We start from the raw sequence: 115,343 nt of genomic DNA on the forward strand, positions 1-115,343 counted from the left end.
ATCCACGAGGCCTGTTGACATGCCGCGCACCGATACCGTCGAACTCAATAAACGCGCCTGTCTCGGCGATGCCGACGCCGCGCTCGCCCTGCTGGAGCAGAGCATGGCGCGCGGGCACGGGCGTATCGGATTGCTGCGCTATCTGCAGGCGCGTTGCGTGGGCGCGGCGCTCGCGCGGCGGCATCACGACTATGCAGAGCGGGTGGCCAGCAAGTTGAGCGAGAGCGCGTTCGCGGCGCTGGTGGCGCAGGCGCAGCGCCGCCACGGCAACGCGGCGGCGTGAGCGCCCGGACGCTCAGAGCACGACTGTGCGTCCGTCGTTGATGAAGACCCGGCGCTCGAGAAATACCCGCACGGCTCGCGCGAGCGTCACGCATTCGACGTCGCGCCCGACGGCCAGTAGACGCTCGGGGTTGAGCGAGTGGTCGACCCGCTGCACTTCCTGCTCGATGATCGGGCCTTCGTCGAGATCGTCGGTGACGAAGTGCGCCGTCGCGCCGATCAGCTTGACCCCGCGCACGTGCGCCTGATGATAGGGGCGCGCGCCCTTGAAGCCGGGCAGGAAAGAATGGTGGATGTTGATGGCGCGGCCGGAGAGCTTCTGGCTCGTTTCGTCGGAAAGAATCTGCATGTAGCGCGCGAGAATCAGCAGTTCCGAACCGGTCGAGTCGAACAGGTCGAGGATCGCGGTTTCCTGTTCGCGCCGCGTTTCCGGCGTGACGGGGAGATAGTGGAACGGCAGGTCGTGCTGCTTTGCGAGCGGCTCGAAATCGCGGTGATTCGAGGCAATGCCCGCAATGTCCATTTGCAGCTCGCCCATGCGCCAGCGAAACAGCAGGTCGGCCAGGCAGTGCTCGAGTTTGGAGACCATGATGAGCACTTTGGGGCGCACCCGCAGGTCGTGAATGGCCCAGGTCATCTCGTGCTTGCGCGCGACGCTCGCGAATTCGTCCCGCAGGCCCGCGAGATCGAAGCGCTCGCCCGCGCCCGCCTGCACGACCTCGTGAAAAACGCAGCGCAGGAAAAAGCGTGTGCTGATGTCGTCGTCGAACACGGTGAGTTCGTCGATATAGCCGCGGTGCGCGTCGAGAAAGCCGGCGACCGCGGCAACCTGCCCGGCGGCGGCGGGGCAGGACAGCGTGAGCACGTAGCGGTGCTGCGGGTCTTCGGTGGGCATGCGCGTTCTCCTCGTGTCGTGGTGCGCCCGGGGCAACTTGCGGTTCGTGCCGGGGCGCTGGCTTGATGGCGCAAGTAAGCCACCAATCGGCGCGTGGCACATAGAATCCACGCGCTGTATCGCGAGAATGAATACGCCAAACCCGTGACAACCCGGCACCAGCGCGGCACCAGCACGAAGGAGGGCACTTTTGCCCTGATTGCTGTCGCATTCCTGCTATCCCGCGCTTTTTTCTCCGGCAAGCATGGGGTCGAGGCGAATCTGGAGCGGAGATGGAGAGTTACCTGGGTCTGCAGGCGAGGGCGTGGCACGGGCAGCGTGCCGCGCTTTTTCGCGTGCGTACAGCGGTTGTGGACGTGTATATGTCGGTGAGCCGCTCGAATTACGGCAACGAGGAGCGGGCCGTGGTCGAAGTGGATTGCGCGCGCTTCTTCACGCTATGGCGGGGCGCGCCCGGCAGCGAGCACGCGGCGCTGGCGAGGGGAAACCCGCAAACATGGCGAGCGGACCCGCGTTTCGAACTCGCTGCAGAGGGTTTCAGTTTCGGCGAGGCGGACCCCGTGCCGCTTGCGGAAGTGAGCTGCCCGCCGGGTGCCGCCGTGCCCTACGTGGCGTTCACGGATGGCGTGATACGCACGCTCTGGCTCGCCGCCTACGCTGCGAAGTCGTTTCCGGTGGAGTGCGCCGCGCATGAAGCCGAGGCGCTACAGCGACTCGCGGGAACGGCAGGCAGCCGCTGGCTCAGCGTTGCCGAACTTGTTCCGCCACAGATGGCTTGAGGCTGCGAATGGCGCGATAGCGTCAGTGCGCGAGCGCCCACATGAGCGACACGGAAAACGCGCCCACGACCACAGACGCGCAACGCTGGAAGAACGCGGGACGAATGAACGGCGCGCGGCCGTTGCGCGGCGCGGCGCCGATGGCGATCCACGTGAGGCCAATGGGGATCAGCAAGACTGCGAAGATCGTCATGGCCTGGAGCCACGTAATGACGCTCGTGAATGCCGCGGGCGGAAATATCGAGCCGGCGAACAAAATAGCCTTGGGATTGAGCACCGTGGCGCTGAACAGCGTGCGCGTGGTGACCGCGCCCTTTGCCGACGTTTCGATCGAGTTTGCCGTGAACCAAAGGCGCAAGGCGAGCCACGCGAGATAAAGGCTGCTGGCCACGCGCAGAACCTTCGGCAGCCAGCTCAGCGATTGCGACGCATGGGTGAAGCAAAGCCCCCAGAGGGTAATCGACACCAGGTAGCCGGCCAGTTCTGCGGCCGTCAAATGCGCGGAGCGCCGCAGACCCTGCCTCAGGCCGGCAGCGGCGAGCAGGGTGTTGGTCGGCCCCGGCATGAGCAGCACAATTGCGCAGCCCGAGACCATCAGTCCGATGGTGGAAATGGAAAGCATTAGGGCGACTTGGGGGACCAGGGCTCGAGTTATTGGAGGCTGTGGGCAAGGGGCTATCGTAGCCCATGTCTCACACAGCCATCGGCTTGCTGACGCCGCGCCCCGAGCGGGTTTGCTGGTGCAATGCGCGCACGTGCTGAGAGTGTAAATTATTGATTTAAATGGATCTCTCAATGCGTAACAAATCGTCTCAAAGTATTTCCCCACTTGCTATTCGCATCGAAATGAGCGCTGCGAAAGCGCTTTCGCGATCTCCATACTGCTTTGAAATTTCAATTCGTGCATGCGTCAATGCGCCTCTGAAATCGCGCAAAAAAAAATCCATCTCGCATTAAATCTCAACTTTCCTAAAGTTTCCTCGAACCCGGCCGATACACGCGTGTGTAGTTCTTAACTACAAACAAAAGATCACACGCTACACCAATAAGAACCGGGGAGCTTCCACGCATGCGCTCGCGTGCGGGAGGCGAGAAACATGCAAGACCGATGGAATGACTGCGCGCGCAGCGACGCACTGCGCCCTCCATATCCGCCGCAACGACGCTTGCGGGGAAGCCCTATAGGCTGCGCGTGCACACCGCCGCCGTCTGGCCGCACATCTCGCCCCTCTCCCTTGTTCAGCCGTTTCTGTCCTGACAACAAGGAGAATTCATGAAGTCGTCCAAAACATGGGGTGCGGTCCTCGCCGCCGCCGCCATCGCGGCCCTCAGCGGTTGCGCGACCGAGTCGTCGCGTTCGCTGCCAGTGCCGCCTGTCGCCAGCGCGCAGCGCCCTGCCGTCGGCAAGCCGGTGCAGATCGCAGTCGGCAAGTTCGACAATCGCTCGAGCTACATGCGCGGCATCTTCTCCGACGGCATCGACCGGCTCGGCGGCCAGGCAAAGACCATCCTGATCACGTCGATGCAGCAAAGCGGCCGCTTCAGCGTGCTCGATCGCGACAACCTCGACGAGATCCGCCAGGAAGCGGGCTTCACCAAGAAGGCTCAGGCGATCAAGGGCGCCAACTATGTCATCACCGGCGATGTGACCGAGTTCGGCCGCAAGGAAGTCGGCGATCACCAACTGTTCGGCATTCTCGGCAGCGGCAAGAATCAGATCGCGTACGCGAAGGTGAGCATCAACGTTGTCGACACCACGACTTCGGAAGTCGTCGCATCGGCGCAGGGCGCGGGCGAGTACAGCCTCTCGAACCGCGAGATCGTTGGTTTTGGCGGCACCGCGAGCTACGACTCGACGCTCAATGGCAAGGTGCTCGAGCTCGCGATCCAGGAAGCGGTGAACCATTTGGCCGACCAGGTCGATGCAGGTGCGTTGCGGACCGCACATTGACCGTCCACACCGTCTACGCTTGACGCTAGATCAAAACAACTACTCGTACGGGGTTTTCATGAAATATATCGGCACGCTTCGGGGACTCTGCCTGCCCATCACGGCGGCAACGCTGCTGCTCGCAGGCTGCGCGAACACCACGCCGCCGCTCTACCAGTGGAGCGGCTATCAGCCTGAGGTCTACGACTACCTGAAGGGGGAGAAGGCGCCGCAACAGCAGATCGATGCGCTTGAGAAGTCGCTGCAAGAGATCCGCGCGAAGGGCAACATGCCGCCGCCCGGGTTCCATGCGCAACTGGGCATGCTCTACGCGAACGTCGGCAACGACACGCAAGCGATGCAGGAATTCGACGCTGAGAAGCACCTCTTCCCGGAATCGTCGACCTACATGGACTTCATCATGAAGAAACCGAAACAACAATAAGCGAGCGTACCGATATGTCCAGATTTTCAACTCTCAAGCTCTGGCTGGCCCTGTCCGCACTCGCATTGCTGGCCGCCTGTGCGCAGCCCGTCAAGCACGCGGATTACACGGCGTTCAAGAACGCGCGTCCGCGCTCGATCCTCGTGCTGCCGCCCGACAACGCGACGACCGATGTGAATGCTTCGAACAGCATGCTCTCCCAGATGACCATGCCGCTCGCCGAGGCGGGCTACTACGTGATTCCTGTCGCGGTCATGGAGGAAACGTTCAAGCAGAATGGACTCACGACGGCCGGTGACATCCAGCAGACGTCGCCGCAGAAGTTGCGCGAGATCTTCGGCGCCGATGCGGTGGTGTACTCGAAGATCACGCAGTTCGGCACGCAGTATCGTGTGCTCGACAGCGCGACGGTGGTGACCGCGACGGCAAAGCTCGTCGATCTGAAAACCGGCGACGTGCTTTGGCAAGGCGCCGCAAGCGCCAACAGCAACGAAGGCAACAACAGCAGTGGCGGTGGACTGATCGGTATGCTTGTCATGGCGGCAGTCAAGCAGATCACGAATTCGCTGACCGACAAGAGCCACGATATCGCCGGCATCACGAGCTATCGTCTGTTGCACGCGGGTCCGCCCGCGGGCCTGCTCTACGGTCCGCACTCGCCGAAATACGGCACGGACTGACCGGCGCGCTCGCGTCGCACAAACAAGAAGCCCGTCACCGAAAGGTGACGGGCTTTTTTATTTTCCCGCCTGATGCTTCCTGGTATTCATCAAAACTAATCAGGATTCCGATTAGTATGGTTCGGCTCGCCATCTATTAATTCGGATACCGATGTATTTTATCGACCGAAGCGAATGCGGCAATGGACGCGAATCGGCACCGTAAATGCAGGGGTGACGCGAGGAGTGTCAGAATTACGGTCTGACGCAGGACTGTCCGCTTGCATTGAACATACAAGGCGTAACAGGACGTAACAAGACGCACAGAAGGGATAGAAATATGGCACAGAGCCTCGGAGAAGCAGTTACGACCCCATCCGCGCGACGCGAAGCCGTCGACGTGGCAATCATCGGCGCGGGCCCTTCGGGCGCCGTGGCAGCGGCCTTGTTGCGCAAGGCCGGGCGTTCGGTGCTGGTGCTGGAGCGCCAGCATTTCCCGCGCTTTTCGATTGGCGAGAGTCTCCTGCCGCAAAGCATGGCGTACCTCGAAGAGGCCGGCATGCTGCAAGCGGTGGTCGAGGCCGGCTTTCAGTACAAGAACGGTGCGCATTTCGTGTGGCGCGACAAGGTATCGTCGTACGACTTCCGCGACAAGCACACGGCGGGCTGGGGCACGACGTACCAGGTCGAGCGCGCGAAGTTCGACGAACTGTTGATCGGCTGCGCCGCGCAGCAGGGCGCCGAAGTGCGCTTCGGCCACACGGTGACCGGCATGCGCACGGGCGACGCGCCAGTGCTGGAGGTGGCCGACGAAAACCAGGCGCGCTATGAGGTGCACGCGCGTTTCGTGCTCGACGCGAGCGGCTTTGGCCGCGTGCTGCCGCGCCTCCTGAATCTGGAGGCGCCTACCGGTCTGCCGACGCGCGCCGCGATCTTCAGCCATGTGCGCGACGGTCTGGCGCTCGACGCCTTCGATCGCAACAAGATTTGCGTGGCGACGCACCCCGAACATCGCGACGTGTGGTTCTGGATGATCCCGCTCGCGGGCGGCCGCTCGTCGGTGGGCTGTGTCGCCGACGCCGCTTTCCTCGACGTGCCCCAAGCGCAACGCGAGGCGCGGCTGCGCGCGCTCATTCGCGAGGAGCCGACACTGAACCGTCTGATCGGCGACGCGCCGTTTCTCATGCCCGTGAACCAGATCGGCGGGTACTCGGCCAACGTCGAACGGTTGCATGGCCCAGGCTACGCGCTGCTGGGCAACGCGGGCGAGTTTCTCGACCCGGTGTTTTCTTCGGGCGTCACCATTGCGCTGCGCTCGGCGCATCTGGCCGTGAAGGTCCTCGAGCGCGCGCTCGGCGGCGCGAGCGTGGACTGGCAGGCCGAATACGACGTGCCGTTGCGCAAGGGTATCGACACGTTCCGCGCGTTCGTCGAGCGCTGGTACTCGGGCGAGCTGCAGGACATCATTTACTACCCGCGCCAGACGCCCTTGATCCGTCGGATGATTAGCTCAGTGCTGGCCGGATACGCGTGGGACGAGAGCAATCCTTATGTGGCGGACCCGGTGCGCAGGCTCAACGTGCTGCATGAGGCGTGCAAGCTCTCCCTGTAGCGAGCGCCTTCATTGGCCCGGTGGGCGAACCGCGCCTAGCTGGATCATCAAGCCGAACGTGTCCATGATGAGGCGGGTTTCCTTGATCCTTTCTTCCTGAAAGCGGTCGATGACCATGCCCCATACCTTGACGGAGCGCCCCGTAGCGTCCACGCCGAGGAACGTTCCCCTGTGCGTGCCCGTCCATTCGAAGCGGGTCAGCACGCGCTCGCCCTCGGTAAGTTGTTCCTCGACGCGCCAATGCATGTCGGGGAACGCGGCCTGCATGCCGCGCACCACATCCTTGAGGCCCTCGATCCCGGGGCCCTGACCGGGAAACGGCACCTGCTCGACCATGTCCTCCCAGAAGAACCGGTCCGCGGCGTCGAGTTGTCCTTGATTCAGGACTTCCTCGATGAACGCGCGGACAATGCCGCTTGTTTTGTCCATACGATCAAAACCTCCTGGCAGGCGTTGGTTGGCGCGGGAAGCCGCTTGCTGCAGATTAGGCGGGCAAGCGTCACGGCGTGCAGCGCAGTAGTTTATGAACGTGCGGTGGCGCACATTACTCTTTGACGCTCAGCGACCTTCACGAGGCAGCATGTCCGGTGGGCAGGTTGCCTGCGAGCCTCGCGCGTCGGCGGATTGCCGTCACCTCATCGCGTGTCAGCCCAAGCGAAACCAGAAACGCCGCGTGCGAGTCGGGGTTCTCGGCTTCGAACCCGGCATGCCACCGGTCCATCTCGGCTTCGTCGAAGCCCGCACCCCTGAGCATCGCGACCCATGCGTCCTTGCCACGCTGCTTTCCACGGCGGCGAAAAGATGGTTGCGCGAGCAACGTTGCAACGGCCTTCTGACGCTCTTTGAGACGGGCGATTTCCGCCGTCAAACCCAGTAAATGCGTTTCGAGGATCCGCGCGGCGGCGTTGCCCTCGCTCGCGAGCACGTCGCGTATTGCGGCTAATGGCAGCCCCGCGGCCCGATAGGCGCAGATTGCGCGCAGGCGTTCTTGCTGCTTCTCGTCGTATAGCCGGTAGCCCGCTGTGCTGCACGAACTTGGCATCAGCAAACCGAGCGCTTCGTAGTGCAGGAGCGAGGAGCGCGAGAGTCCTGCCTGGCGTGCCAGCCGTCCGAGAGTGAGGAGACGTGTCATGACGGCAAGGGAAGTTTGTCGGGTGGGAAAAAGCCACAGCGCGCTTCGGACCGGGCCAGAAGTTCGGGCGAGTAATGCTCGGCGAGAAGCACGCGGCAATCGTCGGTAAAGGCAGGCGCCTGGGCGAGAAATGCTTCGAACGAGTGCAGTGGATTCGAAGCGCCCGCATGCGCCATGAGGCGGATCAGCGCTTCGGTCATTGTACGGTGGTATCGATCTGGTACACCGAGATGAGCGGCGTATTGCGCAATACCGGCACAAGTCCGCTCAATCGCCTCTTCCAGCGGGTAACGCTGAAGGTGAATCCACGTTACGCGCAAGTGATTGCGATGATTGAACGCTGCGGGTGGCAACCGGCAGGCGAGGAACGCTTCGAGGAAAGCGTCGTCGGTGAGATTGCAGGTCGTTTCCATGTGCATCGACACCATGTTCGTTGAACAGAATGTCGATGGTGAAGGTGACTACGGTAGTCGGGTCAAGCGGATTTTTGGTCGGGTGCGAACTTCGCCTCTGCAGCCGACGCAGAAAGGGGCGGTCTGGGCCCGCAGGCACCCAGGACCGCCATGCCGACTTGCGGGCTCGAACGAGGCCTCCGATCAGAAGTTGCTGAAGAAGCCGCGCGCCGCGACCATGCAGAAAGGCGCGACGATGTCGGCGTGGTAGGCCTGGAGGACGGCCGACATGCCGTGATCGGTCGCGCCAGCCTGCATCGCCTGTGTGGCGACTGCCGCTTCGGCCTGCGCAAAGCCTGCCTTCACCGCGGCAAACGGATCGTTCGCTCCCGGCGTCGAATCGACGTCCAGCACGCTCGTCAGGCCCGGCGCAACGTTGGCGTTTTTCCAGTAGGCCTGCTCGATCGCCGCGTTGAAGAAGAACACGGTCGGGTCGAGGTGGCCGCCGCATAGCAGCACGGGCGAGCGCGGCACCCAGTTACGCAGATCGTTGCGCTTGAACGCCTGACGCAGTGGCTGAACCGGACTGGCAGCGGGGGCCATCGCGGTGGTCGCCGAGGGATACGCGCCATCGGGGTTGGCGATCTGGTCTTCGAGCATGCTCAGACGATACGTATTGCGCACGAGATTCGCGGTGCCGAATCCCAACGCGAACAGCGGCACCAGTTGCGCAGGCGCGAGAGGCGGCGAAAGGGGCGGCGTCAACGAAGCGAACTGTGACGCAGGGGGCGTACTGCTGAAAAGCTGCGTTGCGGGCAGTTTGCCTTTGGCGAACAACGTGTCCAGTGACGTGACGCTCGGCAGCAGGTTCTCTATGCCGGGGGCATACGCGGGCTCGAAAAAGTCGCCTGGCGTGCGATAGATATTGCCGTAAGCGTGCTGGTAGCTCGTCGTCACGAGCACCGAAAAGATTGTCGAGCCGAGGTCGACCTCGCCCTGGACCAGCGCGTCCGCCATGGCGCCCAGCGCATACGGACCCGAGCCGGGCGCGGAAGCCGTGACGTTGATGCCGGCCGCCTGCAGCGCGCGGTGTGTGGCGAGCGCCACGTAGCCGCCCTGCGAGTAACCGGTGACGAAGAGCTTGCCGTTCTCACGCGTCTTGTTCGCCGGGTCGGGAAGGGCCATGGCCAGGCGCGCCGCACGCAAGGAGTCGATCACGTCGGCGGATTGCTGGTCGCCATTCAGGTAGGGGTGATATGGCAACGGCGAGCCCGAGTAGCCGGCATAGTTGCTCGCCACGACGATATAACCTTGCGCCGCGTAGATCGCCGCCACGGCAATCCCTTCGCCCGCGCCGTCACCATTGCCCGGGTCCGTTTGCGTAATGTCGGCAATGTTGTAGTTGCGGTAGGTCGTTGTTCCGTGTGCGTACAGCATGAGCGGCCGCGGACCGCTGCACGAAGCGCCGCCGCCGGGAATCATCAGTGCGGCGCTGGACATCGTGGGTTCGCCCGCGCCACCTATCGTGAGGTAGCGGAAGTACTTGATTTCGATGTCGCAGCGCGGCGTGCCTGCGACCTGTAGCAATTGTTGACCGGTAGCGTTCGTTCCCAGCAGCTTCGTGAAGTCGGCCGCGCTCAGGCGCAGGCTCGTTCTCTGCTCGACCAGCTGGCCGCGAAAGAAGCAGCTCAACCCGCTGCACGTTGAGCCAGCCTGCACGACAACACTGGCACTCGACAAAAGGAAAGTCAGTAGTGCAATACCCGTGTTTCGAATCGCTCCTCGCATTTCACGCTCCGTTTTTGTTGGTGTTCGGAAAGTGGGGTCGCCTTGCAGAGTCACACGAGTATAGGTCAACGAATTCGCCGATTGCTACTGGTTGTGGAAACAATTTTCCAGTGAAACGCTTTATGAAAAACATGCGTTGGATTTCGCTGAAGCCGTGCGGGTTTATGTAATTAAACATTCGCAGCTTTACGATATTCGACGAGCATTTCCATGAGTGCGGTGACGTTGGCTAATACCTAAGGAACCAGCGTTGTCACCTGCCCCGGCTGAACCACCTTGATCACGCCGCCCCACATGCAAACGAGCGTTGCCTGTGCATCCAGCGCCGGCATGGCGCCCAGCGTCACGGTTGGCGCACCGCCTGGAATCCATGGCGACGGCGTAGCCGGAACGCAGGGCATGGGCGTGAAAACACCCAGCTTCGCAGCCGTCGCGGCGATCACAGTGGGGTTCGCCGGGCTTTGGCACAAGGCGAATGGCGTGATATTGGCAATCGGAATCGAATCGGCAATTGTCGCGGCGGGCACCCCGCTCACGAGCACGCGATTGACGGGCATAACGTTCAGTGTGCCAGGCGCACCGCCAAAGGAGCATTGCAGTGTGGCGCCGGCGCAGACTTGCGGACTGGTCATCGTGTGCCTCCTTATGCATTCGTGCGACGAGGTCAGGCCGAAGATGGATTGGCGAGCGATTGCCACCATTGCTTCCAGCGTGGCAGCGGCTTGCCGTCAGCGGCAATCGGGCGGTTGTCGTCGGTATAGCGTTTCGCGGCTTCGAGTGGCTTTCCCGCGTTGAACGGTTGCCGCAGCGCCAGACAGCCATTCGGATGGAAGCGTTGCAATACGCCATGCAGCTTGCCGTTGCGGTAATGCACTTCTTCGAGCAGCGTGCCGTCGGCCAGCCAGGTGCGCGAGACGCCGTGCAGCACGCCGTGCGCATAGTGCGCTTCGCGCTGGATCTTGCCGTCGGGGAAGTAGAAAAGCGCTTTGCCGTCGAGCTTGCCGTTCACATATTCAACCTGCGCGGATGGCGCACCCTCAGGATAGAAGTAGGTGGCCGGGCCGCGTAGTACACCATTCGCATAACGCATCGTCGCCACGGGACGTCCTTCCGACTCGATACGCACGGGGCCGTGCAACGCGCCGCCCAGCGTCGCGCCTTCAATGCGCGTGTCGTCGCGCTCTATCGTGACCGGCTGAATCGTCTCCATGCTCGCCTCAGTTGATCTTCACAATGCCGCCCTTGACCACCAGCATGCCGCCGCCGTCCACGGTCTGCTGCACGGCGCCCTTGTTGGTCACGCTCTGCGCTTCGTTCGAAAGCGTGCCGTCCGACTTGTTGGTCAGCGACGTTCCGGCCTGATTCGTGAGTGACACGGCCGCCTGGTTCGTGAGCGAGGCATCGCTCTTAGCCGTGAGGTTGCCGGCGCTTTGCAGCGTCAGCGTGCCGCTTACCTTGATGGTGAGGTTGCCGTCCACGGTGAGCGTCATGTTGCCCGTGACCGTCTGATCGAGATTGCCGCCTACCGTGCGCGTTTCGTTGCCGCCGGCTTTCACGGTGCGCGCGCCTTTGATGTCGACGGTTTCGTCGCCGGTCTTGACCGTCGTGCTGCGGTTGCCTTGTTCCACGGTGAGCGTGTCGTTGCCTTCCTTGATCGTATGCGTGCGGTCGTTCTTGATCGTGCTCGTTTCGTTGTGGTCTATGGTCCACGTGGCGTCGTTGATCACCTTGGCGTTCAGGTCCTTTTGCGCCTGCAGGAAAATTTCCTCGTTGTCCTGCTTGTCTTCGAAGCGAAGTTCGTTGAAACCGTTGCCGCCTTTCGAGGTGTTCGTCTTGATGCCGGATTGCGTCTGGTTGTCGGGCAGCGTATAGGGCGGGAGATTCGCGCCGTTATACACGCTGCCCGTAATGAGCGGCCGGTCCGGATCGCCGTCGATGAAGCTCACCACGACCTCATCGCCCACGCGCGGCATGAATTGCATGCCGAAGCGCTTGCTCGCCCAGGGCTGCGCCACGCGAATCCAGCATGAACTCTGTTCGTCATTGTTGCCGTCGCGGTCCCAGTGAAACTGAACCTTCACGCGGCCGTACTGATCGGTCCATAACTCCTCGCCGCTCTTGCCGACCACCGTCGCGGTTTGCGTCGGCATGAAGGGGCGTGGCGTGGTGCGTGCGGGGCGCCAGGTCGTCGCGAACGGAAAGGCTTCGAAGCGGTTGCGATAGCGGTTGTGATCGGCTTCGTGAACCACGCTGCGCACGACCCATTCGATGTTGGCGTCGCTGGATTCGTGGTCTGCCAGCGTGAAGCGGCAGCCCGGCGCGAGCGCGCGGCAATCGCATTCGCCTATGAGCAGCCGTGTGGGCGCACGCAGCGCGTCCACGCGGTGTTTGGAGAGCGTGGAGCCATCGCTGCTGGTGGCATAGCGCCCCGGATACTCATACACGCTGTGTCCGTTCGATGCCGCTTGTGCCTGGGAATAAAGCTGCGAAGCCGGCGTTTCCCACGCGTAATCGGTATGCGAGAAGAGGCCGGTGGCCGTCTCTTCGACGACCTCGCAATGGACGATTTGCGTCGATTCGCGTGCGCCGCTCGTGCCGCCCGTGTAGTGCAGCGTCGCGTCGCCGGGCAACGGTGTGAAGGCGTCGTTGCTATCGGCGATGACGAGCGTATGGCTGCCCGAATCGTGGCGGAAGAAATAGAACCAGCCTTCCTCTTCGCAAAGGCGGCTCACGAACGCGAAGTCGGACTCCGCGTATTGCACGCACCATTCGCGCGTAGCGGCCGTACCCGTGACGGAAAACGAATAATCGGTCAAGCTGTGACCCGCGAATACGGCCTGTATGATCTCCTGCGCGTTTTTGCCCTGAAATATGCGGTTGTTGCGCGAGAGTGTGAGCAGCCACAACCATGAGCGCAATTCCAGCGTGAAGTGGCTCGCGTCGATCGTCGAGGGCAATTGTGCGGCGCGCGTGCACACGCCGTCGATCAGACGAGGTGACTCGCCCCACGCAAGCGACAGCGTTGCATGGTTGCCCGTCATGCCCGAGGGCGCGGGCGGCGGCAATCCGCCATGAGCGTGAAGCGTCAGCATGGAGGGAGCGTCCAGCGCCTCGCGCGCTTCGAAGCTCGCAGGAAAGAGCGTGCTGAACGCTGAGCCAGTGAGGCTGATGCGCGCATCGGTATCGGCGGAGATGGGGCGGTTCATCGCATGGGTAGTGTTTCGTGACAGGGGGTGTGCATCGTCATTCGAGCGCCCACTGCGCGAGCGTGCCGACCAGTTCGTTCATGAGCACGTTGTCGATCTCGCGCGCCCCGCCCGCGGCGCGGCAGCGCGCGAGCACGGCGTCGATGATCCTGCTGTCGAAGGCGAACTGTTTGCCCGTGGCGTCGCGGTAGCGCGTGCGCAGTTGTTCGAGTTTCTTTTCGATGATGGCGCGCAGCACCGTGTCGTCGAGCGCGGCATACGGCACGGCGGTCATGCGCGCGAGGAACGCCGGGCGGAACGCGTGCAGCAGTTCTTCGTGCAGCCGCCGCGCGAAGGCGTCGGTGGCGAGCGTCGCGGCGGGCGTATTGAGCAGTAGCTCGGCGCCCACGTTGCTGGTGGCGAGGATCACCGTGTTGCGAAAATCCACCACGAGCCCGGTGCCGTCTTCCATCACGCCCTTGTCGAAGACGTTATAGAACGCTTCGAGCACGTCGACATGGGCTTTCTCGATCTCGTCGAGCAGCACCACACTATAAGGACGCCTACGCACGGCCTCCGTAAGCTGGCCGCCGCTCGCATAGCCAACGTAGCCCGGTGGCGCGCCGCGCAGCTGCGAAACCGCGTGCGCCTCCTGATACGCAGCGAGGTCGATCACGATGAGATTGCGTTCGCCGCCGTAGAGCGCGTCGGCGAGAGCGTAGGCCGTTTCGGTCTTGCCCACGCCCGTCGGCCCCACGAGCAGGAACACGCCGACCGGACGCAGTGGGTCGGCGAGTCCCGCGCGCCATGCCTGAATGCGCATTGCGATGCGGTCGAGCGCCGCGTCTTGCCCAACGATGCGCTGCGCGAGACGGCCCTTGAGCGTGCGCACGGCGTGGGCTTCGTCGGCAAGCATCTTGCCCACGGGAATGCCGGTCCAACTCGCGATCACGGCGGCGATGGTCTTCGAGTCCACGCAAACCGGGACCATGGGGTCGTCGTCGCGAATCGCTTCGAGTCCGCTTTCCAGGCGCGCCAGTTCGGCGGCGAGGTCTTCGCGCGGGTCGGCAGCTTCGTTGTTCTCGTTCGCATCCGTGCTATCTGGCGGTTCTTGCGCGCCGCCGCTGGATGCATCGCGAGGCTCGACGTCGAGGGCGGCCAGGCGCGCGCGCACCGCGAGAATCTCGCGCACGGTAGCCGCCTCGTCGCGCCAGCGCGCTTCCAGCGTCTCGACGAGCGTGGCGTTGTGCGCATGTTCGGTTTCGAGCGTGGCGAGGCGCTGCGTGTGGTTCGCGCCCAGCACCGTCTCTGTGCGCAGGCGCAGCAGTTCGTCGTCGAGCGCGCGCTGCCGGTGTCTTGCCGCTTCCAGTTGCGGCGGTGTGTCGTGCTGCGCCAGCGCCACGCGTGCGCATGCGGTGTCGAGGACGGCAATCGCCTTGTCGGGCAACTGGCGCGCCGAAATGTACCGGTGCGAGAGCTTCACCGCATCGACGATTGCCGAGTCGAGGATCGTCACGTTGTGATGCGCCTCGAACTTTTGCGCCAGTGCGCGCAGCATGGCGATGGCAGTGGGCTCGTCGGGCGCTTCGATCTGCACGAGCTGGAAACGCCGCGCGAGCGCCGGGTCGCGCTCGAAATACTTCTTGTATTCGAGCCACGTCGTGGCCGCAATCGTACGCAACTCGCCGCGCGCAAGCGCGGGCTTGAGCAGGTTCGCGGCGTCGCTGCCGCCTTCCGCGCCGCCCGCGCCGATCATCGTATGGGCCTCGTCGATGAAGAGCACCACGGGCCGTGGCGAGTGCCGCGCCTCGTCGATCACCGCGCGCAGGCGCCGCTCGAATTCACCTTTCAGGCCCGCGCCCGCCTGCAGCAGCGCGAGGTCGAGCATGCGCAACTCGACTTCGGCGAGCGGCGGCGGCACGTCGCCCGCTGCGATGCGCAGCGCGAGTCCTTCGACCACGGCGGTTTTGCCCACGCCCGGCGCGCCGACGAGCAAGGGGTTGTTCTGCCGCCGGCGCAACAGGATGTCCAGCGTCTGGCGGATCTCCGCATTGCGCCCGATGATCGGGTCGATGCGTCCGGCCCGCGCTTCGGCGGTCAGGTCCAGGGTGTATTGGTCGAGCAGGGCGGGCGCAGGTGTGGCAGGCTCCAGCGCACCGGGTAGCGCGGGAACGCTCGCGTTGTCGTCGATGGCGGATGCGAGCGGCACGCTCGCCGATATTGGCGCGGCCGCCTCGATGGGCGCGAGCCATACGGCGAAGTTCGCGCGCAGCGCGGCGCTGGCCACCCGCAACAGCGTGGGCGCCGCATGCAAGGCGCGCGCGCGCAGCGCGTCGTTTTCGAGCAGCGCGATGAGCAGCGTCGCCGCGCGCACGCGCGGCTGCTGGAGCACGACCGTGGATTGCACGAGCGCGTCCTGGAGCCACACGAGCAAGTCGGGCGAGAACGACGGCATGCCGGTGTTGCCGCGCTTGAAGCGCGCGATGGCCATGCGGATTTCGGCGGTGAGCGCGGCGCGGTCCACGCCGAAGTGAGGTAGCACGCACGCGAAGTCGCCGCCCTCGGGTTCCGCGAGCGCGAGCAGCCAGTGCTCGATTTCGACCACGAAATGCGTTTCGCGCAGGCACTGCTGCGCGGCGCGTTCGAGCGCTTCGCGCGGCTCGCGCTCGAGGCGCGCAACGAGCGTCTTGAGATCGAGCGTCACGGTGCGGTATGCCCTTGAATGTCGTCGGGCGCAAGGCACGTGAGGCGCGCGGGCGCCGATTCGGCCGCGCCGGCCCAGGCGGTCCAGCCCAGCCGCGCCGGCGCGTGGCGCGAGAGGCGCGCGCGCGGCAATTCGCCTGCCGCGAGCTGCAGTTCGAGATGCACCTTGAGTTCGGCGCCGAACCACTCGGCGGCGAGCGAGTGCAGCGCTTCGTGAGCGGGTGCGCCCGGCAGGAATGATTCGTACTGCTCACGCCTGAGCGGGCCGAGGCGCACGCGGATGCCCTGGTGTTCGTCCCAGATTCTCGTGCCTGCGACGGCATCCTGACCAAGCCGCCGGTTGCGCCCGCCCGAGCCAATGGCCGTGCGGCTCGCGGGAGGCAGCGTGCGCCAGCCTCCCGCGAACGGTGTGGAGCACACGTGCACGCGGAAGTGATGGAGCACCATGACGTCGAAACCCGCGAGCGAACGCCGGCGATTCGCGAAGAGGCCGGCGCGCGCCAGCACGGCGCGTATATCGAGCGGTTCGGGGGGCGCCGGCGCTTCCTGCGCCGCGCGGTTTTGCCAGGCGAGCGAACTCAGCGCGGCGTTGCCCGTCAGCGCGCGCAACACGACATCGGCCGAGCGGTGCGGCGTGGCGGGCAGCGGTTCGGCGCTGCGATACTTGCGCTGCGCTCGATAGAGCAGCGCCAGCAGCCGGTGCTGGAAGATGTCGAGAAATGCCGCTGCCGACCGGTCTTTACGACGCAGACGGTCCTGCAGCCATTCCTGCCACGCGCCCGGCAGCGGGCCGTTCGGGCCGCCCAGCGCGAACGCATTGACCTGGAGCTGAGGCGGTTCGCCAAGTTTGGCTTGTTCTTCGCCCGGTTGCGGCGCAAAAGCGAGCGAGCGCGGCAAGCCGCGCCGCAAAGGCCCCAGCGCGCTGGCAGGAAACGCCGGAGAAAGATTGCCGCTCAGCGCGAGCGCTTCCTGGCCGGGGTCGAGCCCGGTGCCGAGCGGCTGCGCATGCGGCTGCAGCAACTCGAGCAGGCGCACGGCCTGCGTGAATTCGAACGCGTGCGGCTCGTCGAACAGCCGCTGCGTCAGAGAACGAGCGGGCTGCCCATCGTCGGCCGCCATGTGCGGATCTCCCGACCGTCGCGCACGAGCGAGGTCTGTACGAAACGGTTGACGCTCGCATAGAGCGAGAAGAATTGCGCGAGCACGCCGGAAAAGAGCACGGTGCTCGCGCCCACGAAGCTCGCTTCGTCGAGTTCGATACGCACGCCAAGCCCGTTGCGCCAGCCGCGCCAGCGGTCCGATCCCACATGCGCGACGATGGGCTCGCTCGACACCGCCACGAGCCCCGCGATCTGGCGCTGCGAGGGCGCATGCGCGCCGAGATTGTGAAGCATGAGCATTTCGCGCAACGATTGCAGCGCTTGCGGGCCTTCCACGATCGACGTGTGATTGAGCACGAGTTGCGACACGAGACGCCAGCGCGACGTGCCGTCGAGCGCAGCCACGATCTGCGGCGTGGGCCGATGCGCAATGCGCACGCTCGCCACAGGGCCCGGCACCTCGAACGACAGCGCTGCGCCCGGTGCAAGCCGGTGCGCCAGATGACGATTGGTGCACAACAGGTCCGCGGTGAGCGTGCGCGCCGCGGGCGCGGCAGGGTTGAAGCGCGTATCGACGAAGGTGAGCATCACGTCGCTGCCGGGGCGCGACGGATGCAGGCCGCTCACGCGACGCGCGTACCAGTACACGGCCGAGTCCGCGCCGTGCATCGAGCCATACCAGGGCGGCACGTCCGTGACCGTGCGGCCCGCCACGGCGCGCACATTGCGCACGGCGTAGATCTCGGTGCTCGATTCGCGATGCGCGTCGGGACTCACACGCATTTCGCGCGCCGTGCCGTCCGGCCGCAACGGTTCGGCGGTGCGCGCGAACAGATTGAGCGCGGGGGCGCAGCCGAGATGGATATCGTGCGTGTGCAGCGTGAAGCGCCCGCGCGGGGCCGCCGTGAAGCCGATCACGAGATCGAGGCTGTCGAGCGCATCGGCGGGCGGCTTGAACGGCAGGTCGAAGAACGCGAACTTCTCGGGAAACGCGAAGTACTCGACCAGCAGACGGCAGGCCGGATGCGCGCCGTCTTCGAGCGGCAGGAGCGCGTCCTCCTCGTCGAAGCCAACCGGGCGCGGCAAGCCTCGTTGCGCGAGCAACGGGCCGTCCGGCGTCTGCAGCCAGGTGGCGGCGCTGTGCGCGCCGAGCAGATCGTAGAGCGCGGCGGAGGTCACCGGCGACCCCGCGAGGCGCACGCGCAAACGCTCGATCGGCAGCGCGCCCAGCTTGTGCGGCCCGATGGCGCGCAGCGTGAGCCGCAGCGCCGATTGCAGCGACGCCTTGCCGGTGAGCGCCTGGGCTTCCTCGGCGTCGAGCAACTGGGCCGCGGCGAGGGTGATCGGCCAGAGCGTGACGTCGCTGCTCGTACGCCAGTGGATCGTCGCGCCGCTTGCGTCGACGTGCATGAGCGGCGTGTCGCGCGGCACGCGATACCCCGCGGCGATGCTGCCTTGCGTGGGGTCCGGCTCGAATTGCACGATCGTCATGGAAGGCACGGGCCGCGACGCATACGGGTAGAACTGTTCGAGCAGACCGTCCGTGAGGGTGGTGTATTCGTCGTCGAGCGTGCGCTGGATGCGCGCGGTTAGCACCGCGAAGCTTTCGATCAGACGTTCGACGTTCGGGTCGGCGCTTTCGCCGGGCCCGAGTTCGAGCCGCCGCGCGATCTTCGGGAAGCGTTGCGCAAAGCCTTCGCTCGCGCGGCGCAGATAAGTCAGCTCGCGCTGGTAGTAGTCGAGCAGTTGCGCATCAAGCGAGTCGTTCATCGACGATCCCGATGGACTGCGATTCGCCGTCCTGCCCGGCGACGTAGGTGACGACGTGCTCCACGCCGTCGCTGCCGCGCAGCATGCCCCGAATGCGCAGGCACAGCCGCCACGGCGCGGCGGCGTCCGGTTCGATTTTCACGCGCGGGTCGCGAAGGCGCGGTTCGAACGCGCGAATGGCTTCGGCCACTTCGCGTTCGATCACCGCGCGGTCTTCCGCACGCGCCGCGCTTTGCCCGCTCCAGTCGGGCAGACCATACAGCAGCACGTCCGGCGCGCGCGGCATGCGTGGCTTGCCGCGCCGCGTGTTGAGCAGGCGCAGCAACTCAGCGCGGACCGAGGCGCGCAAGCCGGCTGCGTCGAGCGTGCGCGCGGCGAGCTCGTCGACGGACTCTTGCGCGTCGAAAGGCGCGTCGTCGGCCAGCCGCTCGAAGAGCGGCATGGGCGCGATGGCGATGAAAGGGCGGACGTTCGCCACAGGCGCGGCGCGCTAGCCTGCAGCCTTCACGACCTTGTTCGCGGCCAGGTCCCACGTGGTGGCGGCCGTGCCTTCCTTGGTGGCGTCGTCTTTCTGCGCGGTGAGCTCCCACTTGATCTTCGTGAAGTTCAGCGAGAGCGTTTCCACGGGCTTGCCACCCGCGCCGCCCGAGACGCTCACGTTGCTCAGCACGACATTGTTGAGCGTATAGGTGATGAACGGCATGATCTTGCCGGAGCTTTCAGCAGCATTGCGGCCCACGACGACGGTCGCGCTCGCAATGTTCTTGCCGGAGCAGCAATATTCGTTGAGCGAGGGCGTGGCGACGTCAATGAACTTCGTGACGGTGAATTCGCCGAGATGGGGTTTGCCCGATGTGCGCTCCGAGTTGCTGACGTCGTTGGTGACCTGCATTGCCACATTGTGGCTGTACGACATCAACTCGATCTTGTCGGTATAGCCTTCCAGCGTGCACTCGCCTTTGATGTCGTCGCCCAGGTCGAGAATGATCGAATCCATGATTGGCTGCTCCCGAAGCAGTAAAGAACAGCGCGGACCGCGTGCGCGGCGCCAGGCGCGTTCAGGAGCCAGGGGCGCTCATGCGCCGCCTGGCCGTCGTCTGTTCATCGAAAACGCTTTCTTTCGCGGGTGGATCAGGCGGCCGCCGGGGGCGGCAGCGTGGCCACGAGCCGGATCGACGCGGTGAGTTCCTCGAGCTGGAAGTGCGGCCGCAGGAACACCGTCGCGCGGTATGCGCCCGGTTTTCCGGGTACGTCCGTCACGTCCACACGCGCCTCGCGCAGCGGATACTGCGCCTTGATTTCCTGCGGCGCGTTATCGTTCACGAGCACGTAGTCGGCAATCCACGTGTTGAGGTAGGTGCGCACGTTTTCGCGCGTCATGAAGCTGCCGACCTTGTCGCGCATGATCGCCTTGATGTAGTGCGCAAAACGCGAGGCCGCGAGGATATACGGCAGCATGGCTGAAATACGCGCGTTCGCCGTGGCCTCGGGCGTGTTGTAGAGCGCCGGCTTGCAGGCGGTCTGGCCGCCGAAGAACACCGCGAGCCCTTCGTTCTTTTTGTGCACGAGCGCGATGAAGCCGAGCGAGTCGAGCTCCTTTTCGCGGCGGTCGGTGATCGCGACTTCCGTGGGGCACTTCATGGCCTTGTCGCCCGAAGCCGTCTGGAAGATATGGTCTGGCAAGCGCTCGACCGCGCCGCCGCCTTCCACGCCGCGAATCGCGGCGCACCAGCTGTATTGCGCGAACGCGTTGGTGATGCGCTGGGCGAGGGCGTAGGCGGCGTTGCCCCACAGATACTTCGAGTGGTCGGTGCCGTCCACATCCTCGAAGAAGTTCATGCCCTCCACCGGATTGCTGTCCGGATGATAAGGACGCCGCATCAAGACGTGCGGGAGCGTGAGCGCGACATAGCGCGAGTCTTCGCTCTTGCGGAATTCACGCCAGCGGGCCATGTCGATCGTTTCGAAGACCTTGGAGAGATCACGCGGCACGCCAAGCTCCGTGAAGCTCGACATGTCGAAGAGCTGCGGGTGCGCCGCCGAAATGAACGGCGCATGCGCGGCCGCTGCCACGGAGGCGAGCTTTTCGAGCAGGCTCACGTCGGGCGTCTGGCGCGTGAAGTAGTAGTCGCCCACCAGCACGCTGAACGGATAGCCGCCAAATGTGCCGTATTCCTCTTCATAGATCTTCTTGAAGAGCGCGCTCGTGTCGACGTCGATGGCCTTCTCGAGATCGTTCTGAAGGTCTTTCTTCGAAGCGTTCAAGAGGCGCAGTTTCAGGCGCGTGCCCGTTTCAGAGCCCTTCACGAGAAAGTGCAGCCCGCGCCACGACGACTCCAGCGCCTGCATGTCGGGGTGGTGCAGCACTTCGTTGAGCTGTTCGCTGATCAGCTCATCGATCTTGCGGATGTGATCGTTGATCATCGCCACGGTGTCGCGGCTGATGGTCATGTTCTTGTCGAGCACCTGCAGCGCGAACTCGGCGAGCAGCTCGCGCGCGTGCTGCTGCTGCTCCTCGTATTGCGCCATGCGCCCTTCGTGCACGATGCGGTCGAGCAGCGTGACCGTACCCGCCTGCGCGGTCGCGGCGGCTTGTATGTCGGACATGATCGTCTCCTCGCGTTGGGCTTAGCTCGCCGGCGTGTCGCTGTTGGGGCTGGCAGGGGCAGGGGCGTCGCCCGCGGGCGGCGGCAGCTGCGCAGTCGGCGTGTCCTGCGGATGCGCCGAACGCATTTCGGTCAACTCCTGCGGGTTGTGCACCACTTCCTGGAGCAGCTTGTCCAGTTCGTCGTTGCCGTCGAGCTTGGTGAGGAGGTCGCGCAGGCGCAGCCGCGCGTCGTAGAGCTGTTTGAGCGGGCCGATCTGCTGAACGATGCTCACCGGATCGAAGTCGTCGATATGCTCGAACTTCAGCTCGACGTTGATCTTGCTGCCATCGGCGGCGAGCGTGTTGTCGACCTGCAGCGTCACGCGCGGCCCGATCGACTTCATCACGTCGTTGAAATTGTCGCGGTCGATGTCGACGAAGCGGCGCTCCGTCATTTTCGGCAACGGCTCGACAGGCTTGCCGGACAGGTCGGCAAGAATGCCCACGACGAGCGGTAGCTCGCGTTTTTCGATGGCATTGCCCGTTTCGACGTCGTACGTGATCTGGACACGGGGCGGTCGGTTCCGTTCGAACCAGTGCTGGGTACTGTCGGCCATGGTCACCTCGGTGGCGGTCGTTCTTCTATTGCGTTGTGTAACGGGAAGAGATGCGCGCTTGTCGTCAATCTGCCTTTTTCATGATGCATTTTCTTTAAGACGACAATGGTCCGCAAAACGTAATTAAACGATTGCCAAAGCCATTCCCGGTCCCTCAGAAAAGACACAGCTAAAGCATGCCCCGGATTCTTCAGACGAGAGCATTCACGGCGTTACGGGTTCGCGCTGAGCGGCTCTTCAACTTGTCCTTCGTCGCGCGATTCGTGAAGATAGACGGTCAGGACTTTAGGACAGTAAACGGGGAATTTCAAAGTATATTTACGGCGCATAAACCGAATCTCTTTCAAGTTTATTTACCAGTTGTTTTTCAATCGATCGATTAAAAAATCGTTATTGCAATGACGCGTGGGGCGCTTGTAGACTACGCGCAAAATAGCTTGCGCAGCGAAACATGCGTCTTGATTAGAAATACGAACTAGCATGAATTCTCCTGCGCGCGGGCAGGAGGCATTGCGGACAAGAGGCGACGCACACAATGGGGATTGCGCAGTGATCACCACGTTATTCGACGGCGCGTCGCGCGCCGCGAAGCCGCACGGCTGGCGAACAGGCACGCTCGTGCTGTTCGCGCTCGCGCAGATGCTCGCGGGGTGTTCGTCGCTGCCGAAGGTACAGGTGGATACCCTGGCCATTGCCGTTTCCACGCAAGCGAATCAGGACACGCCCATAGCCGTGGACGCCGTGCTCGTGCGCAACCCGCAATTGCTCGACGCGTTGCTGGGCCTGCCTTCGGCGAAGTGGTTCGCGCAGCGCGATCAATGGCGCCGCGATCATCCCGAGGACATTACCGTCGTGTCGTACGAAGTCGTGCCAGGCCAGCAGATCGCGACGGCGCCGTTTCCGTTTGGCGGCAAGCGCGGCGCAGGCGTAGTGGTATTTGCTGATTACCAGACACCGGGCGCGCATCGCGTGAGGCTCGACACGGGGCCGGCTCACGCGCTGCTGCTGCTCGGCGACCAGGATCTGAGCGTGCAGGCCGCGCATTGAGCAACGAGACTGTGTGACGCCGCTGTGTCGCACAGCGCCTCGGCCACCCTGAACGACGAAACGTTTAGCAATAGAAAGCAAACACATCATGCGAACATCGTTTCCCGAAGCGGTCTGCTGGTTCGACGGCATGCCCTTGCTGCCGCAGCATTTCCAGACCCAGGCGCTGCACGCGGCGGGGCATGCTGCGTTGCTGGCCGGCGCTGCGCGTGCGCATTACTGGGGCGTGCTGGCGCTCGAGCACGACGCCGCGGGGCTCGCTCAGGGGCTCATACGCATCAGTGCGCTGGAGGCGATTCTGGCCGACGGCCTCGCCATTTGCCACACGCCGCACGATCCCGTGCTGGAGATCGACGTGGGCCACGCATTCAGCGCGCCGGACGAAGAAGTCACGATCTATCTCGCGGTGCCGCCGCTGTATCGCGGCGGCCAACTCGATCCACAGGCAGGGCGCTACACCCAGCGCGAGAGTCCAGATGTTCCCGATCTTGTCTCGGGTGGCGAACCCGCTTCGATCACGACGTGGTCGCCACGCCTGCATCTGATGACGGATCTCGGCCGTCACGAATTCGACCGCTTGCCGCTCATGCGCGTGAGGCAGCAGGGCGGCGGCGTGGCGATTGCCGACTACGCGCCGCCTTGTCCGTTCGTGCGCGCCGACTCGGTGCTCGGTCAACGCGTGATGCAACTCCTGCTGCGCGTGCGCGAGAAATGCGTGTTCCTGGCGGGCCGTCTGCAGGCGGCGCAACGCGCGGAAGAGCGCGAGGACGCCGCGCAGATCGAGCGCCAGCTGTGCGCGCTCTGGAGCCGCCTGCCCGAAGTGGAGGCGACGCTCGTCACCGGCATCGCGCATCCCGCCGAACTCTATCGCGCCGTGGCCGGCATGACGGGCGCGCTCGCGGCGCTGCGTCCCGCGCGCGGCGTGCCCGCCTTCGCGACGTTCGATTACATGGCGCTGCTCGCGTCGTTCGACCCGCTGCTCGCATGGGCCGACGAAGCGCTCGCGACGATCCGCCAGGGGTATCGTGTGCGCGCGTTCACCGAGGAGGGTGGCAGCTTCTGGATCGCGCCGCCGTTCGAGAGCGGTGGCAACGTGGCGCGCGAACTGGTGATCGGCTTGCGCATGCCGCCGGATGCCGGCGAGCACGACGCGAGCGTGTGGCTCGATCATGCCGTCGTCGCATCGCGGCCCTACGTGCCCACGCTCGCACGGCAGCGCATGCGGGGCCTGGCGCGCCGGCGGCTCGCGCGCGAGGAGCGCGCAGCCTACGCCACGGGCGACGACACGACGCTCTTCGCGGTGGCCGTGGAGGACGCCTGGTTCGACCGCGCGCAACCGTTGTGCATCGAGGTCCGTACGACCGTGCCGGGGCGCGCGCCCTGGGCCGTGCAGCTCTTCACGCCAACGGGCGACGCTGCGGACGACGCCCGCCCGCCGGGAGCCGATCATGCTTGATGCCAGCGACCAGGGCGACGAGCGCCTGCCGCTCATGCGCGCGTTCGTCGTGGCGTTCTCGTTCGCGGAGAATGCGCGCCTGCGCGCAGTCGCGCAGGCGGCGAATGCAGCGGGTGCGGTGAACGCAGAAACGCCCACCGATCCGCAGCGCGAAGCCGACGCGCTCGCCGCGCAGTTGCAGTCCGCCACGCGCAAGCTCGCGCGCGACGCGATGGCCTGGACCGGCGCGGCCGGCGAAGCGGACATCGCCGCCGCGCAGTACGCCTATGTCGCGCTGGTCGACGAATTGCTGCTGTTTTCCGCGTGGAATGGCGCGAGCGCATGGGAAACGTATCCGCTCGAAGCGCGTATCTTCGGCACGCGCGCGGCGGGCGAGCGCATTCCGGCCGCCATCGAAACCTTGCTCTCGCAACGCGATCCGGCGCAGCGCGATCTCGCCAACGTCTATCTCGCCTGCCTCACGCTAGGCTTTCGAGGCCGCCTGCGCGGCGAGGCCGGCGCCTTGCGCCACGACCAGTTGCGCCACGCGCTATTCGCGTTCGCCATGCAGCGCGACCCGGAGCCCGACCGCCTTGGTGCGCCGCTCGAACGCGCCGCGCTGGCACCGCGCGAAACACGCCCGCTCACGCAGATGTTTCCAGACCGCGCACGCCTCGCGCTGTTCGTGGGCGGCGGATTCGCGGTGCTGCTCGGCGTGTCGCAACTGCTGTGGCTCTACGCGACCGCGCCCGTGCGGCCATCGCTTGAACAGTTCGAAACGGTGTCGATGGTGCAAGGGCGCCCGGCGCAGGTGAACCATACGAGCACCACCGGCATGGTGATGCCGCGCGCGCACGCGGTACGCAGACTGCGGCGGCCGGTTCCGCCCCCAGACTCGCAGCCCGCGCAGCAAACCCAGGACACGCCCGAGGCGCCGACGGTCGCCACGACGTCGAACGCTACGCTCGCGCTCGCGGCACGTCGCATCGTCACGGTGAGCGCGCAGAGCGCCGACGATGCCAGCGAAGAAAGGCCGGACGCCACGCCACCGGGAGCGCGGCCATGACGACCACACTCGTAGTCGTCCTGATCGTCCTCATCGCGTTGTTGATCGTGGGGCTCGTGGCCGTGCTCGTCGTGCGCTGGGTGCGCGGTCGCGACGAACGCAGGCCGCTGCGCAATTTCTCCGCGATGATGCGTACGGCGCACAACGAGATGGGCGTGCGCGATCCGTACTCGGTGCCGCGCGTGCTGGCCACGGGCACACCCGCGGCGCTCGACGCGCTCGCGCTTGGCTGGCGTCTCTCGCCGGTCGGCGAGCCGGCCTGGTTCGGCAGGCTCTGGCACGACGCCGAAGGCATTCTGATCGCGGAGCCGGGAGACTCGCTCGGCGCGCGCGCGGCCGCCGAGCGCCGGCGCGGCTCGACCGGCGGGCGTTTGCTGCGCGGCTTGTTGCGCAACCGGCCGGGCCGGCCGCTCGACGCGCTCGTGTGGGTGATCGCGCTCGATACGCTCATCGACGAAAGCGGCGCCGCGCGCGCGGACACCGATGCGGCACTCGAAGCCTCGCGCACGGTGCTCGCGCTGCAACGGCAGCTCGGGCAGATGCTGCCGCTCTACGTAGTGGTGACGGGCTGCGACGCGCTGCCGGGGTTCGACGCGCTCGCCGCGCGCCTGCGCCGCGAGCGTATCGAAACGCCGCTGGGCTGGGCCTCGCCGTACGCGCCGCGGCGCGCGTTCGAACCCGCATGGGTGGACGAGGCCTTCGCCGACATGAGCCGCGCGCTCGCAGCGACCGTCACCGAAATGGGCACGCTCGACGGCACGCTGGACGGCGACGTGTTCCTGCTGCCGCAGCGTCTCGATACGCTGCGCGAGCCGTTGCGCGAGCACATCGAACCCACGTTGCGCGGCGCGGCGGACGGCACCGCACCGCTCATGCGCGGCATCTGGTGCGTGGGCGCGATGCCGCAAGCGCAGGAGCGCGAAGAGCCCGCCATCACCACTGCTGCGCGCAGGGAGGCGCGCGCAGCGGCGGCGCCGGCCTTCGCGTCGCGTCTCTGGCACGACCTGCTGATGCCGGGGCAGGGACTCGCGCTCGCCATCCCGCGCGTGCTCGCGTTGCGCATGCGCCGCTATCGCATTGCCACGTTCGCCGCGATCGCGCTGGGCGTGTGCTGGTGCGTGGGCCTTGGTGTGACCACCTGGCACGTGCGCAACGACGCGCGTGCGCTCGCGAGCAGCTACGACGCGCTGGCGCTCGCCAGCGTCGCCTGGCACGAAGCGGGCGCGAGCCGCAGCGAAGCGGCGGCGGCGAACGCGCTGGCCAGCGCCGCGAACGCTTTCGTCAAGGTGCCGCGCTGGCAGCTCGCCACGCCGTTCATGCCGCTTTCGTATTTCGGCCTGCGCCGCCGCCTCGACGACGCGCAATACCACGTGCTGAGCGGGCTCGTGTTCACGCCGCTGCGCGCGCGGCTCGTCAGCCGTCTCGCCGATCTGAACTGTGATGGCGCAACGGAGTCGGGCAACAACGCGAGCCTCGCCGCCGCCGCGCGGCGGCCGCAGGACCTGCCCGAGTACACGCAGGGCACCAAGCTCGTCACGAACGCGGCGCAGACCGAGCGGCTGATCACGAACTACAACGAACTCGTGGAACGCGATTCGGGCAACACCGTCATGCTCGCGCAACTCATGCGCGGTGCGGTGGGCGTGAGCTTTTCGCCCGATCATGTGGCCGACCGCGCGGGGCTCGACGATGCCGTGCGCGCGACCGCGGTGGAAGGCGGCGCGCTGTCGTTCGACGGCACCGAGGCGCGCGCCGCGCAAGCCCGCGCGAGCGTGTGCTTCGAGGAGACTTTCGACCGCTGGTTCGACGACATCTATCAGGACTCGTCGCTCACGACGAATGCTGCGCAGATCCAGGTCATGCTCGCCGATCTCAAGGCCCCGGGTGCCGTGCCTACCACCGCTTCGCTCTCCGAACTAGCTACGCGAATCGACACGCTCGCGATCCAGGTCGATACCGCGGATCACGGCTGGGCGGGCACCCACGGCCAGGAACTCGTGCCGGGACTCTCGGCAACCTTCGACACGGCAAAAGGCCTGCGTCTGATCGGTGCGACACCCGTGGCAAGCGTGCTGGAGCATGAGCAGAGCGAACAAAGCGCGTTCGCGGCACGCTGGCTCGCGAGCGGCAACCTGCCTGGCGTGCTCGCCTCCAATCCCACCACGGGGCTGCAACTGGCGGCGGACCTGCTGCCGCTGCGCGATGCTTTGCGCACGCTGCTCGGCCAGTCGTTCGTCGTGGGCGAAGGGAACGGGACGGCGGCAATTCGCAGCGTGGATGCGGACTCGGCGCAGCGCGCGCTGGCCATCCTGCCCGCCTACAAGCAATACTCCACCGGTCTTCTCGCGCAGGCGCCCGAAGCGTGGCGCGGCGCGCTGCTCGCCGCGGCGGGCAACGCGACCGTGCACAGCATGGTGGCCGCGCTTTCGGCGCCTGTCTCAACGTCGGCGACGTCGGCGGCCGGGGCGCGTAATGTCGCCTACGCGCCGCCAACGCAAGGTGCGCCCTTCGACACGCTGCGCAAGAACGCAACCGATCTCGTGGAAGCGTTCGACTCGCTCGGCCGCCCCGATCTCGCGCAGGCCGTCGCGCTGCGCGTGAGCGACGCGGCGCTCGACGTACTGCGCTCGACCGATGTCCAGTTGCAATCGCTCGAACCGTTTCGACCGCTGCGTGGCGACTTCTCGGCGTGGAACGGCAACGCCGGCGGTTCGATGCGCGCGTTCGGCGCCGCCACGCCCGAAGCGCTGCAAACCTACCTCGCCGCGCAATCGAGTGCGGTGGCCGACACGGCCACGCTCGCGTCGAGCGCGCTCGACTGGATCGCTACGCAGAACCCACCGCTCTCCACCGCGGACGCGCGACTCGTGGCGCGCTGGAAGGCGCTCTTCGCGGACCTCGCGCAATACCGCGCGCGCAGCCCGGCGAGCGCGCTCGTTGCGGTGCCGTCGATCATCTCCAACCAGCTCGACAAGATGGACCTCGACACGTGCAGCGCCTCGCTCGCGCAGGTCGATGTTCCGGGCTCGGGCGACATCGTCGCGAGCGCGGGCATGCGGCTCGTCTCGTCCGCGCGCGAGCGCTGCTACCGCCTGCAGATCGGTACCGGCGGCGACGCCTACGAGCAGTTGCGCAGCTATTTCGCTCGCTACCTCGCCGGGCGCTTCCCGTTCTCGGCCGATGCGAACGCGCAGGCCGCCGATCTGCGGCAAACGGCGGCCTTCGTGGCGATGCTCGACGCCAGGCTCGCGGACGCGCAACGCGGCATGAGCGCCGCGGCGGCGAGCGGCGGCCCGCAAGCGGGCGCACAGCAGTTCCTGGCGAAGCTCGCGCGCGCGAAGCCCTGGCTCGACGCGCTGGTGGCGCGCGGCGCGGACGGCGCGCTCGTGGGCGTGGACGTGGCAGTGGACTGGCGCATCGACCGCGCCGACGAAGCCGGTGCGGACCAGGTGATCCAATGGTCGCTCGCGAGCGGCGGCCAGACGCTCGCCTGGCCCGCCACGGCCGGCACGCCGCTGCGCTGGGCGCCGGGCCAGCCCGCCGCGCTGAGCCTGCGCTGGGCGAAAGACGGGCCGTGGCGTCCGATGCAGGACGCTTCGCAGCCAACCCTCTCGGTCGACGGCGAAGCCGCCACCTGGGCGGCAAACGACACGTGGGCGCTATTGCGCCTTGTGCGCCTGCACGCGGTGCCGGACGACGGCGTGGATACCGGCACGGGAACGGGCAACGCCCGCATGGTATTGAGCGTGCCGGTGCGCGACCGCAACGGCGGCACGCAAACCGCGCGCATGTTCATGCGTGTGGGCATGACGGGCGCGTCGAAAGCGGCGCTCATTTGGCCTGACCTGCCGTACGCCGCGCCGGGCTACAGCGTGTACGGCACGCCGGCGGTCACCTACGGACCGTACCCGTCGAGCACACAAGCGGGGCGCGGATGAACCCGGCATTCGACATCGAGGCACTCGTTCAACCGATACCGGGCAGCGCGCCGGCCGGCCTCTCGCTGCTGCACGATGCGGCCTTCGACGCGATCAAGGCCGCGCGCCGCGAGGACGATCCAGCATTGCCAGCGGGCATCTGGCAAACCACGCTCAAGGTCGCGGACTGGGCCGCCGTGGAAGCGGGCTGCGAGGACATTCTGGCGCGCCGAAGCAAGGATCTGACGCTCGCCGCGTGGCTCGGCGAGAGCTGGCTGCATCGATATGGATGCGTAGCATTGCCGGATTGCTTCGCATTGCTGAGCGAATTGTGCGAGCGCTACTGGGACGACATTCATCCGTTGCCGCGCGACGGCGACATGGGCTTTCGCGCTGCGCCGCTCGCGTGGGTTGCCCAGCAGTTCCCGACCTTGCTCGGCGGGCGTATCGCGTTGTGCGCCGGGCCCGACGGATCGGCGCTGACGTTTGCGCGCTGGCAAGCCGCGCAGCGCGAAGCCGTCGCGCTGAAGGACCGCAAGGATGTGCCGGCCGCGAAGCGCGAGGAAGCCGCACGCGTGGCGCAGACGCTGGCGCAGGCCGCGCACGAGGCGCAGCCTGCCGCGTTGCGCGACCAGTTGCAGGCGCTGCGCGGGGCCCGCGCGCCCATTGCGAGACTCGACGCGTGGTGCACGCAGAATCTCGGCGCGGAGGCTCCGTCGTTTGGGGCGCTGCTGGAGACGCTCGAGCGCATGGAGAGCGTGTTGCGCGACTGGCTCACGACGCATCCCGAGTGGGAGGACGTACCGATGGTTGAGGCCGCATCGATTCAGGCGCAGGCGGTGGTCGAGCCTGCAGCGCTTCAGGTCGCTTCGGCGGGCGCGGTGCAGGAGCCGGCAGGGCCGAGGAAGCTGGACGCGCCGCAGTCGCGCGATGAGGCGTACAGGCTGCTGGCTGTTGTCGCGGACTACCTCATGCGCTATGAGCCGCACAGTCCCGTGCCGTACATGCTCAAGCGGGCGCTCGACTGGGGCGGCAAGCCGTTGCCGGACCTGCTGGCCGAGCTGATGGCGGGCGAGCGAGGCAGGGCGCTGGGGACGGCGCTTGGCTTGCTGCCCGAGAGCGGGCAAACGCAGTAGGCGAGGCGTGTACCCGATTCATTACTGAGGATGACCGAAATGTCCAAATATACTGCGCAGATCATCATCAATGTCCTGTCTGGTAACGGCGACGGCACCATTTTGAACGGAACCCAATCGATCGCGGCCAAGGGCGCTAGCCAAGGGGTGCCGACTTACGTCTTTACGGCGAACACGGACAGCCCGCAGGCGGTGTCCCAGGCGGCGGCTAACCTGATGCAGCCGTGGCGCCTCTATATACGCGGTCACGGATCCGTTTCGAGGCAAACGTTGGGCGGGGTGGACGCTGGGCTGTTAGCCCAGTACCTTTCGCAATGCGGACTGGCCGGCAACTTGCCGGCCATCGTTTCGGTCACGGCTTGCAGGCTGGCATTGGGCAAGGATCAGGCGAGGGACCAGATTCCGTACGTTGCCTCCGGAAACAGCTACGTTGGCGACCTGCACCGGATCCTCGGTCAAACACATGGAATCTACGTGAGCGCGAGCGGGCGCACGATGAACAATGCGGTGATCAATCAAGGGGCGCTGATCGGCAGGAAGCTCACGAGGAATCCGGTTACAACCCGCCGGCAACACAATCAGCTTTTTTCCAAGGTCGTCTTCTATTGGGACGAGCAACTCGCGCAGCGGTTCGGATTTGCACGCACGGAAATGGATATCGACGACGACGCGGACTATATGGATATCGATGAGGACATGATGGACATAGGCTAGCTCCGCCAGGCCTCGCCATCGGGGAAGGTGTGTTTTTCGAGTGAATCCGCCTTCATTTCGATGCTATAACCGGGCTGCTGCGGCGGCATATACCGCCCGTTGCGGATGACAACGGGATCGACGAAATGCTCGTGTAAATGATCGACATATTCGAGCACGCGGTTCTCGAGCGACGCCGAAACGCATAGATAATCGAACAACGAAATATGCTGCACGTACTCGCACAGCCCAACGCCGCCGGCATGCGGACACACGGGCACCCCAAACTTTGCCGCCATCAGCAGCACGACGATCACTTCGTTCAGTCCACCTAACCGACACGCATCCACCTGACAAAAATCGATTGCCTGCGCCTGCAACAGCTGCTTGAACATCACGCGATTTTGACAGTGCTCGCCCGTCGCGACCCCGATCGACCCCAAACGCCGACGAATCTCCGCATGGCCGAGAATATCGTCGGGACTCGTCGGCTCCTCGATCCACCATGGATCGAACTCCGCCAGGCGCCGCATGTTCGCCACGGCTTCGTCCACGTCCCACACCTGGTTGGCGTCCATCATCAGCTTCAGGTTCTCGCCGATTTCCTCTCGCAGAATGCGCGCGCGCCGTACGTCTTCGTCGAGATTGCCGCCCACCTTCTGCTTGAAATGCGTCCAGCCCCGCGCGACGCCTTCGCGCGCGAGGCGCCGGATCTTGTCGTCGTCATAGCCCAGCCAGCCAGCCGAGGTCGTATAGGCGGGATAGCCCTGCGCGAGCATTTCCGCTTCGCGCGCGCTTTTCGTCTTCGCGTGTCGGTGCAAAATGGCCAACGCTTCGTAGGGCGTAATCGCGTCGGTCACGTAGCGAAAATCGAGGCAGCGCACGAGTTCCTCGGGGCTCATATCGGCGAGCAGTTTCCAGACAGGCTTGCCAACCGATTTCGCCCACAAGTCCCACACCGCATTGACGACCGCCGCCGTAGCCAGATGAATCGCCCCCTTGTCCGGCCCGATCCAGCGTAATTGGCTGTCCGAAGTAAACGCGCGCCAGAATGCACCCATGTTTGCGGTAATGTCTTCGAGCCGCTTGCCGACGACGAGAGGCGCCAGCGCGTTGACCGCTGTCACGCAGATTTCATTGCCGCGCCCAATAGTGAACGTGAGACCGTGTCCCGTGAATTTGTCTGGAGAATCGGTTTCGAGCGTGACGTAGGTGGCGGAATAGTCCGGCGCGGCGTTCATGGCGTCGGAGCCGTCGAGCGAACGCGAAGTGGGAAAGCGGATATCGCGAACGGACAGATTGCTGATCGTGGTCATTCGAACTCCCTAAGTAAGGGACGGCTTTCGGGTAGGGGAAAACCAGGCGTTTGCACGCGTTGACAACGCTGAATCTGCTACCTAGCATGCTAGCATGTCTTCTCAAAATCAAGCGCGCCGTGAACTCTTCATCCGAAGTAGCGAGTGTCGCCGACCCTTATGTCGCACTGCAAAAGATCAGGGGCGGTGAGCGTGGCAGCCTGACCGACGCGGTCGAGCACGCGCTGAGAGAAGCGATCGTAACGCTTGCGCTGGAACCCGGAATGATGATCGACAAGATGGCGGTCTGCGAGCGCATGGGCGTGTCGCGCTTTCCGGTTTCCGCCGCGCTGGCGAAGCTCGCGCATGCGGGTCTCGTCGAAGTTTTGCCGCAGCGCGGCACGCGCGTCAAACCGATTGCGCTCGACGACATTCGCCAGCATCTGTTCATTCGCAGCGCGCTCGAAGTCGAAACGGTGCGCGGTGTCGCGCGCATGAAGAATCGCGCCATTGTCGATGCATTGGCAGCCAATCTCGACGAGCAGCGCAAGGTCGCCGGAAACGGGCAGCGTCTCGCGTTTCATGAACTCGATCTGGCGTTTCATGAAATCCTGCTCGACGCGGTGAACCTGCCGCGCGTGAAAGAGATCGTGGCGGTGTCGCGTAATGCGCTGGATCGCGCGAGGCAATTGCTGGCGAGTCCCGAGCGCCTCGTGCACACGCTCGACGAGCACGAGAAGATTTTCGAAGCCATTCGCGCCGGCCGTGCCGACGCGGCGGCAAAAGCCATGCACGACCATCTGGATCAGGTGATCGAGGAATTGCACCGGTCGGCGAAAGACCGGCCGGATCTTTTCGCGCCTTAAGCACATTGAGCACTTAACGCATCTTAGCCTTACGTCAAGCAACGACCGTACTTCAACCACTTTCGTGCAGCGCCGCATGCATCGCCGCGCACGCAATCATGGGGCCCCGGTAATGTGTCTGGCTTTTCTTTGCGGATTCGCGTCATGACGCCGCTCATTTCCGTCAGCAAGCTGAGCAAGAGCTTTCCCGGCGTGAGAGCGCTGCATGAAGTGCAATTCGAACTCATGGCGGGCGAGGTGCACGCGCTGATGGGCGAGAACGGCGCGGGCAAGTCCACGTTGATGAAAATTCTCGCGGGCGTGTATACGCGCGACTCGGGCGATATTCTCTACGACGGCCAGCCCGTTGCGTTCGCGAGTCCGCGCGAGGCGCAGGCCGTGGGCGTCGGCATCATTCATCAGGAACTCCAGCTGATGAATCATCTGACCGTTGCGCAGAACATGTTCATCGGCCGCGAGCCGCGTAAGCACCTTGGCCTCTTTCTCGACGAAGACAAGCTCAATGCGCAGGCACGCGCGATTCTTGCCCGCATGCACGTGCAACTCGATCCGCGCACCGTGGTCGGCTCGCTCACGGTGGCAAGCCAGCAGATGGTCGAGATTGCCAAGGCGCTGTCGTACGACTCGCGCGTGCTCATCATGGACGAGCCGACTTCCGCGCTCAACAACGCGGAAATCGCCGAGCTTTTCCGCATCATCCGGCAGTTGAAGGAGCGGGGCGTGGGTGTCGTCTACATCTCGCACAAGATGGATGAGCTCAAGCAGATTGCCGATCGCGTCACCGTGCTGCGCGACGGCGAATACGTGGCCACCGTCGCCGCCGCTGACACAAGCGTGCAGGCCATCATCGGCATGATGGTCGGCAGGACGCTCGCCGACGTCGCACCGTATCAGGGGCCGGCGCACCAGGGCGAAGTTGCACTCGAAGTGAAACATCTGAACGCCGGCCCACTCGTGCGGAATGTGAGCTTCACGTTGCGCAAAGGCGAAATACTGGGCTTCGCGGGACTCATGGGCGCGGGCCGCACCGAGGTCGCGCGCGCCGTGTTCGGCGCAGACCCGGTCGAATCCGGCGACATTTTCGTGAAAGGCGCAAAGGCGTCGATCAAGACACCGAGCGACGCGGTTGCGCACAGCATTGGCTATCTCTCCGAGGACCGCAAGCGCTTCGGTCTCGCGACGGGCATGGATGTCGAATCGAACATCGTGATGTCCAACCTCGGCAAATTCCTTTCGCTGAACCTGTTTCTGCGCCGCATGCAAATCCGCAAGACGGCGGCGCATTTCATCAGTTTGCTCGCCATCCGCACGCCTTCCGCCACGCAGCAGGTGCGTCTGCTATCGGGCGGCAACCAGCAGAAGATCGTCATTGCGAAGTGGCTGGAGCGCGATTGCGACGTGCTTTTCTTCGACGAGCCCACGCGCGGCATCGATGTGGGCGCGAAAAGCGAGATCTACAAGCTGTTGCGCGCGCTCGCCGAACAAGGCAAGGCGATCGTGATGATCTCGTCGGAACTTCCGGAAATCCTGCGCATGAGCGACCGGATCGTAGTGATGTGCGAAGGCCGTATCACTGGCGAACTCTCCGCCAGCGAAGCGACCCAGGAGCGCATCATGCATCTCGCGACCCTGCGCGAAACCTTGCAAGCGGCATGAGCCTCAAGAGGTCGAATCCATGACTATGCAATCGGATACTGCGGCGCTGGCCGACCAGAAACGGTCGTCCGGCTTGAAGGCGCGCATTTTCTCGCCCACTGCGCTGCAGAAAATGCTCGCGTTCGCGAGCCTCATTCTGCTGCTGATTTTCTTCAGCTTCGCTTCGCCCGCATTCATGCAGATGGACAACATCCTCGGCATTCTGCAGGCAACGGCCGTGAACGGCGTGCTCGCCATCGCCAGCACGTTCGTCATCATCACGGGCGGCATCGATTTGTCCGTCGGTACGCTGATGACTTTTACGGCCGTGATTTGCGGCGTGTTTCTGACCTATTGGCATTTGCCGATGTGGATCGGCGTGCTCGCTGCAATCGGCACGGGCGCTGTGTGCGGAACCATTTCGGGCACGCTCACGGCGAAGATGAAAATTCCGCCCTTCATCGCCACGCTGGGCATGATGCTGCTGCTCAAGGGGCTCTCGCTCGTCGTCTCGTCGGACAAGCCGATCTATTTCAACGACACCGAAAACTTCTACATGATTTCGCAGGACTCGCTGATCGGCTATTTCCTGCCTAGCGTGCCTGTGCCGAACGCCGTGCTGATTCTGTTCGTGCTCGCCGTTGTGAGTTCGATCACGCTCAATCGCACGGCGCTTGGCCGCTATACGTTCGCGCTCGGCAGCAATGAAGAGGCCGTGCGTCTTTCGGGCGTGAATGTCGATCGCTGGAAGATCGCGATTTATGGGCTCGGCGGCGCGATTTGCGGCATTGCGGGGCTGTTGATCGCCTCGCGTCTGAATTCGGCGCAACCGGCGCTCGGCCAGGGTTACGAGTTGGAAGCCATCGCCGCAGTGGTGATCGGCGGCACGTCGCTGAGCGGCGGCTCAGGAACGATACTCGGCACCATTATCGGGGCGTTCATCATGAGCGTGCTGACGAACGGTCTGCGCATCATGTCGGTTGCGCAGGAATGGCAGATCGTGGTGACGGGCCTCATCATCATCCTCGCGGTTTATGCGGATATTTTGCGGCGCAAGAAGAGTTGAAAGAGGAGACGGAAAGAAGCACGGAAGAACGGGGAGTAAAACAAGGCTCCCTCACGGCTGGAGGTCTATGGCCCACCTTTGGAGGAGAAATGTCATGTTGAAAAGAACACTAATCAGTGCAGTAATCGGAGTAGGCGCGCTCATTGGCGCGTCCAGCGCGACGTATGCTGAGGAACCCTACATTCCGATTATTTCGAAAGGCTTCCAGCATCAGTTCTGGCAAGCCGTGAAATCCGGCGCGGAACAGTCGGCGAAGGCGAACAACGTCAGGATCACGTTCGAGGGTCCTGAAACCGAGGCCATGGTCGACAAGCAGATCGACATGCTCTCGGCCGCGCTCGCCAAGAAACCGCAGGCGCTAGGCATTGCCGCGCTCGACAGCAAAGCCGCCATTCCGCTGCTCAAGCGCGCGCAGTCCAGCAAGATCCCGGTGATCGCGTTCGACTCGGGCGTCGACAGCGATATTCCGCTCACGACCTGCGCCACGGACAACCTCGCCGCCGCCGCGCTCGCCGCCGACAAGATGGCGGAGATGATCGGCAATTCAGGCGAAGTCGGCGTGATCGTGCATGACCAGACGAGCCGCACGGGTATCGACCGGCGCGACGGCTTCCTCAACCAGATGAAGACGAAGCACCCGGGCATCAAGATCGTTTCCGTGCAGTACGGCGCGGGCGACCACCTGAAGTCGGCGGAAATCGCCAAGGCGATGATTCAGGCAAACCCGAACCTCAAGGGCATTTTTGGCGCCAATGAAGGCTCGGCGGAAGGTGCTGCGATCGGCGTGAAGGAGTCGGGCAAGAAGCTCGTGCTGATCGGCTTCGACTCGGGCAAGGAGCAGAAGGAAGCCATCATGTCCGGCCTGATGGCGGGCGCGATTACGCAGAACCCGGTCGGTATCGGCAAGTGCGTCGTCGATTCCGCGGCGAAGGCGTTGAAGGGCGAAACGCTGCCCAAGAAAATCGACACGGGCTTTTACTGGTACGACAAGACCAATATGAGCGACCCGAAGATCGCGGCGGTGCTTTACGACTGACGGGTGTCGGTGTTGGCTACACGCAGGGCGAGAGGAAGAGCCGCGGCTCTTCCTCGTTTCTCCCGATCATGCGGTACAGCTAAACGCAGTCCTCATTGAGCTTCCACGCACCAACGGCACTAGCGAGCGTGCGGGCGCGCCCATTGAGATCCTCGGTCGTCTCTACGAAATGCTGCACCATGCCCGCATTTTGCTGCGTGACGGAGTCGATCTCCCGGATCGCCTGGTTCAACTGCTGCACGCCATGACTCTGCTCGCTCGCCGAGCGGCTCATGTCGTCGCTGAGTTCCACCACTTCGTGGGCAGCCGCGACGACTTCATCCATGGCGATGCCCACGTCGGCACAAAGCCGCGCGCCTCGCTCGATCGTGCTTCGCGCACTGGCGATCAACCCTTCGATCTCGCGAGCCGCACTGGCGCTGCGTTGGGCGAGGCTGCGCACTTCGGATGCGACCACGGCAAAGCCTTTGCCCTGATGCCCGGCGCGCGCCGCCTCCACGGCCGCGTTGAGCGCGAGGATATTGGTTTGAAATGCGAGGTCGTTGACGACCGAAACCACGGCGCTGATCTGCTGTGAATCCTTTGCGATGGAGTCCATGGCGTCGATCACCGCGCGCACCCGCGTGCGGCTCGCATCGGCGAGTTGCGAGGCGTTTTCGGCGAGCCGGTTGGTTTGCGCCGCCACCTGTGCGCTGCGCTGCACGCCTTCGCTGATCTGCTGGGTCGTTGCCGCGGTTTGCTCGATCGCCGCCGCCTGCGACTCCGTGCCGCTCGAAAGGCGCAGGTTCTGGCTGGAGAGGTGCGTTGCGCAATCATCGACAGCTACGGCCTCCTGGGTGACGAGCGATAGCGTCTTGACGAGCCCGTGCTGCATCTGTGCGAGCGCCGCAAACAGCTTGCGCGCCTGGGTCGCCTCGTCGATGACGATCTTCTCGCGCAATTCCCCCAGCGCGATGGCGTTGACCGCCCGCATGGCGCCATCGAGCGGCTGGACGACCTTGGTGGTGAGCCAGCGCCTTCCTGCGAATGCCAATAACGCGCTGCAGATCGTAAGGATACCGATGCAAACCAAAGCAGTGTGTTGAAGACGCTGCAAGCCGGCAAGCGCCGCAACGAGCGTCCCATCGCTCTGCGCTCGCGCTGCGCCGAGCGCGGCCTGCGCGAGCGTATTGGACGCATAGGCGCAAGCCACGCCCGCCGCAGCAATGGCCAGCGACATCGCGAGACCCGCGCCGACGACGAGGCTCAACGCGGCAGGAATGCGGACTTTTTTCATCACCATCGCCTGCGTTCCAGGCTAGAAGTTGTGAACGATGCCGACAATCCCGGTCGTGATGTCCTTGCCCGGAGAAACGGCGATGCCGGGGCCCGCGGCGTCCGTCACGGTGAACGCCGTCGTGCCGTGATTGTGCACGCCCGCCACGCCGGCATAGAAGCCTGTGCGCTTCGAAAGCGGGTAGTCGTAGCGCAAGGCCCATGAGGTGGCGTGACCGTCGCCACCCGACTTCAGGAAGTACTGGCCGAAGCTCGCGAGCAGCGAGCCGTTCCCCAGATGGCGAATCAGCGCGTTCACTTCGTAGAAGTCGTGGTTCGGCGTGGCGTAGGCGCTCGAGATCGACGTGCTCACGCCGGTCGCGTTGCGGTGCATCTGGTAGAGCGCGGCCGTCTTCACGAAGCCGAAGTCGTACGAGGCGCCGATCAGGTAGTAGCGTCCCGTGCCGACCGGCGTCGTGGTCGTGAGCGTCGCCGTGTTGGCGAAGCGCTGCTGCAGATAGTCGACGTCGGCGGAGAACTGGCCTGCCTTGAAGTTCACGCCCGCGGAAAGCGTGTCGCCGAGCGAGGCGGGCACGCCGCTCGTTCCGTTCGCGCCGCGCGCAAACAGCGCGCGCACCGTGAAGCCGGCGAGTTCGTTCGAGGTATAGCGGATCGAGTTGGCGGTGCGCGCCACCGGCACGAACACGTAGTTGTTGGTGGCGTTACCCCAGGCGAGCGCGTTGAGTTCGCCGATCGAGTAGGTCACGTAGGAGAGGAACAGCGGCGTGTAGTTGTTGCCCGCCTGGACCTGGCCGAACGGCCCGCGAATGCCGATCCACGCCTCGCGATTGAAGAGCGTGTTGCTGCTCGCCATCGCGCCCGAGTTCAGGTTGAAGCCGTTTTCGAGCTTGAAGACCGCGCTATAGCCGCCGCCGAGATCTTCCTTGCCGAAGAGGCCCCAACGGTTCGGTGCGATCGAACTCGACGCCTCGCGCACCACGGTGTTGCCGCCCGTGCGGGCGACCTGGATGGCGGTGTCGATGATGCCGTAGAGCGTGACGGACGATTGCGCGTAAGCCGCGGGTGCTGCGAGCGCGGCAGCGAGCGCAGCGATGGGCGCGAGTGGAAAGGTCGGCGCGAGCGGTAGCTTCATGAAGTCTCCTGAACGGTGCCGTCGGGATGCGGCACTCTCTGAAAGCAGGAGTTTTGTGTACGGAGTAGTTATCCGTCAATAAAAATATACAAAACTATCGAAAACACCAGGATGTGTATGTTGAGTGCGCGGACGAGCGCAACCGCGCCTCGGAAGGCGCGGCAGGCTGCAATGGCGGGGGAACGGCTTAGCGGGAGGAAGGCGGGAACAGGTCGGCGTCGGTGAGGATGATGTCCGCCGTCTGCTGGTAGTGCGTAGTAAGGAGCTGGATGGCGTGAGCCGCGTCACCGGCCACGACCGCGTCGAGAATTTCCTTGTGCTCGGCGCCTTCGTGGCGCTTGGGAAACACGCGCCGCACGGAGAGCTGGCGGTAGCGGTAAAGCTGGTCGGCCAGTTGCTCGCAGAAGTTGATGAGCCAGCGCGACTGGCAGCCGCCAATCAGCGCGCGGTGAAACTCGCGGTGGCGGCGCTCCCACTCGGGGTTTTCCTTGTATTCGCTCTCGCTGAGCGAGCGCGGCACCTTGGAAAGCCGGTGATACGCGAGCACGACGTCCTCTTCCCATTCGGTCGAACGGGTGGCGAAGGCTTCGCGCAGGGCGACTTCTTCGAGCCAGCAGCGCGTCTTGGTGATTTCGCGAAGGTCGGTTGCGCTGATGCCGGCCACTGCGAAACCGCGCTGGTCGCGGCGCTCGACGAGACCGTCGGAGGTGAGCCGGTTGAGCGCCTCGCGCACGGGCGTCTGGCCCGCCTGGTAGTGGTCGCAAAGGAACTCGATCTGGAGCTTGCGCCCCGGTTCGAGCTTGCCGTCGAGCAGGTCGGCGCGAATGCGGTCATACAGGTTCGTTGCCAGGGTCGCGACACTCGCGCCCCCCGTGCCTGCGGGCGCAGCTGGGTTAGCTACGATGCGGGACAAGTCACACCTCATAAGGGATTCGATCTGGGATGAAGTATATCTGATTTGAACAGCTACACCGGTCCCAAGCTTGAGTACGGGGTTTTCCCTCAACAAATACACAAAACGTTAGACATGATAGTTTTGTATATATTATGATCATCAACAGATCGAATCATGATGGAGAGCGACTTGGAATCACTGACGCTGGATCAGGCAAAGCGCGCGGTCGACACAGCGCTCGCCGCGGCGCGCCGCGAAGGCTTCAAGCCGATGGCGGTCGTCGTGCTCGACGAATCCGGGCAACTGAAGTCCATGGCGCGCGAAGACGGCGCGACGCCGCTACGCGTGGACATTGCGCACGGCAAGGCCGCGGCGGCGTTCGGCATGGGCGTCGCCTCGCGCACGCTGCATGAGCGCGCAAGCGCCAACCCGGTGTTCTTCAACGCCATCGCACCCGCGGCGGGCGGCAAGTTCATCCCGCAGACGGGGGCAGTCGTGATCGTTGCCCCGAGCGGCCAAGTGCTCGGTGCGATTGGCGCGAGCGGGGGCACCGGCGACGAGGACGAGGCCATCTGCATCGAAGGTCTGCGCAACGCAGGCCTCTCGTACCGATAAGGCGACGGCTCGCCATGCATCCGACCTACCGCTGCGCGTGCCACGGCATCGACGTCCACGCGCATATCGTGCCCGCCGGGTTTCCGCGCTATCTCGGCGCACACGTGCCGCGCGACTGGCCTTCCATGCGCGAGGCGCATGCGTGTCACCGCCATGTGGTGATCGACGAGAAGATCTATCGCACGGTCTCCGACCTGTGCTGGGACACGCAAAAGCGTCTCGTCGACATGGACACGCAGAACGTGGCGATCCAGGCGATCTCACCCATGCCCGAGTTGCTGTCGTACTGGATGGAGGCGCCCGACGCGCTGCCGCTGCTGCAATATCTCAACGACACGATCGCGCAAATGACGGAAGCGAGCGCGGGCCGCATGGTCGGGCTCGGCGCGGTGCCGCTGCAGAATGTGGACATGGCGATTCGCGAGCTCGAGCGGCTGATGGCTACGCCGGGTTTCGCGGGTGTCGAGATCGGCAGCAACATCAATGGCGCGCCGATAGGCGCCGCGCAGTTCGACGCCTTCTTCGAAGCGGCAGCCGCACTTGGCGCAGCCGTATTCGTGCACGCGTTGCGCCCGGCAGGAAAGGAGCGGCTCGTGGGTCCTGCGCAACTCGTACAGGCGCTCGCGTTCCCCACTGATGTCGGGCTCGCCGCCGCGTCAGCGATTACGTCGAACCTGATCGTCAGGCATCCGAATCTTCGCATTGCCTTCAGCCACGGCGGCGGCACGCTCGCTTCGCTGCTCCCGCGCCTCGAAAAAGCCAGCCGCGTTTTCGAACCGTTGCGCGAGACGCTGCAGCAAAGCGCACGCGAGCAGGCGCGCCGCCTCTGGTACGACTCGCTGGTGTTCGACCCTGCCACACTGCGGCATCTCGTCGAGACGTTCGGCGATACACGCATCATGCTGGGCACCGATTACCCGTTCGCGTTCCGCGAGCGCGACCCTGTAGGCGGGGTCGAGCTGCTGCGCCTCGACGCGGCCGCAACCGAACGCCTCATCTATCGCAACGCCCGGGAATTCCTGGGCATCAGGAATGGAGCATGACATGACCCAGTGCCTCGTAACGGGCCTGAGAGGCATCGAGATCGGCGTGCCCGATCTCGAACTCGCCGCGCGTTTTTACGCGGAAACCTGGCACCTGAAGGAACTCACGCGCCGCCCGGAGAAGGTGTATTTCCGTGGCACGGGCGCGGCGCATCACATCCTCACGCTCACGCAGAGCGAGCATGCGGACGTGCGCGCCATCGAATTCGATGTGGCCGAAATCGGGCATCTCGATACGATCGCGCTCGCGGTCGAGAAGCATGGCGGCACGGTGCTGAGCGGCCCGGTCCCCACCACGATGCCGGGTGCGGGCACGCTGCTCGAGGTGCGCGATCCGCAAGGCCGCACGCTGCGTTTCATTGCAGGCGGACGCAGTCACGCCGACACCGAACCGGTCAAGGACCGCCCGATCAAGATTACGCACGTCGTGCTCAATAGCGAGAACGTCACGGTGGCGCAGGCCTTCTTTGAAAAGGCGCTCGGCTTCCGGCTCTCGGACCGCACGCGCATCATGGCCTTCATGCGTTGCGGCAGCGACCACCACAGCATCGCGCTGGCCGACGCGCAGGAAAACAGCCTGAACCACATCGCCTTTGTGATGCCGGACCTCGACTCGGTGATGCGCGGCGGCGGCCGCATGAACGACGCAGGCTATCCGATCGAGTGGGGCGTGGGCCGCCACGGTCCGGGCAACAACGTGTTCGCGTACTTCCTCGGGCCGTTCGATTTCGTCATCGAATACACCGCCGAAGTGCAGCAGGTGGACGAGAGCTATCGCACCGGTGGCCCGGACGACTGGAAATGGCCGCCGGGGCGCATCGACCAGTGGGGCGTGGGACGCAATCCTTCGGAGCGGATGAAGGCCGCGCAAAAGAACATCTTCTTTCGTGCGCCGGAAACTTCAGCAACCGGGCCGCGTTGATCATCGAACAAACATCGCATAACGAATCAATTTTTCTTAAAAGATAGAACATCATGAAACTGGTTACTTTCCGATCGGGCGACACGACGCGCCTTGGCGTTATCGACGGCGACGACGTGGTCGACCTCAACAAGGCTGACGCTTCGGTTCCCGCCGATCTGCGCGCGGCGCTCAAGGCTGGCGTGGACCTGAACGCGGCTGCACAACGCGCCGTCGCGAGCGGCGAGCATCGCGCCCCGTACGCATCGCTCAAGCTTGCGCCCGTCGTGCCGGAACCGGGCAAGATCGTGTGCCTTGGCCACAACTTCTACGATCACGCCAAGGAAGGTGGCAATCTCAAGCCGGTTTATCCGCTCATCTTCTTCCGCGGCGCATCTTCGCTCATCGCGCACGAAGACCCGGTGATCCGCCCGCGCATTTCGGAAAAGCTCGACTACGAAGCGGAACTCATGATCGTGATCGGCAAACGCGCGCGCCATGTGAAGCGCGAAAACGCGCTCGACTACGTGTACGGCTACGCATGCTTCAACGATGTTTCCGTGCGCGACTACCAGAAGCGCACGTCGCAATGGACGATCGGCAAGAACTTCGACGGCACGGGCTCGTTCGGTCCGTGGCTCGTGACCGCCGATGACCTGCCGCCCGGCGCCGAAGGCCTCAAGCTGCGCTTGATCCTCAACGGCCAGGTCATGCAGCAGGCGAGCACCACCGACATGATCTGGGGCGTGGCGGAAACCATCGAACTCCTTAGCGAATGCATGACGCTCGAACCGGGCGACGTGGTCGCGATGGGCACGCCCGCCGGCGTGGGTTGGGCGCGCGATCCTTCGGTGTGGCTCAAGCAGGGCGATCGCGTGGAAGTGGACATCGAGCGCGTGGGCCGGTTGCAAAACACGGTGCAGGACGAAGCGGGCGCATGACGATGGAACGCAACAACCATTACGAAGTGGTCGTGGTCGGCTTCGGGCCATCCGGCGCGGTGGCGGCGGGGCTGCTCGGGCAGCGCGGCCGCAAGATGCTATGCGTGGACCGCGCGCGCGAAGTCTATGACAAGCCGCGCGCGATCGCCGTCGACCACGAGATCATGCGCGTGTTTCAGGGACTCGGCGTGGTCGATCGGATTGCGGAGCATGTGGCCGTGTTCCCGCCTTCCGAGTATTACGGCGTGGATGGCCAGTTGATCAAGCGCATCGACACGGTGCCCAAACCCTGGCCCCTCGGCTACATGCCGACGATGGTGTTCACGCAGCCGCCCGTGGAAGCCGCGCTGCGCGAGCATGCGAGCGCCTATGAAACGGTCGAAATCGCGCTGGGCACCGAACTCGTGAGCTTCGAGGAAACGGCACAGGGCGTGACGGTTCATCTCAAGGACGATACGGGCTCGACGCGCACCGTGACGTGCGATTACCTGCTTGGCTGCGACGGCGCTTCGAGCACGGTGCGCACGCAACTGGGCATCGAGTACGAAGACCTCGTGTTCGACGAACCGTGGCTGGTGGTGGACCTGCGCGTGAACGAGCGCGGCATCGAAAAGCTGCCGAAGGTTGCCATCCAGTATTGCGAGCCGTCGCGGCCGTGCACGTACATCGTCGGCCCGGGCGGCCATCGCCGCTGGGAAATCATGCTGATGCCGGGCGAAGACCCGCGCGAAATGCAGAAAGACGAGCAGGTGTGGAAGCTGCTCTCGCGCTGGCTCACGCGCGAGGATGGCGAGTTGTGGCGCGCGGCGAGCTATCGCTTTCATGCGCTCGTCGCGAAGCAATGGCGTCGTGGACGCGTATTCATCGGCGGCGACGCGGCGCACCAGCAGCCGCCGTTCATCGGCCAGGGCATGTGCCAGGGCATTCGCGACGTGGTGAACCTGGTGTGGAAGCTCGATGCCGTGATGGCGGGCACCGCGCAGTCCGAACTGCTCGACAGCTACCAGGCCGAACGCAGCCTCCATGTGCGCCAACTCACCACGCGTATCAAGGAGATCGGCAAGCTGATCTGCGAACGCGACGTCGACGCCGCGCGCGAGCGCGACGCGCGGCTGCTGCGCGAGGCGGGTGGGGTAGTGAAGACGATCGCGCGCCAGGACATCGTGCCGAAGCTCGACGCTGGGCTGCTTTCGCATGCCTCGCACGCAGCGAACGGCACGTTGTTCCCGCAACCCCGCGTGCAGCACGCCGAAGATGCCGCGTTGCTCGACCTCGTGGCGGGCGGCAACTGGCGCGTCGTGACGCTGGGCGGCGAGCCGCTTTCGAGCGACGCACAGAAGGCGGCGGAGCGCGTGGGCGCGCAGATCGTCGAACTTGCGCCGGACGGTGACGCCCACCATGCGGCGGTGTTGCCCGACACGCGCAGGATCGTGGAAATCGACGGCGTGCTGGCGGCGTGGTTCGAACGCAATGGCTGCCGCGTGGCGATCGTGCGTCCGGATCACTACGTCTACGGCGTGGCGGGCGATGCAGCAGGTCTCGCGGATTCGCTCGCGAAGCTCGACGTCGCCTTGCACGGCTAACGCTCGCGGACAGGCCGCAGGAAGCGGCCTGACCAGAAGCCTCGTTTTAGACCGCCATGAAAAAAGGCGGCACGGGTCCAGTACCCAACCATACGGAGACAAACCTTGGCAACACCCATCAATGTCAGGGAGGAGCTGGCGCACGCGCGCATCGGCGGCTTCCATCTGCGCTTCGCGGTACTCGTCGCCTTCATCATGTTTTTCGACGGCTACGATCTCTTCAACGCCGCCTATGTGATTCCGCTCGTGCGGCACCAATGGCAGCCGTCGCCTGCGATGATCGGCATCATGCTCTCCAGCGGCATTGTCGGGCTCTCGATCGGCTCGGTGCTGCAGGGCTTGATCGCCGACCGCATCGGCCGGCGCAAGGTGATGCTCGGCGCGCTGTGGACGCTCACGCTCTCTAGCGCCCTGCTCGCCACTGTCGTTCACTCCGCCACGAGCTTCGCGCTCGCGCGTCTCCTGATGGGCACCGCGCTCGGCATGGTCACGCCGCTCGCGCTCACCTGCATCAACGAGTGGGCGCCGCGCCGCAACGCGAACACCTTTGCGACGTGGGTGTTTCAGTTCGGCTTTTCCGCGGGCGGTATCTTCGCGGGCATCGCCGGGCTCACGCTCACGCCGCATCTCGGCTGGCAATCGCTCTATTTCGTCGGCGTGCTCTCGGCGCTGGTTGCGGCGGCTGCCATGAAATGGCTGCCGGAATCGGCCCAGTATCTTGCACTGCGCGGCCGCACCGACGAAGTGCTCGCGTTGCTCAAGGCCGCCCGCCCGGAGCGCGAGGCGGTCTATCGTGAAGGCCATATCCTGCCGATGCGCGCAACCTCGCGGCCCGGTTCGGTGCGCGATCTGCTTTCCGCCGAGTACCGTCGCAACACGCTGGTTCACTGGGTCGCGGGAGCGTTGAGCCTCTTTTGCATTCATGGCCTGACCGGCTGGCTGCCGACCATGGTCGTGAACAAGGGCGGCGGCGTATCGTCGGCATTCAGCTACGGCACGGTCGTCATGGTCGCCTCGGTGTTCGGCGGCATATCCATGGGCTGGCTCGCCGACCGCATGCATAGCCGCATTCGTGCGATGGTCGTGGGCTATATCGTGGCGGGCCTCTTTATGGCGGCGCTTGCCGTCACGCTCGGCAACGCAGGCTCGATGGCGCTGGTCGCGTGCGTGGGCTTCTTCATCTTCGGCGCGCAAGCGATCATGAACAACTACCAGGCCATGTGCTACCGCACGGAAATTCGCGGCACCGGCATGGGGGTCGCGGTCGGGTTGAACCGGATAGGCGGCATACTCGGGCCTGTTATCGTGGGCATCGTCGCTTCCATCAACCCTGATCCGGTGTGGACGTTCGCGTTGTTCACGGGCGCCTTGATTCTTGCTGCGGGTGTCATTGCGCTCGGCAAGACGGAAATCGCCGCGCTGCCGGCCTCGATGCAGAACGCCGCGAGCGCGCAGGACGACGATGCGCTGCCTTCGAACGCGCGGCATGATCCTGGCGTGGCGGGCTGAGCGCCAGCGACGGAACGGCCGGATCGTTTCGAATAACAAGGCCGCCCGACGAGGCGGCCTTTTGCATGGAGACGCAAGAGATGCGCTTTAATCGACTGGACCTGAACCTGCTCGTCACGCTCGATGCACTGCTGGACGAGCGCCGCATCACACGCGCGGCGGAGCGGCTGAACCTCAGCCAGTCGGCGATCAGCGGCATGCTCGCCAAGCTCAGGGAATATTTCGACGACGAGTTGCTGGTGCCGGTGGGGCGCAACCTGGAGTTGACGCCGCTGGCGACCGAACTGGTTCAGCCGGTGCGCGATTTGCTGCTCCAGGTGCAGACGATCGTCGCGATCAATCCCGAGTTCGAGCCCGCGAATGCGCGGCGGCACTTCAAGATCGCGACCTCGGACTATGTGATCAACGTGCTCATGCATCGGCTGATTCCGGTGATCGAGCCGCTCGCGCCGCACATCACGCTGGAATTCATGCCGCAAGTGGAAGATTCGGCGGAGAAGCTGCGCCGCGGCGAATACGATTTCCTGATCATTCCGGAGCCGTTCATCGCGCCGGATCATCCGAATCGGCCGCTCTTCGACGACAGTTATACGTGCGTGGTGTGGGAGGGCAATGAGAAGGTCGGCGCGCAACTGCAGAATGTCGAGCAGTTCGAAGCCCTCGATCATGTCGCTGCGTTGCTCGGATGGCCGCGCGCGCCGACCTACGACAGCCGCTATCTGGAAGAGCAGGGTATCAAGCGGCGCGTTCGCGTGACCACCTCGGACTTCTGCTCGATCGCCACTGCGCTCATCGGCACGCAGATGATCGCCACCATGCACCGGCGACTCGCCAACGAGCTTTCGCGCAGACTGCCGCTGCGGCTTGTGGAGCCGCCTGTCGCCATCCCTACCGTGAGGGAGTTTTTGCAGTGGCACGAATATCGGGAGAAGGATCCGTGCCACAGGTGGCTACGAGAACGGCTTGTCGAAGCGGCCGCCATGTTGGCGGCCTGAACGTCCTCGATCTTAGAACTTCACGAAGGCATTGAGCCAGACAAGATCGCCCTTGGCGGTATTGCGCGCATAGACCTGATGCTGCCAGGCGACATACGCCCCGTACTTCTGCGTGCCCCAGCCGACTTGCGGACCGATGGCCACATCGCGCACGCGGTAGCCATTCTCGTCGACCACGTTGCCGTTGAGCGTGTCGTTGGTCAGCTGGTTGTGCCAGTAGCCTCCTACGCCTGCGAAGAACCCATAGGGCAGGTGGTAGTTGAGCGCGTAGTCGAGATCGGTTTCGATACCCGACTTGTAGCCATCCGAGTGATTCTTCGCGTTGAAGATCACCTTGAACATGCCACTCAGTTCCCAGCCTCGCGCAAAAAACCAGCTCGCGGCGTAATCGGCTTGTAGCGCGTAGTAGTTGCGCCCCACGTTGACGGCGCGCGTGGCCTCGTAGGAGCCCGTTGGAATCACGGCCAGCAGCGAAACCATCTGGTGAAAGGTGGCGCTGTGCCAGCCAATGGACGGCCCGAACGACGTATCGCCGATACCGCTGTCATGGCCATTCGCGTAGAGCGAACTGAGCGTCGTATCGACATACGCGGAGGCAATCTCGAACGCCGTGTCCCCTCCTGCGATCTTGAAGTTCTCGAATACGTGCAAGTAACGCAGCGAATGCGCCTGCACGCGCAGATCGCCGTCCGGCAGTGAATTCTTGCCTTCGTTGTTCGGAAAGCTGTTCGCGTAGACCCACGTGTTGTAGTTGAGCAGATAATCGCCCGGGTCCTGCAGCACGCCGGAGGCAATGGTCTGCACGCCAATCGGCACGACCGTTCCGCCGCCTTCGGTGGCGTGCGCCGCACCAGCGAGGCATGCGGAAATCGTTAACGTTCGGAATGCGAAATAACAGGCCTTGTTCAAATCCGTGTCTCCATGTGTATTGTGGTTATGGGTGTTTTAGTGCTGCTGCAGGAAGTCGAGCAGGGTCGATGCGAGTTCGTCGTCGGCGGTGTTGATGGCTTCGAGTTGGGACAAATGGTTGTGGCCGCGAATCACGGCGACGTCAGGATCGAACCCGTGTTGCATGGTGAGCCGCGCAAACAGTTCGCCGGCCTGGATCTGCATTTGCGGCGGGTCGAGTTCGGCCCAGGTAATGAGCAGCGGGAACGCTTCGCTGTCGACGTTCTCCACGGTCGACATGGCGGGGTAGCACGCGAAGTCGCTGCCGAAATACGCCTCGTTGCGCGGGTCGGGGCTCGGAATCCCGAACTGCCGGCGCGCGAGCTTTTCCAGTTGCACGTTGTAGACGCCGGAGACGAGCAGCGCGGCGCGCGGCGCGCTCACGTCTGCCGGCCGAAAGCGCCGCATGAGCGTGGCGGCGGCGACGTGCGCCGCGCCCGCGGATTCGCCCGCCACGTAAATGCGCTGCGGGTTGGCGCCGAGCGCTTCGGCGTTGGCGTGCGCCCATGCCCATGCCGCCGCGACGTCCTGAGCGCCGGCCGGCCAGCGGTGCGCCGGGCCGAGGCGGTAGCTCGGGACCACCGTGACAAAGCCCGCCCGCGCGAACCGCCAGCCCACGTTGGCGCGATCGCGGCGGTCGCCGCGCACGAAGCCGCCGCCGTGCACAAAGAGCAGCAGCGGACGGCCCGTCGTGTCGCCCGTGGTCGGCAGATAGACGTCCAGCTTGTGGCGTTCGTCATCGCCATAGGCAATGTCGTGGCGCACTTCGGCGCCGTCTTTGCGCTGTGTCTCGCGCAAGGGCGCGTACCAGCTTTTCACCAGCGGCGGATCGATCACGGCGCCCGTCGTGCGGATCAGCCGTGCGAGTTCATCGGCGGTCGGTAGATCGTTCTGGCTCATCGTCATGTGCTCCTTCGTTCAGCGCGCGGCGCGCAGTGCGTGCGGCGTCTTGTGGAAGCGGCCGTCCTTCATGATGCCCGTCAGCCGCCGCTTGTCCTGGAGGATGGCCACGTCTTCGGTCGGGTCGCCGTCGACGATCAGCAGGTCGGCGAGATAGCCGGGGGCGATACGGCCAAGCTCGTCGGGCATGCCCATCAGCGCGCCGCCCAGCGCCGTGGCCGCATGCAATGCCTCAGCAGGCGAATAGCCGAACAGCTCGACGAAGAGCTGAAGATCGCGCGCGTTGCGGCCATTCGGATTGAACGGGAAACCGTAGTCGCCGCCGGGCAGCACGCGCACGCCGCGGCGGCGCAGTTCCGGCACGAGGCGTTGCTGCAGTTCGCGCACTTCGGCTGCGCTGCGCTTCATGTGCGTCATGTCGAAGTGGGGCGGCGGGGAGGCGTCGAGCGTCGCCTGAATGATGCCGATGGCGGGCGCCACGAAAATGCGCTCGCGGGCGGCCTCCAGCATGTCGAGCGCTTCTTCGTCGGCGTAGGTGCAGTGGTAGAGCACGCGAAAGCCGTTGCGCAGCGCCATCTTCACGGCCTCGGCCGCCTGTGCGTGCGCGGCGAGCCACACGCCCGCCGCCGCGGCTTCGTCGCCTGCCGCCTTCGCTTCGGCTTCGCTATACAGCAGTTGCTGCGACGCGCCGGGCTGCAATGCGTCTTCGCCCGAGAGCAGGAACTTCACCGAGCGTGCCCCCATCTCCGCGCAAGAGCGCACGAACGCACGCACGGCTTCCGGTCCCACGCCGTGCGGGTCCACTTCACCCGGATTGAGTTCCTGCTCGTCGGCGGCGACCGGCGGCGTGCGCTCGATCGAGGACGCCACGAGCCGCGGGCCGGGCATGCCGCCGCTCTCGATCTGCTCGCGCAGCGCGACTTCCACGCGCTTGCTCAGCGACCCCGCCGAATAGGCGCTCGTAAAGCCGTGATCGAGCAGGATGCGCGCGTTGCGCGCCGTGGTGAGCACGAGTTCTTCGGGCGGCAGCGCCATGCCGGGCACGAACTTCTCGACCGAGCTGGGCCAGGACAAATGCGCGTGCGCCTCGACGAGGCCCGGCATCAGCGTTGCGCCGCCACAGTCGTAGATGTCGTCGCCATTGAGTGCAAGCGAAGGCGCAGAGGTCGACGCCAGCGCGGCGATGCGGTTGCTCTCCACGCGCACCTGCGAAGGAAAGGGAGCGGATCCGCTGCCGTCGAATACACGAACGTTGTTGAAGACGATGCCTGCCATTTTCGGAACCTCGAATGAATTGCCAGAGTGAAAGTCAACGTGCCGGGGGCAGGTCGAAACGGGTCTGCACGACGTCGAGCGCGCGCAGACGGCTGAAAAACAGGAAGCTGACGAGGCCGATCAAGACCGCCGCCACGCCGATCGCACCAAAGCCGGAACGCACGATCAGCACGCCGCCAAGCAGCGGCCCCACGGCCGAGCCCGCCATCAGCATGGCCGGTGTGTAGGCGAGCGCGCGGCCGGTCGTGTCCAGCTTTGCGAGCAAGCCGAACAGAAACGTGTGCGTGAAGATCATCGCGAAGACCCAGAGGCTCGTGGCGAGCGCATAGGGCGCGAACGACGACGTGCTGCTGATGACCCATGCGAGGACTGCCTGTGCGACAGGACCCGCCAGCGCCACATTGCGCGCGTCGAGCTTGCGCTGAAGCAGCGCGGCTAGCACGGGCGGCAGCAAGTTCACGAGTCCGACCGCCACGAGCACGGCGTTCACGTGCGCCTCCCCAAACCCGCGAGCGAGACCAATGCGCTGCACGAAGCTGAACACCATGGCCTGGTTGATCGCCATGAACACGATGCCAATGATTGCGCTCCAGCAGCCGCGCCCGAGCCTGGTGCCTTGCACGGCGCGGTGCTGCGCCGCTTCGGCGCCTTGCTCGCGAGTTGGCCAGGCGAGCGCAAGCGCGACGGCGGCGACGGCAGAAAGCCCGACGAACACGATGAACAGCGTGGCGCCGCCATGTACCGCGACGAGCGCCGGCACGGCGGCGAAGTACACGACGCCGAAAATCGCGAGGGCGAGGTGGCTCAGCGCGAACAGGCGATGCGGATTGGCCGTTCTGCCAATCGCGCCGTGCGCGACGGACAGCCCGCAGCCCACGCCGGCTCCCGCAACCGCGTGCGCGCCCAGCATGCCGGCGAAAGTCGTGGCGTGCGCGGCCACGCCGAATCCGCACGCGGCCAGGGCGAAGCCCGCTGCGGCGGTCAGTCGGCCGGGCAGGCGGGTAAACAGCGGCGCAATGCAGGCCGAACAGATCACGGCGCATGTCAGGTAGGCCGTGGCGAGCGCACCCGCTCGCTGGGCGTCGAACTGAAAATGTTGGATGAGCGTATTGACCCACACGGGCAGGGCGACCAGATCGATCATTCCCGCCACGTGGGCGACCACTAAAGCGCCATTCGATCCGCGGCGTGCCGGCATTTTTGTCTCCAATTTATTGATTTCGCGCAAAGCGTGACGCGTGCCGAGAGTGTAGGGATTCGCTGCTTTCCCGGCCGACGTGTTTTGCGATGCGACATATCGCGATTTCCGTGGGATCGACGTGCGGGACTCGGGCAAGCTCCGTATTCCGTATCGCGCCCGCAGCACCCGGCGGCGCGTTCGATCGAACACAACAAAGGAGACAGCGATGCCGAGGCATCCCGGAGACAGGCGCTTTCCTGCGCAACCGAGCGCCGCATTGGCCGCGACACTCACGGCGGCACTGATGGCCGCTGCGCTGACGCTAGCAGCGTGCGGTGGCGCCAGCACCAGCGCGGACAACACGACCCCATGGCCTGCGAGCGTGAGCGCGGCGAATTACCTGGCCGACACGGGCAACGTGCGGCCGGTCAAGGTCGTGAGCGTATCGGGCTCGGTCACGGGCGCCGATTCGCTGCTTTCGGGCGGCGCGGTGACGCTCAAGTACACGGCAGGCGGCACGCCGCCAACGGTCGTGCTGGACTACGGCCATGAAGTGGGCGGCTTGCCGAGTTTCGGCGTCGCAGCCGAGACCGGCGAGCCCACACTCTCGGCCACGTTCAGCGAAAGCTACAAGAACGCCGCGACCGGCGATGTGAGCGCCGGCCTGACCGTCTCCGTCGATCCGCAGCGCACGAGCCTCTATCCCGTCGCTGCCGCGGGCGCGATCAAGGCCCGCGCGGTGCAGGGCGGCGAGCGCTACGAAACGCTTTCGCTTGCCACGCCGGGCGAGGTCACGCTTAACAGCGTCGCGATTCAATCGCTCTATACCGCGCCGACATCGGCCACGCAGGGAAGCTTCGTTTCCAGCTCCGATGTGCTGAACCGCATCTGGACGGCGGGCGCGTATACCGTGGAGATGGACCGGCTGGCCGCAGCGGCGCTTCCGCTTGCGTGGCAGGTGACGGCGGACGGCGTGACGATCGGCACGAGCGGCACGGGCATCGTGCAGAAGAGCGGCACCTGGCCCGCCGACTACGCGATGGCCTTCGATGTGCGCGTGGACACCAACAGCGCGGGCTGGACAATGCGCGATTCCGGCAATCTCACGAGCCTGCGCTTCGTGCTGCATTCGGCGAGCGACACGCAAGGCACGCCCAATACGCTGGAACTCGACGCCTACAGCACCTTCGCGGGCGGCACGATCAAGCTGGGCAGCTTGCCCATCGCGGCGGGCGTGGCGACGGGCACCTGGCATAGCGTCACGACCTCGCTGAGCGGCAATCAGGTCGGCGTGACGCTGGACGGCGCGAGCCTCGGCACGCTGGACGCCTCCGGCGCATCCTCCGTACTGCTGACCAATTACGGCAGCGCAGGATTTTTCAACGTGCCCGCGAGCCAGGCTACTTACCGGAATCTGGCGATTACGACGAGCGGCGCTTCGCTTTATGCCAACAGTCTGGAGACGGCCAGCGCGCTCGACGACTTTTCCGCGAATACAAACGCGCTGCCCCTACTGATCGATGGTGCAAAGCGCGACCGGACCGTGTGGTCGGGCGATATCGCGGTGGAAGGGCCGACGTTGTTCTACACGACTGCGCAAAGCGACGCCGTGGCGGCTTCGATTCAGTTGCTGGGCAGTTATCGGCTGGCGAATGGCGAAGTCTCGACCACGCATAGCCCACAAGATCCGCTGATTAGCGGCGCCGCCGATCCGTATGGTTCATCGAGCTTTTATTCGGCGCAGTACTCCATGTATTTCATCGCGATCCTGCACGACTACTATCTGTACACGGGAGACGCTACGCTCCTGAAAGCGCAGTGGAGCGCGGCGCAGGGAGAACTGGGTTATCTGCAGACCCTGGTCGATGCAAACGGCCTGATTTCCGTCGATGCGAGCAACGCGCAGGACTGGCTGCCGAACTTCGCGAGTCCTGTCGTAGGCGAAGTCACCGCGACCAATCTGCTGTACTACCAGGTATTGAGCCAGGCCGCGGATCTCGCCACTGCGATCGGCGATTCGAGTACTTCGGCGACCTATGCGCAGCGGGCGGCCGCGCTGAAGCAGGCCATCAACACGCGCCTGTACAACGCCAGCAACGGCTACTACGGTATGAGCGCGGCCAATCTCACCGCCGTTGCGCAGGATGCGAACGCACTCGCCATATCGACGGGGGTCGCGCCGCAAGGCAGCGCCTCCACGATCCTCGCGAATCTCGTGCAGCATCTGGCCAATCCGTACGGACGTCTCGCGTTTTCCGCCGACAGCGGCCGCACGGCAGTCGTGAGTCCGTTTGCCAGCGATATGGAAGCGCGCGCCCGGTTCGGGAGTGGCGACACGCGCGGCGCGCTCAGCCTGATCTCAACGCTCTGGGGCAACATGGTCGCGGCCGGCGACAATTACACCGGCACCACCTGGGAAGCGATGGGCACCGACGGCCTGCCGGTCAGCGCCCAGACGAGCCTGGCGCACGGCTGGTCGTCGGGCCCGACGTCGGCCATGTCGCGCTATGTGCTCGGCGTGCGGCCGGCGGCGCCGGGCTACAAGCAGTGGCTCATCAAGCCGCAACCCGGCGATCTTCAGTGGGCCGTGGGCACCGTGCCGACACCGTTCGGAGCGATTGGCGTGAAATGGGGCCGATCGGCGAGCGGTGCGTTCAGCGCGCAGATCGACGTTCCGGCGGGCACGACGGGGACCATCGCCATTCCTGCTGGCGGGACGGTCAAGGTCAATGGCGCGGTCACTCAGGCAACGTCCGCTTCGGATCTCGATCCCGGCTCAGTCGCAACGGACGGTGTGGCTTATCAATATCTCGACAAGGTCGGACCTGGCCATTATTCGATCGTAGTGGGCGGGTGATCGTGGCCTGGACGCTGCGATACCCTTGTTTTCAACACGCTCGCTGAGCGCCTCCTGATCGCCTCCTGATCGCTTGCCGGCCCGCCTGGCAACGCAGCCACCCTCTCGCGCGAGTCCCAGTTCCACGCACTGGGATTCGCCCCCGCGCCACGCCTTGTGGCGCGTTCTCATGACGTTGTCTTCCCCATAGGATGCTCCCGAGCGTGCGCCGATTGGCGCGCGCGTCGAGCCTTGCTTGTCATGTCGCGCGCTCCTCGATGACGCGGGCATGATGCGGCAACCGGAAAATATTTCGTCATACGAACAAAATATTCAGGAGACAGTGCGTGAAGAAACCGCGCATCAAACTAATGAGCGCAGCGGCCAGCGCCTTGGCATTTGCCGTGCCGATGGCGGCCCATGCCCAAAGCAGCGTGACGTTGTACGGCGTTCTCGACGCCGGCTTTCTCTACGTGAACAACGTGCACGGCTCGCAGCAGTACGCATTGTCGGCGGGCTGGTTCCAGGGCAACCGCTGGGGCCTCACGGGCGTGGAGGATCTGGGCGGCGGCTACCAGGCGATCTTCCGGCTGGAAAGTGGCTTCTCGCCGCTGAACGGCTCACTGAGCCAGGGCAATGCCTTGTTTGGGCGCCAGGCCTGGGTGGGCATTGCGAGCCCGTATGGCACGCTCACGCTCGGCCGCCAGTACGACGCCATCGTCGATTACGTGGAGCCCGCGCGTGCGAGCACCGCCTTGCTCATCAACCATCCCGCCGAATTCGACAACCTCGGCAACGACTACCGCCTGAACAACGCCGTCAAGTATGCAAGCGTGAGCTATGGCGGCGTCAAGTTCGGCGGCCTCTTCAGTGCGGGCGGCGTGGCCGGCAACTTCGCGCAGAATCGCGCCTGGTCGCTGGGCGCTTCCTACGCGCATGGGCCGCTCTATTTCGGCGCTGCGTACCTGAATGCGCGCGACCCGAACTTCTCGTACTACGGCAACAACCCGGCTTCGAGCACGACGGGCAGCAACATGTCGTCGTATCGCATCTTCTCGGGCTATGCGTCCGCGCAGACGCTGGAAACGATTGCCGCCACGGTGGGCTACACGAGCGGCCCGGCAAGCGTCGCCGCCACCTATACGAACGTGCGTTTCTCCGGGCTCGGCGCGCACGCCGCGCTCGACACAAGCGGCTATCGCGGCACCGCCGCGTTCAACACGGCGGAACTTGCGCTCGGCTACTGGTTCACGCCGGCGTTCAAGTTCGGCACGTCGTATCAGTACATCCACGGCGCGCCTGTGGGCGAGGGCGGCGCGGGCCGCGTGACTTACCACGAAGCCGATGTGTCGCTCGATTACTACCTCTCCAAGCGCACCGACATCTACGCGCTGGTGATGGCGCAGCAGGCTTCGGGCAAGGACTCGACGGGGCAAGCGGCCGTCGCACAGTTGTGGGCGCTCTCGGCGTCTTCGACGAACCGGCAGATTGGCGCGGTAATCGGCATGCGGCACAAATTCTGAGCCCGGTTTCCGGGCGTGTCCCAGGCGCCCCGAGCGCCACAGTTCCACGGTCTGGGACAACGCCTCGAACGATCGAAGGGCCTCATGCCCGCTGGCTCGCGGCAGCCACTACGATGCACATCGAGGCTGCCGCGCAAGACACAGTCGACGTAGTCGGTCAAAACAACGGATGGAGACAGGAAGCGATGAAATTTCGCGGACAATATCGTACGACCATTCTGGCGATGCTCCTGCTCGCCACGGTCATCAACTACATCGACCGCTCGGCGCTGTCGATCGCCATGCCCTTCATCACGCGCGATTTTCATCTGAGCGCGAGCGAAAAAGGCGTGATCTTCGGCGCGTTTTCGATCGGCTATGCGCTGTTCAATTTCCTCGGCGGCTACTTCTCGGACCGCTTCGGCGCGCGGCGCGTGCTGAGCGTGTCGATGACGGGCTGGTCCATTGCTTGCGGCCTCACGGCGGCGGTGTCCGGCTTCTGGTCGATGCTGCTCGTGCGCATCGCCTTCGGCATGGGCGAGGGGCCGAACGCGGCCACGGCGAACAAGGTCGTGAACACGTGGTTCCCCGTTGGCGAACGCGCCACGGCGGCGGGCATCGGCCAGGCAGGCGGCCCGATCGGCGGCGCGCTCGCGGGTCCCATCGTAGGCTTTCTTGCGCTCGCGTTCGGCTGGCGCGCGTCGTTCATGGTGATGGCCGTGCTCGGCATCCTGTGGGCCGTCGCGTGGCGCCGTCTTTCGACTGAAAACCCCGCGCAGCATGCACGCGTGAAGCAGGCCGAACTCGCGCATATCGAAGCGGGCCAGGAAGCCGTGAAACCGCGCACGGGCGCAAAGGTCTCGATCCGCGAAGTGATCACCACGCGCGCCGTGCTTGTCACGGGGATCTCTCTCTTTTGCTACAACTACATCCTGTTCTTCTTCATCTCGTGGTTCCCGAGCTATCTCGTCGATGCGAAGAACATTAGCCTCAAGGACATGAGTCTCGTGAGTTCGCTGCCGTGGATCACCGGCGCGATCGGCTTTCTCTCGGGCGGGTTTCTCTGCGATGCGATATACAAGCGCACCGGCCGGCGCATGTTCTCGCGCAAGGTCGTGCTGGTGACCTCGTTGTTGATCGCGGCTGCGTGCATCATGCTGACGGGCCTGGTCGACTCGGTCTGGACCGCGGTGGGCGTTATGACGATTGCTATCGGACTGTTGATGCTCGCTGCACCCGCGTACTGGGCGATGATTCAGGACAGCGTGCCGCGTCATCAGGTGGGTACGGCCAGCGGCTTCATGCATGCGCTCGCCAATTGCTCGGGCATTATCGGGCCGGCTATCACCGGCGTGCTGATCCAGAGCACCGGGAGCTTCGTGAGCGCCTTCGTACTTGCTGGTGTTGTCGGCCTCGTAGGCTCGCTGATTCTCGCGTGCTTCGTGGATAGCAGCGATCGCCTGCCGGAACCGACGCTGGCCTGACGCGCACGCGCGCCTCACGCTCCGCGTTCTCCTCTTGCGCATGTTCCGGACGGGGGCATGCGCTTTTTTCTTTCTGGCAACGTTCATGAACCTCACTGAAGCATCGCCCTTGAGCGAAGGCATGCGCGCCTTCATCCGAACGGCTGCGAGTTTCCAGAGCGCCAGCGACGACTGGCCCTCACGCCGCGCCGCGTTCGCGCGCCAATGCGCCTATTTCACCCGGCCCGCAAAACGCGCGCTCGTGGTGACGGACCAGCGCATTGGCGGCGTGATGACACGTTGCTATCGTCCCGCGGCGCTTGCGCCCGAGCGCGGCTGGCCCGTGCTCGTGTTCTTTCACGGCGGCGGCTGGAGCACGGGCAGCCACACGACGCACGACTGGTTCGCGCACGCGCTGATCGAACGCGCCGGCCTTGCGGTGCTCGCGATCGACTATCGCCTCGCGCCCGAGGCATCGTTTCCCGCGCCGCTCGACGATGGGCTCGCGGTGTGGCACGCGCTCTCCGGGGCCGGCTTGCCGCTCGATCCCGCTCGCCGTGCCGTGGCGGGCGACAGCGCAGGCGGCACGCTCGCGGCGGCGTTGTGCATTGCCTTGCGCGAACGCCGCGAAGCGCAGCCGCTTGCGCAGGCGTTGCTCTATCCGGTGCTCAGCGCCGACGAGACGTTCGCCTCGGTCGCCGAGCACGCGCACGCGCCCATGCTCACGGCGCGCGGGCTTGCCGCATCGATCGCGCTCTATGCGCCCAACGAGCGCGATCGCCATGCGCCGCTTGCCATGCCGCTCGAATGCGACGACTTCTCGCGTCTCGCACCCGCGCTCATCGTGGCCGCGATGGAGGACGTATTGCGCGATCAGGGAATCGAATACGCGGCGCGTTTGCGTCAGGCGGGCGGGCACGTCGAGCTGTATCGCGGTCATGGTCTCGTGCACGCCGCCTTGCGCGCGACCGAACTGGACGAAGTGGCGCAGTGCTACGACAGGCTCGCGCGATTTCTGGCCCAACGCGGTGTGGCGCATTCTCGCGAGCCGCAATGAAAAACGGCGAGCATTGCGCTCGCCGTTCAAGGGTACGGGTACTCAAGCACGCTCATCGCGCGCGCACGAATCGCGATACGACTGCCTCGTCGGGCGCAAGGCCCAGGCCCGGCGCATCGCTCAGGCGGAATCGGTGACCGTCGCGAATCGGCGCAAGGCCGATCAATTCGGCAGCCGGTTCGACGTAGTGATATTCGACTTGCAGCGCTGCGTGCGCGCGTCGGTACGCGGTCGCGAGATGCAGCGTCGCGATGAAGCCGGGCCCGAAGTAGGGGCTGTGCGGCATCACGCCAAGTTTCGCCTCGCGCGCAAGCGACATGATCTCGACGAACTCTGTGATGCCGCCGACCTTTGTCACGCTCGGTTGCAGATAGTCCACCGCGCCCACCTCGACGGCCTGCCTGAACTGCATGGCGGTGCACCAGTTCTCGCCCGCTGCGACCGGCACGCCGTGCGAGCGCAGGCCCGCGAGGCGCGTGAAGTCTTCGGGCGGAAAGATCGGCTCCTCGACCCAGGCAATGCCGTCGAGTGCGCGCAGGCGTGCGATGTTCGCGTTGGCGAGCGCATCGCTCCACGCGCAATTCACATCGACGGAAACGGGAGCGCGCCCCGCGACGCATGCGTGTGCTGCTTCGATCACGTCGATCGCGGTTTCGTGCAGCTTGATGTCGCGATAGCCTTGCTCGAGCGCGCGTTCGCAAAACGCGGAGGTGACCCGCGCATCGCCGTAGCCCACGAGGCTCGCGTAGGTCGTGAGCGAGACCGCCTCAGTGCCGCCCAGCAGTTTCCACAAGGGCGCCTTGGCACGCTTCGCGGCAAGATCCCAGAGCGCCATGTCCACGCCCGAAATCGCGAACATCGTGATGCCGTATCGCCCGAAAATATGCAGCGCGCGCTGCGTGTCGCGCGACCAGGCCTCGATCGAGTCGAGCGTCGCGCCTTCGGTGAGCGGCTTCACGCGCGTCTCGACCACGCTGCGCACGGCGTCGGCCACGAAATAGCCGAATGCCTCGCCCCAGCCCACGTTGCCTTCGGTATCCTCCACGCGGATCAGCACGGTTTCGAGCGTGCGCCACGCGGACGGCGCGGGTCCCAATGCCTCGCGGCCATCCTCGAACGGAATCTCGACGACGCGGGCCTCGACCGAGCGGACCTTCATTGCGGTGTCCTGACGATGAGCGGCTGTGGCACATACGGGCCGCCCACGAAGTCCGCGCCCGCCGAGGGCGGCATCGCCTCGCGCGCCACGAAAGCAGGCGAGAGATGATCGATTGCCGAGTCCTGCGGCGCGTAGCCCAACTCTACAGCGCGCGAGTTGTCGAAGAACGGCGCGGGGCAGCGCGAGACGCCATAAACCACGTCGTGTGTGATATCCGCGTGCTCGAAGCCGATGCGGATGAGCTGGGCGAGATCGCGCCCGCTCACCCAGATGTGCTGGCGGCGGCCGTCGGCGACCTGCTCGTCGGCGTTGCCGATGCGGATCGAAAGCGCCTTGAGGCCGTGCCGGTGCGCGTAGAGTGCACAGGCCGCTTCGCCGAACACCTTGCTGAGGGCATAGAAGCCATCGGGCGCGACGCTCGCTGCGTCGCCTGCGAAGCCGTCTACGCGATGCTGGCCGAGCACGTGGTGGCTGCTTGCGAACACGAAGCGGCCAATGCCGTATTCGCGGCAGGCGTCGAGCAGATAGAGCTGCGCGCGATAGTTGGCGTCGAGCGTGGCCTCGAAGTCGATGTCGAGGCTATATGCGCAGGCCAGATGCAGGATGCCGTCCACACCTTCGGACGCGCGGCGCACGGCGTCGCGATCGGTGATATCGCCCACGAGCGCGGTCTCGTTCGGCGCGAGGTCGCTCGCCGCGCGCAGATCGAGCAGGCGCAGGTCGTAGTGCTCGCGCAGCCAGGGGCGCACGCGCTTTGCTACGCCGCCCGCCGCGCCCGTCACCAGTATCGTTTTCATCGGTTAATCCTTTGCGTTGCTATCGAGTGTAGTCGCAGGCGACCCATTCGAAGTAAGTCTTCAGGTCCGCAACGAGCGCCTGGTGCGCGGGATGCGGGAGGTAGCGCTCCACAGCCTGCGCATCGTCGAAGCTCGCCTCGAGCAGGTAGTCCCAGCAGATCGGGCGCGCCAGTTCGTTGGCCGAGACGCGCCAGTCGCGGATGAAGTCGATTTCGCGCTCCAGGTTGCGCATGCGCTCAACCAGCGCCGCTTCGCGATGCGCGTCTTCAGCCACGTGCGCAAGGCGGCGGAACATCACGACATGTTGCATCATGCGGCGGCTCCTGCGCGATTCGCTTCGATGGCCCACTGTGGCGCGTCTTGCAGCGCGACGGGGCGCAGGAAGCGCTCGATGGCGGCATAGCCAACCGATGTGGTCTGCGGCTGCGTGGAAGCGGGCCAGGGGCCGCCGTGCTGCTGCGCGTCGCAAACGGCAACGCCCGTGGGCACGCCGCCGAACAGCACGCGCCCCGCGATACGTTGCGAAGCGGCGGCAAGCGCGCGATTCGAAGCGGTATCCGCTTGCGCGCCCCAAAGCGTGACCGTGAGCGACCCTTCGATTGCGGCGAGCACGTCGAGCGTTTGCGCGTCGTCGCGCACCTTCACGACGAGCGCGGCTGGGCCGAACATCTCTTCGTGCAGTGCGGCGTTCGCAATGAACGAGGCAGCATCGGTTTCGTAGAGGCGAGGTGCGGGTGCTGCGGCTTCCGCGTCTTGCGCCGGCGCGGCCAGACGCACGATCACGCCGGATTGCGCGGCGATATGCGCGGCGGCGCTTTCGAAGCCGCGGCGCATGGCGGCCGTGAGCATCGCATGCGGCGTTTGCGCGGACAACGCCTGCGACAGTGCCGCGACGAAGCGCTCACCGTCTTCGTCGTCGCGCACGACGATCAGCCCCGGACTCGTGCAGAACTGCCCGCAGCCCACCGTGATCGACGCGGCGAGCGCTGCGGCGGGCGTCTCGACGCCTTCCGCAAGCGCTTGCGGCGACACCACGAGCGGATTGATCGAGCCAAGTTCGCCATAAAAGGGAATCGGCCGGCGGCGCGCATTCGCCGCGCGCCAGAGCGCCACGCCGCCTTGATACGAGCCCGTGAACGCCACCGCCGCGACGTCGGCATGACCGACGAGATGCGTCGCCGCTTCGCGCGAGGCCTGATCGACGAAAGCGATCGTGCCTTCGTGCAGGCCCTGGTCGCGCAACACACCCGCAGCGAGCGCGTGCACACGCCGCGAGAGTTCGGGATGGCCCGAATGCGGCTTCACGATCACGGTGCAACCGGCCGCGAGCGACGAGGCCGTATCGCCGCCGAGCACCGAGAACGCGAACGGGAAATTGCTCGCCGAGAACATCGCAACCGGGCCGAGCGGCACCAGGACGCGCGTGAGATGCGGGCGTCCCACGGGCGGCGCGCCGGGCACGGCGGCATCGTCGACCTGACGATGCGCAAGGCCCGCCTCGACACGCTCGGCAAAGCCGCGCAACTGAAACGCGGTGCGCGCGAGTTCGCCGTTCAAACGCGCGCCGCCGAGCGAGGTTTCTTCGTCGGCGAGGGCGACGAGCTGGGCGGCGTCACGCTCCAGCGCCTCCGCGAGGCCGCGCAGCAATGCGCTGCGCACGCCACGCGGCGCGTCACCGTAGAACGCTTGCGCATTGCGCGCGCGTGCAACGGCATCATCGATGCGCACAAAGGGCGCGACTTCGATCACTGTGCTCACGATTGCGCCTCCAGGTGATACCCGCGCACGGCGTAGTCGAAATCGACAAGTTCGTTGATTGCCACGCTCTTGTCGGCAGGCGAGGCGTAGTACGCGCGGATCTCCTTGATGCGCACGGTCTCGGGATCGAACACGTACCACTCGTCGCCGCGCAGCGCGGTGCCGGCCTTCGCCTTCCAGTGCGTCCACTCGATCACCGCTTCATGCGAGTCGTGCGAGACGAGGATCTTTTCGATGGTCCATTGCGAGCCCAGATGCTCGACGCACCATTGCCATTTGCGCGCGATAGTGTCGGCGCCACGCCAGGGCACGTCGGGCAGGCCAGCGGGGAAGTAGTGCACGGCGTCGGGCGTGAAGCACGAGACGAGCTTGTCGTAGTCGGCTTCGTTGCAGGCGTCGAAGTAGCGGCGAATCAGCGCCGCATAGCGGTTCGGATCGAAATCGGCCATGAGTGGCATGCCTCCTGGTGAAGCCCGCTGCATAGCACGCGGGCGGTGTTGGTGCGTCATGGAATACGCATTGACTCTGCCCGTCAGTGTAGAAGCGAGTGCGCGCCATGTTGGGCGGCGCGGCATGGTCATGAACGGGTGAGTTCCAGCATCTGGAACCTCAGCGGCGCTCTGCGGCCTTCGCGTTTCGGTTCCCACCCGAGCACCGTGCGCGCGGAGAAACTCGCGCCGGGTGCGAGCGTATGCGTGCCAGTGCCTTCAATGCCGCGTGCCGCGAAGTTGAAGCCGTTCGCTACGTGGCTCACGGGTTCGAGGCAGAAGAACGCCCCCTGGCGCGGCGTATAGGCGACGAGATGCGTGAACGGCGCTTCGGCCGTGAGGCGGACGGTGCCCGCGTCGCGCTCGATGCGCGCTTCGCCGGCCCATTCGCTGGCGTAGATTGCGCAGGGCTGTGCTTGCCAGGCTTCGTGCGAAAGTGTAGTGGCTCCTTCGACGGCGAAGGTGCGGCCCGTCGGCAGGAAGGTGTCGTCGAGTTCCCAGCGCCGCCGCGCGTCGAAATGAATGGTCGATGCGGCGTCGATGGCGAGGAACGGGTGCCAGCCGAGTCCCGCGGGCATCGCACTCGTGCCTGTGTTGCGCAACGCGAAGTGCACGTTGAGCCCATGCATGTCGAGATCGAACGCGATGCGCGCCTCGAACGGCCAGGGCCAGTGCTCACACGCTTGCGCGTCCAGCACGAGTTCCGCGCGTTGGGAATCGTGCGCGTGCGTGCGCCACGCGCAGCGCTGCGCATGGCCGTGCAACGTGTTCGGCAAATCGAGCGGATGAGGCGCGAGCGCATGTGTCGCGCCTTCGAATTCGAGGCGCGCGTGGGCAATACGATTCGAGTATGGGATCAGCGGATACGCGCCCGCCTTCGGCCAGCCGTGCTCGGGCGCGTCCCAGTCATGCAGCGGTACAACGAGGTCGGTGCCGTCGAGTGTACGCAGGCGGCAAAGCCGCGCGCCGAGATGCGGTGCGATTTCGGCTTCCAGTACGCCATTCGTGAGGGTGAGCCGGGCGGATTCGTTCATAGGTCGATGCGTCGATACGTCGATAAGGCGAAGTGGGCGCGTTCAGCCTGAAATCAGGCCTCGAATTGCAGGCGCAGCAAGTGCCCCGAAAGCGGCGCGCTCGCGAGCGATTCAATCGGCTGATGATTGCGGTCGCTCGTAATGTAGAGCGAGGCGCGGCGGCCCGCCTCGCGTACGAACGCGAGGCCCGTGGGCGCGGCGACGGGCAGACTCACGATGCCTTCGAGCGCGCCTTCGGCAGTGAAGCGCATGAGGCTCCAGCCGTCGCGCAACGCGGCCCATACCCCACCTCGGTCGTCGAGCGCGACGCCCGAGAGGCGGCCCGAGCCGGGCGGCATGGAGGCGAAGCGGCGCACGGCGGACGATCCTCGCCGCAACAGGTAGAGCGTGCCGGAAGCCGAGGCGGCCGCGAAGGCCTGCTCGCCGTCGGCGGACCACGTGAGCGAATCGATCCGCTCGCTGAATTTCCAAATCGCTTCGAAGCGCTGCGCGTCGTTGATGAAGCCCAGATGGCCGTGATTGCCGCGCTCGAACCACGCCCATGTGTGGCCGCCGGGATCGGTCGAGAGCAGGGCGACGTCGGGGTCGGTCCAGACGCTCGTGCCTTCGAAGGCGGTGAGCGTGTCGTCGGGGCCGAGCACGAGATGCCGGCCGGTCTGCGCGATCAGCAGTCCTTCAGGACGCAACTGCATGCCGTTGATGGGCGCGTCGAGCTGGCAGACGATGCGGTCCTGCGCATCTCCCACCGCGGACGAGAACGCATGGAGCGCGGGCGCGAGCGTATCGGCCCAGTAGAGCGATTCGCGCGCGGCCCACCACACGGGATGCGCGCCATGAAACGCCCACGCTGTGCTCACCGCTGAGACTTCGTCCGCTTCCGCGCTGCTATTGCCCGCCTGAAGTTGCGCGCCCACGCGCCGCGCGGCCTCCGCCAGTTCCGGCCCGAGCAATTCGAGCCGCGCGAGCGACATGCGGTAAGCGGGCCCCGCCACGCTCAGCGCACCGCGCACGCGGCCTTCGCTGTCGACGATGGGCGCCGCGACACAACGCACGCCCAGCACGATCTCTTCGTCATCGATGGCGTAGCCGCGCGTGGCCGTGATCCGTAGTTCGACCTGCAGCCGGCGGCGGTCGGTGATGGTGCGCGGCGTGAGCGCCGTCATCGTGACGTTGCGCAGCAGCGCCTCGCGTTCGTCGCGCGGCATGCGCGAGAGAATCGCCTTGCCCTGGCCCGTGCAATAGACCGGCTTGCTGCGCCCGAGCGCGGCGGCCGAGCGCTGAGAATGCGCACCGTCGCAGCGCTCCAGCGAGATGACGTCGCTGCCGTCGAGCGCGGCGAGATAGGTGGTTTCGCCCGTGAGGTCGCGCAGCGTGCGCAGTTCGGGCGTGGCGGCCGCGACGAGATCGGGCATGAGATACGAGTTGCGCACCAGTTCCAGATAGCGGAAACCGAGCCGGTAGACGCGATGCGTGGGATCGCGCCGCAACAACCCGTGTTCGATCAGCGTCGCCAGGATGCGATAGAGCGTCGTTTTCGGCAGTCCCGCGTGTTCGAGCAGCTCCGCGTTGGTCAGCCCGTGCGGCGTCGCGCCCACCATTTCCAGCACCGTCAGCGCCTTTGAGAGCGCCGCTGTTCCGTCTCCGATACTCATATTTCCACCTTTTGGAATTCACCGGCGCACGGCCCGTTTGGGCCTCGTCGATGTCCACGACTTTAGCAGTAGGATCGGTTGCGTTGGAGCGGTAACGCTTCTCCAGTTCCATATGCTGGAACTGAAGCCATTTTGACGACAGCCAAGGAAGCCAGATGACACTTCATGCCTACGCGGAAGGCCTCGATCGCGAAGTCGAGCGCGCCGTTCAAGTCAGCGACGAGACGCTCGCGCGTCTCGCGAAAATCAGCAGCGGTTCGCTCACGACACAGCTGTTCAAGCGGGGATTCCGCCAGCCGGCGCTGGTTGGGCTGCGCGCCATCAACCACGAGGTCAAGCCCTTTGCCGGCCGCGCGTTCACGATGCGCTTCATTCCTGCGCGCGAGGATATCGACACCTACGGCACGATGACCACGCGCCCGAACGCCGACAATCTGCAATGGCAGGGCGTCGAGCAGATTCGCGAAGGGGACGTTCTGGTGATCGACAGCCGCGACGATCCGCGCGCGGCATCGGCGGGCAATATTCTGGTGACGCGTCTGCTGGCGCGCGGCGCGCGCGCCATCGTCACGGACGGCGCGCTGCGCGACGGCAGCGAAATCGCGCAAATGCCGTTGCCCGCTTACGCGCGTGAAATCACGGCGACCACGCGCATTTCGTATCACCACGTTGCGGACTTGCAGGTGCCGATCGGCTGTGCGGGCGTAGCCGTGTATCCGGGCGATGTGATCGTCGGCGACGCAGATGGATTGACGGTCGTGCCCGCGCATCTCGCCCAGGAGCTGGCGGACCTGTGCGAGAAGCAGGACGACATCGAAAGCTATCTGGCCATGCGGATTGCCGCGGGAGAGCCGCTGTGGGGCGTTTATCCGCCCAGCCCGCAGTCGTATGCGGACTACGAGGCGTGGGTCGAGGCGGGGCGTCCGGCTATCGCGCCGCTCGCACGGGTGGTGGGGTGCTAGGCGTTGTCGGTAAGCAAGTGCCGCCCTGCGAGGGGCGGCACTTGCTTTTGCATGCAGCGGCGGCTGCGGCGCACATCACTCCGAAGCTGCAACCCCCGCCGGCGCCCGCCTCGTGGAACGCGAACCATCCTTCGACGCGAACACGTAGTAAGTCAACGCAGTGGCAACGAGACCAACCATCCAGGAGACATCCGCGTCACCCATGATCGACGCTAAGGGGCCGTGGAAAAAGCTCTCCGCCATGAACGGCACCTGCACCGCAATACCGAAGAGATAAATGGCGATAGCCTTGAAATTGAAGGACCCATAGACGCCGCCGTGGCTGCTCACGATCTCCGAAACACGATAGCGCCGGTTGTTGATCAGATAGAAGTCGACCAGATTGATCGCCACCCAGGGCGCGAGGACGATGCGCATCGCGAAGATCGCAGTCAGGAAGATCGCGATGAAATTGCTCGAAGCCCACAACGCCGTGACGGTCGACGCGACCAGCAGAACCGTCGAAAAGACGACGCGCACAGTGCGGCCCGGCACCCAGTCGGGACGGAAGGTCTGCGCGGCGGTAATGAAGGACAACACCCCGCCATACAGATTCATGCCGTTGTGGCCAATGATATTAACCAGAAAGAGGAAGATCAGCACATAACCGAACATGCCCGTTTGCGTGCGGATGGCTTCCATCGCATCGGTGGAGTGGCCGGTGCTGACCGCAAGCACGCCAAAGAGAAACGCGAAGATCGTGCCGAGCGACGTGCCGAAATACGTGAACGCGAAGGTCTTTGCGAAACCCGCGGAGGTAGGCAGGTAGCGCGAATAGTCGGACGTGTAGGGCGCAAAGCTGATTTGCCAGACGGCGCAAAGCCCGAACATCGCGAACCAGTTCGAAACGTCAAAATGGCCTTGCTGCAGGATTTGCGCGTTCAGGCCCGGCGCCATCATGACCATGCCGATCAAGAGCGCGCCGCCCATGAACCATGCGCCAATCTTGTTGAAGCGATGGATGAAGTGATAGCCGATCACGCCGACGAGCGTCGCGAGAATCGCGCCGAGCACGGTGCCCACCGGCACGGGCACGGCAGGGGCGGCGGTATGCAGCGTCTTGCCCGCGAGAATGATGTTCGAGACGAAAAAGCCGAGATAGATCAGCGTGGTGAAACTGACCACGAGCAGCGAGCCATAGCGGCCGAATTGCGCGCGGCTCTGAATCATCTGCGGCACGCCGACGAGCGGGCCTTGCGCAGAGGTGAGGGCGTGGAAAATGGCGCCGAAGAATTGCCCGGCGACGATGGCGAGAATCGCGCTCATCACGTCGAGGTGAAAGACCAGGACCGAAGTCGCGCCGGAAATCACCGCGAGCGGCGCGACATTCGTGCAGAACCACAACGTGAACAAATCGACTGGCTTGCCATGCCGATTCTCGGGAGCGACATACTCGATCGAGTTGCTTTCAATGGTCAGAACGCTGTTGTCGTTCACCGGGTTTTTCATAGTGTCTCCATCTTTATTGCACGGGCTGAGCCACGCCACGAAAGTGGCGCAACTCAGTCCTTAACGGCTTTGAAGCGGCTTTGAAGCGGAACAGCAGGCAGCGAATCAGCGCATCACGAACGGATCGCTGATCGGCTCGTCCGAGGTGCGAAGCCACACGGACTTTGTCGTCGTGTATTCGAGCGCGGCGGCCATGCCGCCCTCGCGGCCGTGCCCGGAAAGTCCGAAGCCGCCGAACGGCACGAGCGGCGAAACCGCCCGATACGTGTTGATCCAGACGATGCCCGAACGCACGCGGCGCGAAACGCGATGTGCGCGGGTGAGGTTGGTGGTGAAGATGCCCGCGGCGAGGCCGTAAGCGGTGCTGTTCGCCTTCTCGATGGCTTCCTGTTCGGAAGAGAACGTATCCACCGAAAGCACGGGCCCGAAAAGCTCGGTCGTGATGCTATCGGCGTTGCTCACGCCCGTGCAGTCCAGAATCGTGGGCGCGTAGTAGTAGCCATCGCGCTCCAGCGCCTTGCCGCCCGCCAGCACCTTGGCGCCTTGACTCACGGAACTCGCGACGATCTTCTCGATGTTGCGCAGTTGTCGTTGGGTGCAAAGCGGCCCGTATTCCGTCGTCATCTCGTTGGGCGAGCCCACGCGAATGCGCGAAACACGCTCCACGAGCAGCCCGAGAAACTGATCCTTCACGGACGCCTCGATCAAAAGACGCGAGCCCGCTACGCAGCTTTGTCCGCTTGCCGCGAAAATGGCCGCGACTTGCGCATTCACCGCGCTCTGGATATCGGTGTCGGCGAACACGATGAAGGGCGATTTGCCGCCCAGTTCCAGCGAGACTTTCGCGAGATTGTTCGACGTGTTCCTGACGATGTGCCGCGCGGTTTCCGGGCCGCCCGTGAAGGCCACCTTGTCGACCTTGGGATGGCTGCTGAGCACCGCGCCGCATTCCGGCCCGAAGCCGGTGACCACGTTGACGACACCCGGCGGAAATCCCGCTTCATGCACGAGCTTCGCGAATTCGAGCAGCGGGCCGGGCGCTTCCTCGGAAGCCTTCAGGACGACCGTGCAACCGGCGGCGAGCGCCGGCCCGACCTTCACTGCGGAAAGGAACAACTGGCTGTTCCATGGAACGATGGCGGCCACCACGCCAACAGGCTGCCGTTCCAGCCAGACCTGCATGTCCGGCTTGTCGACGGGAATGTGGCTCCCTTCGATCTTGTCGGCAATGCCAGCGTAGTAGCGGTAGTACTCGGCCACGTAAGCGATCTGGCTCGACGTCTCGCGAATGATCTTGCCGGTGTCGTTCGTTTCAATTTCAGCGAGTCGCGGCGCAGCCTTTTCGACGAGCCCGGCAAGTTTGTGCAGCAGCTTGCCGCGCGCCGATGCGGTGAGCCCGGCCCAAGCGGAATCGGTCAGCGCACGGTTGGCCGCCTCGACGGCGCGATTGACCTGCTCCGTGCGCGCTTCGGGCATTTGCGCCCACACTTTGCCCGTGGCCGGGTTCACGCTGCCGAACGTCGCCGCGCCCGGTTCGAACTGGCCGTCGATGTACAGCTGAAAATGAAAATCCATGGAATCCGCCCCTTACCTGAACGCAGGCATGACGTCGTTGATCATGCGCTCGAGCGACGCCTTCTTGCGCTCGAAGCTCATGCCCGTGTCGATCCAGAACGAGTACTCGTCGAAGCCGAGTCTCTCGTAGGCCCGCAGGCGTCCGATCACTTCCTCGGGCGTGCCGATGACGTTGTTCTTGCGCATCGCTTCAGGCGTGTAGAACGGATGAGCCGCCATTTCTTCCTTCGTGAGCGGCTTGATCATGCCGCGGCTCACGGGCCGCTCGTTCTTGAACCACGCACCGAAGTAGTTGTAGAACGCATTCACTTCGTCGGCGGCGACTTGCGCGTCGTCTTCGCTGCTCGCCACATACGTGTGGCGCAGCAGCATGATCTGCGGGCGCGGCACGTTGCTGAACTTCTCGCACGCGGCGTTGAAGTGGCCAACGAGCTTCTCGACTTCTTCGTCGCCAAAATGCAGCGGCGTGACCTGTACGTTGCAACCGTTGGACACGGCGAATTCGTGGCTGTTCGGGTCGCGTGCGGCCACCCAGATCGGCGGATGCGGGCGTTGCAGCGGCAACGGCGACGACGTGGTCGAAGGAAATTTCCAGAACTCGCCTTCATGCGCGTAATCGCCTTCCCAGAGCTTTTTCACGGCCGGAATGAGTTCGCGCATGCGCTGGCCCGCGCCCCAGGCGTCGAGGCCCGGCATCAGGCGTTCGTATTCGAACGAATACGCGCCACGTGCGATGCCCAGATCCAGTCGGCCATTCGAGATGATGTCGGTCATCGCAGCTTCGCCGGCGAGCTTGATCGGATGCCAGAAGGGCGCAATGACCGTGCCCGTGCCGAGCCTCACGTTCTTCGTCTTGTTGGCGAGGTCCGCGATGTTGAGGAACGGATTGGGCGCGATCGTGAAGTCCATGGCGTGGTGCTCGCCGGTCCAGATGGCATGCATGCCACCGCGGTCGGCGATCTGGCACAGCTCGACCATTTCGTCATACAACTGCTTTTGACTGGTCTGGTCGGAGACGCGCTCCATGTGAACGAAAAGCGAAAATCGCATGATGGAACCTTTCAGGAATGAAGCGGACGGACTGTGCCGTTGCTATGGTCGCCGAAGTACATCCCGTAGCTCTTCAATTCGCTTTCCTTGCGGTAGCGCTGGAGCATGCTGGCGAGTGCGCTGTCCTGGAACGCTTGCGCCTCGATGTCTTCCAGGCTGACGAATTGACCCGCAGCGGCGAGTTCGTCCGGCGCGCTGCACAGGAACGAGATGTACTGGTAATGGGTTTCGGTATTGTTGTAGACCGAATAGATGAAACTTGCCGAAGCGTCGGGCTGGTACTTCGCGAAGATCTCGGCGAGCGCCTTGTCGGCGCCTTCCTTGCCGATCTCCTTCGAAGGCAGGCCCCACTTGCCGTCGGCGGTCTTCACGAGGAGCACCTTGTCCTCGCGCGCGATGATCGCGCTCACGATGACCTTCGGGCCCGCGATGACTTCCGCCGACACCTTGGCCGGCGTGAAATAGCCGCCGCGGTAGTAGCCGAGGCCCGCAAATCCCGCGGAATGAAACGCCTCGACGCGGCCAACGATGAGCGCGTGGTCGCCCGCGTCGATCACGGCGTGCGTCGTGCAGTCGAACCAGGCGCTAACGTCGCTAATGAGCGGGTTGCGGTTGGCGCTCAATTGCCAGTTCACGTTGGCGAAACGGTCGTCGCTCGGCCGCGCGAACGTGTTGGACAGATCTTTTTGTCCTTCCGCGAGGATGTTGATGGCGAAGTGCCCCGCCGTGGAAAACGTCTGGTAATTGCTCGACGTCTTCGCAATGCTAACCAGCAGCAAGGCGGGGTCGAGCGAAACGGACGAAAACGAATTGGCGGTGAAGCCGAGCGGCTTGCCGTCGTCGCTCGCGGTGGTCACGATCGTCACGCCCGTCATGAATGCGCCGAACGCGTCGCGCAACTCGCGCGTGTTGATCTTCGCTGCTTCCTGAACTTGGCTCGCTTCCTGGTTCGCTATTTGGCTCATCTCACACTTCCACTTCGTGGGTTTCGACCTGCGGCTGCGTCTGCAACCAGGCACGCAGCGCGCGATTGACTTCGTCAGGCGCGGTCAGGTTCACCATGTGGCGCTCGTTTTCGATCACCACGGCCGTGCCGTTGTGCGCGGCTTGCGCCATCTGCCTTGCCATCTCCGGCGTCGAGTTTGGATCGTCGGAGCCGGTGAGCACGAGGGCAGGGCAGCGAATCGTGTGCCAGCCGTCCGCATAGACTTCATCGCCGCCGGCAAACGCCGTATAGGCCGTGGCGTAGCCCGCGAGGTTCACCGACTTCAGCCACGACTCGACCTTCTTCGCCGCGATTTGCTGGGCTTCCTCGGCGTTGAACCAGCGCCGCAAGGGCGTATCCACGTCGATGGTGCCCGAGCGCAATTCGGCGGCGCGCTGCAACACGGCTTCGCGTGCCTGACCGGTGCGCCGGTACACACCGTTCAGGACTGCCACACGCTTGACCAGATCGGGACGCGTGACTGCGACGCCTGCCGCGATCAGCGAACCCATTGAGTGTCCCGCCAGATTGACGGGGCCAACCTCCAGCGCTTCGATGAAACTCGATGCCCACTCAACAAACTGCGGCAAGCCGGCGCCCGCTTCGAGCGCATCGCTTTGACCATGGCCCGGCATATCGACCGAGATCACCCGGAATTCAGCCGAGAGGTCTTCGATCTGCGGATACCACGCGCTCGCTTGCATGCCCACGCCGTGAACCAGGACGAGCGGTTCGCCCGAGCCTTGCTCCAGATAGTGCGCAACACGCTTACTTGACAGCTGCAGGGTTCTTGACGTCATTTCCGAGCTCTGCGAGGTCTTTGTAGCGATCGCCAATACGGTGATGCGGACGGCCGCCCGTTGCGGCGCCAATGGCGATGACGAGTTCGTCGGCGGCCGGCGCATCGGCAATCGAGAACTGGAGCGTGAGGTAGTGCGAGCGGCGGCCTTCGTCGTTCTTGTCCATCATCGGGATGAGCAGCGGCGCATTGGCCGGGCCACGCGTGTTGTTGAACGCGAGATACGATTTCGCACCCACGGCCGAGCGGTAGGTGTTGCCGAAGTGCAGCGTGTGGATGAGCGCGGACGCATGCTCGAGTTCGCCCGAAAGACCGACGATGGCGCTCTTGCCGAACGCTTCGACCGCTTCGCCCGAGCCGGCTTCGTCGATGATCAGCTTCGTGAGGTGCTCGCTCAGTTGCGGCGCGAGTGCGCGAATCTCGGGCGAAAGGTCTTCCACATAACCGCGGCCGGCCCACGGGTTCTTGATCACCGCGACCGCGCCGATCATTTTCAGCGGCTTCGCGGCGGCCTTGTCGCCGTCTACGAAGACGTTCTCGACATGGAGGATGGATTTGCGAATCAGGCTCATGGCAACTTCCTACGTACGTTGAGTGTGAGAGGCATTTTGGTATACCATGTTACGGCATGCCATGAGTGTTAACCCGATAGGGCACTGCGAGGCCCGTCCGACAAGGCATTGACGGGTTTTTTGCCCCATTCTGAGAAGTCAAAGGAGGAGAGATGACTGCATACTGGATCGCCCATGTCACGGTGCTGGATTCCGTGAAATACAAGGACTACACGGACATCGCACCGCTGGCGTTCAAGAAGTTCGGCGCCGTATTTCTCGCGCGCGGCGGCGCTTCGCAGGTGCTGGAAGGCGAGTCGTTCGCGCGGCACGTTGTGATCCGGTTCCCCGACATGCAAACGGCGCTCGACTGCTACCACTCGCCGGAATATCAGGCCGCCAAGGCAAAGCGCGATGGGCATTGCGTGGCGCAGATCACGATCGTCGAGGGGCTGGAGGGCTGATCAAACCCTTGCGGTGGGTGACAGAAGGTAAGCAAGACGTCAGTTGCGTCATAATATGGCATTCCATGCCCGCGCCCTGGTGCGCGGGCCTTCGTCCATCTCCGACTGTCGCCTATGCAAGACCTCAAAATCGACCGCAATGCCAAGACCCTGCGTGAGCTCACGCTCGACAAACTGCGCGGCGCGATAGTTCAGGGGTACTTCCGGCCTGGCACGCGGCTCGTCGAACGCACGCTGTGCGACGAGCTTGGTGTGAGCCGCACGGTGGTGCGCGAGGTGCTTCGGCATCTCGAGACCGAAGGGCTCGTCGAGATCGTCGCGCGGCAAGGGCCGATCGTGGCGCGGCTCGATCCCGCGCAAGTGGGCGAGATCTACGAGTTGCGCGGTCTGCTCGAAGCGAACGCCGCGCGGGCCTGCGCTGAAAACGCCACGCCCGAAGTCGTGCAGCAACTGCGCGAGATCCGCGCGAGCATCGAAGACGCTTTCGAAGAGCGCGACCTGCCGCGCGTGGTGGAGCACACCGAGCGCTTCTATGAAACGCTGTTCGAAGCCGCCAACAAGCAGGTGTCGCTCACGGTGGTGAAGACGCTCAACGCGCGCATCAACCGCCTGCGCGCGCTGACCATTGCCATGCCGGGGCGCGGCGGCGACTCCAACCGCGAGATGAACCTCCTGCTCGACGCCATCGAGCGGCGCGACGGCGAAGCGGCCTCCGCAGCGTCGTTCGCGCATATCAAGCGAGTCTCCGAGCTGGCGCTTTCGGCGCTGGCCCAGCAGAACGAGGGGCTCGGCGACGCCTGACGCGCTCGCTGACTCGCCCGTCTGAAGAAGGCCGCCGGCAAACACCGGCGGCCTTTTCTTTTGTCTGCTCAATTCACGCGCGTTGCGCTGGCCCAAAGCGTGCCAATCTGACCGTTGGCAATCTCATGGTATTCCATAATACGCAATGCATTGTTGTGGGCCATAAGATGGAATACCATAATCTCATCGAATGCGACCCGTCGTACGGAGCCTGAATTCCATGAAGCCTGATTTCGCCCCCGAACATGCCGTGTCGCGTGCTCAGCACGGTCAAACCGCGGGCACGTGCTACAGCGTGTACGCACCGCAAACGAGTGCCGCGTGCGAAACCGTGGTGCTGATCCATGGCGTGGGCATGAACCAGAGCGTGTGGGCGCCGCAGATCGATGCGTTGTCCGGATCGTTTCGCGTCGTCGCCTACGACATGCTGGGCCACGGCGACAGCGCGCTGCCGAGCGCCGAGCCCACGCTCGACGAATACGCCGCGCAACTCGAAGCGCTGCTCGACGCCATCCAGGTCGAGCGAGCGCATGTGGTGGGGCATTCGATGGGCGCGCTCGTCGCGCTCGAATTCGCGCTGCTCAATGCGCCGCGCACGCTGAGCGTGGTCGCGCTGAACGCGGTGTACGACCGCACGCCGGCGCAGCGCGAAGCGGTGATGACGCGCGCGGCGAGTCTGGGCGACGCGCCCGCCGCGAGCGGCGTGGACGCGACGCTCTCGCGCTGGTTCGGCGACCCGATTCCGGGGCATCTGACCCAGGCCGCGCAGGCGGTGCGTGCGCTGCTGCTTGCCGTCGATCCCGTGGGCTACGCGCGCACCTACCGTCTGTTCGCATCGTCGGATGACGCGCACGTGGGGCGGCTCGCGAATCTCACCGTGCCCGCGCTCTTCCTCACCGGCGAGTGCGATCCGAATTCGAGCGGACAGATGTCGCACGCGATGGCGGCTGTCGCGCCGCGCGCCCGCGCGGAAGTCATTGCGAACGCGCGCCACATGATGAACGTCACCGACCCGGAACGCGTCAACGCGAGTCTGCTCGCGTTCCTCACCGAAGCATCCGCAACGCATGCAGCTACCACAGGAGAACGCAATGGCTGAGCTGATGACCGCCGCCCCCGCGCAACAGGCTTTCGATATCGCCGAATTCCGCCGCGCGCTTGGCGCTTTCGTGACGGGCGTGACCGTCGTTACGACGATCCAGCCCGACGGTTCGCCGCGCGGCTTCACGGCCAACTCGTTCACCTCGGTGTCGCTCGACCCGCCGCTCATTCTGGTGTGCATCGCGAAGACGGCGTCGAGCTACGCAGTGTTCTCAGAGACGCACCGCTTCGCCGTGAGCGTGCTCGCCGAAGACCAGCAGCAGGTTTCGGGCGTGTTCGCCTCGAAAGCCGCGGACAAGTTCGCGCAAGTGCCCTGGAGCACGCGCAAGACGGGCGCACCCGTGATGGATGGCGCGGCAGCGAGCTTCGATTGCACGACGCACGAAGTCGTGGACGCGGGCGACCACATCATCCTGATCGGCCGCGTGGTGGACTTCGTGCAAACGAGTTCGACGCCGCTTGGCTACTGCCGCGGCGCGTACGTGAACTTCAGCCTCTCGCAGGACGCGCTGGCCGCAGCCGGCGTGCGCGCAAAAGTGGGCGCGATTCTCGAGCACCGCGATGGCGTCGTGCTCATCGACACGCCCAACGGCGTGGCATTGCCAACGGGCGTCAAGCTCGAACCGGCCAGCGACGCGGCGAGCCTGCGCGGTGTGCTCGCGAAGCTCGGCCTGCGCGCGCATCTCGACTTTCTTTTCGCCGTCTTCGAAGACTTCAGCGGCAAAGGGCCTGGCGAGCATATCTATTATCGCGGCCGCGTGATGCAGAACGCCTCGCCCTGGCTCGACAGCAGCATCCGCATCGTGCCGCTCTCGCAGATTCCCTGGGAGGAAATCAGCGACATCGCCGTGCGCTCGATGCTCGAACGCTATGTGCGCGAACGCAAGCAGGACGCATTCGGCATTTATGTGGGCGATTGCGAAGCCGGCACCGTGCAGCCGCTCGCCCTCGCGCATTGATCACACGAGACAACACACAACCATGAAGCCGGCGCGCATCCGTGCATCCGCGCAGCCGGCCTGACGAAGCGACAACCTACCGTTTCCCCGGAGACAGCCATGAGCAGCAGAAGCACCACGTTTATCGCGCCCTTGTTCGTTGCCTGCGCAACGACATTCGCAGTCGCACCGGCACTGGCCGCAGACCCCATCGTCTTCACGAGCTGGGGAGGCACCACGCAATCGTCGCAACAAAAGGATTGGGCGCAGCCGTTCACGCAGGCAAGCGGCATTACCGTGCTGATGGACGGCCCGACCGACTACGGCAAGCTCAAGGCAATGGTCGACAGCGGCAACGTGAGCTGGGACGTCGTGGACGTGGAGGGCGACTTCGCCTATGCCGCGCAGAAGGCCGGCCTGATCGAGCCGATCGATTATTCGGTGGTGAAGAAGGACGAACTGGACCCGCGCTTCGCTTCGCAGGCCGCGGTGGGCAGCTTCTATTACTCGTTCGTGCTCGGCTACAACAAGGCGAAATACACGGGCGCGCAGCCGCAAACGTGGGCGGATCTCTTCGACACGAAGCGCTTCCCGGGCAAGCGCACGTTCTATAAGTGGTCGGCACCGGGCGTGCTGGAAATCGCGCTGCTCGCCGACGGCGTGCCGCCCAACAAGCTCTATCCGCTCGACCTCGACCGCGCGTTCAAGAAACTCGACACGATCAAGAGCGACATCGTCTGGTGGAGCGGCGGTGCGCAGTCGCAGCAGCTGCTCGCTTCGGGCGAGGCACCGATCGGCATGTTCTGGAACGGCCGCCTGCACGCGCTCGCGCAAACCGGCGTGCCCGTTGGCATCTCGTGGAACCAGAACCTCACCGCCGCCGACATGCTCGTGATCCCGAAGGGCGCGAAGCACCGCGACGCGGCGATGAAGTATCTCGCGGCCGCGACGAGCCCGCAGGCCCAGGCCAAATTCGCAGCCGATACGGGTTACGCGCCGATCAACGTGAAGTCGGCCGCGCTCATGTCGCCGGCCATGGCGAAGACGCTGCCCGATCAATACAAGGAATCGCAGATCAATCTCGACATGAAGTACTGGGCCGAGAACCGCGACGCGATTGCGAAGCGCTGGTACGCGTGGCAATCGAAGTAAGCCAGGCCCGATAGAGGCTGCTACGCGGCAAACCGGGAATACCGGAGACATTGGAGACATCATGCCTAACGTATTGAGTACCGTCGCGCACCCGGCTGCGGCGGCCACGCGCAAGCGGCGCGACTGGCGCAGCATGCGGCTGCTGACGCCCGCCATGCTGCTGCTCGTGATCTTCTTCCTGCTGCCGGTGCTCTCGCTGCTGCTGCGCAGCGTGCTGGAGCCCACACCTGGCCTGCACAACTATCAGCAACTGCTCGGCTCGACCACCTATTTGCGCGTGTTCGGCAATACGTTTCTCGTGGCGACGGTCGTGACGCTCGTCACGCTGCTCGTGGGCTTCCCGGTGGCGTGGCTGCTCGCCATCGCGCCGCGCAAGGTCAGCGGCGTGTTCTTCGCGATCCTGCTGCTGTCGATGTGGACCAACCTGCTCGCGCGGACCTTCGCGTGGATGGTGCTGCTCCAGGAAACCGGCCCGATCAACCGCATGCTGATGGCGATCGGCGTGATCCATGAGCCGCTCTCGCTCGTCAACAACCTCACGGGCGTAACGATTGGCATGACTTACATCATGCTGCCGTTTCTCGTGATGCCGCTGCACGCCACGCTGCGCAGCATCGACCCTTCGACGCTGCGCGCCGCCGCCGTGTGTGGCGCGAGCCGCTGGCAGGCGTTCTGGCGCATTCTCGTGCCGCTCGCCATGCCGGGCGTGGCCTCGGGGGCGTTGATGGTGTTCGTGATGGCGCTGGGCTACTTCGTCACGCCCGCGCTGCTGGGCGGTCCGTCGTACATGATGCTCGCGGAACTCATTGCGCAGCTCGTGCAGGAGCTGCTGAACTGGGGCCTCGCCGGCGCTGCCGCATTCGTGCTGCTCGCCGTGACGCTCTCGCTCTATGCGCTGCAACTGCGCTTCACGCGCAATGCGCGCGCAAGTCTCGGAGGGCGCTGACATGTTGCTCGATTTCGATCGTCTGGGCGCACTGCGCTGGTTGTTGCTCGCCGTGGGCGGGGCCGTCGCGCTGTTTCTCCTGTTGCCCATTGTCTTTATCGTCGCGCTCTCATTCGGCGACTCGCAATGGCTTATTTTTCCGGCGCCGGGCTGGACTCTCGAGTGGTACCGCCAGCTCTTCACCGATCCGGGCTGGATCGACTCGCTGCTCACGAGCGCAAAGCTCGCCGTAATCGTCACGGTGCTCTCCGTTGGAATCGGCTTTCTCGCTTCGCTTGCGCTCGTACGCGGCAAGTTCCGCGGGCGCGGCGCGGTGCAGGCCTTCTTCATCACGCCGATGGTGCTGCCGGTCGTGGTGCTCGCGGTCGCGCTCTATGCATTCGTTCTGCGCATCGGCATGAACGGCACGATGACGGGCTTCGTGATCGGCCACCTGATCATCGCGTTGCCGTTCTCGATCATCTCGATCAGCAACTCGCTTACGAGCTTCGACACGTCGCTCGAAGACGCGGCGCTCATTTGCGGCGCCTCGCCGCTCACGGTGAAGCTGAAGGTCACGCTGCCGGCCATCCGGCTCGGCATCTACGCGGCCGCGATCTTCTCGTTCCTCGCTTCGTGGGACGAAGTGGTCGTGTCCATCTTCATGTCGAGCCCCACGCTGCAGACGCTGCCCGTGCGGATCTGGTCCACGCTGCGCCAGGACCTCACGCCCGTCGTTGCAGCGGCGTCTTCGCTGCTCGTTGCGTTGACAACGTTATTGATGCTGGCGGGCGCCGTACTGCGCCGCGGCCGCTAACCGAGGTAAACAAGCCATGACTGCATTCCTGCAAATCCAGCGCCTGCGCAAGACCTACGACGACGTCGTCGCCATCGACCAGGTGTCGCTCGATGTGCGCAAGGGCGAATTCATGACCTTCCTCGGACCGTCGGGGTCGGGCAAGAGCACGACGCTTTATATCGTCGCGGGCTTCCAGGAGCCCACCGAAGGGCGCGTGCTGCTCGACGGCAAGCCGCTGCTGGCGGTCGCGCCCAACAAGCGCAACATCGGTATGGTTTTTCAGCGCTATACGCTCTTCCCGCACCTCACGGTAGGCGAGAACGTGGCGTTTCCGCTGCGCGTGCGCCGCCGCCCCGAAGCCGAAGTCAAGGCGAAAGTGGAAAAGATGCTTAAGCTCGTGCATCTTTCCGAATGCCGCGACCGCATGCCCGCACAGCTTTCGGGCGGGCAGCAGCAGCGCGTGGCCATTGCGCGCGCGCTGGCCTACGATCCGCCCGTGCTGCTGATGGACGAACCGCTCTCCGCACTCGACAAGAAGCTGCGCGAGGAAATCCAGCTTGAATTGCGCCGCATTCACCAGGAAACGGGCGTGACGATTCTCTACGTCACGCACGATCAGGAAGAAGCGCTGCGTCTTTCCGACCGCATTGCCGTGTTCAACAAAGGCCGTATCGAGCAGGTGGGTACCGGCGAAGAGCTGTATGCGAATCCGGCTTCGCGCTTTGTCGCGAGCTTCATCGGCAATTCGAATTTCCTGCCCGTGAAGGTCACGAAGAACAGCGAAGGGCGTATGAACGGCGTGTTCCCCAATGGCCATGAGATCGCTTCGGACGCGTTCAATCCGTCGCTCACGGCAGGCGACGATGGCACGCTGATGATCCGCCCGGAGCAAATGCGCATTAGCTCGCTGCAAGGCGCAAACGGGGCTGGTTTGCCCGTGACCGTGCGCGACGTCACCTACCTCGGCGACGCCATGCACTACGCGGTGGCCACGCCCTGGCAGCAGGAGATTTCGATCCGCATGCCGGCGGCGCACCGTCACGACGGCGGCATCATCGTTGGCACACAGGCGCTCGTCGACTGGGACGCGCGCGACGTGCGCCTCTTCGCGCAAGCTTGACGGCGGCAGTCATGAGTGACGCACTGTCATCGCTGAAGGTCGAACGCCCCACGGCCACGTTGCGCGAACTCGCCCTCGAAAAAATGCGCACGGCCATCCTGGAGGCGCATTTTCATCCGGGCGAGCGGCTGGTGGAGCGCTCGCTCTGCGAGATTCTCGGCGTGAGCCGCACCGTCGTGCGCGAAGTCTTGCGGCATCTGGAAACGGAAGGGCTCGTCGATTCGATACCGAACCAGGGGCCGATCGTTGCCGTGCTCGACTTCGAAACGGCGGCCGAGATCTACGAAATACGCGCATTGCTCGAAGGCGAGGCCGCCATGGCCTGCGCACAGCACGCCGACGAGCGCATCGTCGCCGAACTCGCGGGCTTCATCGACCAGATTCAGGCGGCTTTCGAAGCGCAGGACCATCAGGCCGTCAGGGCGCTCACTACAGCGTTCTACGAGCGCATGTTCGTTGCCGGGCAAAAGCGCGTGGCCTGGGAAATCGTGCAGTCGCTCACGGCGCGTATCAACCGGTTGAGAGCGCTGACGATCGCTTCCGACGACCGCGGCCGCCAGGCCGTCGACGAAATGCACCAGATTCTCTCCGCCATTCAAGCCGGAAACGCGGCCGGTGCGCGCGCGGCCGCAATCGCGCACGTGGACAGAGTGGCCGAGATCGCACGCAAGCTGCTGGCGGAAGGGCACGAGCATGCGTTGTGGCGGCAGGCGGGTTGATACGCGCCTGGCTGTACTGATTAATTGGCATCGAATCAAACCGATTTTTATGCATCGAAGGAAGGTAACGTGGATTTGAAGACCCTGTTGAAGGACGCGGCGCTTCTGCGCAATCAAGCTTATATCGATGGCCAATGGTGTTCCGCCGACTCGGGCGCGAGTTTCGACGTGCTCGACCCGGCTACGGGCGTAACGCTCGGCAGCGTTCCTTTGATGGGAGAAGCTGAAACGGCGCGGGCCATCGACGCGGCCAATGCGGCGTGGCCAGCATGGCGCGCCCGCACGGCCAAGGAGCGGGCGCTCGTCATGCGCCGCTGGTACGAACTCATGATCGAGCACGCCGACGACCTCGCGCTGATCCTGACCGCTGAACAGGGCAAGCCGCTTGCGGAAGCGAAAGGCGAGATCACATACGGTGCATCGTTCATCGAGTGGTTCGCCGAGGAGGGCAAGCGCGTGGCGGGCGACACGCTCGCCACGCCCGCAGCGGACAAGCGGCTCGTGGTCATCAAGGAGCCGATCGGCGTTTGCGCCGCTATCACGCCGTGGAATTTCCCCACTGCAATGATTACCCGCAAGGTGGGCCCGGCGCTCGCGGCGGGCTGCCCCATCGTCGTGAAGCCTGCTGAAGCCACACCGTTCTCGGCTCTGGCACTCGCTGTGCTGGCGGAGCGGGCCGGCGTGCCCAGGGGCGTGCTCAACATCGTCACCGGCGACCCCAAGGCGATTGGTGGCGCAATGACAAGCAGTCCTGTGGTTCGCAAACTCTCGTTCACCGGGTCGACGGGGGTGGGCCGATTGCTGATGGCGCAAAGCGCGCCCACGGTGAAGAAAGTGACGCTCGAACTCGGCGGCAACGCGCCCTTTATCGTATTCGACGATGCCGATCTCGACGCCGCGGTGGAAGGCGCGATCGCCTCGAAGTATCGCAACAACGGGCAAACGTGCGTCTGCACGAACCGCTTCTACGTGCATGAGCGCGTTTATGACGCGTTCGCCTCGAAGCTGGCTCACGCCGTGCAGGGGCTGAAGGTCGGGCACGGCATGGAGGGCGGCGTCACGCTGGGACCGCTCATCAACGAGGCGGCGGTCAAGAAAGTCGAAGCGCATATCGCCGATGCGGTAGGGAAAGGCGCAACGCTCGCCACGGGCGGCAAGCGCCACGCGCTCGGCCATGGCTTCTTCGAGCCCACGGTGCTGACCGGCGTCACCGCGCAAATGGATGTGGCGAGAGAAGAGACGTTCGGCCCGCTCGCGCCGCTGTTCCGTTTCTCGAGCGACGAAGAAGTGGTGAAGCTCGCCAACGACACGGAGTTCGGGCTCGCCGCCTACTTCTACAGCCGCGATATCGGCCGCATCTGGCGCGTGGCCGAGCAACTCGAATACGGCATGGTGGGCATCAATACCGGATTGATCTCGAACGAGGTCGCGCCGTTTGGCGGTGTGAAGCAGTCGGGTCTGGGCAGGGAAGGGTCGCACTACGGCATTGATGACTATCTCGTCATCAAGTACCTGTGCATGGCGGTTTGATCGCCAGATTCAATTCGGGCGACCGGCATTGGCTGGGGGCCAGGCATAGGGCGATTAGGCGCAAGCGGATGCGCCGCCGCCGTGGAATTTCTACGCGCATTGCTACGCGTTTGCTGCCGCGGGCCTCGCGGCGGCCGTTGCCGTGCCTGCCGTCCCGAAGCACGCTGCGAGTGTCGAGTAACGAGGGGCGGTTTGACGCGATGAATGAAAAGCGGAGACCGGTTTCGATATCCGGTCTCCGCTTTTCTTTACTGCTTCAATTGTGCGGCTACTGCCTTACACCGTTCCGCTGGTCGCCGCGATGGCCCACTGCGGCGCATCCTGCAACGCGACGGGGCGCAGGAAGCGCTCGATCGCCGCATAGCCTACCGAGGTGGTTTGCGGCTGCGTCGAAGCTGGCCACGGGCCGCCGTGCTGCTGCGCGTCGCACACGGCGACACCCGTCGGCACACTGCCGAACAGCACGCGCCCCGCAATACGTTGCGCAGCCGCTGCGAGCGCGCGATTCGCCGGCGTATCGGCTTGCGCGCCCCACAGCGTGACCGTGAGCGAGCCCTCGACTGCCGCGAGCACGTCAAGCGTTTGCGCTTCGTCGCGCACCTTCACGATCAACGCAGCCGGGCCGAACATCTCCTCGTGCAGCGCCGCGTTGGTGATGAACGTCTGCGCGTCGGTTTCGAACAGACGCGGCGCGGGCGCTGCGGCTTCCTCGTTCTGTGCCGGCGCGGCGAGACGCACGCGCACGCCCGCCTGGCTCGCGATATGCGCAGCAGCGCTTTCGAAGCCGCGGCGCATGGCGGCCGTGAGCATCGCATGCGGCTTTTGCGTGGACAGCGCCTGCGCCAGTGCTTCTGCAAAGCGCTCGCCGTCTGCGTCGTCGCGCACGACGATCAGCCCCGGGCTCGTGCAGAACTGCCCGCAGCCCATCGTGATCGAAGCGGCGAGGGTTGCGGCGGGCGTGTCGATACCTTCCGCGAGCGCTTGCGGCAGCACGACGAGCGGATTGATCGAGCCGAGTTCGCCGTAAAACGGAATCGGCCGGCGGCGCGCATTGGCCGCGCGCCACAGCGCCACGCCACCCTGATACGAACCCGTGAACGCCACCGCGGCGACATCGGCATGACTCACGAGATGCACGGCCGCTTCACGCGAAGCCTGATCGACGAACGCGATCACGCCTTGCGGCAAGCCCTGTTCGCGCAGCACGCCAGCGGCGAGCGCATGCACGCGGCGCGAGAGTTCGGGATGCCCCGAATGCGGCTTGACGATCACCGTGCAACCCGCTGCGAGCGCGGCAGCCGTATCGCCGCCGAGCACCGAGAACGCGAACGGAAAATTGCTCGCCGAGAACATCGCGACAGGACCGAGCGGCACCTGTACACGCGTGAGATGCGGGCGGCCCGCGGGCGGCGCGCCGGGCACGGCCGCGTCGTCGACCTGGCGATGGGCGATGCCTGCTTCCACGCGCTCGGCAAAGCCGCGCAGCTGGAATGCGGTGCGTGCGAGTTCGCCGTTCAAACGCGCGGCGCCAAGCGAGGTTTCTTCATCGGCGATGGCAACAAGCTGGGCTGCATCGCGCTCCAGCGCGTCGGCGAGGCCGCGCAGCAGCGCGCTGCGCACGGCGCGCGAAGCCGCGCCGTAAGTCGCCTGGGCTTCGTGCGCGAGTGCGGCGGCTTCGTCGATGCGCGCGAAGGGCGCGTGGTTTTCTGTCTGCATTACGTGTTCACTCCGGGTTAAAAGAGACCGCGCTCGGCGAGATTGACATAAAGGGCGCGCACGCCGAACGTCCACGGTTCGATTTCAGTGCAAAGGCGCACGGTGTTGACGATGGCGCCAAGCGGCGGCGCGCTGATCGTGACCCGGTCGCCGAGGTGATGGGTGAAACCGCCGCCGGGCGCGTCGCGGTCCTTGATCGGCGAGAACATCGTGCCGAGGAACAGCATGAACCCGTCCGGATACTGATGGTGGCGGCCCCATGCCTGCGAGACGAGATCGAGCGGGTCGCGGCTGATTTCCTGCATGTGGCTCACGCCTTCGAGCAGGAAGTCGTCGTCAGCCCCTTCTACGCGAAGCGAAACGCTGGTGGCGCGAACCGTGTCGAGCGTGAAGGTTTCGTCGAATAGACGAATGAACGGGCCAATGGCGCACGAGCCGTTGTTGTCCTTGCATTTGCCGAGCAGCAGCGCGGAGCGGCCTTCGATATCGCGCAGATTGACGTCGTTGCCGAGCGTCGCGCCGACCACGTCGCCGCGGCTGTTCACTGCGAGCACGATCTCGGGCTCGGGGTTATTCCACGCAGAGGCGGGATGCAGGCCGATATCGGCGCCGAACCCGACCGAGGACATCGGCTGCGACTTCGAGAACACCTCGGCGTCCGGGCCGATGCCGACTTCCATGTATTGCGACCACGCGCCACGGCGCTGAAGCTCTTCCTTGAGCTTGATCGCCGCCTCGGAACCGGGCTTGATTTTCGAAAGGTCGGCGCCGATCAGATTCGTGATTTCCGCACGCACGTCCTGCGCTTTGGCAGGATCGCCGCCGGCTTGCTCTTCGATCACGCGCTCCAGAAGACTCACGGCGAACGTCACGCCGCAAGCCTTGATGGGCTGCAGGTCGCACGGCGCGAGCAGCGAAGGGCGGTCTGCGGGACGCTCGCCCGCGAGGCTGTGCTCGAGCAGCGCCTCGGCCGTGCCGAGCGGCTCGCCTGGCGTGTGGCGCACGACATCGAGCATGTCTTCGTACTCGAACAAGTCCGCCGTGGTGGGTGCAACCTGCGAAATATCGAAGACCATGCCGCCGCGCACGACGACGACGCAAGGTCCGTCGCCCTCTGGCGTGGGCCGCCAGACGCGGCCGACGAGCAGCGCGCGATCGAGATCGTGCGGAAGATAAGCGGATGTTGAGGACATGGCAGGCATTCCGGAGTGGGAGTCGCGACACGCATCGTAGGGCGGATGGGCGTGCGCGTCCAAAGGAACGCCACATTGTCCAACAGGGTGGACAACCGGGCCGCCGCCAGGCCGAACCGGCGGCGGCCCGTATGGAGGGTTAGAACAGGTGCTTGATGCCGGCAGACACCGCAACCTGATTCGCCGTTGTCGAAGGCGACAGATAGCCGATGTCCGCGACCGCTTCGCGGCCCCACGAGTCGACGCCGCTTGCGTGCTGATACGCGGCCGTTGCGTACAGTTCGGTGGCCTTCGAGAGCGAATAGCCGGCGCCGAGGTTCCACTGCTCATAACGCGCGCCGCCCCCGCCGTTCAGGTTGCCGCCGTTCGTATAGTCGAACGACGTGCCTACGCGCAGAAACGGCGTGACCTGGTAACGCACGCTCGCACCGACCGTATTGAACGAGGCTGTGCCGCGGTAGTTCTGCGTGTTGAGCGCGGCGGTGGCGCCGAGGTCGCGGTATTGCGTGTTGGACCATGCGAGGCCCAGGATGGCCGAACCGATCGTCCAGGTCGAGGCCACGGCGACCGTCTGCTGCGTGCGGGCGGAGGCGAATCCCGAGATCGACGGGTTCGATGCAGGCGTCGTGGCGGAACCTGCGGAGCCGAGATTGTTGCCGGTCGCGCTCGCATTCGCGTTCGTGCCATAGAGCGAAGTGTTCGGATTACGCGCATTGATGATGGACGCCGCGACCGCAACGCTCGGCCCGGTATAGTTGAAGCCAGCGGACCAGTACTGGTTCTGCGTGACGTTGCCGGCAATCCCGCCCAGGCTGTATAGCGCGCCGAACCGGAATCCTCCGAAGGAGTCCGAACTATATTTGATCGCGTTGTTGATGCGGTGCGTGAAGTTCAGGTTGTCATAATCTGCCGGATGGATCGCGAGGTTGCCGAAGTACCAGGCGTAAAGCAGCGGCGAGACATAATCCACCGCGGCGTCGGACTGGCGCCCGAGCGATGCCGTGCCGTAACTGGGCGCCGTGATCCCCACCCAGGCCTGACGGCCGAACAGCGTACCGCCCTGGCCGAGCGTGCCATTGCTCACGCTAAAGCCGCTTTCGAGCACGAACAGCGTCTTCACACTGCCGCCCAGATCCTCGGTGCCTTTCAGGCCCCAGCGGCTCGAACTCGGCCCCGAGGTGCCGCTGTCGAACTGGGCGACCTGGCCGCCGCCCGTGGGCTTGCCGCCGGCGGGCGTGGCTGCCGTTTGAACATTGTTCGTGTAAGTCACGTTGCCTGTGACGATGCCGTAGAGCGTCACGCTGCTTTGGGCATAGGCGGCGGGCGGCGACAGTGCAATCGTAGATAGCGCGAGAAGTGTTTTTTTCATGGTTATGGGGCTTTTCAAGCCAGGATCGAGGCTAAAACATCGCGAACATCGAACGATTTAGTGCGGGAAGTAATCGGGCAAGCGGTAGCCCTGCCAGGTCGGGTTGCGCAGGATCGCCGCCCGGAATTCATCCGACTGGTAGGCCGCGACGATATCGGCGGTCTCCTGTGAATTGCGATTCGCCGATTTGACGACCACTTGATTCACGTAAGGCGAGCGCATTTGCTCGAGCGCCAGTGCTTCGGTCAGGCGGTGCCCGCTCGAAATGGCGAAGTTGCCCTGGATCGCCGCGAAATCCACGTCTTCGAGTGCCCGCGGAGCCTGCGCGGTTTCGAGCGGGACGATGCGGATGCCAGCGGGGTTAGCGATCACGTCACGCTCGGAAACATCGACGGGATTGGGATTCTCGCGAATGCGTATCCAGCCAATCGCCTGAAGAATCTTGAGCGCGCGTTCGAGGTTGACGGGATCGTTGGGCACCGCGACCGTTGCGCCGGATTTCACCTCCGAGAGCGAATGATGACGGGTAGAGTAGAGGCCCATGGGCGGCGTCGGCACCTGCACGACGCCCACGAGATCGGTGCCGTTGCGGTCGTTGTAGGCCTTCAGATAGACGCTGTGCTGCATCACATCGGCGGCGATCTCGCCGTGCCACACGGCCTGATTCGCTTCGAGCCCGGTGCTGAAATTCACGTACTGGATGATGTAACCCTTGCGCTTGAGCTGCGGCTCGACGCCTTCGCGGAATTCGTCGGCGTACGGACCGGGCACAAAGCCGACGCGCAACACGTGCGCGGCGCTGCCGGCGGCGTGCACAGCAGGCAATGGCAGCGCAAACAGCGCGATAGTGGAAAACACCGTTTGGATAACTAATCGATTTATCATGATGAGTGACTACAAGGTTTGGAAAGCCGATTATGGTTGTGGCTTCCTGGCGCGGCCAATATCAAATCGAGATTTGCATATCGGCTGCCCGCATGGATTGCGCGGCCGCGCTGTTATCTTTAACGGGAATTAGAAGCGCAGTATTTGATGGTTTTCACGCTGGCGCGCGGCTTATAACATCGGCTTCTTTCTTATTCACTGCCGAGGCAGCCGCGCATGAACGCACGCCGCAACTTCATTCGAATCTCAGCCGGAGCCGCCGCGCTCGCCGCTTTGCCTGTGCTCGGCGCGCTTCCCGCCCGCGCGGCCGGCGCATCGCGCACGCTGCGCATCGGCAATCAGAAAGGCTATCTGAGCCTGCTGAAAGGACGTGGAACGCTAGAGAAACGGCTCGCGCCGCTGGGTGTCGCGCTCACGTGGACAGAGTTCGATGCGGGGCCCGTGCAACTCGAAGCCCTCAACGTAGGCTCGATCGATTTTGGCGACGTGGGAGAGGCGCCGCCCATCTTCGCGCAGGCGGCCGGTGCGCCGCTCGCCTATGTCGCGGCCACGGTGCCGCGCCCGCAATCGGAAGCGGTGCTCGTGCCGCACGCTTCGGGCATTCGCAGCGTGGCGGATCTCAAGGGCAAAACGATCGCGCTCAATCGCGGCAGCAACGTCCACTACTTCCTCGTGAAGCTGCTGCAAGCGCACAACATTCAATATGGCGATGTGAAAGTCGTGTTCCTCGCGCCCGCCGATGCGCGCGCGGCTTTCGAGCGCGGCTCCATCGATGCGTGGGTGATCTGGGATCCGTTTCTCGCCGCCGCGCAAAAAACGCTCGACGCCCGCATCCTCGCCGATGCGACCGGTGTGGTCGGCAACCGGGCCTACTATTTCTCGTCGCTCAGCTATGCAAAGCAAAACCCCGACGTCATCAAGATTCTCATCGAAGAATTGAGTCAGATCGATCAATGGGGGCAGGCTAACCGGGCCGCGCTCGCCACTCAACTCGCGCAGTTGTGGGGGCTGCCCAACGACGTGGTCAGCGAGGCGATCGGCCGCGTGCAGTTTGGCACGGGCCCGATCACGAAAGCCATCCTCGCGGAGCAACAGCAGATCGCCAATACCTTCTTCGACCTCAAACTGATTCCGAAGCGCGTGAACGTGCTTGAAGCGGCGGCGCCGGGAATCGTCTAGCTTGACCTATTTGCGATCCGACCCGCGTGCGCCTGGGCTTTCTCACAAGCCCAGCGCGCGACGCGCCGCCATGGCGCGCAGCAAGCTGTTGGACGGCGCGTGAATGCGCGCGCATTGCACATTGCGATGATGCCGTTCGAGGGAATTGTGCCGCGCAATGCCATGATTGCCCGCGAGTTCGAGCGCGATATCCACGGCCTGAATGGCGTTGTCCACCACATTGTGCTTGACGACGGCGGAAAGCGTGGCAGGTTCGGCGCCTGCGTCGACCGCTTCGGCATGGGTGCGCAGCAGCCAGTCGTTGCTTGCCAGCAGCATCTCGATGCGTCCCACGCTTTCCTGCACGATGGGAACGGTGGCGAGCGCGGCACCCCCTAGCGCAGCGGGCTTGCGCTCGTTGAGAAACGCGAGCAGCCAGTCGCGGGCCGCCCGCGCCGCGCCGTCGTAGACCGTACCGACCAGACTGAAGTACCACGCGGTGGCGTGCGGATCGCGCTGCACGCCAAGCTCGGCCGGCCTCAGGCCCACGACATCGTCGACGGGAATCGCCACATCCGTGAACACCACATCGTGACTCGCGCTTGCCCGCATGCCAAGCGGGTCCCAGGTCTCGACAATGCGCACGCCTGCCGCCTCGCGTGGCACGAGGAAGTGGCCGAAGCGCGGCTGCGGTTCGTCTGTGCGTGCGAGCACGTTGATCCACGTAAGCAAGGGCGCGCCCGTCACATAGAGCTTGTGTCCGCTGATCCGCCACGTGGCGCCTTCGCGGCGCGCGAGCGTTTCGGGCAGGCCTCCGTGCGAGGGCGAACCGAGCGCCGGTTCGACCTGCGCCGCGTTGACGAGCGCGCGGCCTTCCACGCTCGCCCGCGTGAGGCGTTGCGCGAGCGCTGCGGGCCAGTTGCCCGCGCTTTCGCGCGCGTCGTGCACGATCATGGCGTGCTGGCTGTAGTGCATCGAAAGAATGAGCGCGACCGAGGGATCGCCATAGGCGATTTCGCCGACGATAGCGCGCGCGAGCGCGAGCCCAGCGCCGAAGCCGCCATCGCTGCACGCAATATTCGCGCGCAGCAGACCCGCTTCGCGCAACGCGCGGAATTGCTCGAGCGGCGGCGTGGCGTTGCGGTCATGCTCGTCGGCCACGGCGGCAAACGCGCGGCCGAGCAGCGCCGCGCGCTCGATCAATGTTGCAGCTTGAAAGTCGTCGCGCGCGAGCGCGGCGTCTGGCGTGAATGCGTTCACGGTGCACTCCTTGAGCGATTAGCGTTCGCCGCCGGGCGCACGCGGGTCTTGCGCGGCGCCGTGGCGCACGAGGCGTCCGAAGAACGGGTGGCCGGGGTCGTTGTATCCCGGTGTCGACGGATGGCCGCTTGTCACGAGCGAATCGACAAATGCTTCGTCATCCACATCGAGTTTGTATTGCAACGCGGGCAGATAATCGCGCCATTGCGCTTCGGTGCGAGGGCCCGCGATTGCCGAAGTGATATAGCGGCTGTTGAGCACCCACGCCAGCGCAAACTGCGCGGCAGTGAGGTTGCGCGCGTGCGCATGCGCCTGAACGCGCCGCGCAAGCTCGATCGTTTCCGGCCGCCATTCGGTCTCGCTCAGGCGGCGGTCTTGACGCCCCGCGCGCGTGTCGACGCCGGGCTGAGCGCCAGGCTCGTATTTGCCGGTCAGCACGCCGCGTGCGAGCGGGCTGTACGAGATCACACCAAGTCCGTAGTGCCAGGCGGCGCTCAACTGCTCCGCTTCGACCTGGCGATTGGCGAGGTTGTAGAGCGGCTGGCTCGCAACGGGCCGCGGCACGCCGAGCAAATCGGCCACCCGGCTGAACTCCGCAATGCGCCACGCGCGATGATTCGAGAGACCGTAGTGACGCAGCTTGCCGGCGGCGATCAGATCGCCCAGCGCGCGCACGGTTTCCTCGACAGGCGTGTGGTGATCCTCGCGATGCAGATACACGAGATCCAGATAGTCGGTGTCGAGCCGGGCGAGGCTCGCTTCGACCGCGCGGATCACGTGCTTGCGCGAAGCGCCGGCCGCGTTGATATCGCGGCTGCCGCTGCCGGGCGCGAAACCGGACGGGTCGCCAACGGGGTTGCCGAACTTCGTTGCGAGCACCCAGCGGTCGCGTTGCCGCGCAATATGCCGGCCCACCACGCGCTCCGAGCCGCCCTGGTGGTAGACGTCGGCGGTATCGATCGAATTCACGCCTTGCTCCTGCGCGGCGGCAATGATGCGTTCAGCCGTGGCTTCGTCGGTTTGTCCGCCGAACATCATCGTGCCGAGCGTAAGCGTGGAGATTTTCAGGCCGCTATGGCCCAGTTGCCGATATTCCATGGACTTTTCCTGATTCATTCAAACAGTGCGGCGTGAGCTCGCTCACCGCGAAAGCCAGACATCGGCGAAACTCGCGGCCGTGCCGTCGGGTGAAATGCTGTGGGCGTGCACGCGTTTCGAGGCGAGCGTGACCCACTGCGGCGCGACGAGATTCAGGTCCGGCAGCTCGCGCTCCAGAATGCGCTGGATTTGCGCGAACTGCTGTTTGCGCTTCGTTTCGTCGCCTTCTCGCGCGGCTTGCACAAAGAGGCCGTCGATTTCCGGGTTGCTGTAATGCGAGCCGTTGGTAAAGGGCACGCCGGGGCGGAAGTTGTCGGTCGTATATAAGCGCGCCACACCCACCACCGGATCGAACAGATTGCTCATGCCATTCACGGTGAAATCGAAATGCCGGTCGGTGTACACGCGCTTCAGATAAGCGGCGAGATCCTGATTGCGGATCGTCACGGCAATGCCCACGCGGGCGAGCGCCGACTTGATGTATTCGCCCGTGCGCGCCGGCAAATCGCCAATGGGCAGCGGGTCGAGCGTGAGCGCGAAGCGCGCGCCGTCGGCCTTGCGCGGATAGCCCGCCTCGTCGAGCAGACGGTTCGCGCGCGCCACATCGAACGGGTAGGGCGTGGGGGCCGCGTCATAGTAGGGATTCGACGGCATCAGCGGGCTCGCGGTGGGCGTCCCGTAGCCATAGTAGATGACCCTGCGGATGACTTCGCGATCGATCGCCGACGCAATCGCCTGACGCACCTTCAACGATTTGAGCACCGGATTGTCGAGATTGAACTCGATACGCGCCACGCCCGCCTGGAACTCATAGCCGCGTGTTTCGATGGCGAGTGTCGGGTCGGCCTTGAGGCGATCGAGGTCGGCGAGCGGCACGGGCGTATCGCCGCCGAGATCGACCGAGCCGTCCTCGAACGCCACCGCCCGCGCAGCAGGATCGGCGATGATCTTCACGATGATGCGGTCCAGGTACGGCTTGCCGGTGTTCCAGTAGTCGTCGTTGCGCGCGTATTCGATGTAGCTGCCGCGCACCCACTTGACGAAACGGAACGGTCCCGTGCCGATGGGCGCGTTATTGGCCGGATTGGCGAGCACATCCCGTCCCTCGTAGATGTGCTTCGGCAGGATCGCCGTTTCCGAGGCCGAGAACGCTCGAATCAGCCACGGTGTGGGTTCGCTGAGCGTCAGCACGACCGTATAGGGGTCCGGCGTAGCAATCGCGGTGACGTTCGAGAACGTGGTGCGCGCACGCGGATGCACCTTGCGCAACGTCTCGATCGACCACGCAACGTCGGCGGAAGTGAAGGGCGCACCGTCATGCCATTTCACGCCGCGCCGCAGATGAAACACGTAGCGGCGGCCGCCATCCTCGATCTCCCATGAGGTCGCGAGCAGCGGTTTGGGCTTCAGATCGAAGTCGTAGTCGAGCAACCCTTCGATCACTTTCGGGCTGACCTTGAGGACATTCACGGCCGTTGTGGCGATATCCACGAGCGCCGTCGGCTCTGGCGTCACCACGAAATTGAGCGTGCCGCCGCGCGTTTGTGCGTGCGCTGCAACGTGCGCGACCACGCTCGCCATGACGAGGAGCAGCAGAACGGCACGGCGCGCCGCTGTGCGCAGGAGGAGAGGAATCATCGGATTGGCAAGGGCGATTAGAGGAAATGGGCGCGGCCAGGCGGCGCCCTCATCGGTTAGCCGGCAGGTTAGCCAGCAAGCGCGCAGGCACGCTCCGCGCGACGCGCTAGCGCTGCCTGGAGCGGCGCCGGATCGACCCATTGTGCGAAGTCGAAATTGCTCGCGATAAAGCCGTGTGCGAAGAGAAAGCGCTTGAAGTGCTCCAGCGCGTCGAGCGCCTCGGCATCGAGCCCGATCGCAAGTTGCCTGTGCAGGCCAGCGCCATACGCACGCGTGACCCAGTGCTCGGCGCTGCGCACTTCGCGCGCGACATAGCGCGTGACCTCGCCTGGGTGCGCGCCGGCCCACGCGGCAACGTCTAGCGTGCGCGCGAGCACGCGTTCGACGATATCGGGGCGTTCGCGCAGCAATTGCGCATCGACTGTGAGCGGACGCGGCGTACCGTTGTTCGCGTGCGCGCGGCGATCGGGGTGCGCGCCGATTTCGACCAGCACACGCGCACCGAGAACATTGGCGATGTCGAGACCCGTCGCGCCCTTGACGAACACCACGTCGGCCTCGCCGCGCAGCAGCGCCGCCGCCTCGCGCGAAAACTCGTGAGCGCGCTGCGCGTCGAGCCACGTGGCGAGCAGCGCGGATTCATCCGGTTTTGCGTGGGCGAGGCCACGGGGCGCGTGTGGCAGATCAACGAGTTCCACATCGGCAGGCGAGGCGTCGATGGCTTCGAGCAGCGTGTGGAAACCTCTCAGCGCAGTGGCGCGATGAAAATCGACCACCTCGCTGGTCGTATTGATCGGCAATCCGAATCGACGCCCAACGAGCGAGGCTCTCGCAGGTTCGAGATGCGGATCGAGCGTGATGAGCGCCTGAAACTCATCGACCCAGCTCACACCGATGAGCCGCGTGTCGCCGCCTTGCGCTCGCGCCCATAGCGCTGGAATATTGCCGCCCTGACGAAACGACCACGGCTGAGTATGCGTGAAATGCGAGCGGCGGATGGCCGGATCTTCGGCGTCCTGCAACGCCTTCACTTCGATGCCGTCGGCAGCGAATTCCTCCTGCAGCAATCCTTGTTGCGCGGCAATGCCAAAGGGCGTCGGCGCAGGGCAACGGGTGTACCAGAGACGGGTCATGAAGATTCCTCGGTCGCGAACAGGCATAGCGCGCACAACGTCGGCGCGGGCGGCATGGTGCGAACGATTATCGGCAAGCGCTTGCCGCGCGGTCAAAGAACGAATCGTGAAATAGGTCCGCGCGCGGTGGTGATTAGCTTTGGCAGCAATATCGTGCTGTTCGATTGAGTGTAATGCGGGCCAACGCAGACACGCGAATAACAAAAGTCGAATTCCGTGGTTAGTCGCGGGCAATGCGCTCCCTATACTTTTCCTTTTTGGCAAAACGCCTTGAGGCCGCCCGCGAATCACAACCATTCGTGGGCCTGACAAAAAGGAAAACTCAATGTCTGCTCTTCCCACTCCACTTCCGGTGCGCGATCGCGTGGCCAGTTTGTCGTTGCAGGATGCGCTCGCCGGCTTGCCCACGCTTGCGATTGAAATCGGCAAAGAGGCGGCTGCGCGCGAAGGGCGCCGCGAATTGCCGTTCGAGGGCTTCGACGCATTCCGGCGCTCAGGGCTGGGGCGCCTTCGGTTGCCGGTGGAATGGGGCGGCCTGGGCGGCTCGCTCGTGGACGAGTTCGACGTGATCGCGACACTGGCCGCAGCCGACAGCAATCTCGCGCACGCGCTGCGTATTCACTACGACCAGACCGAAGCGCTGCTGCTCTCGGCGCGCACGCCGTTCAACGATCTGCAGATCCAGCGCGTGATTGACGGCGCCATCTTCGGGGGCGCTTCTACCGAGCTGGGCACGGCGCGTCCGGGCGAATACACCACGGCGCTGCGGCGCGACGGCGAGCATTACCGGCTGGATGGCCGCAAATACTATTCAACCGGCACGGCCTTTTCCGACTACGCGCGCCTGAGCGTGCTCAACGACGAAGGCCAGCCGGTAGTCGCGATCGTGCCGGTGCGGCGCGAGGGGCTCACGGTGCTCGACGACTGGGACGGCATGGGGCAGCGCATGACGGCGAGCGGCAGTCTCGTGTTCGAGAATCTGCTGGTGCGTGCGGACGAGCTCACGGAGCGCGGCCTCGCCACGCTCGCGGGCCGTCATGGCGGCGCGCTGCGGCAGCTCCACCTCGTGGCCGTCGCGGCTGGCATCGTGCGCAACGTGGTCGCGGATGCGAAGCGTTATGTGCTGGAGCACGGCCGCCCCGTACTGCACAGCACCGCGCCTTCGGCGCGCGAGGATGCGTTCATTCAGCAGGTCGTCGGCACGCTCTCCGCGCACAGCCACGCGATCGACGCGCTCGTTCGCGAGAACGCCCGCACGCTCGACCGATCGGCGCAAGCGATCCGCGCGGGTGCGCCAGACGCCGATCAGCTCGTGCTGGAAGGCGCATTGGCAACGGCGCGCACGCAGCTCGTGGTGAGCAAGCTCGCACTCGAAGCGGCCGAGCGTCTGTTCGAAGCAGGCGGCGCATCGGCCACTTCGCGCGCGCACAATTTCGACAGGCACTGGCGCAACCTGCGCACGATCTTCAGTCACAACCCGTTGCTGCACAAAGCCCGCGTGGTAGGCGACTTCGCCCTGAACGGCGTGACGACGCACCTCACCGAAGGCCGCGTGTTTTGAAATCCACGATTCGAGGAGTGTCCACGAAATGAGCCGAACTTCGGCGACCGAAGCGTCGCGACGCCTGCATTTGAACGTCAATATCCTCCACTCGGGTTTCGTGCCATCCGCGTGGCGTCTTGCCGACGCCGATCCTCGCGCATTCGTGGACGTGGGCCACTATGTGCGAGTCGCGCAACTGGCAGAAAGCGCGAAGTTCGATGCGGTCTTTCTCGCCGACAACGCGGCGATCATCGATCAGATCGACTTCCGCCCAATCACGGCGCTCGAGCCCACGGTGCTGCTCGCCAGCATTGCGGCGGCGACCACGCACATCGGCGTAATCGGCACGGCTTCGACGAGCTACAACGAGCCCTACAACATCGCGCGCCGCTTCGCCACGCTCGATCATGTGAGTCGTGGCCGCGCGGGCTGGAATGTCGTGACGACGGCCGATTTGCCGTCCGCGCGCAATTTTGGCCACGACGCGGTGCCCGATCACGCGCAACGCTATGCGCGTGCCGCGGAGTTTACGGAACTCGTCAAAGCGCTCTGGGATAGCTGGGACGACGATGCCTTCGTTGGCGACAAGGCAAGCGGCCGCTTCATCGACGTGACGAAGGTGCGGCCAGTCGCGCATGAAGGGCGCTTTTTCAAGGTGCAGGGGCCGCTGAATCTTCCGCGTGCGCCGCAAGGTCACCCTGTGCTCGTGCAGGCGGGCGGCTCGGGGGATGGCCGCGATCTCGCGGCGCGTCACGCAGAGGCCGTGTTTTCCGCGTCGCAATCGTTCGAGGAATCGGCGGCGTACCGGCGCGACCTCAATGCGCGCGCGGCCGCACACGGACGTACGCAGGGCGTGCAAGTGCTCGCGGGCCTCACGACCATCATCGGCGCCACCGAGGCCGAGGCGATACGGCGGCGCGACGAACTCGTCGAGCAGATTCCCTGGCGCTACAGCCTCACGCGCCTCGCCGGCACACTGGGCCTGTCGCCCGATCAGCTCGACCTCGACGCGCGCCTGCCGGAAGATCTCGCGCTGCCGGGCGGCGGCAACGGCAACCATACGTTCTTTCACGCCACGATCGCCGAGGCGCGGCGTGGCGGCCACACGGTGCGCGAGCTGATCCGCTCTCTCGCGGGCGGCGGCGGACATCGCGTGGTCGTTGGTACACCTGAGCAGATCGCCGACGATATCGAACACTGGTTCAAGGGCGAAGCTGCCGACGGCTTCAACCTCATGCCCGACGCGCTGCCGGACGGCCTGGAGGCGTTCGTAAGCGGTGTTGTGCCGATCCTGCAACGGCGCGGCCTCTTTCGAACGGAATACGAAGGCAACACCCTGCGTTCGCATCTCGGGCTGGAGCGGCCGCTCGTGCGTGAGGCGGCGATTGGCGCGGAACTTCAACGCGCCTGATGAAGTTGCTACGCGCCGCGCTCAGCGGCGCAATCCAGCCTCGTGCAGCAGCGGCAGCACGCGTTCGCCAAAGAAGTCCAGGTCCGGCTGAAAGTCGTAGAAACTCAACTGCACGCCGTCGATGCCTGCCGCGTGAAGCTTGATGATCTTGTCGGCGACTTCTTCGGGCGAGCCCACGATCGCAATGTTGCCACCCACGGCGCGCGAGGCCGCCTTCGCGCGGTCTTCGAAACCTCCGCGCCATGCGTGCGCGTCGCTGTCGAAGCGGTGAAAACTCCCGTCGTCTGCGTGCGCAACAATGGCGTCGTGATACGCGCGCGCTTCGGCGGACGTCTCACGGCAGATCACCATGGGATTGATCAACGTGCGCACCTGACGGCCATACGCGTGCGCCGCAGCCTTCACCCGCGCGGTGTGCGCGGGCAGCGCCTCCAACGCGCGATCGATCTGCGGGCCCGCCGGGCTCGTGATGAACACCACGTCGGAGTAGCGTGCGGCGAAGTCGATGCCTGCGTCGGAGCCCGTCGCATTGATGAGCAGCGGGCGTCCATACTGCGGCTTGGGTGTCACGAACGCACCTTGCAGACGCCAGCCGGAGAGTTCCGGCTCGAAACTGAAATTATCCGGTTGCGCCCACAACTGTTGTACGGCGTCGAGAAATTCTGCGGCCATGTCATAGCGCCGATCATGCTCGATGCGGTTCCAGCCAAACATCTCGTGTTCGACGGCGCGGTGCCCCGTCACCACGTTGATGCCCCAGCGGCCACGCGATATATGGTCCAGCGTGGCCGTGAACTTGGCGAAGTGCAGCGGGTGCCACGGTCCGTAGAGCACATGCGTCGTCGCGGCGAGGATGATGCGCTCGGTGCGCGCGGTCAGCGCCGCCAGCGTCATGAACGAGTCGAGCGCGTGGCCGTCGAATACGCCGCCATAGCCGCCTTTTGGCAGCCATTGCGACAGGGCGAAGACAAGATCGAACCCGAGCGCTTCGCACTTCCGCACGAGCGCGGCGTTGTAGTCGAACGACCAGTCCGTCGTGCGCGGCAGCGTGGATGCACTCCATCCGCCAGCCTGGATCGGCAGGAACAGCCCGAGCATGAGCGGCTGCGCAAACGCGCGCGCTGCCGGGCTATCGGGAAAGGTGGCGGGGGAGGCCACGGGCACGAAGGAAGTCGATGCGCGAGTGAAAGCGTGCGGCTCGGCTACGGGAATATCGCTCAAGACAAACACCCTGGAAGTTCGTTGCGGCACCGGACGCGTTGCCGCCAATTAGTTGCTCAGTCGATCGATGGATTAAACACGCGCCGCGCGCGAACCACAAAGAAGCTTTTCTGCTTTCCAATTGCGTTGCCGTGCTGCTGCATTTGCCGTTCGGGGCGCGAGGTCATATGGATAGCAGCATCGCTTGGTTAGCGCACGAGGAGGCCGTTGCTACGATTGCAGCACTGTCGCCACGGCGAGAATTTACCGGTTCTCGCAGATCGCAACGTGTAGCCTCGTTTAGCCACATTGATATCGGAACGCATCACCATGTCACGTTTGACTCGTCGGGAATTTCTCATCGCAAGCGGCGCGGCTGCTGCGTCGGCGGGCCTTCCCGCAATTGCCCGCGCCCAGGGCGCTATTACGCGCAAACGCGGCGGCACGTTAAACGTCCTGATCAATCCCGAGCCGCCGGTGCTGGTGTCGATCTTCCAGACCACGGGACCGGCGCTCGCCGTGAGTTCGAAGGTACTGGAGGGACTCCTTGCCTATGACTTCGATTTGCGTGCGCAACCGCAACTCGCGACCGCGTGGACCGTGAGTCCCGATGGTCTGCGCTACACGTTCAAGCTGCGGCAGAACGTGCGCTGGCACGATGGCCAGCCGTTCACTTCCGCGGATGTGGCATTCTCGATCGACTTGCTCAAAGCGATTCACCCGCGCGGGCGCAGCACCTTTGCTAACGTGACGAACGTGCAGACGCCCGACGTGAGCACGGCGATCATCGAATTGTCGAAACCCGCGCCGTTTCTCCTCAAGGCGCTTTCCGCGGGCGAATCGCCGATCGTGCCGAAGCACCTGTACGCCACGGGCGATCCGCTTGCGAACCCGCACAACAATGCGCCCGTCGGCACCGGGCCGTTTCGCTTCAAGTCGTGGACGCGCGGCGCGAGCATCGTCTATGAGCGCAATCCCGACTACTGGGACGCGGGCAAGCCGTATATCGACGCGCTCGTCTACAAGGTCATACCCGATCCGGCCGCGCGCTCGGCAGCGTTCGAAACCGGCGCGCTCGATCTGGGCGGCGAAAACCCGGCGCCGCTCACCGACTTGCCGCGCCTCACACAATTGCCGCAGCTCGTGACCGAAACGCGCGGCTACCGTTTTCTCGAGCCTTTGGCGGAAATCGATTTCAATCTCGATCATCCGGTATTGAAGGACCCGCGCGTGCGCCAGGCCATCGCGCATGCCATCAACCCGCAGGTCGTGCAAAAGACCGTGGCCTACGGTTATGCGGACGTTTCGCCTACGCCTATCACGCCCGCTTCGCCGTATCACGACGCGCAGATCGCGCCTTACGCGTTCGACCCGCATGCGGCCGAGGCGCTGCTAGACGCGGCAGGCAAGCCGCGCGGTGCGGATGGCGTGCGGTTCAGGCTGACGCACGATTACCTGCCGTATGGCGACATGTACCAGCGCCAGGCCGGCTACGTGAAATCGGCGCTCGCGCGCGTGGGTATCGACGTCACGGTGCGCTCGCAGGATCTGCCGTCGTTTCTGAAGCGTGTCTACGCCGACCGCCAGTTCGACTTCACGAGCATCGGCGTGAATACCCTGTTCGATCCGGCAGTGGGCGTGCAGCGTCTTTACTGGTCGAAGAATATCCGCCCTGGCGTGCCATTCTCGAATGCGCCGCATTACAGCAGTGCGGAAGCGGACCGTCTGCTCGAAGCGGCATCGGTTGAAATCGACGATAGCCGCCGCGTGAGCCTCTACAAACAGTTCCAGCAGACTGTCTACCGCGATCTGCCGATTCTCAATCTGGTCGCGCCGCGCATGGTGACGCTCGCCAATCGGCGGGTACACGATCACACGGTGAGCGCGCAGGGCCTGGAAGGCAACTTCGCCGATGTCTGGCTGAGCGCCTGACTGCGTGCCCGAATGCGCACCGCAACACCTAACGGAGCCCGACGATGAGCCGAAGCGCCCGCTGGCAAACGATCCTGCGCCGCACCGCATGGCAGGCGCTGCCCACGGTGCTGGGCATCGTGATCCTGAACTTCTTCCTGCTCAAGTTGATGCCGGGCGACGCCGCCGACGTGATCGCTGGCGAAGCCGGCTCAGCGACGACGGAAACGATGACGATGCTGCGCGCGAAGTTCGGGCTCGATCAGCCCTTGCTCGTACAGCTCTGGACTTATCTGAAGCACCTCGCGCATTTCAGCCTTGGCTATTCGCCGCGCTATGACATGCCCGTGATGCAGCTGATCCTCTCGCGCCTGCCCAACACCTTGCTGCTGATGGGCGTCGCGCTCTCGCTCGCACTCGTAGCCGGCGTGGCGCTGGGCGCCGTGATGGCGCACTGGTCTGGAAAATGGCCCGATCGCGTGTTGTCGGTGTTCGCGCTGCTGTTCTATTCGACGCCCGGATTCTGGATCGGCCTGCTCGCCATCATTCTGTTCGCCGTCCGGCTGGGGTGGCTGCCGAGCGGCGGCAACGTCACGATCGGGGCGAACCTGCACGGCTTCGCCTACGTCGTCGATGTCGCGCGGCACGTATTGCTGCCCGCGGCGACCCTCGCCACCTTCTTCGTCGCGATCTATGCACGCATCACGCGCGCCGCGATGATCGAGGTGCAGCGGCAGGATTTCGTGCGCACGGCGCAGGCCAAGGGTCTGCATCCGTGGCGCGTGACGTTGCGGCACGTGCTGCGCAACGCGCTGATGCCGCTCACCACGCTCGTGGGGTTGCATTTCGGCACGCTGCTTGGCGGCGCGGCGGTGACGGAAACCGTGTTCAGTTGGCCGGGGCTCGGCCGCCTCGCACTCGACGCCGTGCTCGCGCGCGACTTCAGCGTGCTGCTAGGCGTGCTGCTGCTGTCGTCGCTGCTCGTGATCGTCGCGAACGTCGTGGTCGATCTGCTGCAGGCGTGGCTCGATCCGCGCATCGGTTAAAGGAGGAACTTCAATGAGTTTCGAATCGCCGGATCTGCCGGCTCAAGCGCCACGCGCAGCCACGAGCCACGGGTCGCCGTGGCGGCGTCACCTGGCGTTCGCGCTGCTCGGCCGCCGCGGCGCCGGGCGTGACAACGCAAGCGCGCGCCGCGCCGGGCACGCATTCTGGCGCGCGCTGCTGCGCAATCCCTCGGCGTGCGCGGGCCTCGCGCTGCTCGCCGCATTCCTCGTGCTTGCCGTGCTCGCGCCGCGGCTCTACCCGGGCGACCCGCTCGACATGGTGGGCGGCCCGTTCGAATGGCCGGGCAGCGACCCGCAATTCTGGCTCGGCACCGATTCGCTTGGGCGCGACGTGGCGGCCGGCATTGCGCATGGCGCGCGCGTGTCGCTGCTCATCGGAGCGGCCTCGGCAACGATCGGGCTCGTGATCGGCACGCTGGTGGGCGCCATCGGCGGCTATTTCGGAGGCCTGATCGATGACGCACTGGTGCGCGTCACCGAACTGTTTCAGACCGTGCCGTCCTTTTTGCTCGTGATCGTGCTCGTGGCGATCGGGCGGCCCAACGTGGTCGTGATCGCGCTCGCCATTGGCATTGCCTCGTGGCCCACGGTCGCGCGTATCGTGCGCGCGGAATTTCGCACGCTGCGACGCTCGGACTTCGTGCTCGCGGCGCGCAGCCAGGGGTTTGGCAACACACGGATCATTTTTGGCGAGATCCTGCCCAATGCATTGCCGCCCGTGATCGTCACGGCTTCGGTGATGGTGGCGAGCGCAATCCTGATCGAGTCGTCGCTGTCGTTCCTCGGCATGGGCGACCCGAACGTCATGAGCTGGGGCGCGATGATCGGCGCAGGACGCGATTCGCTGCGCACGGCGTGGTATCTCACGGCGATTCCCGGCGCGGCCATCGTGCTCGCGGTGCTCGCCCTCAATTTGCTCGGCGACGGCCTGACCGAAGCCCTCAATCCGCGGCAGCGGCAACGACCGTAAAGGTGTCACGTGAGCGAACTGCTTGAAGTGCGCGATTTGCGCGTGAATTTTGGGGCGCACGAGGCGGTGCGCGGCGTGAGCTTCGATATCGCGGCGGGCGAGACGCTGGCGCTGGTGGGCGAGTCGGGCAGCGGCAAATCCGCCACGGCGCTTTCGCTCATGCAACTCGTTCCCGAGCCTGGTCGCGTGACGGGTAGCGTGCGCTTCGAAGGGCGCGAACTGCTCGGCTTGCCGCCCAAAGCCGTGCGCGAGCTGCGCGGCAGTCAGATCTCCATGATCTTTCAGGAGCCGATGACCTCGCTGAATCCGGTGCTCTGCGTGGGCGCGCAGGTCGTGGAAACGCTGCGCCAGCACGAAGCGCTCTCGCAGCGGGCCGCCCGCGCGCGTGCCGTCGAACTGCTCGATCTCGTGCGCATTCCCGAGCCGCAGCGCCGCTTCGACGACTACCCACACGAGCTATCGGGCGGACAGCGCCAGCGCGTGATGATCGCGATGGCCGTGGCGTGCCGCCCCCGTCTGCTGATCGCAGACGAGCCGACCACCGCGCTCGACGTGACGATCCAGGCGCGCATTCTCGAACTGCTCGACGCGCTGCGCCGCGAGCTGTCGATGTCGCTCCTGCTGATCACGCACGACCTGGGCGTCGTAGCCGATCATGCGGATCGCGTGGCGGTGATGCTGGCCGGGCGCAAGGTCGAGGATGCGCGAACGCTGGATCTCTTTGCGCATCCCCGTCACGCTTATACCCAGGGACTCCTGAGCGCCTCGCTCAATCTGGCCGACGATCTGCACTACCGCTCGTGGACCTTGCCGGAAATCCGTAACACGGCAACGGCAGATCGGGCCGCAGAGGAGGGCGGCTTCGTGGTGGTGCCGCGCAAGGCGCCCGAGCGTGCGGCTGCGGGCACGCAGGAGGCTGACGCTGCGCCGCTGCTCGCCGTGCGCGACCTGCGCGTGGCGTACCCGCAGCGCAATGGCGCGCCGGTACTGCACGCCGTAGACGGCGTCTCGTTCGAGATTGCCCGGGGCGAGACGGTCGGGCTGGTGGGCGAGTCGGGCTGCGGCAAGTCCACGCTATCGCGCGCAATCATGCGCCTCGTGCCGGTGGCGAACGGATCGATCGCGCTTGATGGCACCGATCTCGTGCCACTGCGCGAGCGCGCGTTGCGGCCTATGCGGCGCAAGGTCCAGATGGTCTTTCAGGATCCCTATGCATCGCTCAATCCGCGCCGCACGGTGGGCGACATTCTGGAAACCGTGCTGGCCGTGAATGGTGTTGGCGACGCAGCGGCGCGCCGCGCTCGCGTATGCACGGCGCTCGAACGGGTCGGTCTTCCCGCGGCAGCGCTCGCGCGCTTTCCGCATGAATTCTCCGGCGGGCAGCGTCAGCGCATTGGTATTGCGCGCGCGCTCGTGCTCGAACCCGCGTTGCTGATCTGCGACGAGCCGGTATCGGCGCTCGATGTTTCAATCCAGGCGCAAATCCTCAATCTGCTCGTCGAGCTCAAGCGAGAACTGGGGCTCTCCATGCTCTTTATTTCCCACGATCTTTCGGTCGTGCGCTATATCGCGGACCGGGTGCACGTGATGCAACAGGGCAAGATCGTCGAGAGCGGCGACCACCAGGACATCTGGCGCGCGCCGCGTCATCCCTATACGCGCACGCTGCTCGCCGCGATTCCCGGGCGCGAGCTGGAAGCCGAAGCGGCTTGAAGCGTCCAGGGGAGTGGCGCACCATACTGAGTCCTGATCCACTCCCCATTCCGGCCCCTATGACGAACCCTGGCAAAATCAAGGCCCTCGTATTCGACGTCTTCGGCACCGTGGTGGACTGGCGAAACGGCGTCGCGAGGGATACCGCCGCTTTTCTCCAGCGCCACGCGCCGAACCTCGATGCCTTCGAGTTCGCCGACGCCTGGCGGCGCGAGTATTCGCCTTCCATGGAGGAGATCCGCAGCGGGCGCCGGCCATACGTGCGCCTCGACGTTCTGCATCGCGAGAACCTCGTGAAGGTGCTGGAACGGAACCACATTGCCGGGGCGACGGAGGCGGAAATCGACGAACTCAACCTCGCCTGGCATCGGCTCGATCCGTGGCCGGATTCGGCCGGGGCGCTGAGCCGCCTGAAACGCCGGTTCATCATCGCGCCCTTGTCGAACGGCAACATCCGGCTCATGGTGGATCTGGCCAAACGCGCCGGTTTGCCATGGGACGCCATTCTCGGCGCCGAAGTGGTGCGCGCTTACAAGCCCTCGCCGCAGGTGTACAGCGAGACGGTGGACATTCTGGGGCTCGCGCCCGCCGAACTGTGCCTCGTCGCGGCGCATAACGGCGACCTTGCCGCGGCGCGCCGGCTCGGACTGTCGACCGCGTTCGTCGTGCGGCCGACCGAACACGGTCCGCATCAGAAAACGGACCTGAAAGCGGAACAGGCGTGGGATTTCGTCGTCGACGATCTGAACGAGCTTGCAAGTCAGCTTGAAGCGTCGATTGATTGAGCTTTTAATGGTAATTGCCACGGAGGGCGTCTCTCGAGATCAGGGGCTATATGCGCTGCACAAATTGTGGCTTCGAATGCCGCGAGGGCGCGAGGTTTTGCGAGCAGTGCGGCACCGTCGTCGCTCACACTGCGCCGCTCCCATCCCCTGTCGATTACACCCCTTCACGCCTCGCTGAGCAGATCCACGCCGCTCAGGCGGCCCTCGAAGCCCGCGGCAAAGCGCTCAGCGAACGTAAGACCATTACCGCCCTGTTTGCGGACATGGCCGGCTCGACGGCACTCATCTACGGCCTGGATCCGGAAGAGGCTCACAGTCTGATCGCTCCCGTCCTCGAGTTGATGATGGAAGCCGTTCACCATTACGAGGGCTTCGTAGCGAAGTTGCTCGGCGACGGCATTCTGGCCTTGTTCGGCGCGCCGATTGCACACGAGGATCATCCGCAGCGCTCGCTCTACGCCGCGCTCAGAATGCAGCAGGCCATGCGCCGTCATAGCGACCGCATTCGCCTCGAGCGCGGCATTCCCTTGCAGATCCGGGTGGGGGTCCACACCGGCGAGGTCCTCATGCGGTCCATCCACAAGAGCGACTTGCAGGCGGACTATGATCCTGTCGGCAACACGATCCATATCGCCTCGCGCATGGAGGCCATTGCGACGCCGGCATCGATACTCGTGAGCCAGTCCACCTATAGGCTGACCGAGGGCTATTTCGAGTTCAAGGCCCTGGGACGAACACAGGTCAAAGGCGTGGTCGAACCGCTCGATGTGTACGAGGTGCAGGGGCCGGGCGTGCTACGCACACGTCTTCAGGTGGCCGAGCGGCGCGGGCTGGCCCGGTTCGTCGGGCGCGAGCCTGAACTCAACGCTCTGCGCAGTGCACTCGTTGCCACGAAAGCCGGTCAATGCAGCATCGTCGGCGTGGTTGGCGAAGCGGGCGTTGGAAAATCGAGGCTCTTTCACGAATTCAAACGCTCGGCGCTAAAAGGATGTCGCGTGGTGGAGACGTTCTCGGTCTCGCACGGCAAATCCTTCGCGTATTTGCCGCTCATCGAATTGCTGAAGGACTACTTTCAGATTTCATCGGAAGACGACGAACGGCGCTGCCGCGAAAAGGTGACGGGCCGGGTGCTTTCCCTCGAACGCAATCTCGAGGACGGCGTACCGTATTTGCTCCATCTGCTCGCAATCGGTGAACCAGCCCCGGCCCTCGCGCAAATGGATTCGCAGATCCGGCGCGACCGCACGTTCGAAGCGATCACGCAACTCTTTGTGCGCGAGAGCGTGAACGAACCCGTCGTCCTGGTGTTCGAGGACTTGCAGTGGCTCGACAACGAGACGCAAGCGTTCCTTGCCTACCTGGTTGAGCGCGTTTCGAGTGCGCATCTTCTGTTGCTGCTGAACTATCGCCCGGAGTATCGGCATGACTGGGGCGATCGCGCCGGGTATGTGCAACTGGTGCTGGAGCCGCTGGATCGTGCCGACGCGCAAGGCCTCATTAGCGCGCTCGTCGGCGACGACCGGACGCTTGTTGGCGTCAAACAGCACGTGCTCGATAAAACGGAGGGCAACCCATTCTTTATTGAGGAAGTCGTCCAGACTTTGGCCGAGGAACACGTGCTCGTGGGCGCGCCTGGTCATTATCGAATGGAAGCGGCGCCGGTCGCGCTACATATCCCGACCACGGTGCAAGGCGTGCTCGCTTCGCGTATCGACCGGCTGCTCGCCGCAGACAAAGACTTGTTGCAGACGCTCGCGGTGATTGGGAAGACGTTCCCGGCGAATCTCGTTCAGTGTGTCGTCGATTTGCCTGACGATGAGCTGTACGCGAGTCTGTCACGTCTGGAAGCGGGGGAGTTCATCTATGAGCAGCCCGCTTTTCCGGCGGTGGAATATGGCTTCAAGCATGCATTGACGCAGGAGGTGGCGGGCAGTTCGATGCTGGCCGAGCGTCGCCGGTTGCTGCACGAGCGCATCGGTCAGGCGATCGAAGCGCTTTTCCATGCACGTCTCAAGGACTACTGGAACGAACTCGCGCATCACTATAGCCTCAGCGGAAACGTCCCGAAAGCGGTCGAGTATTTGCATAGCGCGGGCCAGCAGGCGTGGCAACGCTCGGCAAACGCCGAGGCGCTCCGCCAGCTCGGCATGGCGCTGGATCTGCTCGCCGGCCTGCCTGAAACGCCCGAACGCGCCGATCGTGAACTGGCGTTGCGGCTTGCCATCGGGCCGGTCTTGATGGCCGCGAGAGGATGGGCCTCGCGCGATGTGGAGGCGACCTATTCGCGCGCGCTGGAGCTGTGCAGATTAGCGGGGCAAACGCCGCATCAGTTCCGCGCGCAAACCGGGCTGCGGATGTTTTATCAGTTGAGCGGCGAATATAAAACGGCCAAGGAAATCGCCGAACGGCTGCTCGAACTGGCCGAGCGCGCGAATAATCCCACGCAGGTCATGGAAGCGCATTATCTGCTCGGCATGAGCTTGTTCAGACTCGGTGAGCTTCCCGCTGCGCACGCTTACCTTGTCGGCTTGAGGAATTCGGCGTTGCTACAGGACGCCGGGCAACTCGATGAGGAAATCTTTGCGCACGGGCGAGACCCGCGAAGCGTGGGCGAAGGCAGCCTCGGCCTCGTTCTTTGGCATATGGGATACCCGGATAAGGCATTAAGGCATGCTGAACAAGCGCTCACGCGCGCCCGCTCGATACACGATCTGATCAGTCTCGGACAAACGCTTATTTTCAAGTCCGAGCTTCATCAATTGCGCCGCGAGGCCACGCAGACTCATGCCTGCGCCGAGGCCGCCATCGCGCTTGCGACGGAGCAGGGTTTTCCCATGATTCTCGCGTGGGCGACCATGCTTCACGGCTGGGCGCTATCGGAGGCTGGGAAAAAAGAGGAGGGCATTGCGCAAGTGCGCCGTGGCCTTGCCGACTATGAAGCGACAGGCGCGCGCCTTGGCCGCTCGTACTTTCTCGCGTTGTTGTCCGAAACCTATGCAAGGGCCGGTTTGCGCGACGCCGGGCAACAAGCGCTGGCCGAGGCCATCGCGGCTTGTGAAACGTCGGACGAGCGGTATCACGAGCCCGAGTTGTATCGGCTCAAAGGCGAATTGTCGCTGCTTCCAGCCGGGCTTTGCGCAATCGCAGCCGCGGACCGCGATGCCGCGCAAGCGAGTTTCAATGCAGCAATGACGATCGCTCGCCAACGGGGCGCCAAATCGCTCGAACTTCGCGCGGCGTTGAGCCTCGCGAAGCTTCATCGCGAAGAGGGAGGCACGCGTGCGGCCCGCGAGATCCTCGCTCCGGTCTATGAATCGTTCACGGAAGGTTTCGCAACGGCAGACTTACGAGAAGCCGTGGAATTGCTTGATGCGCTCGCGTCGAGCAACGGCTGAACGATCGATGCGCTTCGCGGGGGAAACGTCGGCGTTCCTCCCGGCCCTGATTACCAACTTGTAATCGGCAGGTCAGTTTCGGGAAAGCGGTGGTTGCGCAAAATGCCTGTCAACTCTTCGCCAATTCACGCGGGGAGTTCATAGGCCGCGTTCTTTCGGATGTGGCCACTAACCCGACTCAAGGTGACCCATCATGAAAACGCTTCTTCGTGCCGTACTGATTTCCTGCGTCCTCGGCGCCCCCGCATTCGCATTCGCGCAAACCAGCAATGCGCCGGTCACGCGCGCCGAAGTCCGCGCCGATCTGATTCAAGTCGAGCAGGCCGGCTATAACCCGCACGGCTCCGACCTGTACTATCCGTCCGACATTCAGGCAGCCGAAGCGAAGGTAGCGGCGCAAGACGCGTCCCCCGCAGCACAATCAGTGGGCGGCGTGGCGATGACGGGCACATCGCAGAGCGGCACAGCGCTCGCACTGAACGACACCGCGTCGATTTACGCCCACCGGTGAGCGCTATCGTGCAGGCCGGTAGCACCGGGAAAGCACGCGGGCAGGCAGACACCAACGCGCCTGCCTGCCCGTGCTCAGATCGCTATCGTATTAGAAGCGATGGCGGATACCCACGGTCGCCACGGCTTGCGAGTTCGAATCCGACGCGGAGACGCCCATGATGTCCGCGTGAATCTTTCCTTCGCCGTCCACGACGCGCTGATACGCGGCTTCGGCGTACAGGTCGGTGCGCTTCGAGAGCGCGTAGTCGCCTTGCAGCGTGAACTGATGGAACTTCGGATTCACACCATCCAGGCTCGCGTCCGTGTACGTATAAGCGCCCGACAGCGTGAACGCAGGCGTGAACGCATAGCGGCCATTGACTTCGTAGTTGCTGAAGCGCGCGCTGTTGCCGGCGAATGAAGTCGTCGTGCCCGCATTCGCGGAGTTGATTGCCGTGAGATTGCTCAACTGCGTTTGGGTGAACACGAAGCCCACGTTGGCCGCGCCGAACGCGTAGTTCAGGCCGGCGCCATAGGTGCGCTGACGCGAAGCGGTGAAAGTGGCGTCGTCGCTGACCGCGCCGCTGCTGTTGATGCTCGCACCCGAGTTGTTCAGCTGCAGGTAGCCCGCAGCCGCCTTGAGGCCGCCGAACGTATACGTGGCGCCAAGGCTGTACGCGCGGTTATTCGCGAAGCCGCCCGCGGCGTTCGAGAAGCCGTACAGCGCATTGAACTTGAGGCCGCCGTAGTTCACGCTCTGGTACTTGAGCGAATTGCTCACGCGGAACGAGTTGTTGAGGTTATCGTTGTCGTACGGGTGCGCGGCGAGCGTGCCGCCGTATTGCGTGCCGTTCAGCGACAGCCCGCCCAGGTTGTCGACCACGCTGTCGTACTGACGACCCAGCGTAAGCGCGCCTGCCTGATCGCTCGAAAGACCGACAAACGCCTGGCGGCCGAACATGCGGCTGCCTTGCTTCGCCGCTCCGGTCGAAATGCTGAAGCCGCTCTCGAGCACGAAAATCGTCTTCAGGCCGCCGCCAAGGTCTTCGCTGCCGCGCAGGCCCCAACGGTTGCCGGTGAGCGCGCCGCTCGACTGTTGCACATTCGAGCTGCCCGACTGGTTGCTCGTGTACAGGACGCCTGCGTCCAGCAAACCGTAAAGCGTGACCGAGCTTTGTGCGTGTGCTGCGCTCGCGAAAGAGGCTGCGGCGACCGCGAGAGCGGAAAGGGTGTTCTTTTTCATCAATACTCCATTGCTTTGTTTTTCGCCCGAATGCGAGCGAGCGCGGAGCATAGCGCGATATCCGGAATGCATTTCTGAACATGTGGCATGATTGCCACGATTATTGGATAACATTGCCTTACTTATTCCAGGTTATTACATTCCCAACACTGGGGATAGAAATATCCAGTAAAACAATGACTTCCCATACGTCCGCACGATGGGTCAGACGCGTTATTTTTCGCATTTTTATAGTAATTTGCAGAAATATTCAAAGATCGATTTCCTGAACCATTACAATTAGTGAATAACCGGGAGAAATGCACGTTACTCCACGGTTTGAATCGACTTCTGCGCGCCCCTGCCAGGATTTACGGCGACGTGGCGCAACGACACTGAGCGGGCCCGGCCGAGGTAAAATGCCGCCTTGAGTCCTCATCCATGCAATTCGGGCGCGAGCGCCCCGCGTTCCCATGACTGACACCATCGTCGCGCTGCTCGCTCAGGCTAAGCAGCATTTCACCGCCGGCCGCATCGAAGCCGCGGAGCACGATCTGCAATCGATCCTGCAAGCGAATCCCGATCACGCGGGCGCGCTGGAAGCGATGTCCTTCGTGCACGCTACGCGCGAGGATTACCCACGCGCCGCCGAATTCGCGTGGCGTGCAGCGCAACCAGCCGCAACGCTGCCCGAGCAGTTGCAGCAGGCCGCGCGCATATGCCAGTTCGCGCAACGTCACGCCGACGCCCTCGCGCTTTACGAGCGCCTGCTTGTGCTCGCGCCCGATCACGCCGAATCGCTGCTCGGCGCGGCCATGTCGCTGATTCAACTGGAGCAGGCCGAGACTGCACTCGCGTATCTCGCACGCCTCGCGCGCCGTTATCCGCACGCGGCGGAAGCACACTACAACCGGGGCACGATGCTGGGCCTGCTGGGTCGTTACGACGAGGAACTCGAGGCATATCGGCGGGCAATCGAACTCAAGCCGAATTTCGTCGCCGCCTATGTGAATCTGGGCGTCGCGTTGCGCGACCTGCATCGTTTCGATGAAGCGCTACGGCAGTTCAAGAAAGCGCTGTCCATCGACACGAACGACGCGGGCGCACGCACGAATCGCGCGCAGACCAATCTGCTGCTCGGCGAATTCGAGCACGGCTGGCGCGAATACGAATGGCGCTGGCGCGACGGCAAGATGACGCACGATTTTCCCGAGGCGACGCAATGGAAAGGCCAGTCGCTCACGGGCAAGACCTTGCTCGTACACGCTGAGCAGGGTCTCGGCGACACGTTGCAGTTCGTTCGCTTCATCGAGCGCCTGCACGCGAAGGGCGCTAGCGTGGTCGTGCGCGTACAGGATGCGCTGCTGCCGTTGTTGCAGCACGTGGCCGGCGCGGCGAGCGTGACAGGCGATACGTCCGCGCTGCCTGCGTTCGACTATCACGTGCCGATGTTGAGCCTGCCGCACGCGCTCGCACTGCGCGAAGCGGATTTCGCGACTTCGGGCCCGTATCTTCGCGCTGATGCCGACGCTGCGGCGCGCGCGTCGTGGTCCGACGTGATCGGCCCCGATGCGAATGAAGACAAGCGGCTGCGCGTGGGCGTGGTCTGGTCGGGCAGCACGACGCACTTGAACGATCGCAATCGCTCGATGCCGCTTGCGGAACTGCTGCCGCTGTTCGACGCCGATGCGCGCTTCGTATCGCTGCAAAAAGAGTTGCGCGAGCGCGACCGCGCGTGCATGGCCGAACTCGTGCAGCGCGGACGGCTGATCGACGCCGGCGCGCGACTGACGACGTTTTCGGCGACGGCGGCGCTCGTTGCGCAACTCGATCTGGTGATCGCCGTGGATACGGCGGTCGCGCATCTGGCGGGCGCGCTCGGCAAACCCGTGTGGATCGCGCTGCCGTTCACGCCGGACTGGCGCTGGCAGCTCAATCGCGACGACAGCCCGTGGTACGCCGCGGCACGCCTGTTCCGCCAGACGCGCCGCGGCGAGTGGGCCGACGTGGTGACCGCATTGCGCACGGCGATCGATACGCGGATCGCCGCGCGATAAACCGCCGGAGAAGCGGGCATGCCGCCCGTCCGCGGCGGCTTCCTGCGCACTTAGAACCGGTGGCGCATGCCGATCATCACAATGGCTTGCGAACTCTTGCCGGAGTCGATTTCGGTCGAACCGATCACAGCCTGTGCGGTGCCATCGCCATTTTCGCCGCTCGCGTGGCCGTAACCGCCCACCGCATAGAAGTCGGTACGCTTGCTGATCACATAATCGGCGCCCAGCGCGAACTGGTTGTACTTCGCCGACGAATCGCCGCTCGTCTTCATATACGTATAGCCGATCTCAGTCGTCAGCGCGGGTGAGATCTGCCACAGTGCGTACACCGACCCCGTGTTGTACTTTTGCGCCGTCGTGAAGGACGAGCTTGCGTCCGGCACATATTGCGCGAAGCTGTAGTAGCCGCCGAGCGTCACGGAGCCGATGGCATAGTTGCCGCCCAGGCGCGCGATATTGATGGAGCGGGCCGACGAATAAGCGTCGTTGACCGACGTGGTAAACAGCGAGTCGGCCGTCGTCGTGCCGCGAGTCGACAGCACGGTGTTGCCGTTGTCGATATGCATGAAACCGGCCGCGAGCCCCAGCGGCCCTTGGGCATACGAAACCGCGCCGCTCCACGTCTGGCCCGAGCCCTGCGAGCCTGCCACACCGCCAAATGTGTACATCCATTCCGTCTTGAGACCCGCCCACGACGGGCTTGCCCATTTGATCGCGCTGTTAAAGCGCGCGGTATTGTCCGCATTGTCGATGTCGCCCGGCGTCGAGAACATGCCGCCCAGATAGTTGTCGCCCTGGATGGGCTGCACGAGGTCGGTGAGCGGATCGTACTGACGCCCGGCGGTCAGCGTGCCGAACCGGCTGTCCTGCAGCCCGACGAATGCCTGGCGACCGAACAGGCGGCTTCCCTGGCCCGACTTGCCGGTTTCCACGTTGAACCCGCTTTCGAGCGTGAAGACCGTCGTCAGTCCGCCGCCGAGATCTTCGCTGCCCTTCAAGCCCCAACGGGAACCCGAGAGGTTGCCGCTCGTCATCGAGATTTGCGAGCTTTGTCCGCCGGAATTGTGCGTGTACTGCATCCCCGCGTCGATGAGGCCATACAAGGTCACGGAGTTCTGCGCGAAGACGTGGGTGGAGAATCCTGAAAAGCTAAGGATAGCTACAGAAATAGCGGACTTCTTCATCGAAATATTTTCCTTGTTGTCTAAGAGGCGTCGGCGACGGGCTGGTCGGTACAGGCCCGTGCTGCGCTTTTCGTGCATGAATCGATCATGCCGACGACAGGCTAATTCCCGATTATTAATTTAATAAGTAGATGTTCTTGGCAATTATTCGAATATCCGTGATTTCGTTTACGGAATTTTTCTCACAAACAATCTTTATAAATATTTCCCTTTCCTCTTGATTCTTACCGGCAGTAACGAATAACGGAAAGCGGTGCGTGAATTGATATTCACGTGCAAACAATATAGACGCGCGACTCTATTTTCAATCCATTTTCCCTTCGAGCTGAATCGTTGACACGAATCTGACTTATGGCGCCATTACGATCTGGCGCGCCTTACGCCCCGGCCTGTATGGCGAAGAAGGGCGTGACTGGCCGCCTGCAGGCGCGCACCAATTCGCTTGCTGTCTTTCACCACACGTTATTTTCGGCAAAGGATGGGAAATTCTATGAATCGCATGAGGTCAAGCCGCTTTGGTTTACTGTCGGCGGCCGGCGCCGCCGCACTGGCCTCCATGGGCATGGGCAGCGCGAACGCCGCGCCGTCCGACGCGCTCGTCGCCGCCGCGAAGCAGGAAGGGCAGCTCACGGTGATTGCGCTGCCGCATGACTGGTGCGGCTATGGTCCGATGATCGAAGCCTTCAAGGCGAAGTATGGGATCAAGGTCAACGAGCTGAATCCCGACGCGGGCTCGGGCGATGAACTCGAGGCGATCAAGGCGAACAAGGGCAACAAGGGGCCGCAGGCGCCGGACGTGATCGACGTGGGCCTGTCGTTCGGTCCGTCGGCGAAGGCGGATGGCCTGTTGCAGCCGTACAGGGTGTCGACGTGGAAGTCGATCCCGAACGACTCGAAGGACGCCGATGGCTACTGGTACGGCGACTATTACGGCGTTCTTTCTTTCGAAGTCAACGCGGACATGATCGACAAGGCCCCGGCCGACTGGAGCGATCTGCAGAAGCCGGAGTACAAGAATGCCGTGGCGCTGGCCGGGGACCCGCGCGCGTCGAATCAGGCGATCCAGGCCGTCTACGCGGCCGGCCTGTCGTCGGCCAGGGGTGATGCGAGCAAGGCCGAAGCGGCGGGCCTCGCGTTCTTCGCCAACCTGAACAAGAACAGCAACTTCGTGCCGGTGATCGGCAAGGCTGCATCGGTCGCGCAGGGCACGACGCCGATTCTCGTGCGCTGGGACTACAACGCGCTGGCCGATCGCGACACGCTCAAGGGCAACCCGAAGGTGCAAGTGGTCGTGCCGAAGACGGGCGTGGTGGCGGGCGTGTACGTGCAGGCCATCAGCGCCTACGCGCCGCATCCGAACGCCGCGAAGCTGTGGATGGAATACCTCTATTCGGACGAAGGCCAGCTCGGCTGGCTCGCGGGCTATTGCCACCCGATCCGCTACAACGAGCTTGCCGCGCAGAAGAAAGTGCCCGCCGCGCTGCTGGCGAAGCTGCCGCCGGCCACGGCCTACAAATCGGCCGTGTTCCCGACGCTGCAACAGCAGGACGCGACCAAGGCGGCCGTGACGAAGCAGTGGGATAGCGTCGTCGGCGCGAACGTCAAGTAAGCGCGCCTGCGCATGGCGGCGCGCGAGGCGTCATTCATGCTCGCGCGCCAGCCGCATTGCGCGCTCGCCGCCGCAATACGTTCCATCGCTCACCCATCGTTGCGGGAAGCCCTATGAGCACTGTATTCAATGTGGAGCCCAACGGGCCCGATCTCGCCGCGCCGCCGGGCGACCGTCCGCGCTCGAAGCGGCCGTCCGGCGCGGCGCGTTACCTGACGTGGTTAGGCGTCGCGCCGTTCTTTATTTTCACGCTGCTGTTCCTGATCGTGCCGACCGTGTACCTGATGGTCGGCGCGTTCCAGAATGCCCAGGGCCGGTTTACGCTCGACAACTTGCGGCAGCTCTTCGAACCGGAAGTGCTGAGCGCCT

The 115,343-nt window shown here is 64.5% G+C and carries 99 protein-coding genes (1 of these 99 only partly in view); 52 read left to right on the top strand and 47 right to left on the bottom strand.

Going from position 1 to position 115,343, the window contains the following annotated elements; all coding sequences use genetic code 11:
- Positions 1-19: 19 nt before the first annotated feature.
- Positions 20-283 (top strand): hypothetical protein, encoded by a 264-nt coding sequence (locus VSR72_RS14760; RefSeq protein WP_342953073.1) that lies wholly within the window; start codon positions 20-22, stop codon positions 281-283.
- A 12-nt stretch (positions 284-295) separates the two neighbouring features.
- On the opposite strand, the gene purU is transcribed toward VSR72_RS14760, so the two are convergent.
- Positions 296-1,177, bottom strand: coding sequence for a formyltetrahydrofolate deformylase (purU, locus tag VSR72_RS14765; protein WP_342953074.1), 882 nt, complete (start codon positions 1,175-1,177; stop codon positions 296-298).
- Positions 1,178-1,449: 272 nt separating this feature from the next.
- Between purU and VSR72_RS14770 the strand changes: the two genes are divergently transcribed.
- Positions 1,450-1,956, top strand: coding sequence for a hypothetical protein (locus VSR72_RS14770; protein WP_342953075.1), 507 nt, complete (start codon positions 1,450-1,452; stop codon positions 1,954-1,956).
- Positions 1,957-1,978: 22 nt separating this feature from the next.
- Here the strand turns inward: VSR72_RS14770 and VSR72_RS14775 are convergent, their stop codons facing one another.
- Positions 1,979-2,578 carry a LysE family transporter gene (locus VSR72_RS14775; protein ID WP_342953076.1) on the bottom strand — a complete coding sequence of 200 codons (600 nt, stop codon included), beginning with the start codon at positions 2,576-2,578 and terminating at the stop codon, positions 1,979-1,981.
- A gap of 651 nt (positions 2,579-3,229) precedes the next feature.
- Between VSR72_RS14775 and VSR72_RS14780 the strand changes: the two genes are divergently transcribed.
- The 4 genes from VSR72_RS14780 (at position 3,230) to VSR72_RS14795 (ending at position 6,602) form a co-directional block, all read left to right on the top strand.
- Positions 3,230-3,907 carry a CsgG/HfaB family protein gene (locus VSR72_RS14780; RefSeq protein ID WP_342953077.1) on the top strand — a complete coding sequence of 226 codons (678 nt, stop codon included), beginning with the start codon at positions 3,230-3,232 and terminating at the stop codon, positions 3,905-3,907.
- A gap of 58 nt (positions 3,908-3,965) precedes the next feature.
- On the top strand, positions 3,966-4,331 hold the full coding sequence (locus tag VSR72_RS14785) for a DUF4810 domain-containing protein (RefSeq protein ID WP_342953078.1): 366 nt from the start codon (positions 3,966-3,968) through the stop codon (positions 4,329-4,331).
- Between the two features lie 14 nt (positions 4,332-4,345).
- Positions 4,346-5,011 carry a DUF799 domain-containing protein gene (locus tag VSR72_RS14790; RefSeq protein ID WP_342953079.1) on the top strand — a complete coding sequence of 222 codons (666 nt, stop codon included), beginning with the start codon at positions 4,346-4,348 and terminating at the stop codon, positions 5,009-5,011.
- A gap of 319 nt (positions 5,012-5,330) precedes the next feature.
- Positions 5,331-6,602, top strand: coding sequence for an NAD(P)/FAD-dependent oxidoreductase (locus tag VSR72_RS14795; protein WP_342953080.1), 1,272 nt, complete (start codon positions 5,331-5,333; stop codon positions 6,600-6,602).
- Between the two features lie 9 nt (positions 6,603-6,611).
- On the opposite strand, the gene VSR72_RS14800 is transcribed toward VSR72_RS14795, so the two are convergent.
- Both VSR72_RS14800 and VSR72_RS14805 read right to left on the bottom strand, forming a co-directional pair.
- Positions 6,612-7,031 (bottom strand): ester cyclase, encoded by a 420-nt coding sequence (locus VSR72_RS14800; protein WP_342953081.1) that lies wholly within the window; start codon positions 7,029-7,031, stop codon positions 6,612-6,614.
- Positions 7,032-7,170: 139 nt separating this feature from the next.
- Positions 7,171-7,734: a MerR family transcriptional regulator gene (locus VSR72_RS14805; protein WP_342953082.1), complete on the bottom strand. Its 564-nt coding sequence runs from the start codon at positions 7,732-7,734 to the stop codon at positions 7,171-7,173.
- Between the two features lie 74 nt (positions 7,735-7,808).
- Between VSR72_RS14805 and VSR72_RS14810 the strand changes: the two genes are divergently transcribed.
- The gene (locus VSR72_RS14810; RefSeq protein WP_342953083.1) at positions 7,809-8,171 is read left to right on the top strand and encodes a hypothetical protein; all 363 of its coding nucleotides are present in this window, start codon (positions 7,809-7,811) and stop codon (positions 8,169-8,171) included.
- A gap of 159 nt (positions 8,172-8,330) precedes the next feature.
- Here VSR72_RS14810 and VSR72_RS14815 read toward each other — a convergent pair whose 3' ends face one another.
- The 11 genes from VSR72_RS14815 to tssB all read right to left on the bottom strand — a co-directional run bounded on the left by VSR72_RS14815 (position 8,331) and on the right by tssB (position 21,876).
- Positions 8,331-9,914, bottom strand: a complete 1,584-nt coding sequence (locus VSR72_RS14815; protein ID WP_342953084.1) for an alpha/beta hydrolase — start codon at positions 9,912-9,914, stop codon at positions 8,331-8,333.
- Between the two features lie 236 nt (positions 9,915-10,150).
- Positions 10,151-10,546 (bottom strand): DUF4280 domain-containing protein, encoded by a 396-nt coding sequence (locus tag VSR72_RS14820; protein ID WP_342953085.1) that lies wholly within the window; start codon positions 10,544-10,546, stop codon positions 10,151-10,153.
- Positions 10,547-10,578: 32 nt separating this feature from the next.
- Positions 10,579-11,124 carry a toxin-antitoxin system YwqK family antitoxin gene (locus tag VSR72_RS14825; protein WP_342953086.1) on the bottom strand — a complete coding sequence of 182 codons (546 nt, stop codon included), beginning with the start codon at positions 11,122-11,124 and terminating at the stop codon, positions 10,579-10,581.
- A gap of 7 nt (positions 11,125-11,131) precedes the next feature.
- Positions 11,132-13,120 carry a type VI secretion system tip protein TssI/VgrG gene (gene tssI / locus VSR72_RS14830; RefSeq protein ID WP_342953087.1) on the bottom strand — a complete coding sequence of 663 codons (1,989 nt, stop codon included), beginning with the start codon at positions 13,118-13,120 and terminating at the stop codon, positions 11,132-11,134.
- Positions 13,121-13,157: 37 nt separating this feature from the next.
- Positions 13,158-15,803, bottom strand: coding sequence for a type VI secretion system ATPase TssH (tssH, locus tag VSR72_RS14835; protein ID WP_342953088.1), 2,646 nt, complete (start codon positions 15,801-15,803; stop codon positions 13,158-13,160).
- The gene (gene tssG / locus VSR72_RS14840) at positions 15,800-16,921 is read right to left on the bottom strand and encodes a type VI secretion system baseplate subunit TssG (protein WP_342953089.1); all 1,122 of its coding nucleotides are present in this window, start codon (positions 16,919-16,921) and stop codon (positions 15,800-15,802) included. Before tssG ends, tssH begins: the two co-directional genes overlap by 4 nt.
- Positions 16,885-18,672 (bottom strand): type VI secretion system baseplate subunit TssF, encoded by a 1,788-nt coding sequence (gene tssF, locus VSR72_RS14845; protein WP_342953090.1) that lies wholly within the window; start codon positions 18,670-18,672, stop codon positions 16,885-16,887. Before tssF ends, tssG begins: the two co-directional genes overlap by 37 nt.
- Positions 18,656-19,150, bottom strand: a complete 495-nt coding sequence (gene tssE / locus VSR72_RS14850) for a type VI secretion system baseplate subunit TssE (RefSeq protein ID WP_342953091.1) — start codon at positions 19,148-19,150, stop codon at positions 18,656-18,658. Before tssE ends, tssF begins: the two co-directional genes overlap by 17 nt.
- Positions 19,151-19,162: 12 nt before the next feature.
- Positions 19,163-19,669, bottom strand: coding sequence for an Hcp family type VI secretion system effector (locus tag VSR72_RS14855; protein ID WP_342953092.1), 507 nt, complete (start codon positions 19,667-19,669; stop codon positions 19,163-19,165).
- A gap of 134 nt (positions 19,670-19,803) precedes the next feature.
- Entirely contained in the window at positions 19,804-21,279 is a 1,476-nt protein-coding gene (gene tssC / locus VSR72_RS14860; RefSeq protein ID WP_342953093.1) for a type VI secretion system contractile sheath large subunit, read from the bottom strand.
- 21 nt (positions 21,280-21,300) lie between these two features.
- A complete protein-coding gene (gene tssB / locus VSR72_RS14865; protein ID WP_342953094.1) occupies positions 21,301-21,876 on the bottom strand; it encodes a type VI secretion system contractile sheath small subunit in 576 nt (191 codons plus the stop codon).
- Positions 21,877-22,425: 549 nt separating this feature from the next.
- Between tssB and VSR72_RS14870 the strand changes: the two genes are divergently transcribed.
- From VSR72_RS14870 to VSR72_RS14895, 6 genes are all read left to right on the top strand, one after another.
- Positions 22,426-22,923 carry a hypothetical protein gene (locus tag VSR72_RS14870; protein ID WP_342953095.1) on the top strand — a complete coding sequence of 166 codons (498 nt, stop codon included), beginning with the start codon at positions 22,426-22,428 and terminating at the stop codon, positions 22,921-22,923.
- 88 nt (positions 22,924-23,011) lie between these two features.
- On the top strand, positions 23,012-24,379 hold the full coding sequence (tssK, locus tag VSR72_RS14875; protein ID WP_342953096.1) for a type VI secretion system baseplate subunit TssK: 1,368 nt from the start codon (positions 23,012-23,014) through the stop codon (positions 24,377-24,379).
- Entirely contained in the window at positions 24,372-25,424 is a 1,053-nt protein-coding gene (locus VSR72_RS14880) for a DotU/TssL family secretion system protein (protein WP_342953097.1), read from the top strand. The genes tssK and VSR72_RS14880 overlap by 8 nt, the downstream gene beginning before the upstream one ends.
- Positions 25,421-29,362, top strand: coding sequence for a type VI secretion system protein (locus VSR72_RS14885; protein WP_342953098.1), 3,942 nt, complete (start codon positions 25,421-25,423; stop codon positions 29,360-29,362). The genes VSR72_RS14880 and VSR72_RS14885 overlap by 4 nt, the downstream gene beginning before the upstream one ends.
- Positions 29,359-30,477 (top strand): type VI secretion system protein TssA, encoded by a 1,119-nt coding sequence (gene tssA / locus VSR72_RS14890; RefSeq protein WP_342953099.1) that lies wholly within the window; start codon positions 29,359-29,361, stop codon positions 30,475-30,477. The genes VSR72_RS14885 and tssA overlap by 4 nt, the downstream gene beginning before the upstream one ends.
- Before the next feature lie 39 nt (positions 30,478-30,516).
- Positions 30,517-31,191 (top strand): C80 family cysteine peptidase, encoded by a 675-nt coding sequence (locus tag VSR72_RS14895; RefSeq protein WP_342953100.1) that lies wholly within the window; start codon positions 30,517-30,519, stop codon positions 31,189-31,191.
- Here VSR72_RS14895 and VSR72_RS14900 read toward each other — a convergent pair.
- Positions 31,188-32,486 carry an L-fuconate dehydratase gene (locus VSR72_RS14900; protein WP_342953101.1) on the bottom strand — a complete coding sequence of 433 codons (1,299 nt, stop codon included), beginning with the start codon at positions 32,484-32,486 and terminating at the stop codon, positions 31,188-31,190. The two genes, VSR72_RS14895 and VSR72_RS14900, sit on opposite strands and share 4 nt — an antisense overlap.
- An 86-nt stretch (positions 32,487-32,572) precedes the next feature.
- Here VSR72_RS14900 and VSR72_RS14905 point away from each other — a divergent pair, with 86 nt between their 5' ends.
- The 4 genes from VSR72_RS14905 (at position 32,573) to VSR72_RS14920 (ending at position 37,068) form a co-directional block, all read left to right on the top strand.
- Positions 32,573-33,331: a GntR family transcriptional regulator gene (locus VSR72_RS14905; RefSeq protein ID WP_342953102.1), complete on the top strand. Its 759-nt coding sequence runs from the start codon at positions 32,573-32,575 to the stop codon at positions 33,329-33,331.
- A 144-nt stretch (positions 33,332-33,475) separates the two neighbouring features.
- The gene (locus VSR72_RS14910; protein WP_342953103.1) at positions 33,476-34,987 is read left to right on the top strand and encodes a sugar ABC transporter ATP-binding protein; all 1,512 of its coding nucleotides are present in this window, start codon (positions 33,476-33,478) and stop codon (positions 34,985-34,987) included.
- Positions 34,988-35,006: 19 nt separating this feature from the next.
- The gene (locus VSR72_RS14915; protein ID WP_342953104.1) at positions 35,007-36,032 is read left to right on the top strand and encodes an ABC transporter permease; all 1,026 of its coding nucleotides are present in this window, start codon (positions 35,007-35,009) and stop codon (positions 36,030-36,032) included.
- A 94-nt stretch (positions 36,033-36,126) separates the two neighbouring features.
- Positions 36,127-37,068, top strand: a complete 942-nt coding sequence (locus VSR72_RS14920) for an ABC transporter substrate-binding protein (protein ID WP_342953105.1) — start codon at positions 36,127-36,129, stop codon at positions 37,066-37,068.
- A gap of 79 nt (positions 37,069-37,147) precedes the next feature.
- Here the strand turns inward: VSR72_RS14920 and VSR72_RS14925 are convergent, their stop codons facing one another.
- From VSR72_RS14925 to VSR72_RS14935, 3 genes are all read right to left on the bottom strand, one after another.
- A complete protein-coding gene (locus tag VSR72_RS14925) occupies positions 37,148-38,344 on the bottom strand; it encodes a methyl-accepting chemotaxis protein (protein WP_342953106.1) in 1,197 nt (398 codons plus the stop codon).
- A gap of 21 nt (positions 38,345-38,365) precedes the next feature.
- The gene (locus VSR72_RS14930; RefSeq protein ID WP_342953107.1) at positions 38,366-39,475 is read right to left on the bottom strand and encodes a porin; all 1,110 of its coding nucleotides are present in this window, start codon (positions 39,473-39,475) and stop codon (positions 38,366-38,368) included.
- Positions 39,476-39,662: 187 nt separating this feature from the next.
- Positions 39,663-40,388: a GntR family transcriptional regulator gene (locus tag VSR72_RS14935; protein WP_342953108.1), complete on the bottom strand. Its 726-nt coding sequence runs from the start codon at positions 40,386-40,388 to the stop codon at positions 39,663-39,665.
- A 171-nt stretch (positions 40,389-40,559) separates the two neighbouring features.
- On the opposite strand from VSR72_RS14935, the gene VSR72_RS14940 reads away from it, so the two are divergent.
- The 7 genes from VSR72_RS14940 (at position 40,560) to VSR72_RS14970 (ending at position 47,957) form a co-directional block, all read left to right on the top strand.
- The gene (locus VSR72_RS14940) at positions 40,560-40,985 is read left to right on the top strand and encodes a heme-binding protein (protein ID WP_342953109.1); all 426 of its coding nucleotides are present in this window, start codon (positions 40,560-40,562) and stop codon (positions 40,983-40,985) included.
- A 14-nt stretch (positions 40,986-40,999) separates the two neighbouring features.
- On the top strand, positions 41,000-42,028 hold the full coding sequence (locus VSR72_RS14945) for an amidohydrolase family protein (RefSeq protein WP_342953110.1): 1,029 nt from the start codon (positions 41,000-41,002) through the stop codon (positions 42,026-42,028).
- 1 nt (position 42,029) lies between these two features.
- The gene (locus VSR72_RS14950; RefSeq protein ID WP_342953111.1) at positions 42,030-42,950 is read left to right on the top strand and encodes a VOC family protein; all 921 of its coding nucleotides are present in this window, start codon (positions 42,030-42,032) and stop codon (positions 42,948-42,950) included.
- Between the two features lie 53 nt (positions 42,951-43,003).
- The gene (locus tag VSR72_RS14955) at positions 43,004-43,870 is read left to right on the top strand and encodes a fumarylacetoacetate hydrolase family protein (RefSeq protein ID WP_342953112.1); all 867 of its coding nucleotides are present in this window, start codon (positions 43,004-43,006) and stop codon (positions 43,868-43,870) included.
- Entirely contained in the window at positions 43,867-45,453 is a 1,587-nt protein-coding gene (locus tag VSR72_RS14960) for a bifunctional 3-(3-hydroxy-phenyl)propionate/3-hydroxycinnamic acid hydroxylase (protein ID WP_342953113.1), read from the top strand. Before VSR72_RS14955 ends, VSR72_RS14960 begins: the two co-directional genes overlap by 4 nt.
- Before the next feature lie 105 nt (positions 45,454-45,558).
- Complete coding sequence (locus VSR72_RS14965; protein WP_342953114.1) at positions 45,559-46,962, top strand: MFS transporter; 1,404 nt, start codon at positions 45,559-45,561, stop codon at positions 46,960-46,962.
- Positions 46,963-47,042: 80 nt separating this feature from the next.
- Positions 47,043-47,957, top strand: a complete 915-nt coding sequence (locus VSR72_RS14970) for a LysR family transcriptional regulator (RefSeq protein WP_342953115.1) — start codon at positions 47,043-47,045, stop codon at positions 47,955-47,957.
- A 12-nt stretch (positions 47,958-47,969) separates the two neighbouring features.
- Here the strand turns inward: VSR72_RS14970 and VSR72_RS14975 are convergent, their stop codons facing one another.
- Genes VSR72_RS14975 through VSR72_RS14990 form a run of 4 tightly spaced genes read right to left on the bottom strand, consistent with a single transcriptional unit; the run spans position 47,970 to position 52,278 of the window.
- Complete coding sequence (locus VSR72_RS14975) at positions 47,970-48,866, bottom strand: transporter (protein WP_342953116.1); 897 nt, start codon at positions 48,864-48,866, stop codon at positions 47,970-47,972.
- 36 nt (positions 48,867-48,902) lie between these two features.
- Complete coding sequence (locus tag VSR72_RS14980) at positions 48,903-49,805, bottom strand: alpha/beta hydrolase (protein ID WP_342953117.1); 903 nt, start codon at positions 49,803-49,805, stop codon at positions 48,903-48,905.
- A gap of 18 nt (positions 49,806-49,823) precedes the next feature.
- Positions 49,824-51,080, bottom strand: a complete 1,257-nt coding sequence (locus VSR72_RS14985) for an amidohydrolase family protein (RefSeq protein WP_342953118.1) — start codon at positions 51,078-51,080, stop codon at positions 49,824-49,826.
- A gap of 34 nt (positions 51,081-51,114) precedes the next feature.
- A complete protein-coding gene (locus VSR72_RS14990; protein WP_342953119.1) occupies positions 51,115-52,278 on the bottom strand; it encodes an MFS transporter in 1,164 nt (387 codons plus the stop codon).
- 208 nt (positions 52,279-52,486) lie between these two features.
- Between VSR72_RS14990 and VSR72_RS14995 the strand changes: the two genes are divergently transcribed.
- The 4 genes from VSR72_RS14995 to VSR72_RS15010 all read left to right on the top strand — a co-directional run bounded on the left by VSR72_RS14995 (position 52,487) and on the right by VSR72_RS15010 (position 59,118).
- Positions 52,487-55,117, top strand: a complete 2,631-nt coding sequence (locus VSR72_RS14995) for an alpha-L-rhamnosidase C-terminal domain-containing protein (RefSeq protein ID WP_342953120.1) — start codon at positions 52,487-52,489, stop codon at positions 55,115-55,117.
- A gap of 326 nt (positions 55,118-55,443) precedes the next feature.
- Positions 55,444-56,619: a porin gene (locus tag VSR72_RS15000; protein WP_342953121.1), complete on the top strand. Its 1,176-nt coding sequence runs from the start codon at positions 55,444-55,446 to the stop codon at positions 56,617-56,619.
- Positions 56,620-56,804: 185 nt separating this feature from the next.
- Positions 56,805-58,082: an MFS transporter gene (locus VSR72_RS15005; RefSeq protein WP_342953122.1), complete on the top strand. Its 1,278-nt coding sequence runs from the start codon at positions 56,805-56,807 to the stop codon at positions 58,080-58,082.
- An 85-nt stretch (positions 58,083-58,167) separates the two neighbouring features.
- Positions 58,168-59,118 (top strand): alpha/beta hydrolase, encoded by a 951-nt coding sequence (locus tag VSR72_RS15010; RefSeq protein ID WP_342953123.1) that lies wholly within the window; start codon positions 58,168-58,170, stop codon positions 59,116-59,118.
- 52 nt (positions 59,119-59,170) lie between these two features.
- Here the strand turns inward: VSR72_RS15010 and VSR72_RS15015 are convergent, their stop codons facing one another.
- The 7 genes from VSR72_RS15015 to VSR72_RS15045 all read right to left on the bottom strand — a co-directional run bounded on the left by VSR72_RS15015 (position 59,171) and on the right by VSR72_RS15045 (position 66,006).
- Complete coding sequence (locus VSR72_RS15015) at positions 59,171-60,277, bottom strand: mandelate racemase/muconate lactonizing enzyme family protein (protein WP_342953124.1); 1,107 nt, start codon at positions 60,275-60,277, stop codon at positions 59,171-59,173.
- Entirely contained in the window at positions 60,274-61,074 is an 801-nt protein-coding gene (locus VSR72_RS15020; RefSeq protein ID WP_342953125.1) for an NAD(P)-dependent oxidoreductase, read from the bottom strand. The genes VSR72_RS15015 and VSR72_RS15020 overlap by 4 nt, the downstream gene beginning before the upstream one ends.
- A 19-nt stretch (positions 61,075-61,093) precedes the next feature.
- On the bottom strand, positions 61,094-61,387 hold the full coding sequence (locus VSR72_RS15025; protein ID WP_342953126.1) for a Dabb family protein: 294 nt from the start codon (positions 61,385-61,387) through the stop codon (positions 61,094-61,096).
- On the bottom strand, positions 61,384-62,832 hold the full coding sequence (locus VSR72_RS15030; RefSeq protein ID WP_342953127.1) for an aldehyde dehydrogenase (NADP(+)): 1,449 nt from the start codon (positions 62,830-62,832) through the stop codon (positions 61,384-61,386). The genes VSR72_RS15025 and VSR72_RS15030 overlap by 4 nt, the downstream gene beginning before the upstream one ends.
- A complete protein-coding gene (locus VSR72_RS15035; RefSeq protein WP_342953128.1) occupies positions 62,829-63,281 on the bottom strand; it encodes a nuclear transport factor 2 family protein in 453 nt (150 codons plus the stop codon). Before VSR72_RS15035 ends, VSR72_RS15030 begins: the two co-directional genes overlap by 4 nt.
- A gap of 128 nt (positions 63,282-63,409) precedes the next feature.
- Positions 63,410-64,354, bottom strand: a complete 945-nt coding sequence (locus tag VSR72_RS15040; protein ID WP_342953129.1) for an aldose 1-epimerase — start codon at positions 64,352-64,354, stop codon at positions 63,410-63,412.
- A 53-nt stretch (positions 64,355-64,407) separates the two neighbouring features.
- On the bottom strand, positions 64,408-66,006 hold the full coding sequence (locus VSR72_RS15045) for an IclR family transcriptional regulator C-terminal domain-containing protein (protein ID WP_342953130.1): 1,599 nt from the start codon (positions 66,004-66,006) through the stop codon (positions 64,408-64,410).
- Positions 66,007-66,161: 155 nt separating this feature from the next.
- On the opposite strand from VSR72_RS15045, the gene VSR72_RS15050 reads away from it, so the two are divergent.
- A complete protein-coding gene (locus VSR72_RS15050; RefSeq protein WP_342953131.1) occupies positions 66,162-66,968 on the top strand; it encodes a ribonuclease activity regulator RraA in 807 nt (268 codons plus the stop codon).
- Between the two features lie 75 nt (positions 66,969-67,043).
- Here the strand turns inward: VSR72_RS15050 and VSR72_RS15055 are convergent, their stop codons facing one another.
- The 6 genes from VSR72_RS15055 to VSR72_RS15080 all read right to left on the bottom strand — a co-directional run bounded on the left by VSR72_RS15055 (position 67,044) and on the right by VSR72_RS15080 (position 73,437).
- Entirely contained in the window at positions 67,044-68,456 is a 1,413-nt protein-coding gene (locus tag VSR72_RS15055; protein WP_342953132.1) for a cytosine permease, read from the bottom strand.
- Between the two features lie 105 nt (positions 68,457-68,561).
- Positions 68,562-70,031 (bottom strand): aldehyde dehydrogenase, encoded by a 1,470-nt coding sequence (locus VSR72_RS15060; protein WP_342953133.1) that lies wholly within the window; start codon positions 70,029-70,031, stop codon positions 68,562-68,564.
- Between the two features lie 12 nt (positions 70,032-70,043).
- A complete protein-coding gene (locus tag VSR72_RS15065; RefSeq protein WP_342953134.1) occupies positions 70,044-71,081 on the bottom strand; it encodes an LLM class flavin-dependent oxidoreductase in 1,038 nt (345 codons plus the stop codon).
- 11 nt (positions 71,082-71,092) lie between these two features.
- Entirely contained in the window at positions 71,093-72,046 is a 954-nt protein-coding gene (locus tag VSR72_RS15070; RefSeq protein WP_342953135.1) for a flavin reductase, read from the bottom strand.
- A gap of 1 nt (position 72,047) precedes the next feature.
- Positions 72,048-72,866 (bottom strand): alpha/beta hydrolase, encoded by an 819-nt coding sequence (locus tag VSR72_RS15075; protein ID WP_342953136.1) that lies wholly within the window; start codon positions 72,864-72,866, stop codon positions 72,048-72,050.
- Positions 72,835-73,437 (bottom strand): amino acid synthesis family protein, encoded by a 603-nt coding sequence (locus VSR72_RS15080; protein ID WP_158761342.1) that lies wholly within the window; start codon positions 73,435-73,437, stop codon positions 72,835-72,837. Before VSR72_RS15080 ends, VSR72_RS15075 begins: the two co-directional genes overlap by 32 nt.
- A gap of 152 nt (positions 73,438-73,589) precedes the next feature.
- Here VSR72_RS15080 and VSR72_RS15085 point away from each other — a divergent pair, with 152 nt between their 5' ends.
- From VSR72_RS15085 to VSR72_RS15130, 10 genes are all read left to right on the top strand, one after another.
- Complete coding sequence (locus VSR72_RS15085; RefSeq protein WP_342953137.1) at positions 73,590-73,880, top strand: DUF1330 domain-containing protein; 291 nt, start codon at positions 73,590-73,592, stop codon at positions 73,878-73,880.
- A 114-nt stretch (positions 73,881-73,994) separates the two neighbouring features.
- Complete coding sequence (locus VSR72_RS15090) at positions 73,995-74,681, top strand: GntR family transcriptional regulator (protein WP_342953138.1); 687 nt, start codon at positions 73,995-73,997, stop codon at positions 74,679-74,681.
- 220 nt (positions 74,682-74,901) lie between these two features.
- On the top strand, positions 74,902-75,780 hold the full coding sequence (locus VSR72_RS15095) for an alpha/beta fold hydrolase (RefSeq protein ID WP_342953139.1): 879 nt from the start codon (positions 74,902-74,904) through the stop codon (positions 75,778-75,780).
- Positions 75,773-76,741, top strand: a complete 969-nt coding sequence (locus tag VSR72_RS15100; RefSeq protein ID WP_342953140.1) for a flavin reductase family protein — start codon at positions 75,773-75,775, stop codon at positions 76,739-76,741. Before VSR72_RS15095 ends, VSR72_RS15100 begins: the two co-directional genes overlap by 8 nt.
- Positions 76,742-76,840: 99 nt before the next feature.
- Positions 76,841-77,872 carry an ABC transporter substrate-binding protein gene (locus VSR72_RS15105; RefSeq protein WP_342953141.1) on the top strand — a complete coding sequence of 344 codons (1,032 nt, stop codon included), beginning with the start codon at positions 76,841-76,843 and terminating at the stop codon, positions 77,870-77,872.
- A gap of 61 nt (positions 77,873-77,933) precedes the next feature.
- Complete coding sequence (locus VSR72_RS15110) at positions 77,934-78,818, top strand: ABC transporter permease (protein WP_342953142.1); 885 nt, start codon at positions 77,934-77,936, stop codon at positions 78,816-78,818.
- 1 nt (position 78,819) lies between these two features.
- On the top strand, positions 78,820-79,614 hold the full coding sequence (locus VSR72_RS15115) for an ABC transporter permease (RefSeq protein WP_342953143.1): 795 nt from the start codon (positions 78,820-78,822) through the stop codon (positions 79,612-79,614).
- Positions 79,615-79,630: 16 nt separating this feature from the next.
- A complete protein-coding gene (locus VSR72_RS15120) occupies positions 79,631-80,716 on the top strand; it encodes an ABC transporter ATP-binding protein (RefSeq protein ID WP_342953144.1) in 1,086 nt (361 codons plus the stop codon).
- Positions 80,717-80,727: 11 nt separating this feature from the next.
- Entirely contained in the window at positions 80,728-81,435 is a 708-nt protein-coding gene (locus VSR72_RS15125) for a GntR family transcriptional regulator (RefSeq protein WP_342953145.1), read from the top strand.
- Positions 81,436-81,504: 69 nt separating this feature from the next.
- Positions 81,505-82,965 (top strand): NAD-dependent succinate-semialdehyde dehydrogenase, encoded by a 1,461-nt coding sequence (locus VSR72_RS15130; protein ID WP_342953146.1) that lies wholly within the window; start codon positions 81,505-81,507, stop codon positions 82,963-82,965.
- A 276-nt stretch (positions 82,966-83,241) separates the two neighbouring features.
- Here the strand turns inward: VSR72_RS15130 and VSR72_RS15135 are convergent, their stop codons facing one another.
- From VSR72_RS15135 to VSR72_RS15150, 4 genes are all read right to left on the bottom strand, one after another.
- Positions 83,242-84,681 carry an aldehyde dehydrogenase (NADP(+)) gene (locus tag VSR72_RS15135; protein ID WP_342953147.1) on the bottom strand — a complete coding sequence of 480 codons (1,440 nt, stop codon included), beginning with the start codon at positions 84,679-84,681 and terminating at the stop codon, positions 83,242-83,244.
- Between the two features lie 17 nt (positions 84,682-84,698).
- Positions 84,699-85,874 carry a fumarylacetoacetate hydrolase family protein gene (locus VSR72_RS15140; protein ID WP_342953148.1) on the bottom strand — a complete coding sequence of 392 codons (1,176 nt, stop codon included), beginning with the start codon at positions 85,872-85,874 and terminating at the stop codon, positions 84,699-84,701.
- Positions 85,875-86,013: 139 nt separating this feature from the next.
- Entirely contained in the window at positions 86,014-87,243 is a 1,230-nt protein-coding gene (locus tag VSR72_RS15145; RefSeq protein WP_342953149.1) for a porin, read from the bottom strand.
- A gap of 57 nt (positions 87,244-87,300) precedes the next feature.
- Positions 87,301-88,101, bottom strand: a complete 801-nt coding sequence (locus VSR72_RS15150; RefSeq protein ID WP_342953150.1) for a MetQ/NlpA family ABC transporter substrate-binding protein — start codon at positions 88,099-88,101, stop codon at positions 87,301-87,303.
- Positions 88,102-88,344: 243 nt separating this feature from the next.
- Here VSR72_RS15150 and VSR72_RS15155 point away from each other — a divergent pair, with 243 nt between their 5' ends.
- Complete coding sequence (locus VSR72_RS15155) at positions 88,345-89,307, top strand: sulfonate ABC transporter substrate-binding protein (protein ID WP_342953151.1); 963 nt, start codon at positions 88,345-88,347, stop codon at positions 89,305-89,307.
- Positions 89,308-89,349: 42 nt separating this feature from the next.
- On the opposite strand, the gene VSR72_RS15160 is transcribed toward VSR72_RS15155, so the two are convergent.
- From VSR72_RS15160 to VSR72_RS15175, 4 genes are all read right to left on the bottom strand, one after another.
- Positions 89,350-90,546, bottom strand: coding sequence for an acyl-CoA dehydrogenase family protein (locus VSR72_RS15160; protein ID WP_342953152.1), 1,197 nt, complete (start codon positions 90,544-90,546; stop codon positions 89,350-89,352).
- A gap of 18 nt (positions 90,547-90,564) precedes the next feature.
- On the bottom strand, positions 90,565-91,644 hold the full coding sequence (locus VSR72_RS15165; RefSeq protein ID WP_342953153.1) for an aldo/keto reductase: 1,080 nt from the start codon (positions 91,642-91,644) through the stop codon (positions 90,565-90,567).
- 42 nt (positions 91,645-91,686) lie between these two features.
- Positions 91,687-93,282 carry an ABC transporter substrate-binding protein gene (locus tag VSR72_RS15170; RefSeq protein ID WP_342953154.1) on the bottom strand — a complete coding sequence of 532 codons (1,596 nt, stop codon included), beginning with the start codon at positions 93,280-93,282 and terminating at the stop codon, positions 91,687-91,689.
- Between the two features lie 68 nt (positions 93,283-93,350).
- Positions 93,351-94,415, bottom strand: coding sequence for an ABC transporter substrate-binding protein (locus tag VSR72_RS15175; protein WP_342953155.1), 1,065 nt, complete (start codon positions 94,413-94,415; stop codon positions 93,351-93,353).
- A gap of 325 nt (positions 94,416-94,740) precedes the next feature.
- On the opposite strand from VSR72_RS15175, the gene VSR72_RS15180 reads away from it, so the two are divergent.
- Both VSR72_RS15180 and VSR72_RS15185 read left to right on the top strand, forming a co-directional pair.
- Positions 94,741-95,976: an acyl-CoA dehydrogenase family protein gene (locus VSR72_RS15180; protein ID WP_342953156.1), complete on the top strand. Its 1,236-nt coding sequence runs from the start codon at positions 94,741-94,743 to the stop codon at positions 95,974-95,976.
- Between the two features lie 28 nt (positions 95,977-96,004).
- On the top strand, positions 96,005-97,369 hold the full coding sequence (locus tag VSR72_RS15185; RefSeq protein ID WP_342953157.1) for an LLM class flavin-dependent oxidoreductase: 1,365 nt from the start codon (positions 96,005-96,007) through the stop codon (positions 97,367-97,369).
- A 21-nt stretch (positions 97,370-97,390) separates the two neighbouring features.
- Here the strand turns inward: VSR72_RS15185 and VSR72_RS15190 are convergent, their stop codons facing one another.
- Positions 97,391-98,581: an LLM class flavin-dependent oxidoreductase gene (locus VSR72_RS15190; RefSeq protein WP_342953235.1), complete on the bottom strand. Its 1,191-nt coding sequence runs from the start codon at positions 98,579-98,581 to the stop codon at positions 97,391-97,393.
- A 318-nt stretch (positions 98,582-98,899) separates the two neighbouring features.
- Between VSR72_RS15190 and VSR72_RS15195 the strand changes: the two genes are divergently transcribed.
- From VSR72_RS15195 to VSR72_RS15225, 7 genes are all read left to right on the top strand, one after another.
- A complete protein-coding gene (locus VSR72_RS15195) occupies positions 98,900-100,501 on the top strand; it encodes an ABC transporter substrate-binding protein (protein ID WP_342953158.1) in 1,602 nt (533 codons plus the stop codon).
- Between the two features lie 44 nt (positions 100,502-100,545).
- The gene (locus tag VSR72_RS15200) at positions 100,546-101,526 is read left to right on the top strand and encodes an ABC transporter permease (protein ID WP_342953159.1); all 981 of its coding nucleotides are present in this window, start codon (positions 100,546-100,548) and stop codon (positions 101,524-101,526) included.
- A 13-nt stretch (positions 101,527-101,539) separates the two neighbouring features.
- Entirely contained in the window at positions 101,540-102,517 is a 978-nt protein-coding gene (locus tag VSR72_RS15205) for an ABC transporter permease (RefSeq protein WP_342953160.1), read from the top strand.
- A gap of 9 nt (positions 102,518-102,526) precedes the next feature.
- Positions 102,527-104,230: an ABC transporter ATP-binding protein gene (locus VSR72_RS15210; protein ID WP_342953161.1), complete on the top strand. Its 1,704-nt coding sequence runs from the start codon at positions 102,527-102,529 to the stop codon at positions 104,228-104,230.
- A gap of 59 nt (positions 104,231-104,289) precedes the next feature.
- Complete coding sequence (locus VSR72_RS15215; RefSeq protein WP_342953162.1) at positions 104,290-105,015, top strand: haloacid dehalogenase type II; 726 nt, start codon at positions 104,290-104,292, stop codon at positions 105,013-105,015.
- Positions 105,016-105,065: 50 nt separating this feature from the next.
- The gene (locus VSR72_RS15220; protein WP_342953163.1) at positions 105,066-108,410 is read left to right on the top strand and encodes an adenylate/guanylate cyclase domain-containing protein; all 3,345 of its coding nucleotides are present in this window, start codon (positions 105,066-105,068) and stop codon (positions 108,408-108,410) included.
- A gap of 193 nt (positions 108,411-108,603) precedes the next feature.
- Positions 108,604-108,921 carry a DUF4148 domain-containing protein gene (locus VSR72_RS15225; protein ID WP_342953164.1) on the top strand — a complete coding sequence of 106 codons (318 nt, stop codon included), beginning with the start codon at positions 108,604-108,606 and terminating at the stop codon, positions 108,919-108,921.
- A 90-nt stretch (positions 108,922-109,011) separates the two neighbouring features.
- On the opposite strand, the gene VSR72_RS15230 is transcribed toward VSR72_RS15225, so the two are convergent.
- The gene (locus VSR72_RS15230; RefSeq protein WP_342953165.1) at positions 109,012-110,145 is read right to left on the bottom strand and encodes a porin; all 1,134 of its coding nucleotides are present in this window, start codon (positions 110,143-110,145) and stop codon (positions 109,012-109,014) included.
- Positions 110,146-110,597: 452 nt separating this feature from the next.
- On the opposite strand from VSR72_RS15230, the gene VSR72_RS15235 reads away from it, so the two are divergent.
- On the top strand, positions 110,598-112,181 hold the full coding sequence (locus VSR72_RS15235; RefSeq protein WP_342953166.1) for a tetratricopeptide repeat-containing glycosyltransferase family protein: 1,584 nt from the start codon (positions 110,598-110,600) through the stop codon (positions 112,179-112,181).
- A gap of 50 nt (positions 112,182-112,231) precedes the next feature.
- Here VSR72_RS15235 and VSR72_RS15240 read toward each other — a convergent pair whose 3' ends face one another.
- A complete protein-coding gene (locus VSR72_RS15240) occupies positions 112,232-113,365 on the bottom strand; it encodes a porin (protein ID WP_342953167.1) in 1,134 nt (377 codons plus the stop codon).
- A 490-nt stretch (positions 113,366-113,855) separates the two neighbouring features.
- Here VSR72_RS15240 and VSR72_RS15245 point away from each other — a divergent pair, with 490 nt between their 5' ends.
- Complete coding sequence (locus tag VSR72_RS15245; protein ID WP_342953168.1) at positions 113,856-114,974, top strand: ABC transporter substrate-binding protein; 1,119 nt, start codon at positions 113,856-113,858, stop codon at positions 114,972-114,974.
- A 113-nt stretch (positions 114,975-115,087) separates the two neighbouring features.
- Positions 115,088-115,343, top strand: partial view of an ABC transporter permease subunit gene (locus tag VSR72_RS15250; RefSeq protein WP_342953169.1) — the start only. Its footprint extends 677 nt past the window's final position; only the first 256 of its 933 coding nucleotides appear in the window; its start codon is at positions 115,088-115,090; the stop codon falls past the right edge of the window.

The organism is Paraburkholderia sp. JHI869 (genome assembly GCF_038900775.1).
In the GTDB taxonomy this organism is placed as follows: domain Bacteria; phylum Pseudomonadota; class Gammaproteobacteria; order Burkholderiales; family Burkholderiaceae; genus Paraburkholderia.

Bases quoted from the DNA above. Each gene is read 5' to 3' on its own strand.
- VSR72_RS14760 (WP_342953073.1), top strand. From the start codon at position 20: ATGCCGCGCACCGATACCGTCGAACTCAATAAACGCGCCTGTCTCGGC.
- purU (WP_342953074.1), bottom strand. From the start codon at position 1,177: ATGCCCACCGAAGACCCGCAGCACCGCTACGTGCTCACGCTGTCCTGC.
- VSR72_RS14770 (WP_342953075.1), top strand. From the start codon at position 1,450: ATGGAGAGTTACCTGGGTCTGCAGGCGAGGGCGTGGCACGGGCAGCGT.
- VSR72_RS14775 (WP_342953076.1), bottom strand. From the start codon at position 2,578: ATGCTTTCCATTTCCACCATCGGACTGATGGTCTCGGGCTGCGCAATT.
- VSR72_RS14780 (WP_342953077.1), top strand. From the start codon at position 3,230: ATGAAGTCGTCCAAAACATGGGGTGCGGTCCTCGCCGCCGCCGCCATC.
- VSR72_RS14785 (WP_342953078.1), top strand. From the start codon at position 3,966: ATGAAATATATCGGCACGCTTCGGGGACTCTGCCTGCCCATCACGGCG.
- VSR72_RS14790 (WP_342953079.1), top strand. From the start codon at position 4,346: ATGTCCAGATTTTCAACTCTCAAGCTCTGGCTGGCCCTGTCCGCACTC.
- VSR72_RS14795 (WP_342953080.1), top strand. From the start codon at position 5,331: ATGGCACAGAGCCTCGGAGAAGCAGTTACGACCCCATCCGCGCGACGC.
- VSR72_RS14800 (WP_342953081.1), bottom strand. From the start codon at position 7,031: ATGGACAAAACAAGCGGCATTGTCCGCGCGTTCATCGAGGAAGTCCTG.
- VSR72_RS14805 (WP_342953082.1), bottom strand. From the start codon at position 7,734: ATGACACGTCTCCTCACTCTCGGACGGCTGGCACGCCAGGCAGGACTC.
- VSR72_RS14810 (WP_342953083.1), top strand. From the start codon at position 7,809: ATGCTCGGCGAGAAGCACGCGGCAATCGTCGGTAAAGGCAGGCGCCTG.
- VSR72_RS14815 (WP_342953084.1), bottom strand. From the start codon at position 9,914: ATGCGAGGAGCGATTCGAAACACGGGTATTGCACTACTGACTTTCCTT.
- VSR72_RS14820 (WP_342953085.1), bottom strand. From the start codon at position 10,546: ATGACCAGTCCGCAAGTCTGCGCCGGCGCCACACTGCAATGCTCCTTT.
- VSR72_RS14825 (WP_342953086.1), bottom strand. From the start codon at position 11,124: ATGGAGACGATTCAGCCGGTCACGATAGAGCGCGACGACACGCGCATT.
- tssI (WP_342953087.1), bottom strand. From the start codon at position 13,120: ATGAACCGCCCCATCTCCGCCGATACCGATGCGCGCATCAGCCTCACT.
- tssG (WP_342953089.1), bottom strand. From the start codon at position 16,921: ATGGCGGCCGACGATGGGCAGCCCGCTCGTTCTCTGACGCAGCGGCTG.
- tssF (WP_342953090.1), bottom strand. From the start codon at position 18,672: ATGAACGACTCGCTTGATGCGCAACTGCTCGACTACTACCAGCGCGAG.
- VSR72_RS14855 (WP_342953092.1), bottom strand. From the start codon at position 19,669: ATGGATTCGATCATTCTCGACCTGGGCGACGACATCAAAGGCGAGTGC.
- tssC (WP_342953093.1), bottom strand. From the start codon at position 21,279: ATGTCCGACATACAAGCCGCCGCGACCGCGCAGGCGGGTACGGTCACG.
- tssB (WP_342953094.1), bottom strand. From the start codon at position 21,876: ATGGCCGACAGTACCCAGCACTGGTTCGAACGGAACCGACCGCCCCGT.
- tssK (WP_342953096.1), top strand. From the start codon at position 23,012: ATGCGAACATCGTTTCCCGAAGCGGTCTGCTGGTTCGACGGCATGCCC.
- VSR72_RS14880 (WP_342953097.1), top strand. From the start codon at position 24,372: ATGCTTGATGCCAGCGACCAGGGCGACGAGCGCCTGCCGCTCATGCGC.
- VSR72_RS14885 (WP_342953098.1), top strand. From the start codon at position 25,421: ATGACGACCACACTCGTAGTCGTCCTGATCGTCCTCATCGCGTTGTTG.
- tssA (WP_342953099.1), top strand. From the start codon at position 29,359: ATGAACCCGGCATTCGACATCGAGGCACTCGTTCAACCGATACCGGGC.
- VSR72_RS14895 (WP_342953100.1), top strand. From the start codon at position 30,517: ATGTCCAAATATACTGCGCAGATCATCATCAATGTCCTGTCTGGTAAC.
- VSR72_RS14900 (WP_342953101.1), bottom strand. From the start codon at position 32,486: ATGACCACGATCAGCAATCTGTCCGTTCGCGATATCCGCTTTCCCACT.
- VSR72_RS14905 (WP_342953102.1), top strand. From the start codon at position 32,573: ATGCTAGCATGTCTTCTCAAAATCAAGCGCGCCGTGAACTCTTCATCC.
- VSR72_RS14910 (WP_342953103.1), top strand. From the start codon at position 33,476: ATGACGCCGCTCATTTCCGTCAGCAAGCTGAGCAAGAGCTTTCCCGGC.
- VSR72_RS14915 (WP_342953104.1), top strand. From the start codon at position 35,007: ATGACTATGCAATCGGATACTGCGGCGCTGGCCGACCAGAAACGGTCG.
- VSR72_RS14920 (WP_342953105.1), top strand. From the start codon at position 36,127: ATGTTGAAAAGAACACTAATCAGTGCAGTAATCGGAGTAGGCGCGCTC.
- VSR72_RS14925 (WP_342953106.1), bottom strand. From the start codon at position 38,344: ATGAAAAAAGTCCGCATTCCTGCCGCGTTGAGCCTCGTCGTCGGCGCG.
- VSR72_RS14930 (WP_342953107.1), bottom strand. From the start codon at position 39,475: ATGAAGCTACCGCTCGCGCCGACCTTTCCACTCGCGCCCATCGCTGCG.
- VSR72_RS14945 (WP_342953110.1), top strand. From the start codon at position 41,000: ATGCATCCGACCTACCGCTGCGCGTGCCACGGCATCGACGTCCACGCG.
- VSR72_RS14950 (WP_342953111.1), top strand. From the start codon at position 42,030: ATGACCCAGTGCCTCGTAACGGGCCTGAGAGGCATCGAGATCGGCGTG.
- VSR72_RS14955 (WP_342953112.1), top strand. From the start codon at position 43,004: ATGAAACTGGTTACTTTCCGATCGGGCGACACGACGCGCCTTGGCGTT.
- VSR72_RS14960 (WP_342953113.1), top strand. From the start codon at position 43,867: ATGACGATGGAACGCAACAACCATTACGAAGTGGTCGTGGTCGGCTTC.
- VSR72_RS14970 (WP_342953115.1), top strand. From the start codon at position 47,043: ATGCGCTTTAATCGACTGGACCTGAACCTGCTCGTCACGCTCGATGCA.
- VSR72_RS14980 (WP_342953117.1), bottom strand. From the start codon at position 49,805: ATGAGCCAGAACGATCTACCGACCGCCGATGAACTCGCACGGCTGATC.
- VSR72_RS14985 (WP_342953118.1), bottom strand. From the start codon at position 51,080: ATGGCAGGCATCGTCTTCAACAACGTTCGTGTATTCGACGGCAGCGGA.
- VSR72_RS14990 (WP_342953119.1), bottom strand. From the start codon at position 52,278: ATGCCGGCACGCCGCGGATCGAATGGCGCTTTAGTGGTCGCCCACGTG.
- VSR72_RS14995 (WP_342953120.1), top strand. From the start codon at position 52,487: ATGCCGAGGCATCCCGGAGACAGGCGCTTTCCTGCGCAACCGAGCGCC.
- VSR72_RS15005 (WP_342953122.1), top strand. From the start codon at position 56,805: ATGAAATTTCGCGGACAATATCGTACGACCATTCTGGCGATGCTCCTG.
- VSR72_RS15010 (WP_342953123.1), top strand. From the start codon at position 58,168: ATGAACCTCACTGAAGCATCGCCCTTGAGCGAAGGCATGCGCGCCTTC.
- VSR72_RS15015 (WP_342953124.1), bottom strand. From the start codon at position 60,277: ATGAAGGTCCGCTCGGTCGAGGCCCGCGTCGTCGAGATTCCGTTCGAG.
- VSR72_RS15020 (WP_342953125.1), bottom strand. From the start codon at position 61,074: ATGAAAACGATACTGGTGACGGGCGCGGCGGGCGGCGTAGCAAAGCGC.
- VSR72_RS15025 (WP_342953126.1), bottom strand. From the start codon at position 61,387: ATGATGCAACATGTCGTGATGTTCCGCCGCCTTGCGCACGTGGCTGAA.
- VSR72_RS15035 (WP_342953128.1), bottom strand. From the start codon at position 63,281: ATGGCCGATTTCGATCCGAACCGCTATGCGGCGCTGATTCGCCGCTAC.
- VSR72_RS15040 (WP_342953129.1), bottom strand. From the start codon at position 64,354: ATGAACGAATCCGCCCGGCTCACCCTCACGAATGGCGTACTGGAAGCC.
- VSR72_RS15045 (WP_342953130.1), bottom strand. From the start codon at position 66,006: ATGAGTATCGGAGACGGAACAGCGGCGCTCTCAAAGGCGCTGACGGTG.
- VSR72_RS15050 (WP_342953131.1), top strand. From the start codon at position 66,162: ATGACACTTCATGCCTACGCGGAAGGCCTCGATCGCGAAGTCGAGCGC.
- VSR72_RS15055 (WP_342953132.1), bottom strand. From the start codon at position 68,456: ATGAAAAACCCGGTGAACGACAACAGCGTTCTGACCATTGAAAGCAAC.
- VSR72_RS15060 (WP_342953133.1), bottom strand. From the start codon at position 70,031: ATGGATTTTCATTTTCAGCTGTACATCGACGGCCAGTTCGAACCGGGC.
- VSR72_RS15065 (WP_342953134.1), bottom strand. From the start codon at position 71,081: ATGCGATTTTCGCTTTTCGTTCACATGGAGCGCGTCTCCGACCAGACC.
- VSR72_RS15070 (WP_342953135.1), bottom strand. From the start codon at position 72,046: ATGAGCCAAATAGCGAACCAGGAAGCGAGCCAAGTTCAGGAAGCAGCG.
- VSR72_RS15075 (WP_342953136.1), bottom strand. From the start codon at position 72,866: ATGACGTCAAGAACCCTGCAGCTGTCAAGTAAGCGTGTTGCGCACTAT.
- VSR72_RS15080 (WP_158761342.1), bottom strand. From the start codon at position 73,437: ATGAGCCTGATTCGCAAATCCATCCTCCATGTCGAGAACGTCTTCGTA.
- VSR72_RS15085 (WP_342953137.1), top strand. From the start codon at position 73,590: ATGACTGCATACTGGATCGCCCATGTCACGGTGCTGGATTCCGTGAAA.
- VSR72_RS15090 (WP_342953138.1), top strand. From the start codon at position 73,995: ATGCAAGACCTCAAAATCGACCGCAATGCCAAGACCCTGCGTGAGCTC.
- VSR72_RS15095 (WP_342953139.1), top strand. From the start codon at position 74,902: ATGAAGCCTGATTTCGCCCCCGAACATGCCGTGTCGCGTGCTCAGCAC.
- VSR72_RS15100 (WP_342953140.1), top strand. From the start codon at position 75,773: ATGGCTGAGCTGATGACCGCCGCCCCCGCGCAACAGGCTTTCGATATC.
- VSR72_RS15105 (WP_342953141.1), top strand. From the start codon at position 76,841: ATGAGCAGCAGAAGCACCACGTTTATCGCGCCCTTGTTCGTTGCCTGC.
- VSR72_RS15110 (WP_342953142.1), top strand. From the start codon at position 77,934: ATGCCTAACGTATTGAGTACCGTCGCGCACCCGGCTGCGGCGGCCACG.
- VSR72_RS15115 (WP_342953143.1), top strand. From the start codon at position 78,820: ATGTTGCTCGATTTCGATCGTCTGGGCGCACTGCGCTGGTTGTTGCTC.
- VSR72_RS15120 (WP_342953144.1), top strand. From the start codon at position 79,631: ATGACTGCATTCCTGCAAATCCAGCGCCTGCGCAAGACCTACGACGAC.
- VSR72_RS15125 (WP_342953145.1), top strand. From the start codon at position 80,728: ATGAGTGACGCACTGTCATCGCTGAAGGTCGAACGCCCCACGGCCACG.
- VSR72_RS15135 (WP_342953147.1), bottom strand. From the start codon at position 84,681: ATGCAGACAGAAAACCACGCGCCCTTCGCGCGCATCGACGAAGCCGCC.
- VSR72_RS15140 (WP_342953148.1), bottom strand. From the start codon at position 85,874: ATGTCCTCAACATCCGCTTATCTTCCGCACGATCTCGATCGCGCGCTG.
- VSR72_RS15145 (WP_342953149.1), bottom strand. From the start codon at position 87,243: ATGAAAAAAACACTTCTCGCGCTATCTACGATTGCACTGTCGCCGCCC.
- VSR72_RS15155 (WP_342953151.1), top strand. From the start codon at position 88,345: ATGAACGCACGCCGCAACTTCATTCGAATCTCAGCCGGAGCCGCCGCG.
- VSR72_RS15165 (WP_342953153.1), bottom strand. From the start codon at position 91,644: ATGGAATATCGGCAACTGGGCCATAGCGGCCTGAAAATCTCCACGCTT.
- VSR72_RS15170 (WP_342953154.1), bottom strand. From the start codon at position 93,282: ATGATTCCTCTCCTCCTGCGCACAGCGGCGCGCCGTGCCGTTCTGCTG.
- VSR72_RS15175 (WP_342953155.1), bottom strand. From the start codon at position 94,415: ATGACCCGTCTCTGGTACACCCGTTGCCCTGCGCCGACGCCCTTTGGC.
- VSR72_RS15180 (WP_342953156.1), top strand. From the start codon at position 94,741: ATGTCTGCTCTTCCCACTCCACTTCCGGTGCGCGATCGCGTGGCCAGT.
- VSR72_RS15185 (WP_342953157.1), top strand. From the start codon at position 96,005: ATGAGCCGAACTTCGGCGACCGAAGCGTCGCGACGCCTGCATTTGAAC.
- VSR72_RS15195 (WP_342953158.1), top strand. From the start codon at position 98,900: ATGTCACGTTTGACTCGTCGGGAATTTCTCATCGCAAGCGGCGCGGCT.
- VSR72_RS15200 (WP_342953159.1), top strand. From the start codon at position 100,546: ATGAGCCGAAGCGCCCGCTGGCAAACGATCCTGCGCCGCACCGCATGG.
- VSR72_RS15205 (WP_342953160.1), top strand. From the start codon at position 101,540: ATGAGTTTCGAATCGCCGGATCTGCCGGCTCAAGCGCCACGCGCAGCC.
- VSR72_RS15215 (WP_342953162.1), top strand. From the start codon at position 104,290: ATGACGAACCCTGGCAAAATCAAGGCCCTCGTATTCGACGTCTTCGGC.
- VSR72_RS15220 (WP_342953163.1), top strand. From the start codon at position 105,066: ATGCGCTGCACAAATTGTGGCTTCGAATGCCGCGAGGGCGCGAGGTTT.
- VSR72_RS15225 (WP_342953164.1), top strand. From the start codon at position 108,604: ATGAAAACGCTTCTTCGTGCCGTACTGATTTCCTGCGTCCTCGGCGCC.
- VSR72_RS15230 (WP_342953165.1), bottom strand. From the start codon at position 110,145: ATGAAAAAGAACACCCTTTCCGCTCTCGCGGTCGCCGCAGCCTCTTTC.
- VSR72_RS15235 (WP_342953166.1), top strand. From the start codon at position 110,598: ATGACTGACACCATCGTCGCGCTGCTCGCTCAGGCTAAGCAGCATTTC.
- VSR72_RS15240 (WP_342953167.1), bottom strand. From the start codon at position 113,365: ATGAAGAAGTCCGCTATTTCTGTAGCTATCCTTAGCTTTTCAGGATTC.
- VSR72_RS15245 (WP_342953168.1), top strand. From the start codon at position 113,856: ATGAATCGCATGAGGTCAAGCCGCTTTGGTTTACTGTCGGCGGCCGGC.